The following is a 109,880-nucleotide window of genomic DNA, read 5'->3' as shown; positions in this document are numbered from 1 at the left end:
CCGGGCGCGGCTCCATCGTGATGCGCGGCCGCGTGCATGTCGAGGAAATCCGCAACGAGCGCGAGGCAATCGTCGTCACCGAGATTCCGTATCAGGTGAACAAGGCCTCGATGATCGAGAAGATGGCCGAACTGGTGCGCGACAAGCGCATCGAGGGCATCTCCGACATTCGCGACGAGAGCGACCGGCAGGGCTATCGCGTCGTCGTGGAGCTGAAGCGCGACGCCAATGCCGACGTGATCCTGAACCAGCTTTATCGCTATACGCCGCTGCAGACCTCGTTCGGCGCCAACATGGTGGCGCTGAACGGCGGCAAGCCGGAAGTGATGACGCTGCTCGACATGCTGCGCGCGTTCGTGTCCTTCCGCGAGGAGGTCATCAGCCGGCGTACCAAGTACCTTCTGAAGAAGGCGCGCGAGCGGGCGCATGTGCTCGTTGGCCTGGCAATCGCGGTCGCCAATATCGACGAGGTGATCCGCCTGATACGGCATGCGCCCGATCCGCAGACGGCGCGCGAGCAGTTGATGGAGCGGCGCTGGCCGGCGGCCGACGTCGAGGCGCTGATCCTGCTGATCGACGATCCGCGCCATCGCATCAACGAGGACGGCACCTACAACCTTTCCGAAGAGCAGGCGCGCGCGATCCTCGAGCTGCGCCTGCAGCGCCTGACAGCTCTAGGCCGCGACGAAATCGCCGACGAGCTGAACACCATCGGCGCCGAGATTTCCGACTATCTGGAGATCCTGTCGTCGCGCGCGCGTATCCAGCAAATCGTCAAGGACGAGCTCATCTCGGTGCGAGACGAGTTCGGCACGCCGCGCCGCACGGAGCTGACCGATGGCGGCGCCGACATGGACGACGAGGACCTGATCCAGCGCGAGGACATGGTCGTCACCGTCACCCATGAAGGCTACATCAAGCGGGTGCCGCTCTCGATCTACCGGGCGCAGGCGCGGGGCGGCAAGGGCCGCTCGGGCATGTCGACCAAGGACGAGGATTTCGTGACAAGGCTGTTCGTGGCCAACACGCACACGCCGATCCTGTTCTTCTCCTCGCGCGGCATCGTCTACAAGGAAAAGGTCTGGCGCCTGCCGATCGGCACGCCGCAGTCGCGCGGCAAGTTCCTGCGCAACATGCTGCCGCTGGAAGAAGGCGACCGCATCACTGCGATCCTGCCGCTTCCGGACGAGGAGGAGTGGGGCAAGCTCGACGTGATGTTCGCCACCACGCGCGGCACGGTGCGCCGCAACAAGCTGTCCGACTTCGCCGACGTGAAGCGCAACGGCAAGATCGCCATGAAGTTCGACGAGGAGGGCGATGCGATCCTCGCCGTCGAGACCTGCACGGACAATGACGACGTACTGCTCACCGCCTCGAGTGGCCAATGCATACGGTTCCCCGTGTCGGCCGTTCGCGTCTTCGCGGGACGCTCCTCGCAAGGCGTCAGGGGTATTTCGATGGGGGCGGGCGACCGCGCCATCTCCATGACCATTCTCGAGCATGTCGATGCCTCGGCAGGCGAACGTTCCGCCTATCTCAAGCGCTCCGTGGCGGAACGCCGCGCGGCGCTGGTTGGCGAAAACGGCGAAGGAGAGGATGAGGTCGCGCTGACCAATGAAGAGATCGTCGAAGACGCAGACCTGAGCGAAGAGCGCTACGCGTTCCTCAAGGAACACGAGCAGTTCGTGCTGACCGTCACCGAATACGGCTACGGCAAACGCTCATCGTCCTACGATTTCAGGGTTATCGGGCGTGGCGGCAAGGGTATTCGCGCGACGGATGTGTCCAAGGCGGCGGAAATCGGCAGCCTGATCGCCGCATTCCCCGTGGAGGACGGCGACCAGATCATGCTGGTGTCGGATGGAGGTCAGGTGATCCGCGTGCCGGTGCACAACATCCGCTTCGCCAGCCGCACCGCTAAGGGCGTCACAATCTTCAATACCGCGGAAGGCGAGAAGGTTGTGTCGGTCGAGAGAATCTCGGAACCGGAAGCCGAGGCTGAAGACGCGCTGGCTGAAGCGGTGGAGGCGGAAGCGGACGGCGCACAGGGAACGCCGCCCGCCCCACTGGAGGAATAGGGATCAGAAACGGTTACGAACGGTGCGACGGCGAGATTCGAGGCGCACAGTCTGCGCTTCGTTATGCAGTCCGAAGGCCGTTGCGATCAGCATGGCCAGGGTCATGGCGGCTGCGAGCATGAAGATCATCATCATCGTATCTCCTTCTTGCCTCAACAACGAGTGAAGCTCGAATTGGTTTCATTTCGGTGCCTTTCTTGAAGGATGACGTTTGAACCGAGCCTGATCCGACCGTTCATCTACCGTTCATGAAAGCAACATGCGCCGCTCAATTGCCTTTGTCCGTTTCGACCGCTAGAAGCGCTGCCATGACGACGCGCATCGCCTTTTACGCGGGCTCCTTCGATCCGCTGACCAACGGCCACCTGGACGTGCTGAAAGGCGCGCTCACCATCGCTGACGAGATCATCGTCGGCATTGGCGTGCAGGCCTCCAAGCAGCCTCTGTTCTCATTCGAAGAGCGCGTGACGCTTATCGAGGCATGGGCAAAGGAGGAGCTGGGCGAGGGCGCCTCGCGGCTGCGCATCGTCTCGTTTTCGGGCCTGCTGGTCGATGCGGCGCGCAACGAGGGCGCGTCGATCCTGATCCGCGGCCTGCGCGACGGCACCGATCTCGACTACGAGATGCAGATGGCCGGCATGAACGAGACGATGGCCCCGGAACTGCAGACGATCTTTCTGCCTGCAAGCCCCTCCGTGCGCACCATTACCGCCACACTTGTCCGCCAGATAGCGTCGATGGGCGGCGACATCAGGCCGTTCGTTCCGGCCGTGGTCGCGACCGCGCTGGATGCCAAGTTCAAATCCTGAAACAGGAGTCGTTCATGCAATTTCTGAGGGTCGCCTCGTCGCTGATTCTTGCCGCCGGCGTGCTTGCCGGCTCCGCAGCCCTGGCTGCCGAGCCCGAGAACACGATGATCATCGAGCTCAAGGACGGCGAGGTGGTGATTGCGCTGCGCCCCGACCTTGCGCCCAAGCATGTCGAGCAGATCAAGGCGCTGGTGCGTGCCGGTGAATACAACAATGTCGCGTTCCACCGCGTCATCGAGGGCTTCATGGCGCAGACCGGCGATGTCCAGTACGGCGACATGGAAGATGGCTACAACAGCCAGCTCGCCGGCACCGGAGGCTCGTCCATGGGCAATATCCCGGCCGAGTTCTCCAACGAGGATTATACGCGCGGAACCGTCGGCATGGCGCGTGCGCAGAGCCCCGACTCCGCCAATTCGCAGTTCTTCATCATGTTCGCCCCGGCACCATCGCTCAACGGCGGCTACACGATCGTCGGCAATGTCGAGAGCGGCATGGAATTCGTCGACAACATCAAGCGCGGCAACGCGGCCCAGAATGGTGTCGTAACCGACCCGGACCGTATGGTTTCGGTTCGCATCGCGGCCGACTAGTTTGGATTCGGGTGAGGGCGGCCTGCAAATGGCGGCTTTCTGCGCTTCCGGTGCTCACGTACCTTAAGTACGCTGCGCTCCGGTTCTCGAAATCCACCATTTTCGACTCGCCCTGACCCGAACCAGGTGGGCGCAAAGCTAGAGAAGATCAGGAAGGAAGCCAGATGGCCGAGATCAAGGACCCCGAAAACACGATCGTCATGGAAACCACGAAGGGTAAGGTGGTGATCGAGCTGCTGCCCGATCTGGCGCCGAACCATGTTGCGCGCATCAAGGAACTGGCGCGCGAGAACTTCTATGACGGCATCGTGTTCCACCGCGTCATCGACGGCTTCATGGCGCAGACCGGCGACCCGACGGGCACCGGCATGGGCGGGTCGGACAAGCCGGACCTTAAGGCGGAATTTTCCAACATGAGCCACGTGCGCGGCACGTGCTCGATGGCGCGTTCGCAGAACCCGAATTCGGCCAACTCCCAGTTCTTCATCTGCTTCGATGATGCTCCGTGGCTGAACAAGCAGTATTCGGTGTGGGGTCAGGTGATCGAAGGCATGGATGCGATCGACCAGATCAAGAAGGGCGAGCCCGTTCGCGACCCCGACTCGATCGTCACCATGCGCGTCGCCGCCGACGTCTGATTCCTCGACGCGACACGACGGAGAGCGCCGTGCGCGTCGACCTTTTCGATTTCGAGCTGCCGGACGAGCGGATCGCGCTGCGTCCGGCCGAGCCGCGCGATGCGGCAAGGCTGCTGCTCGTGCGCCCGGGCCAACCGCCGGAAGATCGCATCGTAAGCGAGCTGCCCGGATTGCTGCGGCCGGGCGACGCCCTGGTCTTCAACGACACCAAGGTCATACCCGCACAGCTCACGGGGTTGCGTCGGCGCGACGACGCGGTCGCGCAGATCGACGCCACCTTGCACATGCGGGTCGACGAAAACCGCTGGAAGGCGTTCGCGCGCCCTGCCAAGCGCCTCGTCGTTGGCGACCGCATCCGCTTCGGCCATCAGAACAATCTCTGCCTGCTCGGCTCGCTTGACGCGACCGTGGCCGAGAAGGGCGAGGCCGGCGAAGTCACGCTCGAATTCGACCTGACCGGTCCTGCGCTGGACGATGCCTTGCGCGAGGTCGGCCACATACCGCTGCCGCCCTATATTGCCGGCAAGCGCGCCGAGGACGAGCGCGACCACACCGACTACCAGACGATCTACGCGCGCGAGGAAGGCGCGGTCGCAGCACCCACGGCGGGACTGCATTTCACGCCCGGCCTTTTCGAAGCGCTGGAGCAGGCCGGCATAGAGCGCCATTTCGTGACGCTGCATGTTGGGGCGGGGACGTTCCTGCCGGTGAAGGCCGACGATACCGACGACCATCGCATGCATGCCGAGATCGGCGAGATGAGCGCGGAGACGGCAGCGGCGCTCAATGCCGTGCGAGCCCGGGGAGGCCGGATCGTCGCGGTTGGAACCACATCCCTGCGCCTGCTGGAAAGTGCTGCGACCGATGACCAACCGTTTCGGCAATGGCGCGGCGCTACCGAGATATTCATCACGCCCGGCTATCGCTTCCGCACAGCCGACATCCTGATGACCAATTTTCACCTGCCGCGCTCGACGCTGTTCATGCTGGTTTCTGCCTTCAGCGGGCTGGAGACGATGCACGCGGCCTATACCCACGCCATCGCGCAGAACTACCGGTTCTACTCCTACGGCGATACGAGCCTGCTTTTCAGGGACGAACAGGAATGATTGCGCAGACTGGCGCCCTACGTTGCCCCCCTCTGTCCTGCCGGACATCCGGAAAGTGGAACTCGCGGGCGGCGTTACCCCCACCCCTTACCCCTCCCCACAAGGGGGAGGGGGACGCTGAAGACCCTATGCCTCGCGGGATGTTGCGCTTTGCTGCGCGTACGTTGATGTCTCCCTCCCCCTTGTGGGGAGGGGTGAGGGGTGGGGGTAATTCCAGGCTAATCCTTCCGTTGGTGTTCATCCGATGACCGAAAGCTTTTCCTTCCGCCTTCTCGCCACTGACGGCGCGGCGCGGCGCGGTGAGGTGACCATGCCGCGTGGCGTGATCCGCACGCCGGCCTTCATGCCGGTGGGCACCGGCGGCACGGTCAAGGCCATGTATATGGACCAGGTGAGGGGCGTGGGGGCCGACATCATTCTCGGCAACACCTACCATCTGATGTTGCGGCCCGGCGCCGAACGCGTGGCGCGGCTGGGCGGTCTGCACGAGTTCGCGCGCTGGCCCTGGCCGATCCTGACCGATTCCGGCGGGTTTCAGGTCATGTCTCTGTCGAAGCTGCGCAAGCTGAACGAGACCGGTGTCACGTTCCGCTCGCATATCGATGGAGCGCCTTACGAGCTGACGCCGGAACGCTCGATCGAGATACAGGGGCTGCTCGATTCCGACATCCAGATGCAGCTCGACGAATGCGTGGCGCTTCCGGCTTCCGAACAGGAGATCGAGCGCGGCATGGAGCTGTCGTTGCGCTGGGCCGAACGCTGCAAGACCGCCTTCGGCGACCAGCCGGCGCGGGCGATGTTCGGCATCGTGCAGGGCGGCGACGTGCCGGCTTTGCGCGAACGCTCCGCGCTCGCACTGAAGGGGATGGACCTGAAGGGGTATGCGGTCGGCGGGCTCGCGGTGGGTGAGCCGCAGGACGTGATGCTCGACATGCTTGGCGTGACGTGCCCGTTGCTGCCGGCCAACAAGCCGCGCTACCTGATGGGCGTCGGCACACCCGACGACATTCTCAAGTCGGTTGCGCGGGGCATCGACATGTTCGACTGCGTGATGCCGACGCGCGCCGGACGCCACGGCCTCGCCTATACGAGGCGCGGCAAGGTGAACCTGCGCAATGCGCGCCACGCTGACGATCCGCGACCGCTCGACGAGGAAAGCGATTGCCCGGCAGCGACCGACTACTCGCGCGCCTACCTGCACCATCTGGTGAAATCGGGCGAGGCGCTCGGCGCAATGCTTCTGACGTGGAACAACCTCGCCTATTACCAGCGCCTGATGGCCGACATTCGCGCCGCGATCGAGGCCGGCGCCTTCGCGGACCGCGCTGCGGACATCTCCGAAGGCTGGGCCAAGGGCGACCTGCCGGCTCTCTAGAAACGGTTCAGGTGCTGGGCAGGTTTGCCGCGCGCAGGCTGACCGACACGATGCGGTAGACGCCGTCGTCCTGCAGGTCCAGCACGTAGAGCGCCTCGTAATCCTTGCCGTCGGGACCAAGCACGAACACGCTCTGCGCGACGCGCCCGGGCGCCAGCGCCTCGAACTTGCCGAAGGCGTAGTTGCGCGGGCGATGCACCGGGGCATAGCCGTTGCGCACCATCGCCATGAAGCTGTCCGGCGTCGGGAACATCTGCCTGATGTTGGGGCCGGCATAGGCGTAAGCCGACTGGTCGTCGCCACCCAGGAACGCCTTCAACTGCCCTTCAATCGTCTGCCGCGCAGCACTTGCGGCGGTGTCGTCAGCCAACGCGATCGGGGCGGACCCGATCACCATGAGCACGACGAGACAGAGACGATGTATCGTTTTCATGACCTCCTCCATTGCCATCGACGGCCGGAATCCGGCGGTCAATGGAAGATACGCACGTAAAGCGTCGGCGGTTTCATCCTGCGCGCAATAGCGGCTGCACGGCAAGCCGGCATTGGCCGGCGCCGACTGCCGGTTTGTTGGGCATCGGCCCAAATCGGTGCCGACGTGACGATCAAATGACGGTTTCCCCTTGATTTTACGATCGCGGCTCTTTGTTATGGAGGGCAGAGGAGTATGCGCTTGGTTGCATTTGATGAAATGCGCCCGCACGGAGACGGGCTGAGACAACCCTATGCTGGCTATGACGGCTGGCTGCAAACGCAAGACCCCGCCCGCCTAACCGAAAAGATGCAGGATGCCGAGCGTGTCTTCAGGCGCACCGGCATCACCTTCGCCGTGTACGGCCAGGAGGAGGCGGCCGAACGCCTCATTCCCTTCGACATCGTGCCGCGCATCATTTCGGGCGCGGAGTGGCGCCGGCTCACGCAGGGTATCGAGCAGCGCGTTCAGGCGCTGAACGCATTTCTGGACGACATCTACCATCGCCAGGAGATCCTGCGCGCCGGGCGCATCCCGCGCGAGCTGATTTCGGCGAACGAGGCGTTTCTGCCCGAGATGATAGGGGTGCGGCCGCCAGCAGGCGTCTATACCCACATCATCGGCGTCGACATCGTGCGCACCGGTGAAAACGAGTTCTTCGTGCTGGAAGACAATGCGCGCACGCCCTCCGGCGTCTCCTACATGATCGAGAACCGGGAGACGATGATGCAGCTCTTTCCGGAGCTGTTCCAGACGGTGAAGGTGCGGCCGGTCGAAAACTACCCGCAGCTTCTGCGACAGTCGCTTTCGGCGGTTGCGCCGCGCAGCGCGGAAGGTTCGCCCACGGTCGCGGTGCTGACCCCCGGCAGCTACAACTCGGCCTATTTCGAGCATGCGTTCCTGGCCGACCAGATGGGTGTCGAGCTTGTCGAGGGACACGATCTGAGGGTCGTCGACGGTCATGTCGCGATGCGCACGACGCAGGGCTACAAGCGCATCGACGTGCTCTACCGCCGCGTCGACGACGACTATCTCGACCCGCTGACGTTCCGGCCGGATTCGGCGCTGGGCGTGCCGGGCATCATGGACGTTTTCCGCGCCGGCAACATCACCATCGCCAACGCGCCGGGCACTGGCATCGCCGACGACAAGGCGATCTATTCCTACATGCCGGAGATCGTGGAGTTCTATACGGGCCGCAAGGCGATCCTCGGCAACATCCCGACCTGGCGCTGCTCCGAGGCCGACAGCCTGAAATACGTGCTCGAACATCTGGACGAGCTGGTCGTGAAGGAGGTTCACGGCTCCGGCGGCTACGGCATGCTGGTCGGCCCGGCCGCGTCGAAGGCGGAGCGCGAAACCTTCGCGGCCAAGCTCAAGGCCAAGCCTTCCAACTACATCGCGCAACCGACGCTGGCGCTCTCGACCTGCCCGATCCTGACCGAGAAGGGGCTGGCACCCCGCCATGTCGACCTGCGGCCCTTCGTCCTGGTCTCCGACCGCATCCGCATCGTGCCCGGCGGGCTCACGCGGGTGGCGTTGAAGGAAGGGTCGCTGGTGGTGAATTCGTCGCAGGGTGGCGGGACGAAGGATACGTGGGTTCTCGATGACTAGGAACGGGGAGGGAGCCTGACAGTGCTGCTCGGTCGCACCGCAAACGGCCTCTACTGGATGACGCGCTATATCGAGCGGGTCGAGAACATGGCGCGCATCGTCGACGCCGGGCTGCGGCTGGCGCTGACACGCACCGACTCTTCGGCCGACGAGTGGGCGTCGGTCGTGATGAGCGCTGGCGCCGACCAGGCGTTTCGGGAGCGTCACGGCGAATATACCGCAGATACCGTCTCCGACTTCCTGCTGCGGGACGTGACCAACCCGTCGAGCGTGCTCTCGTCCATCGAGACGGCGCGCACCAATGCGCGCATGGTGCGTACCGCACTGACGCGGGAAACCTGGGAAAGCATCAACGAAGCGTGGATGACATGCCGGCGCATGCTGGCTGCACCGATCGACCAGCGCGAACTGCCCAAGATCCTCGACGCCATCAAGCGTGAGACGGCGCTGATCCGCGGCGCCTTCCACGGCACGATGCTGCGCAACGAGATCTTCGACTTCGCCCAGCTCGGCATCTATGTCGAGCGGGCCGACAACACTGCCCGCATCCTCGACGTCAAATATTACGTGCTGCTGCCGTCGATTTCGTGGGTCGGCTCGTCGCTGGACAACTATCAGTGGGAATCGATCCTGCGTTCGGTCTCGGCGCACCGGTCCTATCGCTGGGTCTATGAAGCCGACTACAAGGCGACAAACATCGCCGACTTCCTCATCCTCAACCGACGCATGCCACGCTCGCTCGCCTATTGCTACCATATGATCGCGGAGAGCCTTGATTTCCTTGCCGAAGACTATGGCCAACAGCATGACTGCCATGGCACGCTCGCAGGCATCAGGGCGAAGCTCAAGCCCGGCAGCATCGCATCGATCTTCGACGGCGGGCTGCATGAATTCCTGAGTGACTTCATTATTAGCAACAACAGGCTGGGCAACGAGGTTGCCGAGAATTACCGGTTCTTCTGATGCCGCTGAAGATTTCCCATCGCACGGTTTATTCCTACGACGCGCCCGTGCCCTATGCGTTGCAGCGCGTGCGGCTGCAGCCCCTCAGCGGCTCCACGCAGACGGTCGTGTCATGGACGGTAGAGGTCGAAGGCGCGAACGAGGAGGTGCGCTTCCACGACCAGTTCGGCAACGACACGCGCCTGCTCAGCGTTTCCGGCGAAGCGCAGGCGATCGAGATCACGGCGAGCGGGGAGGTGGAGGTGCGCGACACGGCCGGTGTCACCGGCCCCCATACCGGCTTCGCGCCCTTGTGGCTATTCGAGCGCCCGACCTCGCTGACGACGGCCGGTCCGCTAATCGGGGAGATCGCTCGCAGCATCGAGGGCGGAGACGATCTCAGCCGGATGCACGCGCTGTCCGGCGCGATCCGCGAGAGGGTCGCCTATACGGTCGGCGCAACCGATGCGGCGACCAGCGCCGAGGATGCGGTCATGCAGGGCGAGGGCGTCTGCCAGGATCACTCGCATATATTCCTGGCAGCGGCGCGCAGCCTCGGCTTTCCGGCCCGATATGTGAGCGGATACCTGCGGCTCGACGATACCGTGGAGCAGGTTGCGACCCACGCCTGGGCGGAAGCGCATCTGCCGGGGCTCGGCTGGGTCGGCTTCGACATTTCCAACGGCATCGCGCCCGATGGGCGATATGTGCGACTTGCGACCGGACGCGACTACCGCGACGCGATGCCGGTTTCGGGCATAAGGCTGGGCCAGGCGCAGGAACGGCTTGAAGTTCACATCACTGTCGAGCAGTAATCAGGTTTGCTGAAACTCCGAAGTGCCTGATTCATGACCTATTGCGTAGGCCTCAAGATCGACCGCGGTCTCGTCTTCATGTCGGACACGCGCACCAATGCCGGGGTCGACTCGATCTCGACCTTCCGCAAGATGTACACGTGGGAGACACCGGGCGAACGGGTGCTGGTACTGCTCGCGGCCGGAAACCTGGCCACCACGCAGGCGGTTGTGAGCCTGCTCGACGAGCGCTCCAAGGCGCCGGAGGACCGGGAACCGTCGATCCTCAAGACGCCGTCGATGTACCAGACCGCGCGGCTGATCGGCGATACGGTGAAGGAGGTGATCTCCAGTTCCGCCCCGGTCGGCCAGAGTGCCGACGCGTTCGGCGCATCCTTCATTCTGGGCGGGCAGATCAAGGGGACCGAGCCGCGGCTTTTCATGGTCTATCCGGAAGGCAACTTCATAGAGGTGAGCGACGACACGCCGTTCTTCCAGATCGGCGAGACGAAATACGGCAAGCCGATCCTCGTGCGCGCCTATGATCCGTCTATGACGTTTGCAGAAACCGTCAAACTGCTGATGGTATCCTTCGATTCAACCGTGAAGTCGAACCTGTCGGTGGGCCTGCCGCTCGATCTTCTATTCTACGAGCGTGACACTTTCGAAGTGACCTACAGAAAGCGCATCGGCTCCGACGACGCTTATTATCGGGAGATTTCCGATGGTTGGTCGGATGCTCTGAAATCGGCCTTCAAGAGCTTGCCCGATTTCAAGCCGTAAGCCGACCTGATCGGAATAAAAAGGGCCCGCTTGGCGGGCCCTTTTGTTTATGCCGCTGGATCAGCCGTAAGGCGAGCGGCACTGGCGGCGCGGTCCGTTATAAGGCTGGAACGTATTGTCATAGGCCCGGTAGGACCGATAGCGCGAATAACACCACTCGACATGGGCATTGCCGCCGCGTGGGCGATAACGAATTGGCGGCTCCTGTGCAGCGATCGCGCCACCGATGATGGCGCCCGCGATAAACGCTGCCGGCGGGAACCAATAGCCGTTGTGATAGCGATAACCCGGCCTGCGAGCGCGGTAGCCGCGATGGCCTCTATAATAGCCGCGCCGGTCGCCGCGATAATGGTGACGATACCCATCCCGGTAGCGCTCACGGTACTGAACTTCAGTCGGGCCCAGTCTTTCCCATGCGGGTGCCGGCGAGGGCATCGCCGCGGTCGCAGGCGCGACGAACGGCACCGAAAGCGCCATCGCCGCAGCGCAGATACTGGAAACGATCTTTAACATGCCGAGTCTCCTTGCGTCCAAGAATCGTGCGTTCCAATCCCTTCAAGGATTTTAACGATTATCAGACCGGAACGTTCCGGTAGGTTAAGCGCCTTTACAAGCATCTACAAGCTACGCAGTTGTATTAGTCGCACACCAAGTGAAGTAGCATCAAACGTCATCTTCCGCGATGATGCCGCCTTCGGTCTCCAGCGTTGCAATGCGCGCCACTTCGGACCTGGTGAACTTGAGCCGCACGCCGGCTCCGCCGCCGTTTTCCGGGATGAGGCGGACGCCGCCATGCTCGAGCGCTGATGCCATGGCCTCGACCAGCGCCGGCTCGACTGTCATACGGTCTGTCTCGAAGTCGACGATCGCAGCGGCCGGCACCTCCGAGACTCGAGCCAAATCCTCGACCGTCCATTCGATCAGCGCGCGGCCGGCGCGGCATTGGGCTGGCAGTAATTTCATCACCTTTCCGAGAGTTCGGGACACGAGATCGTATCAACGGGCAAGACGGGCTGCAACGCGACGATCTGGCCAATTGAGGCAGCAGACAAGTCCGGGCTTCACCCGTCGTTGGACGCTTGTTTTTGCGGTTGACCGCGTCAGGCGCGCTCCCTATGTTCGCGCGCAATTTCCAGGCCGCTTCGGGCGCGCCACGGGAGCGCGTAGCTCAGTTGGTAGAGCAACTGACTTTTAATCAGTAGGTCCAGGGTTCGAGCCCCTGCGCGCTCACCAGACAATCGCCTAGAGATTTCCAAGATTCCGTTCGGCTTCCACTGCAGCAGGTCCGCCATCAGGATCGTTGAGCTTGAGGCAAAGCGTGCTCGCGGAACCGTATGACAAACCGATCAGGGCGAGAGCGCCGAGTTCAGCCGGACGGTCATGAGCATTGTCCCAGATCATCCAGGTGCCAAATGGTTCCTCGACGCATTCGAAGCGATGGTTGTCCTGAGAAAGCATCCCGTCTCCCGCATTTGCGACGGGGCCTATCGCAGCGTCAGGGTTTCTGAAGCGTTAACGACTGCGCATATTTGTCCTGTTTTGGGACAAAAAGGCGCGCAAAACGTGCAGGATGTCGCCGTCGATCACGGTCTGTGGCCGGGTGGCGCAAGCCGCCAGCGACCGTTTGACACGTTTTGATGATTGGAGCCCGCGCGCCCCAGCGTCTATATCGATGCCGAAATCGAACAGGCACGGATTTGAATCACATGGCAGTGGACGTCGGCTACCTCAGCGCTGTCGGAGCAGGCGCGATCTCGTTCCTGTCGCCATGCGTCTTACCTCTGGTGCCGCCCTATCTCTGCTACATGGCTGGGGTTTCGATGGACGACTTCCGGGCCAGCGATACGACATCCGGCAGCGCTGCGACCGTTGCGGCAAGTCCGGCGCGCCTAGCGCTGATGAACGCCTCTTTCGCTTTCGTGCTGGGGTTCACCACCGTCTTCGTGGCGCTCGGCGCGGGGGCGTCGACGATCGGCGGACTGCTGCGCGTGTGGCAGCAGGAACTGGCGATGGTGGCGGGCGTGCTCATCATCGTCATGGGGCTCAATTTCCTCGGGCTGATCCGCATTCCCTTGCTGTCGCGGGAAGCGCGTTTCCAGCCCGGCGGCAAGCCCGCAAGCATGGCTGCGGCCTATGTGATGGGCCTTGCCTTCGCATTTGGCTGGACGCCTTGCATTGGCCCCGTTCTGGGCCCGATCCTGACGCTTGCCGGCGGCCGCGATACGGTCGGCGAGGGCGCCCTGCTTCTCGCGGCCTATTCGCTGGGCCTCGGCATCCCGTTTCTGCTGGCAGCGCTGTTTTCCGGTGCGTTCATGCGGTTTCTGGGGCGCTTCCGCATGCATCTCGGCCGTGTCGAGAAGGTGATGGGCGCGCTGCTCGTCATCGCCGGCGTGCTGTTCCTGACCGGCGGCATCCAGGCTGCATCCTACTGGCTGCTGGAAACCTTCCCGACGCTCGGCACGCTGGGCTAATCGCGCCGCAGCCTTTCGCGCAGCCATGCCACCGGAAAGGTGGCAAGCACGATGCCGGCCATGACCAATGCGATGCCGGCGATGTGGAACGCCTCCAGCCTTTCGCCCAGCAAACCCACGGCCATGAGCACGCCGTAGGGCGGCATCAGGTACATGAAGACGCCGGTGAGCGAAGGCCCGAGCTGGCGCAGGCCGAACTGGAAGCTGGAGAACGCGAGCAGGGAGGCGAAGACGACGATGCCGGCGATGCCGCCCCAGGCCGAGCCGGTGGAAGGGATTGCTGCGCCGTTGAACCACTCGAGTGCCGCAGCCGGCAGGAGAAGCGTGGCCCCAATTGCCGCAAGCAGGCCCAGAAGCGCGGCATTGGAAAGGCGCTGAAGGTAGGGCGCGCGATAAATGATCGAATAGGTCGCCCAGGCGATTGCCGCGGCCACGAACAGCAGGTCGCCGAGATTGAAGTCGAGCGAGAACAGCGCCAGCGGGTCGCCGCGCAGCACGATGGTTGCGATGCCGACAAAGGCGATGAGGGAACCGATGCCTTCGCGCAGGCCGATTCGCCGGCCCCTGAACATGGCCTCCAGAAGCAGGATGATGACAGGCGAGGTCGTGTAGATCAGCGTGCCGTTGGTGGCCGAGGTCCACCGAAGCGCGAGATAGACCCCGGCGCCGCATACGCACATGCCCAGGAAGGCGAGCAGCGCCAGCGTTTTCCAATGTGTGCGCACCATGCTGCCGATAACCGTCCGTTCCCGCAGCATGAAGGGGGAGAGTGCCAAGGCTACCGCCAGCCAACGCAGGAAGGCCAGCATGAAAGGCGAGACTTCGCCGATCGTGCCTCGGCCGAAGACCAGATTGCTCGAGAAGAACAGCGGCGCGAGCAACATGATCGGCAATGCAAGCCGGGTCATGCGGGAGGTGTTGTCGGTCAAGGCATGATTCCGGTAGCTGGAGTTCATTCGCCGCCGTTGCATCGTCTGGCAACGAACCGGGAGGATTGGAGCGGGCCGATCGTGGTGTTACAGAGGATCGGATTCCCGTTCAATCGATAAGCCGGAACGCCTCAATGAGCCAAAGAACGTGCCTGTCCGTCATTCTCGCCGCCGGTGAAGGAACCCGTATGAAGAGCGCACTGCCCAAGGTGCTGCATCCGATCGCCGGGCTGCCGATGGTGGCGCATGTCGTCAAGGCGGCGAGGCGCGACGAGGCGACCGAGGTGGCGGTCGTGGTCGGACGCGAGGCGGACACGGTGCGCGAGGCGGTGCTGCCTTTTGCGCCGGAGGCAGAGGTTTTCCTGCAGTCCGAGCGGCTGGGCACGGCGCATGCGGTGTTGGCGGCCCGCGAAAAGATCGCGCGCGGTTATGACGACGTCCTCGTCGTCTTCGGCGACACGCCGCTGGTTCAGGCCGAGGCACTTGCGGACCTGCGCGCGGAACTGGCCAAGGGCGCGGCGGTCGTCGTCATGGGTTTCCGTGCGCCGGACCCGACCGGCTACGGAAGGCTGATCGAGGAGAACGGCGCGCTGGTCGCGATTCGCGAGGAACGCGACGCGAGCGCTGCCGAGCGCACCATCGATTTCTGCAATGGCGGCCTGATGGCGATTGCCGGCGTGCATGCGCTGCCGCTTCTCGACGCGGTGAAGAACGACAACGCCAAGGGCGAGTATTACCTGACCGACATCGTCGAGATCGCCGCGGGGCAGGGGCTGAAGGTGGCGGCGACGGAAGCGCCCTACGAAAACGTGCTCGGCATCAACAACCGGCTCGAACTCTCCGAGGCCGAGGCGATCTGGCAGCGCCGGCGGCGGCGGGAGATGATGCTGGACGGCGTGTCGATGCTCGACCCCGACAGCGTGCATCTTTCCCACGACACCGAGATCGCGCCGGACGCGGTGCTGGAGCCGAACGTGTTCTTCGGTCCGGGGGTCAAGGTTTCCGCCGGCGCGCGCGTCCGCGCCTTTTCGCATCTTGAGAAGGCGATCGTCGGCGAGAATGCCGAAATCGGCCCGTTTGCGCGGCTGCGCCCCGGCGCACAGATCGGCACCAAGGCCAAGGTCGGCAATTTCTGCGAGGTGAAGAACGCGGTCGTCGACGCGGGCGCCAAGGTTAACCACCTCTCCTATGTCGGCGACGCCCATGTCGGCGCCAAGGCCAATCTCGGCGCCGGCACGATCACCTGCAACTATGACGGCTATGCCAAGCACCATACGGAGATCGGGGCCGGCGCATTCGTGGGAACGAATACCTCCTTGGTCGCACCGGTGACCATTGGCGAGGGGGCCTACATCGCTTCCGGCAGCGTGATTACGGCGAACGTGCCCGACGATGCCCTTGCCTTCGGCCGCGCGCGGCAGGAGAACAAGGAAGGGTTAGGCCGCCGGCTGCGCGAGAAGCTGGCGGCCCAGGCGGGCAAGTAACCGTATCGTCAGGCCTTTGTTGTAGGCGGCGTCTGCTGCATTTATGGGATATGAACTGAAACCATATGTGATTTCTGCGTAAGTCTCCGGAACACTATCAATCCGGCGGATCGGGGCGGAACGGGAAGGGTTTGGAAAGATGTGCGGAATCGTTGGGATCGTCGGGCGCGCGCCCGTTGCGCCGCTGATTGTCGACGCGCTCAAGCGGCTGGAATATCGCGGGTACGATTCCGCGGGCGTGGCGACAATTGACCACGGACGGCTGGGTCGCCGCCGGGCCGAGGGCAAGCTCGTCAACCTGGAGAAGCGACTGGGCGATGAGCCGCTCGACGGCACGATCGGCATCGGCCACACGCGCTGGGCCACCCACGGCGTGCCGAACGAGACCAACGCACATCCGCATTTCTCCAACGATGTCGCCATCGTCCACAACGGCATCATCGAGAACTTCGCAGAGCTGCGGTCTTCGCTGATCGCCGACGGCTATGAATTCGCCTCGCAGACCGACACCGAGGTCGTGGCGCATCTGGTCTCGAGGGAGCTGGCGAAGGGGCTCGGCCCCGTCGAGGCCGCGCACAACGCGCTGAAGCAGCTCGAAGGCGCCTTCGCGCTCGCCATCATGTTCCGGGGCGACGAAGACATGATCATCGGCGCGCGCAACGGCCCGCCGCTGGCCGTCGGCCACGGCGAGGGTGAGATGTATCTGGGCTCAGACGCCATCGCGCTCGCTCCCTTCACCAACGCCATCACCTATCTGGAAGACGGCGACTGGGCGGTCGTGCGCCGCGGCGGAATGGAAATCTTCGACATCGAAGGCAACCCGGTCGACCGCAAGCGCCAGCAATCCATTGGCAGCAGCTATCTCGTCGACAAGGGCAACTATCGCCACTTCATGGAGAAGGAGATCTACGAGCAGCCGGAGGTGGTTTCCCACACGCTGGCGCATTATCTCGACTTCGCCAACGGTGTTGCCAAGGATTTCGAGACGCCGTTCGATTTCGGCAAGATCGATCGCCTCGCCATCTCCGCCTGCGGCACCGCCTATCTGGCGGGGCTGATCGGCAAATACTGGTTCGAGCGCCATGCGCGCCTGCCGGTCGACATCGATATCGCCTCGGAGTTCCGCTACCGCGAAATGCCGCTGTCGAAGCAGAGCGGGGCACTCTTCATCTCGCAGTCGGGCGAGACCGCCGACACTCTGGCCTCGCTACGCTATTGCCGGCAGGAGGGCCTGCCGATCGGCGCGATCGTCAATGTGCGCGAATCCACCATCGCGCGCGAGTCCGACGGCATCTTCCCGACGCTGGCAGGCCCCGAGATCGGCGTCGCTTCGACCAAGGCGTTCACCTGTCAGCTTTCAGTGCTGGCCTCACTGGCCGTCAAGGCGGCGGCCGCGCGCGGCGAGGTTGACGCCGAGGGCGAGAAGCTGCTGGTGCGCCAGCTTTCGGAGGCGCCGAAGCTTGCCAACCAGACGCTGAAGCTCGCCGGGCAGATCGAAAAGCTGGCGCGCGACCTCTCGCACTACAAGCACGTGCTCTACCTTGGCCGCGACACCAACTATCCGCTGGCGATGGAAGGCGCGCTCAAGCTCAAGGAAATCTCCTACATCCACGCCGAGGGCTATGCGGCCGGCGAGCTCAAGCACGGGCCGATCGCGCTGATCGACGAGCAGATGCCGGTGATCGTGATCGCGCCGCATGACCGCATTTTTGAAAAGACCGTGTCGAACATGCAGGAGGTGGCGGCACGCGGCGGCAAGATCATCCTGATTACCGATGCCAAGGGCGCGAAGCACTCGACGATCGACACGCTCGACACCATCATCGTGCCCGACGTGCCCGAGATCATCTCGCCGATCGTCTATTCGCTGCCGATCCAGATGCTGGCCTATTACACGGCCGTGTTCATGGGCACCGACGTCGACCAGCCGCGCAACCTCGCCAAGTCGGTGACGGTGGAGTAGGGAAAGGGTGCGTCCTTCGAGGCTCGCCCTCAAAAGGTTGTAGCGAACCTGCAAGCGGTGTTGCGGGCTCGCACCTCAGGATGAGGGAGGTTGGCGCTCGATCACGCGACGCAGTGGGCTCGATGCACGACATCGCCCCTCCTAATGTGAGGGTGGAGCTCGCCGGTCATGGGCTCGACTGCACCAGCGCCCTCATCCTGAGGTGCGAGCGAAGCGAGCCTCGAAGGACGCACGAGATCTTTCAGGGCACGGAAATCGACGGAACTACCCAGCCCGCAGCAGGCGCACGGCGTCGTCGCGGCCGTAGAGGTAGAGCAGGACACGTAGCGCTTCGCCGCGAGGTGAGCGCAGGTCGGGATCGCGCTCCAGCATGAGGCGCGCGTCGTCGCGCGCGATCTCCAGCAGGTCGGAATGGTGGTCGAGCCGCGCCACGCGGAAACCCGGCGTTCCCGACTGGCGGGTTCCGAGCAACTCGCCTTCGCCGCGCAGCTTCAGGTCTTCCTCCGCGATGCGGAACCCATCTTCCGTTTCGCGCATCACCGACAGGCGCTGCTTGGCGACGAGGCCGAGCGGCTCCTTGTAGAGAAGCACGCAGGTCGACGGCTTGTCGCCGCGCCCGACCCGGCCCCGCAACTGGTGCAGTTGCGCGAGGCCGAAGCGCTCGGCGTGCTCGATGACGATGATGGTGGCGTCCGGAACGTCCACGCCCACCTCGACCACCGTCGTGCCGACCAGAAGCCTTGTTTCGCCTTCCTTGAAGGCGCGCATGGCCTCGTCCTTGTCGCGGCCGTTCATGCGGCCATGGATCAGGCCGACTTTTTTCCCGAAGACCGGCTGCAAGCTGGCAAAGCGGTCTTCCGCCGACATCAGCTTCACGTCCTCGGATTCTTCCACCAGCGGGCAGATCCAGTAGACCTTCTGGCCCTCGGCAACGGCCTTTCGCATGCGCTCCACCAGTTCGCCGAGCCGCTCAAGCGGCAGCGTCACCGTCTGGATCGGCCGGCGGCCGGCCGGCTTTTCGGTGAGCCGCGACACGTCCATATCGCCGAAGGCGGTGAGCACCAGCGTGCGCGGGATGGGCGTCGCGGTCATCACCAGCATGTCGACGGCCTCGCCCTTGGCTGAGATCGCCAGACGCTGGTGGACGCCGAACCGATGCTGTTCGTCGATGATCGCCAGCGCGAGATCGTGGAAGACGACGCTTTCCTGGAACAGGGCGTGGGTGCCCAGCACGAAATGGATTGCACCCGATGCGATGCCTGCGAGGATTTCGGCCCTCTCGCGACCCTTTTCGCGACCAGTCAGCACGACGGCGCGCAAGCCGGCGCGCGCGGCAAGCGGCGCGATGGTGACGAGATGCTGGCGCGCAAGGATTTCCGTCGGGGCCATGAGCGCCGCCTGTCCGCCTGCTTCGGCCGCCCGCGCCATGGCGAGCAGGGCGACGACCGTCTTGCCGGAGCCGACGTCGCCCTGCAGCAGGCGCAGCATCCGGTCGGGCGAGGCGAGATCAGTGTGGATTTCCTCAAGCGCTGCTTCCTGCGAGCCGGTGAGCGAATAGGGCAGTGCGGCGCGGATCGCCGCCTCGAGCCTGCCATCGCCGACGAGTGGCCGGCCCGTCGTCCGCCTGATGCGGGCCCGAACGAGCGCCAGCGCGAGTTGCCCGGCCAACAGTTCGTCATAGGCGAGACGCCGCCAGGCAGCGCCTTCCGGTGAAATGTCGAGCGGGTCGGCGGGTTCGTGCAGCCGGTGCAGCGCCATGCGAATGGCCGGAAAACTGTGCCGCCGCATCAGCTCGCCATCCAGCCATTCCGGCAGGTCGGGCAGGCGGGCGACCGAACCGAGGATCGCACGACGCAGCACCTTGCCGGAAAGCCCGGCGGTCAGCGGATAGACGGGTTCCACCAGCGGCAGCTCGTCCACGCGCGCCACGGGCACCATGTGGTCCGGATGGACCATGGAGGGGCGGCCGTTGAACCACTCCATCCGGCCGGAAACCAGCATGCGCTCGCCTTCCGGCAGGGCTTTTGCCAGCCACTCCTGCCGGGCGTGGAAGAAGGTCAGCGCGATCTCGTCGCTCTCGTCATAGGCATAGACGCGATAAGGCACCGAGCGGTTGCCGCGCGGGGGCGGTTGGTGCCGGCCGATCGTCACCTCCAAAGTGACCACGACGCTCTCCGGCGCATCGGCGATCAGATAGCGCGTGCGCCGGTCGATCATCGAATGCGGCAGCACGAACAGCAGGTCGCCGACGCGCGCCTCGCGCCCGCCCGTATCCATCGGCACCACATTGGCGATCAGGCCGGCCACTTTCGGGCCGACGCCGTCGAGCGTGGTGACGGGAGCAAACAGCGGATCGAGCAGGGAAGGGCGCATCGGCCGACCATATGTCGGCAGACCGTGTCCGCAAAGGCTGACATTGGCGTCGCCAGCCGCTATATGCGCCATTCATCCATGGCTTTCCACAGACCCTTGGGGTTTTCCCGATCATGACCGGAACCACGCGGTCCAGCGCCGATCTCGACATCCGCCGCCGCAAGGCGCTTTTCCGCTCCTGGCACCGGGGCATGCGCGAGGTCGACCTGATCCTCGGCAGCTTCGCAGACGGCGAGATCGGCCGGCTTAGCGACGGCGAGCTGACGGCCTATGAGGCGCTGATGGCGGAGCCCGATGCCGATATTCTGAAATGGGTGACGGGCGAGGCCGCCGTGCCAACCCGCCACGACAACGAGGTGTTCGCGAAAATCCTGACATACCGCGAAGCGCCGCTTGCCTGAGTGACGACCGAACCATGAGCCTTATCGACCCCATCCGCCTTGCGCAGGACGGCCCCACCGTCGTCGACGGCGTTGCCGACGGATACGAAGCCTTCGCGCTGGCGGCGGTTGCCGCCGGGCTGGGCGAGCAACCGCTGGTCTTCGTCGTTCGCGACGGGCAACGGCTGCCAGCCATTGCCGAAACGCTCGCTTTCGTCGCGCCAGACTTGCCTGTTCTCGAACTGCCTGCGTGGGACTGCCTGCCCTATGACCGCGTTTCGCCGGGTTCAGACGCCGCCGCGCGGCGGCTCGACGCCATGGCCGCGATGGCGGCACTGGCCGAGAAGCCTCATCGTGCGGTGATCCTGGTGAGCGCCAACGCGCTTTTGCAGCGCATGCCGCCCGCGGATGCGATCGCTGCGCAGAGTTTCGTGGCGAAGCCGGGCAACCAGGTGGACATGAACGAGCTTGCCGCCCGGCTGGAAACCAGCGGTTTCGAGCGCGTTCCGACCGTGCGCGATGTCGGCGAGTTCGCCGTGCGCGGCGGCATTCTCGATCTCTACGCGCCGGGCGACGATCCGCTGCGGCTGGATTTCTTCGGCGACACGCTGGAATCGATCCGCGCCTTCGACGTGGCGAGCCAGCGCACGACCGGCCAGCGCCCGTCGCTGACGCTCAAGCCGATGAGCGAGGTGACGCTGACGCCCGACACGATCAGCCGCTTCCGCCGCGCCTATATCGAGGCCTTCGGCGCGCCCTCGCGCGACGACGCGCTCTATGCGGCGGTCAGCGAGGGCCGGCGCTTTGCCGGCATGGAGCACTGGCTGCCGCTGTTCTACGAACGGCTCGACACGGTGTTCGACTATCTACCTGACGTGCCGGTCGTCTTCGACCATCTGACGCGCGAGGCGATCGGCGAGCGCCATGCGCTGATCGAGGACCATTACGAGGCGCGCGTGCGCCAGCCGGCCGCCGGCATGGGCGAGGCCGTGCCCTACAAGCCGGTGAGGCCGGAACTGCTCTACCTGACGCCGGACGAGGTTTCGGGCCGCACCGCCAGCCGCCGATCCGCGGAGTTCACCCCGTTCGAGGTGCCGGAGACGAGTGGCCGCACGCTGCGCCACGCCGGCGCGCATGGCGGCCGGAACTTTGCCGAGGAGCGCGCCGACCCCAAGGCGAACGTGTTCGACCACGCCGTTCGCCATATTGCGTCCTTGCGCGCCGCGGGACGCCGCGTGCTGGTGGCGGGCTGGAGCGAGGGCTCGCTCGACCGGCTGACCCAGATCCTTGCCGAACACCAGCTTGAAAACCTGAAGCGCGTCGGATCGCTTGCGGAAGCCGCGAAGCTCAAGCCGGGCGAGGCCGGCCTTGTCGTGTTGCCGCTCGAAGCGGGTTTCGAAACGGAGCCGCTCGTCGTCGTCGCGGAACAGGACATTCTCGGCGACAGGCTGATTCGGCGCAGCAAGAAGCGGCGCAAGGCGTCTGATTTCATTGCGGAAGTTGCCGCACTGTCTGCCGGCGACATCGTCGTGCATGCGGACCATGGCATCGGCCGGTTCGTGGGCCTGCGCACCATCGAGGCTGCCGGCGCGCCGCACGATTGCCTCGAAATCCGCTATGCGGGCGACGACCGGCTTTTCCTGCCGGTCGAGAATATCGAACTTCTGTCGCGGTACGGATCGGATGCCGCCGAGACTGTGCTCGACAAGCTGGGCGGCGTTGCCTGGCAGTCGCGCAAGGCCAAGCTGAAGCGCCGCCTGCTGGAAATGGCCGGGCAGCTCATCAATCTCGCCGCCGAGCGCCAGATGCGGCCGGCGCCGGTGATCACGCCGCCCGACGGGCTCTATGGCGAGTTCGCCGCGCGCTTCCCCTATGATGAGACGGACGACCAGCAGGCGGCGATCGATGCCGTCAGCGACGATCTGGCGGCCGGCCGGCCGATGGACCGGCTGATTTGCGGCGACGTGGGCTTCGGCAAGACCGAGGTTGCGCTGCGCGCCGCCTTCCTCGCCGCTATGGAAGGGTTCCAGGTGGCGGTGGTGGTGCCGACGACGCTTCTGGCCCGCCAGCACTTCCGCACCTTCAGCCAGCGCTTTTCCGGCCTGCCAGTCAAAGTGCGGCAGGCTTCGCGGCTGGTCGGCTCCAAGGAACTGGCCGAGACGAAGAAGGGCATCACCGACGGCACGGTCGACATCGTGGTCGGCACCCACGCGCTGCTGGGGTCATCGATCACGTTCAAGAATCTTGGCCTGCTGATCGTCGACGAGGAGCAACATTTCGGCGTCAAGCACAAGGAGCGGCTGAAGGAGCTGAAGAGCGACGTACATGTGCTCACCCTTTCGGCGACGCCGATCCCGCGCACGCTGCAGCTTGCGCTGACGGGCGTGCGGGAACTGTCGCTGATTACCACGCCGCCGGTGGACCGCATGGCGGTGCGCACCTTCATCTCGCCTTTCGATCCGCTGGTGATCCGCGAGACGCTGCTGCGCGAGCGCTATCGCGGTGGCCAGAGCTTCTATGTGGTGCCGCGCATCTCCGATCTCACCGAGGTGCGGCAGTTTCTGGAGGAGCAGGTGCCGGAGCTGAAGGTCGCGACCGCGCACGGCCAGATGCCGGCGGGCGAGCTCGACGACATCATGAACGCCTTCTACGACGGGCAGTACGACGTGCTCCTGTCGACCACCATCGTCGAATCCGGCCTCGACATCCCGACGGCCAACACGTTGATCGTGCACCGCGCCGACATGTTCGGACTGGCGCAGCTCTACCAGTTGCGCGGTCGTGTCGGCCGCTCGAAGCTGCGCGCCTATGCGCTGTTCACGCTGCCGGCCAACCGGACGCTGACGCAGCTTGCCGAACGCCGGCTCAAGGTGCTGCAGTCGCTGGACACACTTGGCGCCGGCTTCCAGCTTGCCAGCCACGACCTCGACATTCGCGGCGCCGGCAACCTGCTGGGGGAGGAGCAGTCGGGCCACATCAAGGAAGTCGGCTTCGAGCTCTACCAGCAGATGCTGGAGGAGGCCGTCGCGGAGCTGCGCGGCACGGGCGAGGTCGCCGACGGAAGCTGGTCGCCGCAGATCGCCATCGGTACCTCGGTGATGATCCCCGAAGGCTACGTACCGGACCTTCAGCTTCGCCTCGCGCTCTATCGCCGGCTCGCCGATCTGGAGACGCCGGAGGAGATCGACGGGTTCGGGGCGGAACTCATCGACCGCTTCGGCCCGCTTCCCGAAGAGGTCGACCATCTGCTCAAGATCGTCTTCATCAAGGCGCTGTGCCGCAAGGCCAATGTCGAGAAGCTCGACGCCGGGCCCAAGGGCGTGGTGATCCACTTCCGCAACAAGGCGTTCCCCGACCCGGCCGGGCTGGTGCGCTTCATCGGCGAGCAGGGGTCGCTGGCCAAGATCAGGCCCGACCATTCGATCGTGCTGATGCGCGAATGGCCGACCGCACAGAAGCGGCTGGCCGGATCGGCCGTGGTGATGACGCAGCTCGCGCGACTGGCGGAGAAGGTGGCGGCCTAGTAGGTTGTGGGCGGGGAGGTCGTCTTATGCTGGAGTTTGGTTTGTTTATATTTGCTGGCTTGCTGGTTAATGCGGCGGCGATTATCGAGCGTCGGACGTATCAAATCACCGGAAGTTCGATATTCGATCAGCAAAATGTTAAATGGTTTCGCTTCGCTGCGGTCGTGGCCATGTCAGTTGACATATTGTATTTTGGAGAAATTGAAACATTCTTCTCTTTTTTTGTCATTTATTGTGTAATTTCATTTCTTATCGCTGTTATTTGGCGATTTAAGCTTAATCGTCGTTTCGACTACTGGTGACCGTTTGGCTGAGCAAGCGGATAATGATCCTCCGGTAGACCCTCACATGCAGCCGGGGTAGCGCGGGCGTGGCCGGGAGTGCTTAAGCCTCGTTCGAAAGCTCGCCCTTAGCCTTCGCAACAGCGACCTGGCGGATGGCGTCGGCGAGCGTTTCGGCGTCCTGGGCGCCCATCACGGCGTATTTGCCTTCGAGCAGGAAGCAGGGCACGCCGCGCACGCCCATCTGCGCGGCAGTCGCGATCTCGCTCTGCACGGATTCGGCGTCAGCGTTGGACGATAGCAGCGCCTCGACCAGCGGGCCGTCCATGCCAGCTTCGACGGCGGTTTCCACGAGTACGGCGCGGTCGCCGATGTCGCGGGCTTCCTCGAAGAACTGTTCGAACAGCCGCCGTACCACCGGCCCCTGCGTGCCGGCGGGGGCCTTGGGCGATGCCGCCCAGCGGATCAGCCGGTGCGCGTCGAGCGTGTTGGGCGAGGTCTCGATGGCCTCGAAATTGAAGCGGATGCCTTCGACTTCGCCAAGCTGCGAGACCTGCGCGTGGATTTCCTTGAGGCGCTCCGCGCTGCCGAACTTGTTCAGCATGTATTCCTTGCGCGGCATGCCGCCGGCCGGGATGGTGGGGTCGAGCTGGTAGGGACGCCAGCGCACGTTGACCGGAACGTCGCCGGCGAGCGTCATCGCTGTTTCCAGCCGCTTCATGCCGATGAAGCACCACGGGCAGACGACGTCGGAAATGACGTCGACGGTGATGCCGTTTTCTTCGCTCATGTCGATCTCCTTCGGGTGCTGGCCGCCCTATTCGGCCGCGTGCCACCAGGTGGGGAATTGCGGCCCGTAGACGGGTGTCGCTTCCGGGCGCTCGATCTGCTTCCAGCGCGCCACCCACTTGTCGGGTTGATGATAGAGCGGAACGACGTAAGCGCCACTCATCAGAACCCGGTCGAAGGCGCGCACGGCCGTCTCGAACGTTTCGCGCGTGCGGGCGGCAAGCAGGGCCTCGATCATCGCGTCGACGGCGGGATCGGCCACGCCGGCGAAATTGTAGGTGCCGTCGAGGTCGCGCGTCACCGAGCCCCAGCGGCCGATCTGCTCGGCGCCGGGCGACAGCGACGAGGTGTAGCGCATCAGCATGATGTCGAAATCGTAGGTGCGCTGGCGCTGGAGATATTGGGCGCTGTCGACGATGCGGACGGTGGCGCGGATGCCGAGGCGCTCGAGCGTCCGGGCCCAGGCCATGGCCAGCGCCTGGCCGGACGGGCCGTTGAGCATGATCTCGAAGGTGACCGCGCGGCCGTTCGCGTCGACGAGCTGCCGCCCGTCGAGGCTATAGCCGGCGGCCTTCAGCGCATCCATGCCGGTGCGCAGGAACTCCCGGTCGCGGCCGGTGCCGTCGGAGGAGGGAAGCTTGTACGTGCCGTCCATGATCTCCGGCAAGACGGCGTCGGGGTAGGGGGCGAGCAGCGCGCGCTCGGCGGCACTTGCCGGCACGCCATGCGAGGAGAGGGACGATCCGTCATAATAGCTGCGCGTGCGCGTGTAGGCGCCGTTGAACAGGTTGCGGTTCGCCCATTCGAAATCGAAGAGCCCGGCCAGAGCCTGGCGGAAGGCGCGGTCCTGGAAAACCGGCCGGCGGGTGTTCATGACGAAGCCGTACATGCCGGACGGCTGCTCGATCGGGAACGCGTCCTTTATCACCCGCCCGGCATTGGCGGCGGGGAAGTCGTAGCCGGTCGACCAGCGGCCGGTGTCGGTTTCCTCGAACAGCGTGACGACGCCCTTCTTGAAGGCCTCGAACATCGTGTTGTCGTCGCGGATGTAGTTGATCCGGACCTCGTCGTAATTGTCGAAGCCGCGCTTGGAGGGAATGTCCTTCGCCCAATAGTCCGGGTTGCGCTTCATCACGACCAGTTCGCCGGGACGCACGCTCTGGACCACATAAGGGCCGGAGCCGATCATCGGTTCGAGCGACGACTTGTCGAAGCGGTCGCGGTCGATCGCGTGTTCGGGCAGGATGGGCAGCATGGCGAGCAGCAGCGGCGCCTCGCGGCCCGCATCCGGCTTGAAGGTGAAGCGCACACCGTTCTCGCCGACCTTCTCGATCTTCTCCGCCGCCTTGATCCAGTTCTGGTATATCGGCCGGGCCTTTTCCAGCAGGAGTTCCATCGAGAAGATGACATCGTCGGCCGTCACCGGCTCGCCGTCGGAGAATTTCGCGCGCGAATCGAGCGTGAACTCTATGAAGCTGCGTTCCTCGTCCGTTTCGACGGTTTTCGCGAGCAGCGGGTAGAGCGTGAAGGCCTCGTCGCGCGAGCGCGCCATGAGCGTCTCGAAGACGTTGTTGCCGAGGAACTGGTCGAACAGGCCCCGTGCGCCGTCGCCCTGGACGATGAACGGATTGAGGCTGTCGAAGGTGCCCTGCAGCGCATAGTCGATTCGCCCGCCTTTCGGCGCGGCCGGGTTCGCGTAGGGAAAATGCGGGAAGTCGGCCGGAAGGTCCGGCTCGCCATGCATGGCGATCGCATGGGTCGGTCCGTCGGCTGCACCCGCCAGCGGGATGGGCAGCAGGAGGGCAAGCGCCAGGACGGCGGAAAGAGGCGACAGGCGCATGACCATGCTCCGGCACTGACCCATGTTGAAACGGCTGATTCGCCGGCACCGTAACATGGGAGGCGCGCGGGCAGGAATCCCCGCCTTGCACGCCGCCAAATTTCGCCGCAGGTCTGGATTCCGGCAAGCTGGCGGTGTAACAGGCGCGAGGAGTCATGCTGTCGCCGCAATTGATCCGCAGTAGCGGGCCGACCGTCGGCGCGCGCCACAGCTCACTTTCTGAGAGGAAAACGACCCAATGAACCGCCGCAAAACCAATGCGACCCGACTTTCCATCCTGGCCGCCGGTGCTCTTGGCGTCGCCGTGACCGCCACCCTGCCGGCCGCTGCCCAGCAACAGCAACAGCAATTGCCGGAAGGCTGGTTCAAGGCCTGCAGCAAGCAGGAAGACGTCGACATCTGCAACGTGCAGAACATCAAGGTTGCCGATACCGGCCAGCTTCTCACCGGCATCAGCCTGATCGAGGTGAAGGGCAAGACGAACCGCCGCGTGTTCCAGGTAACGGTTCCGACCGGCCGCATGGTGCCTCCCGGCATTGGCTTGCAGATCGATGGCGGCCAGGCCCAGAAGCTCGACTACATGCTTTGCCTGCCGGACCGCTGCATCGCGGAAGGCCAGCTCAACGACCAGCTCGTCGCTTCCTTCAAGCGCGGCTCGGAACTGACGCTGACCTCGGTCAATTTCCAGAACCAGGCGAACCCGATCAAGGTTTCGCTGGCAGGCTTCACGGCAGCCTTCGACGGTGAGCCGCTGCAGCAGTCGGACCTTGAGGACCGCCAGCGCCAGATCCAAGATTTCGTCAGCAAGAACACCGACGACTTCGCCAAGAAGCTGCGCGAAGAGCAGGAAAAGGCGAAGCAGGGCAACTAAGGCCCCGCATCGTACCGGAAACGAAAAAGCGGGCCATCTGGCCCGCTTTTTTTATGCCGCATGGGCGCAGAAGCCAGTCAGTGCTGGGCGCGGCCCTTGGGCGCGTAGTGGCCGTCGCTGGTCTTGTCGAAGAATTCCGCCAGTTGCGGATGGCGCACCGGTTCGCCTGAACTGTCGTCGAGCAGGTTCTGCTCCGACACGTAGGCCACATATTCGCTTTCGTCGTTTTCCGCGAGCAGGTGATAGAACGGCTGATCCTTGCGCGGGCGCACCTCGGCGGGGATCGCTTCGTACCATTCTTCGGTATTCGCGAACTCGGGATCGACGTCGAAAATCACGCCGCGAAACGGAAACAGGCGGTGCCGCACGACCTGTCCGATCCGGAACTTTGCTACTTTTGCTTCACGCATTTCTTTGCACCATCGGGTCTATTTGGCGCATTGCAGCGCACAATTCAATCCTTGCCGCGCTTGACGGGCCGCGGCGGGCAGGGTAGCCGCGCAGCATCAGCCCCTACGATAGACCGGTATTTCCCAAGGTTGCCATGGCAGACATCGTCGGACTTGTTCTGCCTTTCTTCGGCATGATCCTGCTTGGCGCGATCGCCGCGCGCATAACCCGCCAGCCGCTCGAAGCGCTCGGCTGGATGAACACGTTCATCGTCTACATCGCCTTGCCGGCGCTGTTCTTCCAGCTCATCGCGCGGACCCCCATCGAGCAGTTGACCGAGTGGCGCTACATCTTCGGGGTTGTGCTTTCCACCTATCTGGTCTTCAGCCTGATGTTTGTCGGCTCGGTGATCGTCTCGCGTGGCGAGATCGCCGAAAGCACGATCAAGGGACTGGCGGCCGCCTACGGCAATATCGGCTATATGGGGCCGGGCCTCGCATTGCTTGCGCTGGGGCCGGAAGCCGCTGTGCCGGTCGCGCTGATCTTCTGTTTCGAGAACGTGCTGCATTTCGCGATCGCGCCAACGATGATGGCGCTGGCGGGCGACGAAAAGGCGTCGCCGGGCGAAGTGGCACTCGGCGTCGTCAAGCGTATCGCGCTGCACCCGTTCATCATCGCCACCGCAGTCGGGGTGCTGGCGGCATGGCTGAAATACGAGCCGCCGGTGCCGGTGGCGCGGCTGCTCGAATATCTGGCGCAGGCGGCCGCCCCCTGCGCTCTGTTCGTCATGGGCGTCACGCTTGCCCTGCAACCGCTGCGCCGCGTGCCGCGCGAACTCGGCGCGATCGTGACGCTGAAGCTCGTGGTGCACCCGATCCTTTGCTATGTGGTGCTCAGCCTGATCGGCAATTTTTCGGAAGTGTGGGTGTTTTCGGCGGTCCTGCTGGCGGGGCTGCCGACCGCGACGAACGTTTTCGTGATCGCCCAGCAATACGGCGTCTGGGTGCAGCGCGCCTCGGCGAGCCTGCTGCTGACCACCGTTCTGTCAGTCGTGTCGGTAACCGGGCTGCTCTATCTCATCCGCAACGGCATATTGCCGCCGGACCTGTTTCCCTGATCGTCAGACCCGGAAGACGCTGCCGAAACCGCTGCCGGTGCGCAGCCCCTCGCGCATGAACAGCGCGCGCAGAGGCGGCGCGGCGCCCAGCAGGCTCAGCCCGGCAGTGCGTATGAGCTGCACCGGCAGCATGTCCGAAAGCAGCGAGCGGTTGAGCATGTTGACGGCGGAGGACCGCGCCAGAATGTCGGGCCGGCGACTGCGGTCGTAGGCTGAAAGTGCCGCCGCGGAGCCCGGATCGGCGGAATGGCGCATCGCCGTGTCCAGCAGGCTTTCGACGTCGCGAATGCCGAGATTGAGCCCCTGGGCGCCGATCGGCGGGAAGATGTGGGCCGCCTCGCCGACGAGCGCGACGCGGTTCGCGGCAAAGCGGCGGGGAAGGGCGGAGCTGATCGGAAACACCTGCCGGCCGGGCTCGACGGCGACGCGCCCGAGCATGGACTGCATCCGCTCTTCGACGATGAGCGACAGCTCGTCGTCCGAAAGCCGGACCAGTTCCTCCGCGCGATGCGGGCGCGTGACCCAGACGAGGCTGGAGCGCTGTCCGGACAGCGGCACAAGCGTGAACGGCCCGTCTTCGGTGTGGAACTCCGTCGACGTGTCGTCGTGGGGCCGCGCGTGCGCGAAATCCAGCACGAGCGCCGACTGGCCGGTACTCCCGGCGCTGACGGCGATACCGGCAGCCTCGCGCGCCGGCGACATACGCCCATCGGCCGCGACCGCGATCCGGGCCGATACGGTCCGGCCGTCGGCAAGCTCGGCCTCGATGGTGTCGGCATCGATGTTCCAGCGGGAGACGGTGGTTTCGGCGCGTTCGACGCTCTTGCTCGCCGAAACGGCCTCGTCGAGCGCGGCCAGCAGGCGGCGGTTGGGGATATTGAGGCCGAAATAATCCTCGCCGATCTCGCTGGCGCGGAAGGTGACGACGGGGCTGCGCAGCAAACGCTGTGTCGCGTCGGCAATGCGCATGACCTTCAAGGTCGCGGCATCGGTGCGCAGCGCATCGAGCAGCCCGAGTTCATCCAGGAAATCCAGAGACGGCTTCATCAGCGCCGTCGTGCGCCGGTCGGCGAGATTGGCGGGTGGCCCGGCCAGCGCGACACGGAACCCGGCGCGTCCGAGGGAGAGTGCGGAAACGAGGCCCACCGGGCCGGTTCCGGCGACGACGATGTCAGCTTCAATCTTCATGGATCTGCTCCGCATGGTGCCCGTTTGGCATATAGGGCGGCGGGGCGATCTTGATCAACGTGTCGAATTGGCCCATTGCGGCGACATGAGCGAGTTGCGCGACGACTTTTCGAGGCTTGATGCGCCCGGCCGGATGGCCGCCGGGCTGGCAGGCCGCGCGAAGGCGCTCGTCTATGCAAGCGTTGGGCTGGCCGTCGTCCTGTCATGGCTGGTGCTTGCCGCCATGGCGCACCGGGTGTCACAGGGCGCGCTGCCCGCGACGCAGGGGCCTGGAGCCGACCTGCTGGCGGCGCTGCCTGACCTGCCGTTGCCGGCGTTTCTGGAGCGCTTCTTCGCGCTCTGCCTGTCGCCGTTGCCTGCCGGCGATCCCGTGGCCGAGTTCCTGGCGCTGCTGGCGATGTGGTTCCTGATGGCGGTGGCGATGATGTTGCCGACGGCCGCGCCGATGGTGCGCACCTATTGCGAGATTGCCGATACCGCCGCCCGCAAGGGGGAGGCGGTGGCGCATCCGCTGGTGTTGGTCGCAGGCTATCTCGGCGTGTGGCTTCTCGCCTCAGCGCTGTTTGCTGCGCTGACCGTGGCGCTGCGGCAGGCGGGCGCGGTGGCTGGTGGTCTCGGGCCGGTGGAGGGGTCGGTTGCCGCGCTGGCGCTGTTGCTGGCGGGGCTCTACCAGTTCAGCAGCCTGAAGGCGGCGTGCCTCGAAAAGTGCCGCAACCCGTTCACGGTGCTGTTCTCGCGCTGGAGCGCGCGACCCGCGCGCATCCTGCGCCTCGGGGCGGAACAGGGGCTGTGGTGCCTGGGCTGCTGCTGGGCGCTGATGCTGGTGATGTTCGCCGTTGGGCTCATGAACATCTTCTGGATGGCGCTGTTGGCGGTGTTCAGTCTTGTGGAAAAGGAAACGGCGGGTTCGCTTCCAACGCGGCTCGCCGGCGCGATATTGCTTGTCTGGGCAGCCGTGCTGCTTGTAGTTTCGTGGTAGCCGAGGAGGTGGCGATGGCCGAAACAAGTTGGGCGATGAAGGGGGAGCTGGTGCTGTCGTGCAACTGCACCGTCTTCTGCCCCTGCGTCCTGTCGCTCGGCCAGCATCCGCCGACGGAGGGATATTGCCAGACCTGGGCGGGGTTCCGCATCGATTCCGGTCATTTTGGCGATGTCGACCTGTCCGGGCTCAATCTCGGGCTGATCATGGAAATCCCCGGCTATATGAGCCGCGGCAACTGGACGGCCGGGCTGTTCGTGGACGAGCGCGCCTCGATCTACGCACAGAAGGCGATCGGCAAGATATTCTCCGGCAAGGCCGGCGGCACCACGGGGCTTCTTTCAATCCTCGTCGGCAAGTTCCTCGGCATCGAGCGCGCGCCGATCAGCTACGAGGTGCGCGACAAGACCCGCATCTTCCAGATTCCGAAGATCATCGACGGTGCGGTGACGCCAATCCCCGGCAAGAACCGCGACGACGATACGGTCATCACCAATTCCGAATACTGGATCGCGCCGGAGATCATCGTCGCCAAGTCCGACAAGAGCCGGCTGCGCGCCTTCGGCCGCAACTGGAACTTCGCCGGGCGTTCCGCCGAAATCTGCAAGCTGGACTGGCGTGGGCCGTGACAGACGAACTATCGCCGAAAAAGAAGCTCTCGCAGCGCATTCCGAGACCGAAGAAGAAGGTGACGTGGCCGCAGGCGCGCGCCTTTTCGGTGCACCTGCTGACGGCTTCGGGCTCGTTCCTGGCTTTCCTGTCGCTGGTCTCTGCCGCCGAGAAGCAGTGGACCGCCATGTTCCTGTGGCTGGGCCTCGCGCTGTTCGTCGACGGCATCGACGGCCCGATCGCGCGCAAGCTCGAGGTCAAGGAAGTGCTGCCGACGTGGTCGGGCGAGATGCTCGACAACATCATCGACTACGTGACCTATGTGCTTATTCCGGCCTTCGCGCTCTACCAGAGCGGCTTCATGGGCGAGGGGCTGTCGTTCCTGTCGGCGGCGATCATCGTCGTGTCCAGCGCGATCTACTATGCCGACACCGGCATGAAGACGAAGGAGAACTTCTTCAAGGGGTTCCCCGTAGTCTGGAACATGGTGGTGTTCACCCTGTTCGTGATCCATCCCGGTGAGTGGGTCTCCTTCGGCATCGTCGTGATCGCGGCGATCCTGTCCTTCGCGCCGGTCAACTTCCTGCATCCGGTGCGCGTCAAGCGGCTGCGGCCGTTGAACCTCGGCATTTTCCTCGTCTGGTGCGTTCTCGGCGTTGTGGCGCTGCTCCAGCAGATGGATTCGTCGCAGATCGTGCGCATCGGTGTCGGCATCACGGGCGTCTACCTGTTCGTGATCGGCGGCATCATGCAGCTTTTACCAAAACTAGGACTGAAAAAGGACTGACATGGCCAAGGCGATACGCGTTCACGAGCACGGAGGGCCCGAGGTCCTCCGCTACGAGGATCATGACGCAGGCAAGCCCGGCAAGGGCGAGGCGCTGATCCGGCATACGGCCATCGGACTGAACTTTCTCGATACCTACTTCCGCTCCGGGCTCTATCCGGCACCGGCGGGGCTGCCGCTCATTCCCGGCAACGAGGCCGCCGGCGAGGTGCTCGAGGTGGGCGAGGGCGTCGACTGGGTCAAACCCGGCGACCGCGTCGCCTATGTAGGGGGGCTCGGGGCCTATGCGCAGGAGCGCGTCATCGCCGCCGACCGCCTGGTGAAGGTGCCGGACGGCATCTCCGATGAAGACGCGGCCGGCATGATGCTCAAGGGCATGACTGCCGAATACCTGTTGTTGCGCACCTATCCCGTGAAGCCGGGCGACACGGTGCTCTACCACGCGGCTGCCGGCGGCGTCGGTCTCATCTTCGGCCAGTGGGCGCGCAAGCTCGGCGTGACGCTGATCGGCACCGTCGGGTCGGCCGAAAAGGCCGAACTGGCGAAGGCGCATGGCTACGAGCACGTCATCAACTACAGCGAAGAGGATTTCGTCGCCCGGGTGAAGGAGATCACCGGGGGCAAGATGTGCGACGTGGTCTACGATTCCGTCGGTAAGGACACGTTCCCGGCCTCGCTCGACTGTCTGCGTGTGCGCGGCATGTTCGTCAGCTTCGGCCAGTCGTCGGGACCGATCCAGCCGTTCAACATGGCGATCCTGTCGCAGAAGGGGTCGCTCTACGCGACGCGGCCGACGCTGTTCCAGTACATCGCCACGCGTGACGAGCTGCAGGCTTCGGCCAATGCGCTGTTCGATGTGGTGAAGTCCGGCGACGTGAAGATCAGGGTCAACCAGCGCTACGCACTTGCCGACGCCGCCAAGGCGCATGCCGACCTCGAAGGCCGCAAGACTACCGGCACGACGGTTTTGATCCCCTAGGGCACGGCAGGCTCTTTTCAGGTTTCGCCGGGGTCGCGACACCTCCTGACAGCCAGTTGTCAGGAGGTGTTTGGTATACCCAATTCATCGAAACGCTGAATGCGAGGAAACAGCCGTGCTGAAATTCTATCATGCCCCGTGGTCGCGCTCCTCCGGTATCCTGTGGCTGCTGGAGGAACTGGGCGTGGACTACGAGCTTGTCGAGATCGACATCCGGCAGGACGGGGGCGTCCCGGAGGAATACCGGAAAATCCAGCCGAACAAGAAGGTGCCGGCCATCGAGCATGACGGCATCGTGGTTACCGAGCGGGCCGCGATCACCACCTACCTTGCCGACGCGTTTCCAGATGCTGGCCTCGCACCGCAGATCGGCGATCCGATGCGGGGACCGTATCTGTCGATGCTGGTCTATTGCGATGCGGTGTTCGACCCGGCACTGGCCGCCCACGCGCAGGGCTGGAAGTATGGCGGCAACAACTTCTCGTTCGGGACATTCGACGACATGGTGAACTATGTCGATCGTATCCTGACCGAGCGGCCTTATGCGGCGGGCGACCGGTTCACGGCTGCCGACGTGCAGCTCGGTTCCGGCATCGGCTATACGATGGAGAACCTGAAGGCGCTGCCTGAACGGCCGTCATTCCTGGCCTATATGGAGCGCCTGCGCGACCGCCCCGCCAACCTGCGGGCGGGTGAGAAGGACCAGGAAATGGCGATGAAGACGCCGTTCTTCCAGAAGCAGTTCGCCTCCCAGGGCTAATTACGCGGCCTGCCCGTAGAGATCATAGGCATCGGCGCGGTCGATCTTGACCGTGACGATGTCGCCGACACGCAAAGGACGACGTGACTCCAGATGGACGTTGCCGTCGATCTCGGGCGCGTCGTAGCGGGTGCGGCCCTTGGCAGCCGTGCCGTTCGCCTCGTCGATGATGACGGGCAGGCGCTTGCCGACCTTCTTCTTCAGAAGATTGGCCGATACTTTCTGCTGGCGCTCCATGAAACGGCGCCAGCGGGCTTCCTTGATCTCCTGCGGTACCTCGGGCAGGCCAAGCGTCTCGGAACGGGCACCGCCGACCGCCTCGTATTTGAAGCAACCGGCGCGGTCGATCTTCGCCTCGTCCAGCCAGTCGAGCAGGAACTCGAAATCTTCCTCTGTCTCGCCCGGAAAGCCGACGATAAAGGTCGAGCGGACCGCGAGATCGGGGCAAACGTCGCGCCAGGCCTTGATGCGCGCCGCCGTCTTTTCCTGGTGCGCCGGGCGTCGCATGTTCTTGAGAATCTGCGGCGAGGCATGCTGGAAGGGAATGTCGAGATAGGGCAGGATCTTGCCTTCAGCCATCAGCGGGATGACCTCGTCGACATGCGGGTAGGGGTAGACGTAGTGCATGCGCACCCACACGCCCATCTCGCCGAGCTCGCGCGACAGATCGATGAACTTGGTGCGGACCTCGCGATCCTGCCAGACACTTGGCTGGTACTTCACGTCGACGCCGTAGGCCGACGTGTCCTGCGAGATGACGAGGATTTCCTTGACGCCAGCCGTCACCAGCCGTTCGGCCTCGCGTAGCACGTCGCCTGCCGGGCGCGAGACCAAATCGCCGCGCAGTGCGGGAATGATGCAGAACGAGCAGCGGTTGTTGCAGCCTTCCGAAATCTTCAGATAGGCGTAGTGGCGTGGCGTCAGCTTCACGCCCTGCGGCGGGATCAGATCGACGAACGGCTCGTGTGCAGGCGGGGCGGCCTCATGTACGGCGCTCATCACGCTCTCATAGGCCTGCGGGCCGGTGATCGCGAGTACGTTGGGGTGCTTCTCGCGGATCAGCTCGGGTGTCGCGCCCATGCAGCCGGTGACGATCACCTTGCCGTTTTCCTTCATCGCGTCGCCGATTGCCGCAAGCGACTCGTCACGCGCGGAATCGAGAAAGCCGCACGTGTTGACGACAACGAGATCGGCACCGTCATGCTTGCGCGCGATCTCGTAGCCCTCGGCCCGCAGCCGCGTGATGATGCGTTCGGAATCGACCAGCGCCTTCGGGCATCCGAGACTGACAAAGCTGACGCGTGGCGCGGACATGGGCGAAAACTCTCGACAATTGAGGGAATTGGCGCGCGCCATAGCACGAAAATTCAGGACGTGTAATCTCCCGGCGGCACAAACGGCGGCGAAGCGCCTGCCTTTGAGTCCTCGGATATGATCAATTAGATGACGTGCGACGAGCAGGAGGCATGCCGCAATGAGCGAATTGATCGTCTGGACATATGACTGGGTGCCCGAAGGCCCACGCGGTTTCGTACGCGACATCCGGTTGAGATGGGCGTGCGAGGAAGCCGGTCTCGATTATTCAGTTCGAACGGTGCCTTTCGACGAGCGAGGCCCCGATCATCTGGCGCATCAACCGTTCGCGCAGATACCGTTTCTAAGCGATGGTGAGGTCGAGCTGTTCGAGAGCGGGGCAGGGCTTCTGCATCTGGCCCGCAAGAGCGAAACGCTGATGCCGCGTGATCCGGCGAGCGAAGCGCAGACGCTGCAATGGACGATCGCCGCGCTCAACTCGATCGAGATGGTGTCGGTGCCCTGATGGTTTCTGGAGGTGACCGGCGCGAAGGAAAACAATCTCGTCGGCTGGCTGGAAAGCCGTCTGGATCATATGGAACGCGTCCTGAAGGAGCGGCAATGGCTGGTTGCCGACCGTTTCACGGTCGCGGATCTGCTGATGGCCGATGTGTTGCGCGTCGCAAAGCTGCGCTCCTTCGGAGATCGGCCGGCGGCGGAAGCCTATGTGGCCAGGGTCACGGATCGCCCCGCCTTCAGGAAGGCCCATGCCGATCAGATGGCGCACTTTGCTGCGGGGGACGAGCAAAGAGCGGCAAAAGCCTAGGCCGTTCTGCGTCCGGCCAAGCGATGGGCGGATGCCGGATCTGACTTGTCCACGGGGTTTCGAAGAGGCTGAACGCGCAACCGCCAGCGGGGTTCGCGCGTTCGTGCTTGCCGGTATCGTGTTGGACAGCGACGCGTTTGGCTTTGTGTTCGCCGCGCAGGCGAGCTAGACGGGGTAATCGAACGCAACCAGGCGGGAGGCGCTGTTGGAAAATCCGCAAGACCGGCCGCCCGAGGATCAGGTCCACGCAACCGGGGCCGACATCTACGACGAGGACGGCGTCATTCGGTCCTCGTTCCTCTCCCATATCGGCGCTGCCATAGCCGACCGCGATACGCTGACGCTCAAGCAGGATGTCGGCGCGCTCCACCAATCGGAAGTGGGCGACCTGCTCGAGGCATTGATGCCGGAGCAGCGGCGCGCGCTTGTCGAACTGATGGGCGCGGATTTCGATTTTACAGCGCTGACCGAGGTGGACGACGCGATCCGCCTCGACATCGTCGAGAACATGCCGAACGAGCAGATCGCCCAGGCGATGCAGGAGCTCGATTCCGACGATGCTGTCTACATCCTCGAAGATCTCGACCAGGAAGACCAGGACGAGATTCTTGCTCAGCTTCCCTTTACCGAGCGTATCAGGCTGCGGCGCGCACTGGACTATCCGGAAGAGACGGCCGGCCGGCGCATGCAGACCGAGTTCGTGGCCGTGCCGCCCTTCTGGACGGTCGGCCAGACCATCGACTACATGCGCGAAGACAAGAACCTGCCGGAGTCGTTCAGCCAGATCTTCGTGATCGATCCAACCTTCCGCCTGCTCGGTGCGGTCGATCTCGACCGCATCCTGCGCACGCAGCGCACGGTGAAGATCGAGGAGATCATGCACGAAACGCGCCATGCCATCCCCGCGACGATGGATCAGGAGGAGGCAGCGCAGGTCTTCGAGCAGTACGATCTTCTGTCGGCAGCCGTGGTCGACGAGAACGAGCGCCTCGTCGGCGTGCTGACGATCGATGATGTGGTCGACGTCATTCAGGAAGAAGCCGAGGAAGATCTGATGCGCCTCGGCGGTGTGGGCGACGAAGAGCTGTCGGATAGCATTCTGGCGACCTCTCGCTCGCGCGTTCCATGGCTGCTGATCAACCTCGTCACCGCGTTTCTGGCGGCGTCCGTCATCGGCCTGTTCGACGCGACGATCCAGCAGATCGTGGCGCTCGCGATCCTGATGCCGATCGTTGCCGGCATGGGCGGCAATGCTGGTTCGCAGACGATGACGGTGACGGTGCGCGCGCTCGCGACGAGAGACCTCGACATCTACAATGCCGGCCGCATCATCCGCCGCGAGATGGGCGTCGGCTTCATCAACGGCATCATCTTCGCCGTGCTGGTCGGCGGAGTCGCGGGCTTCTGGTTCGACGACGTGAATATCGGCGGCATCATCGCGGCGGCGATGATCATCAACCTTTTCGTGGCGGCACTGGCCGGCATTCTCATCCCGCTGCTGCTCGACAGGGTAGGGGCCGACCCCGCCGTGTCCTCCGCTGTGTTCGTCACGGCGGTTACGGATGTCGTCGGCTTCCTCGCGTTTCTCGGCCTCGCGACATGGTGGTTCGGGCTGCTGTAACGGCGGGGTTGTCGCACGCCTGGCTCCAGCGAGGCGGCCTGCTTCATCTGGTTGCGGAATAAAAGCAGATGCGTTAGCTTCATCTGATTGCAAAGGGCAATCGGAAGGAGTTTGTAATGACGGACAACGCATCCATCGCGCGCGACAGTTATCTGGCCTACGTCTCGGGCGACCGGGCCGCGATCGAAGCGCTGATCGCGCCCGACTTGCATTTCACGAGCCCGCTCGACAACCGCATAGACCGCAAGGCCTATTTCGAGCGTTGCTGGCCGAACAGCGCCAACATCAGGGACTTCCGCTTCGAACGCATCGTGCCCGCCGGGGACGATGTCGTCGTAACCTATGTGGGCGAGGCGATGTCGGGCCGCAAATTCCGCAATACCGAAGTGCTGACGGTGAGAGGCGGCAGGATCGTCGAGGCCGAGGTCTATTTCGGCTGGAACGTACCGCACGATGCGCCCGAAGGTGGCTCGCTAGCAAGTGATTCCGCCGCAGGCGCGTCGATGAAACTGACAACGGTCTATGCCAACCTAAACTGCTCGAATCTGGAAACAAGCACTGACTGGTTTGCGAGGCTGTTCGGGCGCGTAGCCGACGCGACGCCGATGCAGGGTCTCGCGGAGTGGCACCATGGTAAAACCGCCGGGCTGCAGCTCTTCGAAAACGCGCAGAATGCCGGCAACGGCACGCTGACACTGTTCGTCGAAAACCTTGAGGACGAACGCGAACGTCTTGAAAAGGCGAGCTTTCAGCCAGGAGCCATAGAGCCGGCAACCTATGTTCGGCTGCTGCGTATGCGGGATCCCGACGGCAACCTCGTGGTTCTTGCCCAGCCGAAAAGCTGAGGCAGAAGCTCTTCAGGCAGACCGTGGTCGGTGTCCGCAATTGACTTTTACGTAAATGCCGTGCCACATCCTGTTACGGTTTCATGACAGGACGGCCGCCCGAATGCGGGAATATTACACGATCACCGAACTGACCCGCGAGTTCGACATCTCGACCCGAACGCTTCGGTTCTACGAGGACGAGGGGTTGATCGCGCCGGTGCGCCGGGGTCGCACGCGGCTTTTCCGCCCATCCGACCGTCACCTCATCAGGCAGATCATGCGCGGCAAGCGGCTGGGCTTCTCGATCAACGAGATTCGCGAGATCATCCAGATCTACCGGGAGCCGCCGGGCGAGGTTGGTCAGCTCAAGCTGATGATCAAACGCATCGAGGAAAAGCGCGAGGAACTGCGCCAGAAGCGTCGCGACCTGGAAGAGACGCTGTCCGAACTCGACAATGCCGAGGAAGCCTGCGTGGAGCGGCTGGTGGAGCTGGGCGTCAGCACCTGAGGTTGCAGCGACAGGTTAGATCCAGCGCCGGACCTTCTTGGCGTAATCGCGGTATTTCTTGCCGAAACGCATCTCCAAGTGCCGTTCCTCGCGTTCGATCGCGAGCTTCTGCGTGACGAAGGCGGCGACCGGCGCCAGCAGGATGAACCAGACGATGCCGGCGATCAGGCCGATGCCGATCATCAGCATGGTGTTGCCGAGATAGATCGGGTTGCGGGTAAACGAGAACGGCCCGCTGGTCACGAGATGATCGGAGCCGCGGTGTGGCATGATCGTGGTTTTGGCGCGCGCCATCGTGCGCATGGCCGTAATGTCGATCGCCAGCGCGCCGCCGACGACCAGCCAGCCGACTGCGAAGAGCAGTTCGCCAAGCGGGCCCGGAATCCAGGGGAGCGGAACCAGCCAGTTCAGGACAATGGCTGCCGCAACCGCGGCGACGTAAACGATCGGCGGCCATGGCAGCGTGTTGGGACGGGTCTCGACGGCAGTCACGGTTGCTCCTCCACGGGCACGGCGAATTCCGTCTGGAAACTGCACTCCTGCACGATTTCCTGCAAGCGCTGCGTGGTTTCCGGGCTTGCCGTCTGGTTGTGGATTTCCTCCAGCCGGTTCTCCTCTTCGAGACCCTCCAGCACACAGACGCAATAAAGCGCGCAGAACTCCTGGCCTCTGGCCTCCTCGCACTGGGACGTGCAGGCGCGTGTGAAGGCGACGTCGGCCGCCATCGGCGCAGGCGGTGCGATGAGCGAGAACAGCCAGACGCAGGCGATCAGCACCGGCTGGTGGATGAGGTAGAAGGCAAGGCTGTGGCGTCCGCAAAACTGCAGCGGGCGCGTCCATTCGTACAGGGAAATCTGTCCCAGGCGCTGGAAGAGGCCCGCTGCAGCGGCGAGCTTGGCCGCTGCGATACCGAAAAGCACGGCGGCGAACCACGGGAACAGCGGCACATAGTCGTTCGAATGCGGATTGACGCTGGACAGCCCCACCCACCACAGCGCCGGGTGGTCGAAGAATGTTGAGCGCAGGAAATGCGGTGCGGCGAACACCGCGACGCCGACCACGATCGCGACCCATGCGGGGGCGCGCATGAAGGCGAGGCCGAGCACGCTCGCAAGCGCGATCTGGTGCAGGATGCCAAAGAATATGAAGCCTCCGGGGACCGCCAGCCAGGTGACGAGCGAGATCGCGGCGGCCGCGCCGGCCACCATCGCGAGCCTTGTCAGGAAGGGGCCGCGCCGAAAGCCGCGCGCATGCGCCAGAAAGAGGCTGACGCCGACCAAGAACAGGAACGACGATGCGATCGAGCGGGCAAACAGCCGCCAGCCGCCCTCGGCAGTCATGCCGGGGGTGGCATAGCCGAAGAATTCGAGATCCCATGCCAGGTGGTAGATCGCCATGGCAACCAGTGCCACGCCACGCGCGAGATCGATTGCCTCGAGGCGTGATTTGTCCTTTGCCGATCGCTGCACTAGTTTTGCCTTATCTCGACTCCATCCGCCGCCGCTTCAACCGATAGCACGAAAGACGCGCGGCTCGCCAAGCACGAAAGGGAGATGGCCATGCACAGCGTGGACGCGAACGGCGCTGCCATTCCGGCTCTGGGACTGGGAACATGGACGCTCGAAGGACGCGCCTGTACCGAGCTCGTCGAGCGGGCTCTGGACGTCGGCTACCGCCATATCGACACTGCAGCATCCTACGGCAATGAGGAGGCAGTGGGCGCGGGGTTGCGCGCGTCGGGCGTCACCCGCGGTTCGGTGTTTGTCACCACCAAGGTCTGGTGGACCGACCTTGCGCCCGACGACCTGAGCCGCTCCGCCGAGGCGAGCCTGAAGCGGCTGGGACTGGACGCTGTCGACCTGCTGCTGATCCACTGGCCGAACCCGGAAATTTCGCTGGCCGACACGGTCGCGGCGCTGAACCGTTGCCGCGCCGACGGGCTGGCGCGGCATATCGGCGTCTCGAATTTCCCGACGGCACTTCTGGCGCAGGCGCTGGAGCTGTCGGAAGCGCCGCTGGTCGCCAACCAGGTTGAGAGCCACCCCTATCTGGACCAGCGCAAGGTCTATGCGGCTTGCCGCCAAGCCGGCATGGCCATGGTCGCCTACTGCCCGCTGGCAAGGGGTGGGGCGCTGTTTGCCGAACCTGCCGTCACCGCAGCCGCCGACCGGCATGACAAGACGCCGGGCCAGATCGTGCTGCGCTGGCATGTCCAGCAGGACGGCATGGTCGCGATCCCGTGCACCAGCAGGCCTGAACGGCTGGCCGAGAACGCCGCGATTTTCGACTTCGGGCTCTCGGATGAGGAGATGGCGGCGATCACCGCCCTGCGCGGAAAGGGGCTGCGCATCTGCGACTACGGCTTCTCGCCCGAGTGGGACGCGGCCTGAGCCGCACCCACAATCACCTGCCGCGGATGCGGGGGTCGAGCGCGTCGCGCAGGCCGTCGCCGATATAGTTGATCGACAGCACCGTCAGCGAGATCGCCAGTCCCGGCCAGATGACGCGAGACGGGTTGATCGCCATGAAGTTCACGCCGTCATAAAGCAGCCGGCCCCAGGTCGGGTAGTCGGACGGAAAGCCGAGGCCGAGGAAGGAGAGCGCCGATTCGGTGATGATGGCCGTTGCGATGCCGAGCGTGGCCGACACCATGATCGGCGACAGCACGTTAGGCAGGATGTGACGGGTGACGATGCGCCGCTCGCGGGTGCCGATCGACTTGGCTGCCACGACGAATTCCTGCTCCTTCACCGACAGCACAGCGCCGCGAACGATACGGGCCGTCTGCATCCAGCTCGTGATGCCGATGACAAAGACGATCAGCAGGAAGATGCCGGTCTCGGGGCCGAAAGCGGCGCGCAGCGTGTCGCGGAACAGCATGATGATGACGAGCAGCAGCGGCAGGAGCGGTAGCGCCAGGAACAGGTCGGTCAGACGCATCAGAAGCCCATCCGCTCGTCGGAAATAGCCCGCAACCACGCCGATGGTGGTGCCCACGAACAGCGACAGCAGCATCGCCGTTATGCCGACCGACAGCGAGGTGCGACCGCCGGCCAGCACCTGGGCGAACATGTCGCGACCAAGATTGTCGGTGCCCATCGGGTGGGTAAGCGAGATGCCCTGGTTCTTGTCCCGGACATTGAGTGCCTGCGGATCGATGCCGTGGATGTACGGGCCGAAGATCACGAGCAGCACGATCGTCAGGAAGATGATCGCTCCGACCACACCGCCGCGATGCTGACGGAACTGCCGCCACACATCGGCGGCCAGCGTGCGCTGCTTGGTAACAAGCGGTGCACCGGGCGCGCCCGGTGCACTCGGCGGCGGGGTCTTGATGACGGCGTCACTCATAGCGGATCCTCGGGTCGAGAATGCCGTAGAGCAAGTCTGCGATCAGGTTGAAGAACACGATCAGCACGGCAAAGATGAAGGTGAGCGTCTGCACCAGCGGGATGTCCGCGCCCTGGATGGCGATGATGAGCAACTGCCCGAGGCCGTTCACGCGGAAAATCTGTTCCGTGATGATGGCGCCCGAGAAGATCGTCGGGATGCCGAGAGCGATCACCGTGACGACGGGGATCAGGCTGTTGCGCAGCACGTGTATGAGAAGCACCACGCGCTCCTTCATGCCCTTGGCGCGCGCCGTGCGCACGTAGTCCTGATTGAGGTTATCCAGCATGGAGGCTCGCACGAAGCGGCTGAGCTGCGCGGCGTTGTAGAGCGCCAGCACCGTGACTGGCAGCACCATCTGCCGCACCTGCGCCCAGAAACTCGACCAGTTCGTGACCTCCAGCGTCGTGTCGTATATCGACGGGAACCATTGCAGGTTCACGCTGAAGATGACGATCAGCACGACGCCGGTGAAGAAAGTCGGGACCGAAAAGCCCACCATCGACACGAACGTGCCGATCTGGTCGAACCAGGAGTATTGCCGGTAGGCCGAGACGATGCCGACGGGAATGGCGATCAGGATGCCGACGACGTAGGACATGCCGACGACCCACAGCGTCTGCGGCAGGCGCTCGACGATGAGGTCGACGACGGGGCTGCGGGTTGCCCAGGACCGAATGCGGAGCCGCTCGGCGGAATTGCCGATCTCGATGTTGAAGATGCGCTCGATGACATTGAGCGGCTCGTTGATGAAGAACTGGTGCAGCCAGTAGAGATAGCGAATGTGGAACGGTTCGCCGAGACCGAGCGAAATGCGGATCTGCTGGCGCACCTCTGGTGGGATCGTCAGCGGCAGATTGCCGGTCGGGTCGTTCGGCGCGAGGTCGAGCAATGCGAAGATGATGAAGCTGATGACGAGCAGGGTCGGCACAGCGAACATCAGGCGCCGAAGCGTGTAGTTCAGCATCGGTGTGGCTCCGGGCGCGCCGCGTCGATATGGTCGCGCGGCGTCTGGGCTGCCTTCATCCGTTCTTCCGCGGCGCGGGGCCGCGAAAGACCGGTTCGTCAGAGGTTGCCTACTTGGCGCGTGTCCAGTCGGCCACGTTCCAGAGTTCGGAGTCCCACGAGTTCATCCGCACGCCTTCGAGCGTAACCGAATGCGCGGACACGTCGCCGCGGTGGATAAGCGGGATGAGCGCGCCCTCGTTGGAGAGGATGTCGTTCATCTTCTTGGCCATTTCGCCGCGTGCCTCGAGCTCGGCCGTTTCGGCCATCTGGCCGACGAGTGCGTCATATTCGTCGGAGCAGAAACGGGGGATGTTGTTGCCCAGCCAGCCGTTCTTCGGGCTGGGAATGTCGCTGCAGAGCCAGCTCGACATGTAGCGCTCGGGATCGGTGCCCGGGAAGTTGTTGGTGTACATCTCCACGTCGGCGTAGAACTTCTGGAAGGTGTCCGGGCTGGCAGGGTCACCACCGAAGAACACCGCTGCGTCCACGTTGCGCAGTTCGGTTTCGACACCGATCTGCTGCCACATATCCTTGACCAGCGCCTGGGTGGCCTGACGGACGGAGTTGGTCGACGTCTGGTAGAGGAGCGACAGGCGCACGCCGTCCTTGGCGCGGATACCGTCGCCGCCACGCTCCCAGCCGGCTTCGTCAAGCAGCCTGTTGGCCTCCTCGACGTCCTGCTTGAGGCACCAGTTCGCGCCTGTGGAGGCATAGAGCTCCGGTGCTGGCAGAATGTTGCAAGTCGGCTGACCGCTGGCGCCGTAACCGGCTTCAACGAGAATGTCGCGGTCGATCGCGATCGACAGTGCTTTCCGGACGGCCGGATCGCTCAGGAACGGATGGACGCCGGCCTCCTTGGTGGATCGGACGTCGCCCTTGTCCGGCGATGGGTCCGTCCAGTTGACCTCGATACGCTCGACCGAAGTGCCATAGGATGAAACCACGACACCGCGGCCGGCAGCCGCCATCTGGTCGAGGATCTCGGGTTCGACCTGCAGGTTCCACGCATAGTCGAATTCGCCGGTCTCCAGCACCGAGCGCGCGGCCGATGCGGCGTCGCCGCCGCCCTTGAGCGTCGCCGTGGCGAAGGCGGGCTTGGCGGCGTCGCGATAGTGCGGGTTGGCCTCGAAGGACACGACGTCGTTGGCGCGGAATTCGGTCACGCGAAAGGCGCCTGTGCCGTGCGGGCCGAAATTCTGCTCGGTGCACTCGGGCGCACGCGGCCCAAGGCAGTTCTCGAACTGCGCCTTCTGGATGATCGGCGATTCAGCGCCGACGAAGGGGCCGTAGGGGAACGGCTTCGGCACCGAGAAGGTGACCTTAACCGTCAGATCGTCGATCGCCTCGACCTTCTCGACATCGGTGAGTTTCTCGAGCTGCTGGCAGCCGCCATCGGGATGCATGCAATATTCGGCTGTGAAGACGACGTCATGCGCCGTGAAAGGCGTTCCGTCGGACCACAGAAGGCCCGGTGTGATCTTCCACGTGATCGACTTCAGATCTTCCGAAACGCCGCCGTTCTCGACGGTCGGAATCTCGTCGACCAGCGCGGGCACCATGTTGCCGGCCTCGTCGTATTTGGCCAGCGGTTCGATCACCATGGACGATCCCTCGACGTCCTTGGTGCCGCCGGAAAGGAACGGATTGAGGATCGAGACGGCCTGCCAGTAGAGAATATTGAGGTGGCCGTCGGAGCCCCGTTCGGCCTGAGCGCTCGCGGCGCCGAGCGCCAGCGCGACGGCCGTGCCGGCCGCCAATGCGGTGAACCTTTTCATGTCTGCTTCCCCTTACGCATCTTGTTGGTTTTCTTGGTTTTGCTTTCGGCCCGGCGTGCAACTCCCATAGCAACAGCCGGATCGGTGGATGCATTCATTTCCGCACGAAAGTGCGGCATTGGCAATTGGTCTGTCGTCCTCCTTCCCTATGCACGGTGGCAGGCGACGTGGCGGCCGGGATCGACCTCCCGCCACGCCGGCTCCTCCGAAAAACACCTGTCGATCGCCTCCGGGCAGCGCGTGCAGAACTTGCAGCCGGCAGGCGGATTGGCTGGATCGGGTATGTCGCCCGTCAGCAGGATACGCTGGCGGCTGGCCTCGACCGTGGGGTCGGGCACCGGAACGGCAGACAACAAGGCCTTGGTGTAGGGGTGCTTGGGCGACGAAAACAGCGTCTTGACATCGGCAAGCTCGACGATCTTGCCGAGATACATCACCGCCACGCGGTCGGCGATGTGCTTCACCATCGAGAGATCGTGGCTGATGAACAGGTAGGTGAGGCCAAGCTTCTTCTGCAGATCCTTGAGCAGGTTGACCACCTGCGCCTGGATCGAGACGTCGAGCGCGGCGATCGGTTCGTCGCAGACGATGAAATCCGGGTCGAGCGCCAGCGCGCGGGCGATGCCGATGCGCTGGCGCTGGCCACCGGAGAACTCGTGGGGATAGCGGTTGACGTAGTCGGGGTTGAGGCCGACGGCGTCCAGAAGCTCGCGGACCTTTGCCCTGCGGGCTTCGGCTTTGTGGACGCCATGCTCGATGAGCGGCTCCGCGATGATCGAGCCGACCGTCATACGCGGGTTGAGCGATGCCTGCGGGTCCTGGAAGATCATCTGCATGCGCGGCCGCATGCGCCGCAGCCGCTCGCCTTCCAGTTCGGCAATGTCCTGCCCTTCGAAGAGGATGCGCCCGCCGCTGGCGCGGTAGAGACGCAGGAGCGTTCTCCCGGTTGTCGACTTGCCGCAGCCACTTTCCCCGACGAGCCCGAGGGTCTCGCCCCGGCGTATGTCGAAGGTCAGCCCGTCCACTGCCCGCACGGCGCCGACCTGCCGGCGCAGCAGGCCCTTGTAGACGGGGAAATGCAGCAGCAGGTCCTCGACCCGGACGAGCGGTTGTGTTTCAGGGCTGGATGCGCCCGGCCGCTCGGCGAGATCAACGGCCATCGCGCTGCCCTCCGGTTTCGGGGTCCCACCAGCAGGCGACATCGTGACCTGTCGCGATCTCTAGGAGACGCGGGTTCTCCTGCCAGCAGCGGTCGAAGGCGTGGCTGCAGCGCGGCGCGAAAGGGCACGAGGCGGGCTCGGCCAATAGCAGCGGCGGCTGGCCGCCGATCGAGCGCAGGCGTTCGTCGGTGTCGTGCCGGCCCGGCAGCGAGTCGAGCAGGGCACGCGTATAAGGATGCTGGGGCGTGGCGAAGAGGTCTTCCACCGGCGCGTGCTCGACCACCAGCCCGCCATACATGACGATGACCCGGTCGGCGATGCCGGCCGCGACGCCGAGATCGTGGGTGATCCAGATGATCGCCATGCCAAGCTTCTGGCGCAGGTCGCGCACCAGTTCGAGGATCTGCGCCTGCACCGTGACGTCGAGCGCCGTCGTCGGCTCGTCGGCGATCAGCACCTTGGGGTCGCAGGCGAGCGCGATGGCGATCACCACGCGCTGGCGCATGCCGCCCGAGAACTGGTGCGGATAATCGTCGATGCGCTTCGCCGCTGCGGGGATGCCGACGAGGTCGAGCAGTTCGATCGCGCGCTGCCGGGCCTGTTTTTTGCTGAGCCCCATATGCTCGCGCAGCGGCTCCATGATCTGGTAGCCGACCGTGAAGACCGGGTTGAGGGACGTCATCGGGTCCTGGAACACGAAGCCGATCCGCGCGCCGCGCACCTGCCGGATCTCGGAGGCGCCGAGCTGCACGAGGTCCTGATCCTGGAACATCACGCTGCCGTCGGCGATGCGGGCAGGCGGCATCGGCAGGAGCTGCATCAGCGACATCATCGCCACGCTCTTGCCCGAACCGCTCTCGCCGACGACGGCAAGCAACTCGCCTTCGTCGAGACTGAAGCTGATTCCGTTGACCGCGTGGATCACACCATCATGCGTGCGAAAGACGGTCTTAAGGTCGGAGACTTCCAATACGTGCGCGATTGGAACACCCTGCCAAATTGCTGCGCCGACGTTGCGGCGCGTTCCCCTTTATCGTTGGGGACGCATCTGACCACTTGGATTCCGACTTTTCAAGACAGTAAATGTGCAGCGGCTGCAAATGCACAAAAGCTGCACAAATGGCCCCTTCGGTTCACACAAGGACCGGCTGGCGGACGCGAGCTTCCTCACCGAAAACCTTGAGATAGCGCGCTATTTCGTCCTTGTCGCCCGTCGCCTTTTCCGGGTTGTCGGAGAGCTTCACGGCCGGGCGGCCATTGGCGCTGGTGACCTTGCAGACGAGCGAGATGGCGCGAAGCGCATCATTATGGGCCGGCGCGCAATCCTCGAAATCGTTGGTGAGGTTGGTTCCCCAGCCAAACGCCATGCGCACCTTGCCGCGGAAATGCTGAAACGCCTTCTCGATGGTGTCGACGTCGAGCCCGTCGGAAAAGATCAGCAGCTTCTCGGCCGGATCGCGGCCGCGCTCGCGCCACCACTGGACGATGCGTTCGCCGCCCTCGATCGCCGGCGCGCTGTCTGGCCGGAAGCCCGTCCAGTCGGCCACCCAGTCGGGTGCATCGCGCAGGAACGAGGCCGTGCCGAACGCGTCGGGCAGCACGATCAGCAGGTTGCCGCCGTAATAGGTCTGCCATGCCTGCAGTACCTTGTAGGGCGAGGCGCGCAGTTCGGCGTCGCTGTTGGTCAGCGCCGCCAGCACCATCGGGAGTTCGTGGGCGTTTGTTCCGAGCGCCTCGAGGTCGGTATCCATGGCGAGCAGCACGTTCGAGGTGCCGGTAAAGGATTCGCCGATGCCCTCCTTGAGCGCTTCCACACACCAGCGCTGCCAAAGGAAGGAGTGACGCCGCCGCGTGCCGAAGTCCGAGATGCGGATCTCGGGGTGCTTCTTGAGCCGCTCTACCTTCTCCCACACCCGGGCCTTCGCGCGAGCATAGGTGACGTCGAGCGCAAACGGCCCCATCGAACGCAGGGCAACGCGCGAGCGCAACTCGTTGATGATGGCGAGCGCTGGAATCTCCCACATGGTGGTGTCGTGCCAGCGGCCATGGAAATGCAGCTCATACTGGCCGTCGCGCTTCGACAGCTCGTATTCCGGCAGCCTGAAGCCTTCCAGCCAGGTCAGGAAATCCGGCTCGAAGATCTGCTTGCGGCCGTAGAAGGTGTTGCCGGCCAGCCAGATCATTTCCTTCTTGGTGAAGCGCAGCGTGCGCGCATGGTCGAGCTGCGCGCGCAGCTCCTGCTCGTCGATCTCGTCGGCAAGCCGCACGGATTTGGTCCGGTTTATGAGCGAGAACGTGGCGTCGACGTCCCGGTACAGCCCCCAGATCATCTGCAGCATCAAGAGCTTGTAGAAATCCGTGTCGAGCAGGCTGCGCACGATCGGGTCGAGCTTCCAGGTGTGGTTGTAGACCCTGCGGGCAATGTCTGTCTTGGGCATGTGCAGTCTCGATTGCGATGGCGCTTGCTGGTGCGAGCGGACCCCAAGGAGACTGCCTTGTCAATGCGGGCGCGTTGAGGATCGTTTGCGCCAGAGATGCGCGGAACCGCGACATATGCTTGCCCGTTTCGTTCGGGGGCGTTTCGAGGCACGCTCATGCAGGAACTTCACCGCATATTCTTCGGGGAGGCGGACACCGCCACGCTCTTCTTTTTCATCGAGATCGTCTTCAGGACGGTCGTCATGTACGTCTACACGATCTTCCTGGCCCGCCTTGTCGGCAAGGGCGGCATCGGACAGATCGGACCGTTCGAGTTCGTGCTGGTCATCGCGGTGGGTTCGGCCGCCGGCGACCCGATGATCTACCCGGACGTAGCACTGCTGCACGGAATTGCCGCGATCACCGTCGTGATCCTGCTGCATCGCCTCACCACGACGCTGCTCAATCGACACAGAAGGCTGGAACACCGGCTTGAGGGCCAACCGCTGCTGGTGGTCGACAACGGCGAGGTTTGCGAAGACCGGCTGGGCGCGGGCGCGCTGACGAAACGCGAGCTGTTTTCGCTGCTGAGGCAGGCCGGTATCCGCCACACCGGCGAAGTCGAATCCGCCTGGTTCGAGCCGTCGGGCCATTTGAGCGTGTTCCGCCGCCGTGCGACCGAGGCACATGGTGTTTCGACCTTCCCCGGCGCCGACTGAGGCCGCGCTGCTATTGTGCCTCGGCGGATTCGGGCTAGAATACCGCCGAAAGGGCGCATCCGCGTCCGGTTCCCCCTGACGACAGAATGCGGAGCATTTGACCATGGAAAAGCGCAGGCTTGGCCGTACGGATATTTTTGTGTCGAGAATCTGCCTCGGCACCATGACCTTCGGCGAGCAGAACACGGAAGCCGAGGGCCACGCCCAGCTCGACCTGGCGCTCGATCGCGGCGTGAATTTCATCGATACAGCGGAACTCTACCCGATCCCGCCCAAGGCGGAGACGCAAGGGCGCACCGAGCGCTACATCGGCAACTGGATGAAGGCGCGCGGCAATCGCGACAAGGTCGTGCTGGCGACGAAGGTTGTCGGCCGCACGGCCAACGAGTGGTTCAGGGGAGGGCGCCCTTCGAAACTGGTGCGCGCCGACATCATGGATGCCATCGACAAGTCGCTGCAGAAGCTGCAGACCGATCATGTCGATCTCTACCAGATCCATTTTCCCGACAGGCTGGTGCCGTGGGGATCGAGCCCGACGCGGGTGGGCAAGTGGCCTGCCGAGCGCGCCGTCGACGAGACGCCGGTCGCCGAGACGCTGGCCGTATTCGATGAACTGGTGAAGGCGGGCAAGATCGGACATCTCGGGCTTTCCAACGAAAGCGCTTGGGGCGTGATGAAGTTCGTTGCCGAAGCGGAGAAGGGGGCAGGTCCGCGCGTCGTCTCGCTCCAGAACGCTTATAATCTGGTCAACCGCACCTTCGAGGTGAACCTGGCCGAGGTGTGCGATCGCGAGGATGTGGGCCTGCTTGCCTATTCGCCGCTGGCGCAGGGCTACCTGACGGCCAAATACGACGACGGCGCGTTGCCTGAAGGTTCGCGCAAGCAGCTCTTCGACCGGCTGCAGCGTTACGAGACGCCGGGTGCAGCCGAGGCACACAAGGCATACAACGCGCTGGCGCGCGAGTTCGGCATGGAGCCTGCGCTGTTTGCCAACGCCTTCGTGACGCACCGTCCGTTCGTCGCCTCGAACATCATCGGCGCGACCTCGATCGCACAGCTCGAGGTGGCGCTCGATTCGGCCGACGTGACCTGGACGGACGAGATGCAGAAGGCCGTCGATGCGATCCACCAGCAGCGCGGCAACCCTTGCCCCTGACGGCAAGCGCGTTAAGTCTTTGTTAACTGCCCGGGCGCAGCATTTTCGGGAGGAGGAGCAACCTCAGGAGAACAGCCATGTTCTACTCGGGACTTCCCCTTCCGCGCACCGCAGCGGCACTCGGTCTTCTGCTTCCGGTGACCAGCCTCCCTGCAGCCGCTCATGATGCCAAGAGCGGCTGGACCTATCCGCGTTCCTGCTGTTCCGACTACGACTGCCGCGAGGTGGCGGACGCAGAGGTGCTGGAGCGGCCGGAGGGCTACGTCATCAAGGTCACCGGCGAGGTGATTCCGATGACGTCGCGCAGGGTGAAGCCGTCACCAGACGGCGTGTTTCACTGGTGCTCGGTTGCCGGGCGCGACGACGGAGCCACGATCTGCCTGTTCGTGCCGCCGCGCGGTTTCTAAGAACGCGCGGCAGCGAAGCTGATCGAGGGCCGGTTCTTGGCCCGGTTCTTGGCATTGCCGCGCACAAGGCCTATTCAATGCAAGGTTACCAAGGACCATGCCGGGCCGGAGGATCTATGCTCAGAATCGAGAAGGTTGCCATCTCGGAAATCTACGTGCCGACGGCGAGGCGCAAGACGCTGCATCCCGACACCGTCCGGTCGCTGGCCGAGGACATCCTCGAGAATGGCATGAAGACGCCTATCCAGGTGCGCAAGGATACGAACCGCTACGTTCTGGTGGAGGGTCTGCACCGGCTGGAAGCGGCGAAGTGGCTCGGCGAAACGACGATCGACAGCTATCTGGTTCAGGCGCGGCGGCACTGAAACTCTTAGCCTTACACGTGGCGGCTGAAGCGCGAGACATGCAATGATCTATGTATGCCCGATGACGAAGGTGGACGAGACGGTGACGTCCGCAGGCGCGCGGCGACTGGTGACGCTGCTCAACGGCGGCACGCCATTCGAACGGCCGGTTTCCATCGTGCCCACGAATCACCTGTTCCTGTCGATGAACGACATTGTGGAAGACCATCCGGAGATGGTGGCGCCCGCACTTGACCATGTCGAGACGCTGCTTGGCTTCGTGCGAGGCTGGGACAGGGCGACCCCGCTGGTGATCAACTGCTTTGCCGGCATCAGCCGTTCGACCGCGTCGGCCTACATCACCGCGGCGGCACTCAATCCAGAGCGCGACGAAGGCGAACTCGCCTGGACCCTGCGTCAGCTCTCACCTTCGGCTACGCCCAATGCGCGGCTGGTGCGCCATGCGGATGCGATACTCGGTCGCAACGGTCGGATGATTTCGGCCATCGAGGCGATAGGGCGTGGTGCCGATGCCTTCGAGGGAACCCCATTCGCACTGCCTGTCGACCGCTGAAGCCTGTGTGGCGCGCCTGACGGCGCGGCCTGGCGGATTGTCGGCTTTCCTTAGCGTAACCGTCTGTATGAACGCTGTGTTCAGCATTCGAGACGCATGCAAATCGGGCCAATGTTTGACTTGCTTCGCGGGAACGCCTGCGCTAACCCTCGCCGCGTTGCAACAAGCCTTTGCCGCACCGGGCTTCGCCGGAGAATTTGTCGCGGTACTGTCCCGGTTCGGTGCTATAGACTTGGCCGGGCGACGGCCAACGGAAAACGACCATGAGCGAACTTCTCAGTTCATATTTGCCCATCGTGATTTTCATCGGCGTCGCGCTCGTCGTGGGGCTGGCGCTGATCGTCGCGCCGTTCCTCGTGGCGTATCGCAATCCGGATCCTGAAAAGCTTTCGGCCTACGAATGCGGCTTCAACGCCTTCGACGACGCGCGCATGAAGTTCGACATCCGCTTCTATCTGGTCGCGATTCTCTTCATCATCTTCGACCTCGAAGTGGCTTTCCTGTTTCCCTGGGCCGTCTCGTTCGGCGAGATCGGCTGGCTTGGCTTCTGGTCCATGCTCGTCTTCCTGGGCGTGCTGACCATCGGCTTCATCTATGAATGGAAGAAGGGAGCGCTGGAATGGGATTGAACGACGGCTCCTCCACCCTCGTGGCGCCGAAGCCCAAGGGCATCATCGATCCGAACACCGGCAAGCCCGTCGGCGCGGATGACGTTTTCTTCGGCGAGATCAACGCGGAGCTTTCCGACAAGGGGTTTCTCGTAACCTCGTCGGAGGCGCTGATCACCTGGGCGCGTACCGGCTCGCTGATGTACATGACCTTCGGCCTGGCCTGCTGCGCCGTGGAGATGATCCACTCGGCGATGCCGCGCTACGACAGCGAGCGCTTCGGAATCGCGCCGCGCGCCTCACCGCGCCAGTCGGACGTGATGATCGTCGCCGGCACACTGACCAACAAGATGGCGCCGGCGCTGCGCAAGGTTTACGACCAGATGCCGGAGCCGCGCTACGTCATCTCGATGGGCTCGTGCGCCAATGGCGGCGGCTACTATCACTATTCCTATTCGGTGGTGCGCGGCTGCGACCGCGTGGTGCCGGTGGACATCTATGTGCCCGGCTGCCCGCCATCGGCCGAAGCGCTGCTCTACGGCATTCTTCTCCTGCAGAAGAAGATCCGCCGCACCGGCACGATCGAGCGCTGAGAGGCTAAAGATGAGCGAAGCTCTCAATGACCTTGCAGGCCATGTCACCGAGCGTCTCGGCGCCAAGATCAAGGGCGCTACGGTTGCCTATGGCGAGCTGACCGTCGACGTCGATGGCGCCGACATCGTCTCCGTGCTGACCTTCCTGCGCGACGACGTGCAGTGCCGCTTCGTGTCGTTCATCGACATCAGCGGCGCGGACTATCCGATGCGCGAGAAGCGCTTCGACGTCGTCTATCACCTGCTTTCGCCGCACCAGAACCTGCGCATCCGCGTGAAGGTGGCGACAGACGAGGACACGGCGGTGCCGTCGGCGACCGCCGTCTATCCCGGCGCGGACTGGTTCGAACGCGAGGCCTACGACCTATACGGTATCCTGTTTTCCGGTCACCCGGAGCTGCGCCGCATCTTGACCGATTACGGTTTCGAGGGGCACCCGCTGCGCAAGGATTTCCCGCTGACGGGCTTCGTCGAGGTGCGTTACGACGACGAGGTAAAGCGCGTGGTCTACGAGCCTGTCGAACTGAAGCAGGAATTCCGCAATTTCGATTTTCTTTCGCCCTGGGAAGGCACCGACTACGTGCTGCCCGGTGACGAAAAAGCGAAGCCGAACTGAGGCCGGGAAGCTATGAACTTCACGATCTCAGAAGCAATCGGAACGGTAGTGGCTGTGGCGCTGATAGCCACGGGTGGCTGGATGGCCGGTTACATGCGTGGGATGTACGCTGGGCTGGGTTGGGCCGTGTTCGTGTTGCTGCTGCTTCCGGTATTTTTTGTGGCCTGCACTTTCAATCAGGGGCGGCAGAACCCGGTTTCTTTTGACGGAGTGACCGTCGTTCTGGTGCTGCTGTTCTTCGTGCCCCTGCTGGTCGGCACGTTCCTCAGGGAGCGTCGCGGCAATAACTTGGATAGGCTTGGTGATCGCTGATGGCTGAAACCGCCGTTCGCAATTTCAATATCAATTTCGGCCCGCAGCATCCGGCCGCGCACGGCGTGCTGCGCCTCGTGCTGGAGCTGGACGGCGAGGTGGTGGACCGCGCCGATCCGCATATCGGCCTGCTGCATCGCGGCACCGAGAAGCTGATCGAGCACAAGACCTATCTGCAGGCGGTGCCGTATCTCGACCGGCTCGACTACTGCGCGCCGATGAACCAGGAGCACGCCTTCGCGCTGGCGACCGAGCGGCTGCTGGGCATCGAAGTGCCGAAGCGCGGGCAGATCATCCGCGTGCTCTATAGCGAGATCGGCCGCATCATGTCGCACATCCTCAATGTGACGACGCAGGCCATGGACGTTGGTGCGCTGACCCCGCCGCTGTGGGGCTTCGAAGAGCGCGAGAAGCTTATGGTCTTCTACGAGCGCGCCTCGGGCTCGCGCATGCATGCCGCCTATTTCCGCCCCGGCGGCGTTCACCAGGATCTGCCCGAAAAGCTCGTCCAGGACATCGGCGACTGGATCGATCCGTTCCTGAAGACCGTAGACAATCTCGACGATCTCCTGACCGGCAACCGTATCTTCAAACAGCGTAACGTCGATATCGCCGTCGTGTCGCTGGAAGACGCCTGGGCGCTTGGCTTTTCCGGTGTGATGGTGCGCGGCTCGGGCGCTGCCTGGGACCTGCGCAAGTCGCAGCCCTACGAATGCTACGCCGAGATGGATTTCGACGTGCCGATCGGCAAGAACGGCGACTGTTTCGACCGCTATCTCATCCGCATGGAAGAGATGCGCCAGTCGGCAAGGATCATTCGCCAGTGCGTCGACCTGCTGCTGGGCAAGGAAAAGGTTGGGCCGGTCTCAACCACCGACGGCAAGGTCGTGCCGCCGAAGCGGGCGGCAATGAAGCGCTCGATGGAAGCGCTGATCCACCACTTCAAGCTCTACACCGAGGGTTATCGCGTACCAGCCGGCGAGGTTTATGCCGCAGTCGAGGCCCCCAAGGGCGAGTTCGGCGTCTATCTGGTCTCCGACGGCACCAACAAGCCGTATCGCTGCAAGCTGCGGGCACCCGGCTTCGCGCATCTCCAGGCGATGGATTTCCTGTGCAAGGGCCACATGCTGGCCGACGTCTCCGCTATCCTCGGATCCATCGACATCGTGTTTGGTGAGGTCGATCGTTAATGTCAGTCCGCCGTCTCGCAGAAGCCAGCGTCCAGCCAGCCAGCTTCGCCTTCAACAAGGCGAACACGGCGTGGGCCAAGCAAACCATCAAGAAATATCCGGTTGGTCGGCAGCAGTCGGCCGTCATACCCTTGCTCATGCGCGCGCAGGAGCAGGACGGCTGGGTGACGCGCTCGGCCATCGAGCATGTCGCCGACATGCTGGACATGCCCTATATCCGCGTGCTTGAGGTCGCGACGTTCTATACGCAGTTCCAGTTGAAGCCGGTGGGCACCCGCGCCCATGTGCAGGTCTGCGGCACGACGCCCTGCATGCTGCGCGGCTCCGAAGCGCTGATGGATGTCTGCCGCTCGAAGATCCATGCCGAGCAGTTCCACACCAACGAAGACGGCACGCTGTCCTGGGAAGAAGTGGAATGCCTCGGCGCCTGCGTGAACGCGCCGATGGTGATGATCTTCAAGGACGCCTATGAGGACCTGACGCCCGAGCGGCTGGCCGAGATCATCGACGAGTTTGAAGCAGGCAAGGGCGCTTCCGTGCCGACCGGCCCGCAGAACGGCCGCACCTTCTCGGCACCGCAATCCGGCCTGACCTCGCTGGCCGACGAGCAGGCTGTGCTGAAGTCGACCCGCGACAAGGCCGCGAAGACCGCCGCCAAGTCGCAGAAGGCGGAAGCAAACCAGGTGCCGCCGACGCAGGCGGCCAAGCCGAAGACGGACGCTCCCGAGACGAACCCGGCGATCAAGTCGCCGTCGAAGGTCAAGGCGAGCGCAAACGGCGAGAAGGCTGCCAGCGTCAAGGCGCCGAAGGAGAATAAGGCAGCCGCCAATAAGGCCGAACCTGCGGTCGAAAAGACCGACAAGGGGCGCACGCATCCGGACAAGCACGCCGATGCGGCGTCCGCCTTCAAGGCCCCGGAGACCAAGAAGGGCAAACCGGCCGCCAAGACCGAAGCGGCCGCGGCGCCGTCGCTGGAAGACAGGAACCGGCCGGCTGCGGTTGAGCGTCCGGCCCAGCCCGATGACCTCAAGCTGATCTCGGGCGTCGGCCCGAAGCTCGAAGGTGTTCTCAACGGGCTCGGCATCTACACCTACGCGCAGGTTGCGTCGTGGAAGAAGGCCGAACGCGACTGGGTCGACGGCTATCTTAGGTTCAAGGGCCGGATCGACCGCGACGACTGGGTGAAACAGGCCAAGGCGCTCGCCAAGGGCGGTGAGGCCGAATACATCCGCGTCTTCGGCAAGAAGCCGCGCTAAGGGGGTTAGAGATGCTTCAGGACAAGGACCGCATCTTCACCAACATCTACGGCCAGTTCGATAATTCGCTGGCCGGCGCGATGCGTCGCGGGCATTGGGACGACACCAAGGCGCTGATCGACAAGGGCCGCGACTGGATCATCAACGAGATGAAGGCGTCCGGCCTGCGCGGTCGCGGCGGCGCAGGCTTCCCGACCGGCCTGAAATGGTCGTTCATGCCCAAGGAAACCGACGGGCGTCCGCATTATCTCGTCGTCAATGCCGACGAATCCGAGCCCGGCACCTGCAAGGACCGCGAGATCCTGCGCCACGACCCGCACACGCTGGTCGAAGGCTGCCTGATCGCGGGCTTCGCCATGGGCGCGCACGCGGCCTACATCTATGTTCGCGGCGAGTTCATCCGCGAGCGCGAGGCGCTGCAGCGCGCTATCGATGAGGCTTATGACGCCGGCCTGCTGGGCAAGAACAACAAGAACGGCTGGGATTTCGAAGTCTACGTTCATCACGGCGCCGGCGCCTATATCTGCGGCGAGGAAACCGCGCTGCTTGAGAGCCTCGAAGGCAAGAAGGGCCAGCCGCGCCTGAAGCCGCCATTCCCGGCCAATGTCGGCCTCTATGGCTGCCCGACGACCGTCAACAACGTCGAGTCGATCGCGGTTGCGCCCACCATCCTGCGGCGCGGCGCTTCGTGGTTCTCGTCGTTCGGCCGACCGAACAATGTCGGCACCAAGCTGTTCTGCGTATCGGGCCACGTCAACACGCCGACCACGGTCGAGGAGGCGATGTCGATCCCGTTTCGCGAGCTGATCGACAAGCATTGCGGCGGCATTCGCGGCGGCTGGGACAATCTGCTGGCGGTCATCCCGGGCGGCTCGTCGGTGCCACTGGTGCCTGCTGCCGAGATCATCGACACGCCGATGGATTTCGACGCGCTGCGCGACCTGAAGTCGGGCCTCGGCACGGCGGCCGTGATCGTCATGGACAAGTCGACCGACATCGTGAAGGCGATCGCGCGGCTCAGCTACTTCTACAAGCATGAGAGCTGCGGCCAGTGCACGCCGTGCCGCGAGGGCACCGGCTGGATGTGGCGCGTGATGGAGCGCCTGGTGCGTGGCGAGGCGCAGAAGCGGGAGATCGACATGCTGCTCGATGTGACCAAGCAGGTCGAGGGCCATACGATCTGCGCGCTCGGCGATGCCGCGGCCTGGCCGATCCAGGGCCTGATCCGGCATTTCCGCCCGGAGATCGAGCGGCGGATAGACGAGTTCACACGCAACGCCCACCGCGCCGAGCCGGCGCTGGTCGCGGCGGAGTAACAAGGGAAACGGCCTGACGCAGGGTGCGACCGGCAAGACGGGGACGCCCAACGGAACGATGCCTGAGATGAGCAAGAGCCAGGAAACCACAACGGCCTACGATGCCGCCATGCCGCAGGAGATCGCGGGTGCTGTCAACCTGATGGCGCATCCGTTCGCGGGTGCTGCCGCCATGGGCGCGCTCGGATTCGGCCTCGCGGGCCAGGCGATGGGCATGTGGCTGGCGGCGATGGCCGGCGCAGCGGAAGCCTCGCAGCGGCTGATGCAGGGGCTCTCCGCCGAAGCGCTGCCCGCGCCGCGTCCTGCTGCGAAGCCGGCTCCGCTCAAGCTCGTCGTGTCGCGGCCGGCGCAGGACAGGAAGCCTGCGACTATCGCCAAGGCGAAGGCCCCGGCGCGCAAGGTTGCTCAAGCGGCCAAGGCTCCGGCAGGAAAGCCGGCACCGATGGAGAAGCCGGCGCAGCCGGACGACCTCAAGGCGATCGGCGGGATTGGGCCGAAGCTGGAAAAGGTGCTGAACGAACTCGGCATCTGGACATACGGCCAGGTGGCCGCGTTGCAGCCGGCGGAGCTTGCCTGGCTGGACGATCATCTGGGATTTGCCGGCCGCATCGGCCGCGACGACTGGGTCGGGCAGGCGAAGGCGCTTTCGGCAGGCGCGTGACGAAAGATTGCGGTGCCGGACGCGGTGCCCAAAGCAAGGATTGCGGATATTCCGCGGGGTTGAGGCGATATGGCTAGACTGAAGGTAGACGGCAAAGAGATCGAGGTTCCCGATCACTACACGCTGTTGCAGGCAGCGGAAGAGGCGGGCGCAGAAGTGCCGCGCTTCTGCTTCCACGAGCGGCTGTCGATCGCCGGCAACTGCCGCATGTGCCTCGTCGAGGTGAAGGGCGGGCCGCCGAAGCCGGCAGCCTCCTGCGCCATGGGCGTGCGCGACCTGCGCCCCGGCCCGAACGGCGAGCCGCCGGAAGTCTTCACCAACACGCCGATGGTCAAGAAGGCCCGCGAAGGCGTGATGGAGTTCCTGCTCATCAACCATCCGCTCGACTGCCCGATCTGCGACCAGGGCGGCGAATGCGACCTGCAGGACCAGGCGATGGCGTTCGGCGTCGATGCCTCGCGCTACCACGAGAACAAGCGCGCGGTGGAAGACAAGTATATCGGCCCGCTGGTCAAGACGATCATGACGCGCTGCATCCACTGCACGCGTTGCGTGAGGTTTACGACGGAAGTCGCTGGAATCTCCGAGCTTGGCCTGATCGGCCGTGGCGAGGATGCCGAGATCACAACCTATCTCGAGGAGGCCATGACCTCCGAGCTGCAGGGCAACGTGATCGACTTGTGCCCGGTCGGCGCGCTGACCTCCAAGCCCTATGCGTTCCAGGCGCGGCCGTGGGAGCTGACCAAGACCGAATCCATCGACGTGATGGACGCCGTCGGCTCGGCGATCCGCGTCGACACGCGCGGTCGCGAGGTGATGCGCATCATGCCGCGCGTCAACGAGCAGGTGAACGAGGAGTGGATCTCCGACAAGACCCGCTTCATCTGGGACGGGCTGCGCTCGCAGCGCCTCGACCGGCCCTATATCCGCAGGGATGGCCGCCTGCAGCCGGCAAGCTGGCCGGAAGCCTTCGCGGCGATCCGGGACGCGGTGTCGAAGTCCTCCGGCGACAGGATCGGCGCGATCGCCGGCGATCTGGCGACCGTCGAGGAAATGTACGCGCTGAAGCTGCTGATGGGCTCGCTGGGCTCGGCCAATATCGACTGCCGCCAGGACGGTGCCGCGCTTGACCCGGCAGCCGGCCGCTCGAGCTACATCTTCAACCCGACGATCGACGGCATCGAGGCCGCCGACGCCGTGCTCATCATCGGCGCCAATCCTCGCTTCGAGGCCTCGGTGCTCAACACGCGGATCCGCAAGCGCTGGCGCGCCGGCGATCTGCCGGTTGGCGTGATCGGCGATGTCGGCGACCTGCGCTACGACTACGAGATGCTGGGCGCAGGTTCCGAAACGCTTGCCCAACTCGCCGACGGCTCGATCAAGTTCCTCTCGGTGCTGAAGAAGGCGAAGCGCCCGCTCATCATCGTCGGCCAGGGTGCGTTGGCGCGTTCCGACGGCGCTTCGGTGCTGTCGCTGGCAGCGAAGATCGCAACCGACGTTCAGGCAGTGTCCGATGATTGGAACGGCTTTGCTGTGCTCCACACGGCCGCCGCGCGCGTTGGTGGGCTAGACCTCGGCTTCGTGCCGGGTGAGGGCGGCAAGGACGCCTCCGCCATGATGGGCGCGCTCGACGTGCTGTTCCTGCTCGGCGCCGACGAGCTCGACATGAACGCGATCGGCAATGCCTTCACCGTCTATGTGGGCAGCCACGGCGATGCCGGCGCGCACCGCGCCGACGTGATCCTGCCGGGCGCGACATATACCGAGAAGTCGGGCACCTATGTGAACGTCGAGGGCCGCGTGCAGATGACGAACCGCGCCGGCTTCGCGCCGGGAGACGCCAAGGAAGACTGGGCGATCCTGCGCGCGCTTTCCGACGTTCTGGGCCACAAGCTGCCCTTCGATTCGCTGCCGCAGCTTCGCGCGAAGCTCTACGAGGACTTCCCGCATTTCGCGGGCATCGACGAGATCGCGGCCGGCGCGCCGGGCGAGATCGCGGCACTCGTGAAGAAGCCCGGAAGGCTTTCCAAGACGCCGTTTGCGTCGCCGGTAAAAGACTTCTATCTGACGAACCCGATCGCCCGGGCCTCGGCCGTCATGGCCGAATGCTCGGCTTTGGCGAAGGGCGGCTTCAAGCAGGCGGCCGAGTAGGGGCGGGGACTGATGGAATCCTTTTTCGCATATTACGTGCTGCCGGCACTCATCATCCTGGGCAAGTCGGTCCTGCTGATCGTCGTCCTGTTGATCCTTGTCGCCTATCTGCTTTACGCCGACCGCAAGATCTGGGCTGCCGTGCAGCTTCGCCGCGGCCCCAACGTGGTCGGCCCGTGGGGCCTGCTGCAGGCCTTCGCCGACCTGTTGAAGTTCGTCTTCAAGGAGCCGGTGATCCCGTCGGGCGCCAACAAGGGCGTTTTCCTGCTCGCGCCGCTGGTCTCGGCAGTGCTGGCGATTTCGGCCTGGGCGGTGATCCCCGTCTCCGAGGGCTGGGCGATCGCGACGGTCAATATCGGCATCCTCTACGTCTTCGCCATCTCGTCGCTAGAGGTCTATGGCGTCATCATGGGCGGCTGGGCGTCGAACTCGAAATATCCGTTCCTCGGCGCGCTGCGTTCGGCCGCGCAGATGGTGTCTTATGAAGTCTCGATCGGCTTCGTCATCGTCACCGTTCTTTTGTGCGTGGGTTCGCTGAACCTGACCGACATCGTGCTTGCGCAGCGCGACGGCCTCGGTACCACCATCGGGCTGCCCAACTCGTTCCTCGACTGGCACTGGCTGGCGCTGTTCCCGATGTTCGTCATCTTCTTCATCTCGGCGCTGGCCGAGACGAACCGCCCGCCCTTCGACCTTGTGGAGGCCGAGTCGGAACTCGTCGCCGGCCACATGATCGAATATTCGTCGACGCCGTTCCTGCTGTTCTTCCTCGGCGAATACGTCGCCATCGTGCTGATGTGTGCGCTGGCCACGATCCTGTTCCTGGGAGGCTGGCTGCCGCCGTTCGATTTCGCGCCGTTCACCTGGGTGCCGGGCGTCATCTGGTTCGTGCTCAAGGTCTGCATGATGTTCTTCATGTTCGCGATGGTGAAGGCATTCGTGCCACGCTACCGCTACGACCAGCTCATGCGCCTTGGCTGGAAGGTGTTCCTGCCTATCTCCCTGTTCATGGTCGTCGCGACCGCCACCTTCCTCAAGGTCTGGGAGCTGATGGTCGCATGAGCGCGAGCCTGACAGGCGCCTTCATCGGACTGCTGCTTGGCGTGGCGAGCATGATCTTCATGCGCGTGCTCGCCGGCAGGGTCGAGCTTCCAGAGACGAAGCGCGCGCTCACCGTTTCCGGCATCGTCCAGATCGTGCTGATGCCGATCGTGGGCTGGTTCGCCGGCTCTCTTTTTGCTGGAGAATAGGAAATGTCCGCTCTCGCACAAGCCGCCAAATCGCTGCTCCTGGCCGAATTCGTCGGGGCCTTCTTCCTCTCGATGCGGCAGTTCTTCGCGCCCAAGGCGACGCTGAACTATCCCAACGAGAAGGGGCCTGTCTCGGCGCGTTTCCGTGGCGAGCACGCGCTGCGCCGCTATCCCAACGGCGAGGAACGCTGCATCGCCTGCAAGCTCTGCGAGGCGATCTGCCCGGCGCAGGCGATCACCATCGAGGCCGGGCCGCGCCGCAACGACGGCACGCGCCGCACGGTGCGCTACGACATCGACATGGTGAAATGCATCTATTGCGGCTTCTGCCAGGAAGCCTGCCCGGTCGACGCCATCGTCGAGGGGCCGAACTTCGAGTTCGCGACGGAGACGCGCGAGGAACTTTACTACGACAAGGACAAGCTGCTCGCCAATGGCGACCGGTGGGAGCGCGAGATCGCGCGCAATCTGGAAGTGGATGCGCCCTATCGATAGGGCGTCACGAGTGGACGCGCCGGGGCGGCTCGTCTAAGAGACACGCGGATTCGCGGCCCGGAGGCGGGCGCGACCGGAGAGGGGCAGGGCGCCACGCCCGCTCTTGAAAGGAACCGGGGGAACCCATGCTGACAGGACTCGAGGCGATATTCTTTTATCTTTTCGCCTTCATCGCGGTCGCGGCGGCCTTCATGGTCATCTCGGCCCGCAACCCCGTGCACTCCGTGCTCTACCTGATCCTGACGTTCTTCAACGCGGCAGCGCTCTTCCTGCTGACGGGCGCGGAGTTCCTCGCCGTCATCCTGCTGGTCGTCTATGTCGGCGCGGTGGCCGTGCTGTTCCTGTTCGTGGTGATGATGCTCGACGTCGATTTCGTCGAGCTGAAGCAGGGCGCCCTGCAATATGCGCCGGTGGGCGCCATGGTCGGCCTCATCCTCGCGGCTGAGCTGATCATCGTGCTGGGCGGCTACACCTTTACGCCGGAGCTGGCGAGCGAGATCGCGCGGCCGAAACCGGCGCTTGCCGAGCGGCACAACACCGCCGCGCTCGGCGACATCCTCTACACGGATTACATCTACTTCTTCCAGATCGCGGGTCTCGTGCTGCTGGTCGCCATGATCGGCGCCATCGTGCTGACCCTGCGCCACAAGCCGGGCGTCAAGCGCCAGGACATCGGCGCGCAGGTGCGGCGCACGCCGCAGACCTCGATCGAGGTCAAGAAGGTCGAGACGGGCAAGGGACTCTGAGTGTCATGGAAGTCGGCATCGCACACTTTCTCACCGTATCGGCAATCCTGTTCACGCTCGGCGTGTTCGGCATCTTCCTGAACAGGAAGAACGTCATCGTCATCCTGATGTCGATCGAGCTGATCCTGCTCGCGGTGAACATCAATTTCGTCGCCTTCTCGGCAGCGCTCGGCGACCTCGTCGGACAGGTCTTCGCGCTGTTCGTGCTGACGGTGGCCGCGGCCGAGGCCGCGATCGGACTTGCAATTCTCGTCGTCTTCTTCCGCAACCGCGGTTCGATCGCCGTCGAAGACGTCAACATGATGAAGGGCTGAGCGGATCATGTATCACGCGATCGTCTTCCTTCCGCTTCTCGGCTTCCTGATCGCCGGCCTGTTCGGCCGGTCGATCGGCGCGAAGGCATCGGAATATATCACCTCAGGCTTCCTCATCATCGCGGCCGCGCTGTCGTGGCTGGCTTTCTTCACGGTCGGTTTCGGCGACGGCGAGGCGTTCACCGTGCCGGTGCTGCGCTTCATCCAGTCGGGCGGTCTCGACGTTGCCTGGGCGCTGCGCATCGACACGCTGACGGTGGTCATGCTGGTCGTGGTCAACACGGTCTCGGCGCTCGTGCACGTCTATTCGATCGGCTACATGCACCACGACCCGCACCGGCCGCGCTTCTTCGCCTATCTGTCGCTGTTCACCTTCGCCATGCTGATGCTGGTGACGGCCGACAACCTGGTGCAGATGTTCTTCGGCTGGGAGGGCGTGGGTCTCGCCTCCTACCTGTTGATCGGTTTCTGGTTCAAGAAGCCGTCGGCCAATGCCGCGGCCATCAAGGCCTTCGTGGTCAACCGCGTCGGCGACTTCGGTTTCCTGCTCGGCCTGTTCGGCGTGTTCGTGCTGTTCGGTTCGGTGAATTTCGACACGATCTTCGCAAGCGCGGCATCGGTCGCCGAGAATCCGGACGCTTCGGGTGAGGCGATCTTTACGTTCCTCGGCTGGTCGCTGACGCAGGGCGGCGCGCTGACGGCGATCTGTCTGCTGCTGTTCATGGGCGCCATGGGCAAGTCGGCGCAGGTGCCGCTGCACACCTGGCTGCCGGACGCGATGGAAGGTCCGACCCCGGTCTCCGCGCTCATCCATGCCGCCACTATGGTGACGGCCGGCGTGTTCATGCTGGCGCGGCTGTCGCCGATCTTCGAACTGTCGCACGCGGCGCTGCTGTTCGTGACGTTCATCGGCGCCTTCACCGCCTTCTTTGCGGCGACGGTTGGCCTCGTCCAGAACGACATCAAGCGCGTCATCGCCTATTCGACCTGCTCGCAGCTCGGCTACATGTTCGTCGCGCTCGGCATGGGCTTCTACTCGGCGGCGATCTTCCACCTGTTCACGCACGCCTTCTTCAAGGCGCTGCTGTTCCTGGGGTCCGGTTCGGTCATCCACGCCGTTTCCGACGAGCAGGACATGCGCAAGATGGGCGGGCTGCGCAAGCTGATCCCGACCACCTACTGGATGATGGTCATCGGCACGCTGGCGCTCACCGGCGTCGGCATTCCGCTGACGGTCATCGGCACCGCCGGCTTCTTCTCCAAGGACGCGATCATCGAGGGCGCGTTCGCCGGACACAATGGGCTGGCCGGCTTCGCCTTCACGCTGCTGGTCGTGGCGGCCGTCTTCACCAGCTTCTATTCCTGGCGGCTGATCTTCATGACCTTCCACGGCAAGCCGCGGGCCTCGTCCGAGGTGATGCACCACGTGCATGAATCGCCGCCCGTCATGCTGGTGCCGCTCTTCATTCTGGCTGTCGGGGCGCTGTTCGCCGGTATCGTGTTCCATGACTGGTTCATCGGCTATCACCATGATGCCTTCTGGAAGGGCGCGCTGTTCATCCTGCCGGACAACCACATCCTGCACGAGTTCCACGAGGTGCCGCTGTGGGTGAAGCTCGCGCCGCTGGTCGCCATGATCCTCGGCTTCGTGACCGCCTACCGGTTCTACATCCAGTCGCCGGACGCGCCGCGCCAGCTCGCCGAGCGCCATCAGGGGCTGTACCAGTTCCTGCTCAACAAGTGGTATTTCGACGAGCTCTACGACTTCCTGTTCGTCAGGCCGGCGAAGCGCCTCGGCCGCTTCCTGTGGAAGAAAGGCGACGGGACCGTCATCGACGGCATGGGGCCTGACGGCATCGCAGCGCGCGTCGTCGACATCACCGACCGCGTCGTCAAGTTGCAGACCGGCTATCTCTATCACTACGCATTCGCAATGCTCATCGGCGTCGCTGCCCTCGTGACGTGGATGATGCTCGGGGGTTCCTACTGATGACCGACTGGCCAATTCTTTCCACGGTCACCTTCCTGCCGCTCGTAGGCGTGTTCTTTCTCCTCCTGATCAGGGACGAGGGCGCCGCCGCACGCCGCAACATCCGCAACGTGTCGTTGCTGACGACGGTGTTCACCTTCGTGGTGTCGCTGTTCATCTGGGCGGGCTTCGACAGCGGCTATGCCGGCTTCCAGATGGTGGAGAAAGTGGAGTGGCTGGGCTCCGGCATCTCCTACCACATGGGCGTCGACGGCATTTCCATGCTGTTCGTCATCCTGATCACGTTCATCATGCCGCTGTGCATTCTGGCCTCGTGGGAGTCCGTCGAAAGCCGCGTCAAGGAATACATGATCGCCTTCCTGATCCTGGAAACGATCATGATCGGCGTGTTCTGCGCGCTCGACATCGTGCTTTTCTACGTTTTCTTCGAAGCCAGCCTCGTCCCGATGTTCATCATCATCGGCGTGTGGGGCGGCAAGCGGCGCGTCTACGCGTCGTTCAAGTTCTTCCTCTACACGCTGCTGGGCTCGGTGCTGATGCTGCTCGCCATCATGGCGATGTTCTGGCAGTCCGGAACGACCGATATTCCCACGCTGCTGACGCATGATTTCCCGGCCAGCATGCAGACATGGCTGTGGCTTGCCTTCTTCGCGTCGTTTGCGGTGAAGATGCCGATGTGGCCGGTGCACACTTGGTTGCCGGACGCACACGTGGAGGCACCGACGGCTGGCTCGGTCATTCTGGCGGCGATCCTGTTGAAGATGGGCGGCTACGGCTTCCTGCGCTTCTCGCTGCCGATGTTCCCGGATGCTTCGCTCTATTTCCAGCCGTTCGTGTTTACGCTCTCGATCGTCGCCATCATCTACACCTCGCTGGTGGCGCTGATGCAGGAAGACATCAAGAAGCTGATCGCCTACTCGTCGGTCGCCCACATGGGCTATGTGACCATGGGCATCTTCGCGATGAACGTCGAAGGCATCCAGGGCGGCATCTTCCAGATGCTGTCGCACGGGCTGGTTTCCGGGGCGCTGTTCCTGTGCGTGGGCGTCGTCTATGACCGCATGCACACCCGCGAGATCGACGCTTATGGCGGCCTCGTCAACAACATGCCGAAATACGCGGTCGTGTTCCTGATCTTCACCATGGCCAATGTCGGCCTGCCGGGTACCTCCGGCTTCGTCGGCGAGTTCCTGACACTGCTTGGCGTGTTCCGCGTCAACACCTGGGTTGCCCTGTTTGCGGCAACAGGCGTGATTCTGTCTGCCGCCTACGCGCTGTGGCTCTACCGCCGCGTGGTCTTCGGCGCGCTGACGAAGGAAAGCCTGAAGGGGCTGCTCGACCTCTCGACGCGCGAGAAGGTGATCATCTATCCGCTGGTGTTCTTCGTCATCCTCTTCGGTGTCTACCCAGCACCCGTCCTCGACGTGACGGCCGCTTCGGTCGACGCGCTTGTCAACAATGTAACGCTGTCGATCGAGGCCACCCAGGCCGCGACGCTGCGCTAGGAAGCCGGAACGGACATCATGACGGCAGAACTCTCCACAAGCCTCACTCTCGCGACGCCGGAACTCATCCTGGCCGTGGGTGCGATGGTGCTGCTGATGATCGGCGTCTTCTCCGGCGAACGCGCCAATACGACCGTGACCGGCCTCGCCATCGCACTGCTGATCGGTGCGGGAGGCTGGATGCTGGTGTTCACCGGCGACGGAGAAGCCTTTGGCGGCGCCTTTGTCAGCGACCCGTTCGCGCGTTTCATGAAGGTGCTGACGCTGATCGGCTCCGTGGTAACGCTGATCATGTCGGTCGGCTTCGCCCGCGAGGAGAAGTTCGACAAGTTCGAGTATCCGGTGCTGATCGTGCTGGCCACCCTCGGCATGCTGCTGATGGTGTCGGCCAACGACATGATCGCGCTCTATCTCGGCCTCGAGCTGCAGTCGCTTGCGCTCTACGTGATCGCCGCCATCAACCGCGACAATCTCCGCTCCACCGAGGCGGGCCTGAAATATTTCGTCCTCGGTGCGCTGTCATCGGGCATGCTGCTCTACGGCATCAGCCTCGTCTACGGCTACACCGGCAACACCGGTTTCGAAGCGATCGCGTCTGCGCTGAGCGGCGGCGAGCGCCAGCTCGGCCTGGTGTTCGGTCTGGTCTTCGTGCTTGCCGGCCTTGCCTTCAAGATCTCGGCGGTGCCGTTCCACATGTGGACGCCGGACGTCTATGAAGGCGCGCCGACGCCCGTGACGGCGTTCTTCGCCGCTGCGCCCAAGATGGCGGCAATGGCTCTGCTGGTGCGCGTGACCGTCGGCGCCTTTGAGCCGGTCGCGGCCGACTGGCAGCAGATCGTTGTATTCGTCGCTATCGCATCGATGGTTCTCGGCGCATTCGCGGCGATCGGCCAGACGAATATCAAGCGCCTGATGGCCTATTCGTCGATCGCGCATATGGGCTTCGCGCTGGTGGGCCTTGCGGCCAACACCCAGGCCGGCGTGCGCGGCGTCGCGCTCTACATGCTGATCTACCTGATCATGACGCTCGGAACGTTTGCCTTCATCCTCGCCATGCGGCGCGAAGAGGGCAATGTCGAGCGCATCGACGACCTGTCCGGCCTCGCATCGACCAACACGCTGATGGCGGTCATCCTGACCATCCTGATGTTCTCGCTGGCAGGCATTCCGCCGCTAGCCGGTTTCTGGGGCAAGTGGTACGTGTTCCTGGCGGCCATGGATGCCGAACTCTATCCGCTGGCAATCATCGGCGTGCTCGCGTCGGTCGTGGGCGCTTACTACTACCTGCGCATCATCAAGATCATGTGGTTCGACCAGCCTGCCGGCGGCTTTCTGCCGATGGCGGGTGAGCTGCGGCTCGTGCTCGGTCTCTCCGGTCTGCTCGTGCTGTTCTACGCCGTTGTCGGCGGTCCGTTCGAACGCATGGCCGAGGCTGCCGCGGCAACCTTCTTCTGAGTGGCATGGGATTTTCGCTCGCGCCGACCGCGGCAACGCTGGGGTACCGCCTCGAAGCCTTCGACACCGTAAGCTCGACCAACGCCGTGGCGATCGAGCGCGCGCGCGGCGGGGACGATGGCAAGCTTTGGCTCGTCTCGAAGCGGCAGGAAGCAGGCAGGGGGCGGCGCGGCCGCGCCTGGGAGACGCCGGACGGCAACCTCGCGGCGACGCTTCTTCTGGTGCCGGGTTTCGACATCAAGGCGGCCGCAACGCTCGGCTTCGTGGCCGGGCTCGCGCTGGCGGATGCGCTGGCGGCGGTGATTCCGGGTCGCGGGGTGAGCGTCGGCGTCGATGGCGGCACGCCCATCGGCGGCGGGCGCTTCGAGCTGAAATGGCCCAACGACGTGCTGGCGGATGGCGCAAAGCTCTCCGGCATCCTGCTCGAATCGGCCATGCTGGACGAATCCCGCTTCGCACTTGCCATCGGCATCGGCGTGAATGTCGTCGCGCACCCGCAGGATGTTCCCTATCCCGCGACGTCTCTTGCCGCGCTTGGTGCAACCTGTGACGCGGAAACGCTGTTCATTGCGTTGTCCGATGCGTGGGTCGACAATGCGCGAATCTGGGACGAGGGCAGGGGGCTCGCCGCGATCCGCGAGCGATGGCTGAAACGTGCTGCCGGGCTGGGCTCGCCCGTGGCGGTGAGAATGGAAGGGCGCGTGGTGCGCGGCATCTTCGAAACGATCGACGAGCAGTGTCGCTTCGTCATTCGCGACGAGGAGGGCAACGTCACCACCATCGCCGCCGGCGACGTGCATTTCGGCGCGGTCGCCTCGGCCTGAAACGGAAAGGAAGCGGCGATGGCAAGGAACAACGAACCCGAACTGGTGTTCTGCCCGCTGGGCGGCGTCGGCGAGATCGGCATGAACTTCGCGCTCTACGGGCTGGGGCCAGTGGGCGCGCGCGAGTGGATCGTGGTCGATGTGGGCGTGACCTTTCCGGACGCGACGCTGCCGGGTGTGGACCTCGTCCTGCCCGACACGCGCTTCATCGAGAGCGAGGTCGCCAACCTGCGCGGCATCGTCATCACCCATGCGCATGAGGATCACTACGGCGCGCTGCTGGACATCTGGCCGCGTCTGAAGAAGCCTGTGTGGATGACGCCGTTCAGCGCCGGGCTTCTGGGCGCCAAGCGGCGCATGGATGGCGGCCCGGAAATCCCGGTGCAGATCTTCAACGCCGGCGACCGCTTTCAGGTCGGTCCCTTCGACATTGAGGCGGTCGGCGTCACGCACTCCATCCCCGAGCCGGTATCGCTGGCGATCCGCACGCCGCTGGGCATGGTGGTTCACACCGGCGACTGGAAGATCGATCCGGCGCCGACGATCGGCCGCAAGACCGACGAGCAGCGGTTCCGCGCGCTCGGCGACGAAGGTGTCAGGGCCTTGATCTGCGATTCCACCAACGCAATGCGCGAGGGGGAATCGCCGTCGGAAGAGGCTGTCGGCGAAGGGCTGAAGGGGGTCATCGAGGCCGCTGCCGGCCGTGTCGCCGTGACCACCTTCTCCTCCAATGTCGGCCGCATCCGCTCGATCGCTGAAGCCGCGCGCGATGCAGGGCGGCAGGTGCTGGTCCTGGGATCGTCGCTCAAGCGCGTCATCAACGTGGCGACAGAGCTCGGCTATCTCGACGGCCTGCCGGAATTCGTCGAGGAGGACGATTACGGCTATATCCCCCGCGAAAACCTCGTCATCCTGTGCACCGGCAGCCAGGGCGAGCCGCGCGCGGCACTGGCCAAGCTGGCCCGCGACGAGATGCGCAACGTGGCGCTCTCGCCCGGCGACACGGTCGTCTATTCCTCTCGCGTCATTCCCGGCAACGAAAAGGCGATCCTGGAGACCAAGAACCTGCTGATCGAGCAGGGCATCAAGATCATAGAGGACAGCGACGCGCTGGTACACGTGTCGGGCCACCCACGGCGCAACGAACTCAGGCGCATGTATGAATGGACGCGCCCGCAGGTGCTGGTGCCCGTTCACGGAGAGGCGGCGCATCTGGTCGCGCATGGGGCGCTCGGTGCGTCTGCCGGCATTCCCGAGGTAGCCCAGGTGCGCAACGGCGACATGATCCGCCTTGCGCCCGGGCCGGCCGAGATCATCGACCAGGTGCCGTCGGGCCGCATGTTCAAGGACGGCAAGCTGATCGGCTCAGACGAGACGATGGGCATTCGCGACCGCCGCAAGCTTTCTTATGTCGGCCATGTCGCGGTGAATGTGGTGCTGGACGATCGTTACGAGATCGCCGGCGATCCGGATCTGGTCGCGGTCGGCGTGGCGAAGGCTGATGCCGCTGGCGAAGAACTCGAGGAGCTGATGCTGGATGCGGCGATCGGCGCAATTGAAAGCATCCCGCGCGTCCGGCGAAAAGACCTCGACCTCGTGGCCGAAGCAGTCCGGCGCGCCGTGCGCTCCGCCGCCAACGACGCCTGGGGCAAGAAGCCGATCGTCACGGTGTTCGTGACGCGGTAGAAGAACAGGTGCGTCCTTCGAGGCTCGCTCCGCTCACACCTCAGGATGAGGGGAGTGGCTTGATCGAACTCACCCACCGTAGGCACGATGCACCACAGTCATCATCCTGATGTGCGAGCGGAGCGAGCCTCGAAGGACGCACGAATGAACTGGAGCCAGACAAACAAATGCTCGGACGTTTGAACCATGTCGCGCTCGCGGTGCCGGACATTGCAACCGCCAGCGCGCATTATCGCGATACGCTGGGGGCCAGCGTTTCCGAGCCGCAGCCATTGCCCGAGCATGGCGTGACGGTCGTCTTCATCGATGTCGGCAACACCAAGATCGAGCTGCTGGAGCCACTAGGCGAGAACTCCACGATCCGGCCGTTCCTGGAAAAGAACCCTTCGGGCGGTATGCACCATGTGTGCTACGAGGTGGATGACATCATCGCCGCGCGGGACCGATTGACCGCGTCCGGAGCCCGCGTGCTGGGCGACGGAAACCCGAAGATCGGTGCGCATGGCAAGCCGGTGCTGTTCCTGCACCCCAAGGACTTCTTCGGCACGCTGGTCGAACTGGAACAGGTATAGCGCATCGCGTCGAACCATGAGCGCCAGGCAGGCTTTGCCGGCCGCGCGCTGAAAAGGACAAGATCATGAGCTGGATTTCGATCTTCGCGATCTACTTCATCCTGTGGTGGGTGGTTCTTTTCGCCATGCTGCCATTCGGGCTGAAAACGCAAGACGAGGACGGCGAGGTCACGCTGGGCACCGTCTCAAGCGCGCCGCATGGCAGACACATGCTGGGCGCGGTGATCCGCACGACGATCGTAGCCGGCGTAATCTTCGGCGCCTTCTACATAGCGGTCGTTTATTTCGGATTTTCGTTCAACGACATCCCCCACATCGGGCCGTCGATCGGCTAGTAACCGCGGCAGCCAGCGTCGGGTATTCTTGCTCGAACGGTTTGTATCGGTCACTTTTGCTGCGAGTGGAACGCTTGAATCTGGCTGAAAAAGCGGTTCAAGCCAGTGCCGGTCGAAGTCCGGTGATTTATTTCGTTGCACAAAAAAAATGCAAGGCCGAAGCCTTGCAATTTGAACGCGTCCGATCTGTTTCCGTATTAAGGCGGCTGCGGAAAATCGCGCCTAGATCGCATCCTCCCAAGACTTTGACCGCGTAGGAGAGCGGATTATTGTCCCGCCCTCTCGGTTATGCGGGGCACATTAGACCAACACGTCGCGCGATGTCACGAGAAATATTGCATTTACATGACCCTTGATGTGCTGCACTGCACAAATTCGCGTCACTTACTGCACAGCAAAAGCACAGGCCGGCAGCGGATAATGGGACGCGCTGGCGTCGGGTTTCCATCCTGCCATGAAATCGCTATGAAGCCGAAGCAAATGGACCCTGGCGCGGATGATTCCGCAGCCATCTCTCACGGAATTTCCCATGCGTCTGTCGCGTTACTTTCTGCCCATCCTCAAGGAGAATCCGCGCGAGGCCGAGATCGTCTCGCATCGGCTGATGCTGCGTGCCGGCATGATCCGCCAGCAGGGGCAGGGCTCGTTCTCCTGGCTGCCGATGGGCAAGCGCGTGCTGGACAAGGTGTGCAAGATCATTCGCGAGGAACAGGACCGCGCCGGTGCGCAGGAAATCCTCATGCCGACGATCCAGTCCGCCGATCTGTGGATCGAGAGCGGGCGCTATAACGACTATGGCAAGGAGATGCTGCGCATCCGCGACCGGCAGGATCGCGCCATGCTCTACGGGCCGACGAACGAGGAAATGGTGACCGACATCTTCCGGTCCTATGTGAAGTCCTACAAGGATCTTCCGCTCAACCTCTACCATATCCAGTGGAAGTATCGCGACGAGGTGCGGCCGCGCTTCGGCGTCATGCGCTCGCGCGAATTCCTGATGAAGGATGCCTATTCGTTCGACATCGATTATGAGGGCGCGCGCGCGGCCTACAACCGCATGTTCGTCTCATATCTGCGCACCTTCGCGCGTGTCGGCATGCAGGCGATTCCCATGCGGGCCGATACCGGCCCGATTGGCGGCGACCTGAGCCACGAATTCATCATCCTGGCCGATACGGGCGAGAGCGCGGTCTTCTGCCATCGCGATTTTCTCAATCTGCCGGTGCCGGGCGCGGGCACCGATTTCGCCGACGATGCGGGCATCGACGGCATCGTCAAGGCCTGGACGACGCCCTATGCGGCCACCGACGAGATGCATGACGAGGATGCCTGGGAGGAAGTGCCGGAAGGCGACCGGATGGCGGCGCGCGGCATCGAGGTGGGCCACATCTTCCATTTCGGCGAAAAATACTCGAAGCCGATGAACGCCAAGGTGACCGGCCCCGACGGCAAGGAGCACTTCGTCTCCATGGGCTCGTACGGCATCGGCCCCTCACGCCTTGTGGCGGCGATCATCGAGGCCAGCCACGACGAGAACGGCATCATCTGGCCTGAATCGGTCGCGCCCTTCGACGTTGCGCTGATCAACATGAAGGCCGGCGATGCCGACTGCGACCGCGCCTGCGATGAGCTTTACGGCGCCTTGGGCGCTGCCGGCGTCGACGTGCTCTATGACGATACAGATCAGCGGCCTGGCGGCAAGTTCGCCACCGCCGATTTGATCGGCCTGCCCTGGCAGGTGATCGTGGGGCCACGCGGGGTGGCCGCGGGCGAAGCCGAGGTGAAGAACCGCAAGACGGGCGAACGCGAAACCATGCCGCTGTCCGCTGTGGCGGCGCGCTTCGGAAAAACCGCATGAGCGAAACAGCCGGCAGGAAATTGGCGGGCGCCGGGCCGTTCTCCGTCTTCGAGCGGATGGTCGCCTGGCGCTATCTGCGCTCGCGCCGCAAGGATACGGTCATCTCGGTGATCTCGCTGATCTCCTTCGTCGGCATCATGCTGGGCGTTGCGACGCTCATCATCGTCATGGCCGTCATGAACGGCTTCCGCGCCGAACTGCTCAACCGCATCCTCGGGGTCAATGGCCACCTGGTCGTCGAGCCCATCGACCGTGTCTTCGATGACTATGCCGGCGTTGCTGGACGGATCGAGGGCGTGGAAGGCGTGCGTTATGCGATCCCGCTGGTTCAGGGGCAGGTTCTGGCCACCGGCCGGGTGGGAGCGGGAACCGGCGCGTTGGTGCGCGGCGTGCGTGAGCAGGACATCGAGAAGATGACGCTCGTCGCCGAAAACATCCGGCAAGGCACGCTCGAAGGTTTCGACCAGTCGGAAGGCGTGGCGATCGGCAAGCGCATGGCCGACAGCCTCGGACTTGCCGTGGGCGACGGCATACAGCTTGTAGCACCCGAAGGCGATGTGACGCCGTTCGGCGTCACGCCGCGACAGAAGATCTATCCGGTGGTGGCGATCTTCGAGGTCGGCATGTCCGAATATGACGGCTCGATCATCTATATGCCGCTCAGCGAGGCGCAGCTCTATTTCAATTCGGAAGGCGTGGTGCAGTCGATCGAGGTGTTCGTCGACGACCCCGATGCGGTGGACGCTTTGCGCGGGCCGGTCGAGGTCGCTTCGCAACGCCAGATATTCGTCACCGACTGGCGGCAGCGCAACCAAACCTTCTTTTCCGCGCTTCAGGTCGAGCGCAACGTGATGTTCATGATCCTGACGCTGATCGTGCTGGTGGCGGCGCTCAACATCATTTCCGGCCTCATTATGCTTGTGAAGGATAAGGGCCGCGACATCGCGATCCTGCGCACAATGGGCGCGACCAGCGGATCGGTGATGCGCATATTCATGATGACGGGGGCGGCTATCGGCGTCACCGGCACCATCGCGGGCGTGCTGCTCGGCGTGGTCGTCTGCCTCAACGTCGAATCGATCCGGCAGTTCTTCTCGTGGCTGTCGGGCACAACGCTGTTCAATCCGGAGCTCTATTTCCTCAGCCAGTTGCCGGCGAAGATGGATGCGAGCGAAACGATCTCGGTCGTGCTGATGGCCATGGTGCTGTCTTTCCTGGCAACGCTGTTTCCGGCATGGCGTGCGGCCCGGCTCGATCCCGTCGAAGCGCTGCGGTACGAATAATGGCATCCGACCTTCTGCTCGAACTCAAGGCCATCGACCGCCGCTACGATGAAGGGATGCGCAAGCTGACCATCCTCGACGGGGCGGATTTCACGCTGCGGCGTGGCGAGACGGTTGCGCTGGTGGCGCCTTCTGGTGCCGGCAAGTCGACCCTGCTGCATACGGCGGGGCTTCTCGAATGGCCGGACGGCGGCGACGTGATCCTCGACGGGCGCGCCTGCGGCCGCCTCTCGGACGACGAGCGTACCGCGATCCGCCGCAACGACATCGGTTTCGTCTACCAGTTCCACCATCTGCTGCCGGAGTTCTCGGCGCTGGAAAACATCATGATGCCGCAGCTCGTCTGCGGGCTGCCGCAGACGCAGGCGCGCGAACGCGCGCTGCAGCTTCTGGATTACATGAAGATCGGCGAGCGGGCGGAACATCGTCCGGCGGAACTGTCGGGCGGCGAGCAGCAGCGTGTCGCGATCGCACGCGCCGTGGCCAATGCGCCCCTGCTGCTGTTGGCGGACGAGCCGACCGGCAATCTCGATCCCGATACCGCATCTTATGTGTTCGAGGCGCTGGAAGCACTGGTGCGCCAGTCAGGCCTCTCCGCGCTGATCGCCACGCACAACCACGACCTGGCCGCCCGCATGGACCGCCGCGTCACGCTGGACCACGGCAAGATCGTGGAATTCTAGCAGCCTGCTTAAGGTACCCCACAAAAAGCGGAGCCGACCCTTTGGGGAAGGGCCGGCTCCTGAACCCGGTCGTTGGGGACGGGGAGGGTGGGGACTCGACCGGGTTGTCCCTGATTTCCCGTTTCTCTAAGGCGCGTCGCGTTCGAGCAGGCTCAGGCGACGCGCCTTAAGTGTTGTTTTCCGCATGCCGTTGTCCCCCAACCGATTTCCGCTTTTGGGCGACATGCTCTGGCTACCTGTTGGAGCTGACGCTGCCGACCAGCACGTTGCGGCCGTCGTCGATCGAGACCCACATGCCGGAATGCTTCGCGGACTGTCGCTTGAGGTAGCTGTATTCCGTCTCGTTCCAGGCGAGGACCCGCGGCTCGAGATTGTCGAGCACGAAGTCGCCCATATTGGTGTGAACCGTCAGCACCGCATGGCCGTCGCCATTGGGCTGGCGCACCACGGTGATGAGAAGGTTTGAGGCCGGCACCCCTGCCTTGATGAGGCGGCGGCGCTTTTCGAGCACGTAGTCCTCGCAGTCTCCATAGCCGTTGACCGGATAGGTCCACCGCTCCTCGACGCCCCAGAGCTCCATGTCGGTGCGCGGCGTCACCGTCGTGTTGACGATGTTGTTGACCTCAACGATCTTCGCCCAGAGCGGCCGTGTCAGATCGACCGGACCGGCATGTGCCGTGCTGGTGCACTCGCGCGGCTCGCGCTGGCAGAATTCGTAATGGCCGACCGGCTGCGTCGAGAGCCCACCCGTTGGCATGAAAGATTGCGCCGATGCGGCCTGCGCACCGCTAACCAGCATGACGGCGGCTGTCGCCGCATGCAGCATCCCTGTTCTGGTCCCCATAGTGTCGTCTCCCCTTTGACGAGATCACTATGGCAGACGGGAATTTATTCCGCGCAAAAGAGCGAAGTATAACTTGCCTCAAAACAAGAGAGTTATTTGTGTAACTGCGAATATAATAAGAATAAAAATAGAATAGATTCTGATTAAAATTGTAGGCAATTCGGGGTTGCAGTCCCGATGCCGCAAATGCAAGAGGCCGGCGCAATGGCCGGCCTTGAAAGCATGGATTGTGAGATAGGGGCTAGTGGCCGCTGAAGTGCGCGGCGAGCGTTTCTTCCCGCTGCACCATCGCAAACTCGATGGCGATGCCGTCGTCGAAGTGTCGGACGACGCGGCCGCGCATGTTGCCGAGCGTCACTTCGACGCCCAAGGCTGGCTTGACGTCGAGCTCGATCGCGGCGCCCGAAAGGGAAAGATCGATGATACGGCACTTGTATTGGCGGCCGTCGCCCATGTGGAGCACGGTCATCGGATTGCGCGGCGATACGCGTTCGTGACGGCGATCTTCCGGCAGGTCGAGTTCGTGCCTGTTGGCAAGCCACGTAAGCTGCGCGGCAAGCTTGTCGCGCTTGCGCTCCGAAGCCAGGATCGTCATCGCGAAGCCGGTTTCGAGGCGTCGCGTCACCACGCCCTCCACGCGACCGATATGGTCGAGATAGGCAATGACCTTCTCGCCGAGCTGGCCGGGATGGTTTGACAAGAACGAGACGTCGCCCGGCGACATGTCGATCACCTGACATGGGTGTTCGGACCGGTCTTCAAGCATGTAACGGCCGTACACTTTCACCGGCACGCGCTGAAAGTTGCGTCTTTCCGTTCGTGACGGCGCTGTGTGGTTCGCCGCTAAAATCATGCTCGAATCCGCCTCGCTCATTTCCATGCTTCGCGCATGGCGAAACGTTATTCTCGGATCGGTTAATATCCGGTAAGCCGAAGGTGTCGGCTGTGCGACAAGTTAACCGTCTTTGCCGCCATCGAAGACGACGAGGTGGCGGATGCGACGGCCGTGTTCCGGGCTTTGCGGCTCGCTGCCGATGATGTGCGCAGCGCCGGGCGCGATGGGCGGCACAGGCATCGTCGGACGTGCGGTTGAAAACACCGATTCGTGGTCTGGATCTACGACACGCAGCGTGTCGACCCGGCCTTCGACGATCGGATCCGCGCCCAGCCAGTAGGGCTTGGCGAGCGGGGTGATGGCGCCGAGCGAGCGGGGGCTTCCCAGGCCGCCTTCGAGCGGCAGCAGCACCATCTCGAATAGATTGACCTTTCCACCCTGGCTGAGACCTTCATAGGTGACCGTGACGACGGATTTCTCTTGGAAAGCGCTGTGCGCCACGCGTGCAATCATGCGCTGGTCGCGACGCGCCCAGATGGACGGAAAGGAGTAGCCCTTGAGTTCGCGCCCGTAGGTTGCGCACAGGCGGGTTCCTGCGAGCCGGAAGACCGGTTCGCCACGCGTGTCCTTCTCCAGGATGAATGTATCGGCCAGCAGGGTCTTGATGTCCGCCGGTTCGATCTCGGTGCGCCGCGGTGCAGGCCGCCCCTTGCGCAACCTGTTCCAGTATTGGAACAACGCGATCGATCCTTCCTGTTTCATGCTTTCTGCCGCCCCTTGTCCCTGTGCGGTTGTTTCATCGGTGAACAGAAACGAATCCCTCCGATGTGCTACATGGACGGACAGGCAGAACCCGTGCCAGTCCCGTTAACCGTTGTTCACGGCGTTCCGGTTCGTTAAGGTTAACAAAGGGTTTACGTTGCCGGGCAAACGCGGGCGTGACACCTTCCATTCACTCCAAGGGGACGACGCTTCGGCGGGAACTCCAGTCAGAAGAAATCTTGGGGGTGAGCAGGGGGCTCGACCAAAGCCGTTCGGGGAAACCCGGACGGCTTTTCATTTGCGCGACAGGGTGCTAGCGCACAGGACCCGTTGCAGATTGTCAGCCATGTCTTCCGATTCCGATCCGCAAAGCCGTCCCGTCGAGGACGAGATCGCCGAAAACGGCGAATCGGCACCGCAGCGCGAGCCGGTGTTCAACCTGCCGAAGGTCGTGATCGCGCTGCTTGCCATCTGTGTCGGCATTCACCTGGTGCGCGCCTATCTCCTGACCGACCGGCAGGACTTCGAAGTGATACTGCGCTTCGCATTCATCCCGATTCGCTACACCGGCGGTTACGCCCTCGACCTTTACGCGTTCGCGGGGCCATGGACGTACGCCTTCCTCCATGGCGGCATCGCGCACCTGGTCGTGAACATGGTCTGGCTGGCTGCCTTCGGCTCGCCGCTGGCCAACCGCATCGGCGTGGCGCGATTCCTTGCGTTCTGGCTGGTTACCTCGCTTGCGGCGGTGGGACTGCATTTCGTGCTGCACCCGGTCGATCCCGCGCCGCTGGTCGGCGCATCAGGCGCTATCTCAGGTATGATGGGTGCTGCCGCGCGCTTCGGATTCCAGATCGACCGCCGCCAGGGGCGGGGTGCATTCGCGGGACCGGTGCTCTCGATCCCTGCCGTCTTCCGCTCGCGCGCCGTCGTCACGTTCCTGGCAGTCTGGATGGTGGTCAATCTCGTTATGGGGCTTGGCGTTGGCGCACCGGGGTCCGAAAACCCGATCGCATGGGAGGCCCATATCGGTGGCTTCCTGGCCGGTTTCTTTCTCGTCAGGCTGTTTGTCCGCCGCGCCCGGCCCGACTAACACGTTGCAGTACTCTTGAAAACGGTTCGAGCCGAGCGCACCATGTGCCATCGCGGACCAACAAGCCGAGAGGAGCGTGCGATGACGGTCAGGTTGATACTGGAGGAAAAAGGTCGCGACGTTGTTACACTGGAGCCCGGCGCGACGTTGGCGCAGGCCGCCCAGCTTCTGGGCGCACGGCGCATTGGCGCGGTGGTGGTAACGGCGGGCGACCGCAAGATCCGCGGTATCCTCTCGGAGCGCGACATCGTGAGGGCCGTGGGCGAACTTGGCACGGAGGCGCTGTCGTTGACCGTCGACAAGGCCATGACGGCAAAGGTCAGCACCTGCCGGGAAGCCAATACCGTCAACGAAGTGATGGAAATCATGACGCGGGGCCGTTTCCGCCACCTGCCGGTTGAAAAGGACGGGCAACTGGACGGCATCATCTCCATCGGTGACGTGGTGAAGTTGCGCATCGAGGAAGTCGAGCGCGAGGCCGAGCAGATCAGGGAATATATCGCGACCGCATAGGGTTGACGCCCGCCGGGGCCGGTTGGCCCCGACGGGTTTGCGGACGGATCAGCGGTTGTCCTGCCGGGCGCGCACCAGTTCGAGGCCGCGCCGCGTGATGCGGTAGGGCCCGCCGCCTTTCGAGGCTACGGCGTTGCGCCGCTTCAGCCTGCGGAAAAGGTCGACATCGAAACCGGCAAAACGCCAGTTGTCGCGCGTGTGGCAATGAGCTGCCGCGATACGGCCCTGCTCGTCTTTCTCGAGTTCGATCCATCCGCCCTGCGCCAACAGGTGGAGGATGCGCTGTTCAGCGCGTGTGATGTTCATTGGAAAAAGTCCCGAAAACCCGGCCAAAGGCCGAACGACAATCACGCCGCCGCGTCTGCGGGGCGTCGTTTCTCGGTTTTCATGCCCTGACGATTGGACGTCAGGGCTTTAGCGGGACTCAAAGCTGGTGGACATAAAACACCCTAGAATGCACCCGCTACATAGGCGAGATCGTCCGCGGCGTCCAGATGTGGGCAGCCACGGCCGCCCGCCGCAGCCTGACAAGGGCGAATCGCTTGCATGGACGCGCGCTTTGATCTAGCGAAAGCCGCATGCAGAAAGGCGCGAAAGCGCGACAACGCCACAGCGAACCGGACCTCCATGACGATCATCGATACCCGCACACCCGACCCCAAGCGCCTGATCGCGGGTGCGACCGGCGACTGGGAAATCATCATCGGCCTGGAGGTTCATGCTCAGGTGACCTCCGAGGCAAAGCTGTTCTCTGGCGCCTCGACCGCCTTCGGCGCGGAGCCGAATGCCAATGTCAGCCTCGTCGACGCGGCGATGCCGGGCATGCTGCCGGTCATCAACGAGGAATGCGTGCGCCAGGCGATCCGCACCGGGCTGGGTCTGAAGGCGCAGATCAACCTGAAGTCGGTGTTCGACCGCAAGAACTACTTCTATCCCGACCTGCCGCAGGGCTACCAGATTTCGCAGTTCAAGCAGCCGATCGTCGGCGAGGGCACGGTGACGATCTCGGTCGGGCCCGACAAGAAGGGCAATTTCGAGGACATCGAGGTCGGCATCGAGCGGCTGCATCTGGAGCAGGATGCGGGCAAGTCGATGCACGACCAGCACCCGACGATGTCGTTCGTCGACCTCAACCGCTCTGGCGTCGCGCTGATGGAGATCGTTTCCAAGCCCGACATGCGCTCGTCGGACGAGGCGAAGGCGTATCTGACCAAGCTGCGCACCATCGTGCGCTATCTCGGCACCTGCGACGGCAACATGGACGAGGGTTCGATGCGCGCCGACGTGAACGTGTCGGTGCGCCGACCGGGCGGAGACTTCGGCACGCGCTGCGAGATCAAGAACGTCAACTCCATCCGCTTCGTCGGACAGGCGATAGAGTACGAGGCCCGTCGCCAGATCGGCATTCTGGAGGACGGCGGCTCGATCGATCAGGAAACGCGGCTGTTCGACCCGAACAAGGGGGAGACCCGGTCGATGCGTTCCAAGGAAGAAGCGCACGACTACCGGTATTTCCCGGATCCCGACCTGCTGCCGCTCGAATTCGACCAGGCCTATGTCGACGCGCTGGCTGAACATCTGCCGGAACTGCCGGATGACAAGAAGGCGCGGCTCGTCGAGAGCCTGGGCCTGTCGGCCTACGACGCATCGATTCTGGTCTCTGAGAAGGCGATCGCCGATTATTACGAGAAGGTCGCGGCCGGCCGCGACGGCAAAGCGGCAGCCAACTGGGTCATCAACGACCTGCTGGGCCAGTTGAACAAATCCGGCAAGGATATTGAAGAGACCCCGGTTTCGCCCGATCAGCTCGGCGCAGTCATCGACCTGATCAAGGAAGGCACGATCTCCGGCAAGATCGCCAAGGACCTGTTCGAGATCGTCTGGAACGAGGGCGGCGACCCGCGTGCGTTGGTCGAAAGCCGCGGCATGAAGCAGGTGACCGACACCGGCGCCATCGAGAAAGCCGTCGACGAGGTGATCGCCGCCAACCCGGAAAAGGTCGAGCAGGCCAAGGCCAAGCCGACGCTTGCCGGCTGGTTCGTCGGCCAGGTGATGAAGGCCACCGGCGGCAAGGCGAATCCGCAGGCGGTGAACGACCTGGTCAAGGCTCGCCTCGGGATCGAATAGCCATGTTCGTGCGCACGGCCTCATCGCGGGACATCGAAGCCGTGCGCGCCCTGCTGGTCGACACCTGGCACGACACCTACGATGCGATCTACGGCCCGGAACGGGTGACCGCGATCACCGACGACTGGCATTCGATCCCGTCGCTCGAGGCGCGGCTGATCAGGCCTAACTCCGAGTTTCTGGTTGCCGACGACGGCGAGCGCATCGGCGGCATGGCCTTCGCCTCGGCCGCCGATGACGGCAAGACCGTGATGCTGCATCAGCTTTACGTTCAGCCGGACTTTCAGGGCAGGGGCATCGGCGGCCTCTTGCTGGACGAGATCGAAAGCTGCTTTCCCGACGCCGACAAGGTGCGACTGGAGGTCGAGGAGGCCAATGCAAGGGCCGTCGCCTTCTATCTGGCGCAGGGTTTCGCCAAGGTCGGCATGACAGCCAACTGCGGCAGCAGCAATTCCGACATTACCGCCGCCATCTACGAGCGTCCGATCGTCTGGGCCGACTGAAAGCCCGGCTGTTGCATTGTGCGCCGCGCCGCGAGCGGCTATTGCGGGCCGACTTCAATTGAACCGGACCTGCCATGACCACCGGACTGCCCTTCGACGATTACCGCCAGCTTCTGAAAACCTTGCCCGGGCCGAGTGTGGCCGCGCGCGACCGTGCGGCGGCACGCAACGAGATGCTGTCGAGACAGGGACCTTCGCTCGGGCGCCTCTGCGAGATAGCCGAATGGCTGTCAGCCTGGACCGGGCGTGACCCGCAGGTGCTTCGCCCGCTGGTAGCCCTGTTTGCCGGCACACACGGCATGACCCGGCATGGCGTTTCGCGCCGCGTGGCCGACGAAACGCAAGCCATGATCGAGCACGCGGCGGCCGGTGGCGCGGCCGTCAACCAGCTCTGCGCCGCCAACGATCTCGGACTGAAGATATTCGACCTCGCGCTGCACATGCCGGTGGGCGACATCACCGCCGAGCCGGCGCTGGACGAGCGCGGCTGCGCGGCCACCATGGCCTTCGGCATGGAAGCGGTGGCGGGCGGCATAGACCTGCTTTGCGTTGGCGGCGTGGGTGCCGGCGGCACGACTTCGGCGGCTGCCCTGATGGCGGCCCTGTTCGGTGGTGACGCGGCCGACTGGGTCGGGCCGGGCGCTCGTGCCGACGATGAGATGATTACGCGCAAGGTGGAGGTGGTGGAAAAGGCAATCGCCCACCACGGAACGAACCTGAAAGACCCGCTCGAAGCCCTGCGCAGGTTGGGCGGCCGCGAATTCGCAGCGATCGCTGGCACGATCCTTGCCGCCCGCGTCGAGAAGGTGCCGGTAATCCTGGATGGCTACGCGGCGCTGGCCGCCGCGGCCGTGTTGAAGGCGGCAGGACCGGGCGCGATCGACCATTGCCTGCTCGCGCATTGCTCGACCGAGCCGGGAATGGCCCGCGCGGCACGGCTGATGGGGCTCCGGCCACTTCTTGATCTGTCGCTCGGCGACGGGGAGGGGATCGGCGCCGCACTTGCGGCGGGGATCGTGAAGAACGCTGCCCTGGTGCATTCCGGCATGGTTGTCCGGACTTAGCGCCGCCTGCCGCCGGCCGCGGCAACCTTTTCGGTCGGCAGCGCCGGCAGTTCTTCCATGATGCGATATGGCGGCAGGATCGCGATGGCTTCCGTGCCTTCGCGCAGCTTGGAATGAAGCTGGAACTCGCCGCCATGCAGCGCGATCAGCCCCTGGACGATCGGCAGCCCGAGCCCGGTGCCTTGTTCCGCGCTCTTGATGGCGATCGAACCTTGGCCGAACGCCGACAGCACGACCGGAATCTCGTCGTCGGGTATGCCGGGACCATTGTCTTTCACCGAGATGTACTGGCCGCCGCCAGCCGTCCAGCCGACGCGCACGCGCACTTCGCTGCCGCTGGGCGCGAACTTGACCGCGTTCGACAGCAGGTTCAGCGTCACCTGCCGCAAGGATCGTTCATCGGCGAAGATGCGCGGCAGGTTCGGTTCGAACTGCTGCACGAGGCGAATATCCTTGTTGCGCGCCTTCAGCTCCATCAGGTGGCAGCATTCCTCGACGACGGCTTCAAGCGACATCGGCTCTTCGCTAAGCTGGTAGCGGCCGGCTTCGATGCGCGATAGATCGAGGATTTCGTTGATGAGGTGCAGGAGGTGGCGGCCGGAGCCGTTAATGTCCTTCGCATAGTCGCGATAGGTATCGTTCTGCATCGGACCGAGCACCTCGTTCGCCATGACCTCGGAAAAGCCGAGAATGGCGTTGAGGGGCGTGCGCAGTTCGTGGCTCATGGTCGCCAGGAAGCGCGATTTGGCGAGGTTTGCTTCTTCGGCACGTCTGCGTGCCTCGTCAGACATCGCTTTGGCCGTCTCCAGCTCGGCGATCAGGCCATCCTTTTCGGCGCGGAACGACAGTAGCATCACGCTGGCTGAATGCAGGTGGCCGGCAACATAGCTGAAGAACGGCAGCGATATGACGAGCAGGCCTGCCATGATTGCTTCTACAGGCTGCCAGCCGCTCGACATGGCGACCGAAGTGGCAAAGATGCCGACCGGGAGCGCGAATGTGGTGGCCAGCGCACCGCTGAGCGCCGACGAGATGATCGCGGTTGCCGCCATGACCAGAAGCAGGACCACGGCCTTGAGCACGGGAAACTGATCGACCTGACATTCATTGCAGGCGATCCATGCGAAATAGCTCCAGCCGATGCCGCTGACGAAATGGCCGAAAAGAAAGGCGCGCCGAACCTTCTTGGCGTTGATTTCGGCGGTTTCGGTGCGGTCCACCCCTCGGGCGATCAACGCGAGCCCGCCGTAGCAGGCGATGGTGACCAGCGCCCATGCAACAATGGTGAAACCGACGCCGACAAACAGCCCCGCCGCCGTGACGGCCATGACGGTGAGGGGGATGGCGAGCGCCGTGTTGATCGTCGCGCGGGCGTGCAGTTTCAGCAGTTCGCGATCGTAGACCGGATTGCCAGCCTGCTGGGCAAGCCTGTCGCGCGTGCGCCGCACCGCGCGCGCAACGTCACTGTTGCGGTGCGCCTTGGTGCGGTCCACAATGTTCTTGTCGGTTGCGTTTGAGCGTTGTAACGCCATGGAAGATTACGATTTTCGCGCGATACTTTCGTTGCGGCACGCTAACGCGGAATGATTAAGAGACCCTTCCGTAGATGGCCTTGAAGAGCCGCAACCGCTACGCGCGCCGGCGCAAACCAAGGTCGTTCGTCCGGCTGTTTCTGGACCTGGCGCTGGCTGTCGCGATACTTGCCGCGCTGGCCTTCGTTGCCGGACACGAGCGTTTCGGAACGGCCGAGACCAGATCCGGCATGCCGCAGGTGGTGGACGGCGATTCCCTGACGCTCGGCGGCGCGCGGCTGCGACTGATCGGCATCGATGCGCCGGAACTCGGCCAGACCTGCGTTGGTCCGCGCGGCGACTATGCCTGCGGGCGCGAAGCGCGCAACGCGCTGGCAGAACTGATCGGCGGACGGCCGGTCACGTGCGAGGCAAGGCGGCGCGACCGCTATGACCGGCTGCTCGCAAGTTGCAAGGCCGGAGGCGTCGACTTGAACCGCTCGATGGTGGAGCGCGGCTGGGCCGTCGCCTATGGCGACCATGGGGATGCCGAACGGTCGGCGCGAGACGCCGGCCGTGGCCTCTGGGCCGGTTCTTTCGAGCGCCCGCAGGACTGGCGCCGCATTCACGGCGGCATGGCGGAGGTCTCGCATGACGGGCTTTCGGCGATCGGGGATTGGTTGCGATCCCTTTTTAAGGGCAACATGAGTGGACAGGAAACGGACGGAGGAGAGACCAGATGAAGCTTTACGATGGTGGGCGTGCGCCCAATCCGCGCCGGGTGCGCATCTTTCTGGCGGAGAAGGGCATCGAAGTGCCGCTGGTGCCGGTCGACATGGGCGCGATGGGCCATCGCTCGCCCGAAGTCGCCAGCCGCAATCCGCTGCGGCGGCTGCCCGTGCTGGAACTCGATGACGGCACGGTCATCACCGAATCGGTCGCGATCTGCCGCTATTTCGAAGAAACGCACCCCGAGCCGCCGCTGTTCGGCAAGGGGGCGGTCGGCAAGGCGAAGGTCGAGATGTGGCAGCGCCGGATGGAGCTGAATTTCCTCAGTGCCGTTGCCAGCGCCTTCCGTCACCTGCATCCCGCCATGAAGGAATGGGAGATACCGCAGATTGCCGAATGGGGTGAAGCAAACAAACCCAAAGTACTGGATTTCCTCGCTTTCCTTGACGGCGAGCTTGCCGATCGCGAGTTCATCGCCGGCGACACTTTCTCCATCGCCGACATCACGGGAATGATCGGCATCGACTTCATGAAGCCCGCCCGCATCGCTGTGCCGGACGAGTGCGCCAATGTGCGGCGCTGGTATGCGACGGTCGCCTCGCGGCCGAGTGCTGCGGCCTGATGGACGAAGAACTGGCAGAGCTCGTCGAACGCATACGCGCCTGCCGCTTGTGCCGGGATGCGCCGGCCAACCCGGCGCGTCCTTTGCCGCACGAGCCGCGCCCAGTGGTCACAGCGTCGTCCACGGCTCGTATCCTGATTGCCGGGCAGGCGCCCGGCACGAGGGTTCATGCCACCGGCCAGCCGTTCAACGACCGCTCCGGCGATCGCCTGCGCGACTGGCTGGGTGTCACGCGTGAAGAGTTCTATAACCCGGAGAACTTTGCCATCGCGCCGATGGGGTTCTGCTTTCCAGGGCAGGACGCCAAGGGAAGCGATCTGCCGCCGCGCCGCGAATGCGCGCCGGCTTGGCGGGCCGATTTGATTGCCGCGATGCCGCAGGTGGAACTGGTGTTGGCCATCGGGCTCTACGCGCAGGGCTGGCATATCGGCGATGCGCGGCGGGCTTCGCTCACCGAGACGGTGGCCGACTGGCGCACGATCTTCATGCGCAACGAAATCCCGCGCGTGCTGCCGCTGCCGCACCCTTCCTGGCGCAACACGGCATGGCTGAAAAAGAATCCCTGGTTCGATAGCGATTTGCTGCCGGTGCTCCGCCGCGAAATCGCAATGCGCCTCGACCGCCACGCTTAGGCGTTTCACGCGCCAAAGCGCCTTTCTATGAGAAGAAGTTTCTTGTCGAGGCAAAGTTTTGCTCTCATCATGGCATGAAATTCCACCGGAGTTTCGAAATGGACCGCCTCGACAAAAAAATCCTCCGCCTCTTGCAGGAGGACTCGACCTTGGCCGTCGCCGACGTGGCGAAGAAGGTGGGCCTTTCGACCACGCCGTGCTGGCGGCGTATCCAGAAGCTCGAGGAGGAGGGCGTAATCCAGCGGCGCGTGGCGGTCCTCGACCCGGTGAAGGTGAACACCCGCGTCAACGTGTTCGTCTCGATCCGCACCAACGCGCACAGCATGGAATGGCTGAAGCGTTTCGCCGAGGTGATCCAGGAGTTCCCCGAGGTCGTTGAGTTCTACCGCATGAGCGGCGAGGTCGACTATCTGCTGCGGGTGGTGGTGCCCGACATCGCTGCTTATGACGCCTTCTACAAGCGGCTGATCGCCAAGATCGAGATTCGCGACGTATCGTCCGCGTTTGCCATGGAGCAGATCAAGAACACGACGCAGCTTCCGCTCGACTATCTGGTGCTCGACAAGGAAGCCGGCGAACGCGCCGCATAAGTCGGCCCGATAAGCGCAATTCGGCCCCGACGTGAACGAACGGTCGTGGGAAAGGGCGCGCCATGCGGCGCTGGCCCGACGGATTTGCGCAGTGTGGGCTGCCCGAACCACGTTGCATGTTCGGCTGATTTGTCGACTATCGTCTGGCGAGAGTCTTTCGAAGAAACCACGCGCCAGGCAGGTACGAGCACATGAAACGCAAGCCGATGATCGCCGTGATCATGGACGAAAACACTAGTGCTGGCGGCACCGCCTACGAGACGTCGAAAGCCTATTTCTCCGCTGTGGGCCGCGCTGGCGGCGCGCCTTTCGGCATTCCCTACCTGCCTGAGATCGTCGACCAGACGGTCGAGCAGTTCGACGGGTTTCTCAGCGTCGGCGGGCGCATCGAATTTCCCGAACCCTGGTACGTCGACGGCGACCGGTCGCAATACCCGGCCTCAGATCGGCTGTCCGTCGAGATGGCGCTGATGGAAGGCTTTCTGGCGCGCGACAAACCGGTGCTGGGCATCTGTAACGGCATGCAGATGCTGGCATGCCTGAACGGCTGCCGAATGGTTTCGGACGTGCATGCCTCATGGCCGGATGCGCTGAACCATGACCAGAAGGACCTGCGTCACGAGGTGCTCATTCAGCCCGGCACAAGGATGGCAGAGGTTTTCGCGAAGGAGACGTTCAGCGCGAACACCTTCCACCGCGAGGCGATCGTCGAGGCGTCCGCGGATGTGGTCGTCACCGCCCGCGGACCGGACGGCGTGATCGAAGGCATCGAGGTGCCCTCACAGACCTTCGCAATGGGCGTACAATGGCATCCCGAAAAGCTGGCCGGCGAAGATCATCCGGGCCTGCGTATATTCGATGCGTTTGTGGACGCAGCGCGGGATCGATCGTAGCGGTGTTGTCCGAGTATTGAGACGGTCAGCGCGGCAGGAAATTCTCGGCCATGAAATCGATAAAGCACCGGAGCTTGGGTGACAGATAACGACTTGACGGCCAGATGATCCGCATCAGGCCGACATGTGCGACGTAGTCATCGAGGATCGTCACCAGCTTGCCGGCGCGCACCTGTTCGCTGACAAGGATGTCCGGCAGACAGGCAATGCCATGGCCTCCTTCAGCCATGAGGAGCAGTGGCTCGATCGTGTTCGCGATGGCGGTCGGGGCCAAGTCGATGTCGAGTTCCGCGCCATTGCGGTGAAGCGGCCAGCGCTCGAATTTACGGCTGGTCGCAAACCGATGAAGCAGGCAGTCGTGACTGGCTAGATCCTCCGGCACTTGGGGAAGACCAGAACGAGACAGATAAACCGGCGCGGCGACAAGTTTGAGCCGGAATTCTCCCAAGGTACGGCTCATCAGTCGCGAATCCGAAATTTCGCCGGCCCGGATAACGGCGTCAAACCCCTCATCGACAATGTCGACAATCCGGTCGCTGAAATCGAGGTCAAGGTGGACATCCGGATATGCGCGCATGAAGGCGGTGAGCGTCGGCACCGTAAGCGCATTCACAATCGGCAGGCTTATGCGAAGGCTTCCGCGCGGTGTCTTTTGGGTCTGCGCCAGTTCCAGTTCCGCAACCTCGATTTCACAAAGGATGCGCCGGCAGCGTTCGAGGAACATCGCACCTTCTTCGGTGAGGGTGATGCTCCGCGTGGAACGATGGAAGAGGCGGACCCCAAGCTGCTCTTCAAGGCGGGTGATGGCCTTGCCGACAGCGGAGGCGGACAGACCAAGCTGACGGCCTGCGACAGTGAAGCTCCTGGCATCGGCAGCATCTACAAACGCACTGATCGCGCCCAAGTGATCCATCTTGCAATCCAATAGCAGAAATATATTCCGAAATGATCGGAACTATAGCCAGATTGTCTGAAATGAGACAAGCCGCCACCTTCGGCCTGCGTCCCTGTATGGCGCGATACGCCTGCCAACTAGGGATGAAAGACAAGGATCTCGCTATGGATAACTCACTCTACAATTACTCCCCGATCGTCGATCGACCCCATGTATCTTGGCCAAATGGTGCGCGGGTGGCCTTCTATATCGGGCTCAATGTCGAGCATTTCGAGTTGGGCAAGCCGTCAACGAGCATCTGGGAAGGCACGGCCCAGCTGCAGCCGGACCCACTCAATCATGGCTGGCGCGACTATGGCCCCCGCGTCGGCATCTGGCGAATGATCGAGAGCTTTGACAGACATGGCGTCCGCCCCTCGGTCCTGCTTAACTCCGATGCAGCAGTCCATTATCCGCAGATCGTCGAGGCCGGCAGGCAGCGCAACTGGGCCTGGCTCGCACACGGAAAGACGAACTCAGTGCTTCACACCGACATGGCGCCGGACGAAGAACTTCGTTTCCTCGAAAACGTGCTGGCGACGATCGAAAAGTCGACAGGCCAACGTCCGCATGGCTGGATGGGGCCGGGGCTGACGGAGACCTTCGAAACCCCAAAGATTCTGAGCAGGCTTGGTCTTTCCTACGTCCTCGACTGGACGGCCGACGACCAGCCCTTCGAGCTGAATGTTCCAGGGATGATATCGGTGCCGTATTCCGTTGAACTGAACGACCTGATGTTGTTCGGGTCCAGCGGGCTTACGGGCGATGAATTTTTTCGGACAGTCGTCGATCAGTTCGATCAGCTTTACGCCGATGGCGCTGCCTCGGGGCGCGTAATGGCGCTGGCATTGCACCCATTCGTGACGGGCCAGGCGTTTCGGGCTAAGTACCTCGACAAGGCGCTTGAATATATCGCATCGCACGAAGGCGTATGGCTGACGACCAGCGACGAAATCGCCGAACACTATCGTACCATGCAAGGCCTTTCGACGACGCAGAACTGACTGGATCAGTGTGGCGGTTCCAAGCGCTCCTGACGGCGGCCCAGCGCCGTCGTCAGCCCCTTGCCGTGGCCGCGTCCGTCTCGAGCTCCGAGAGCACGACGTGGAGCAGGGCGCGTACCTCGTCCTCGGCGGCTGCCTGTCGCACGCCGTTCGCGATGAGCCGCTGCAGAAGGCTCTTCGCAGTCTCACGCCAGAACAGCGTGGCCTCGTCTCCCTGCTTGGAGCCAAGCACGCGAGCGATGCCGCTCACCAGTTTCCGTTGACGATGTAGCGGGAAAGCCCGCACCTCAGCATTGCCCACGCCCGTATCCCCTCCTGAGTTTCGCCGTCAGGCTAGCGGGCAAATGGTTAACAGGAGACTTTTGGCTGGGGTGGCAGCGCGATTTCTGGCCGCTCAGGCTTTGCGCGGCTTGGGCGAGACCTTGTTGGCGATGCGTTCGAGACGCTGCCTGGTCTTTTCCGAGGTGAGGTCGCGCACGGCATCCTTGCCGATCCAGCGACGGGTCTTGTCTTCAGACGCCGCGAATTCGCGCGCGAGATCCAGGGCGGCGGCATTGAGCTGCGCGGATCGCTTGCCGATCGAGCGCAAGGCCCAGCTCACGGCTTTCCTGACGAAATTGCGCTCGTCGTCTGCGTGCCGGCGGATGGTCGCGAGAAAGCGCAGGAAGGTTTCCGCCGGCTCCTTCTTCCGATGAACCACCGACCAAGCCATCATCGCGAAGGCGGTGCGGCGGACGAACTCGCGCTCGTCCTCGGCGAAGTCGTCGATGAGGGTCAGCCAGTGGTCGGTGTCGACGAAGAGGTCGGAGACCCCGTCGACGATGTCCCATGAATCGAATTCCGCCGCCCATTGCCGCGCGTCATTCGCTGTGAAGCGCTTGGGGTCGGCAGTCAACGAGGCGATGAACTGCGCTTCCGTGATACCGGAATCCCAGAGCGCGAAGGCGCGTTCGTGGTCGCGACCGATCGCCTTGGCGATGCGCCGTTGCTCACCGTGCGAAATGCCCAGCGCGCGCTCGATGCGGATGCCGTAGCGCAGCATGCCCTGCCGGTTTTCTTCCGAGCCGAGCGATTTCAGATGGACAAGGACGTCATCGGCCGTGGAACCGCGCGACAGGGCATTCATGGCCGGAGCCTACTTCTCCAGCCGCGCCAGCAGCGAGGACGTGTCCCAGCGCTTGCCGCCCATCTGCTGGACGTCCTTGTAGAACTGGTCGACCAGTGCGGTGACGGGCAGCTTCGCGCCGTTGCGGTCGGCTTCGGCGAGGCAGATGCCGAGATCCTTGCGCATCCAGTCGACCGCGAAGCCGAAATCGTACTTGCCGGCATTCATCGTCTTGTGGCGGTTTTCCATCTGCCAGGATCCTGCCGCGCCCTTGGAGATGACGTCGATGACCTTCTCGATGTCGAGCCCGGCCCTTTTGCCAAAGTGGATGCCCTCAGACAGCCCCTGTACGAGGCCGGCAATGCAGATCTGGTTTATCATCTTGGTGAGCTGGCCGGCGCCGGCCGGGCCCATCAGCCCGACCATGCGTGCATAGGCATTGATCACAGGCTTCGCCTCGTCGAAAGTCGCTTCGTCGCCGCCGCACATCACCGTCAGCACGCCGTTTTCCGCGCCCGCCTGGCCGCCGGAAACGGGTGCATCTATGAAGCCGAGACCGCGCTCCTTGGCGGCCTCGTCGAGCTCGCGGGCAACTTCCGCCGAAGCCGTCGTGTTGTCGATGAAGATCGCGCCTTTTTTCATCGCGCCGAAAGCGCCGTCGGAACCCAGTGTGACAGAACGCAAGTCGTCGTCATTGCCGACGCAGGCGAAGACGAAATCCTTGTCGGCTGCGGCGGTTGCCGGCGTCAGCGCCATTTCGCCGCCGTGCTCGTCCACCCACTTCTCGGCCTTGGCCTTGGTCCGGTTGTAGACGGTGACGTCATGACCGCCCTTGTTCTTCAGATGCGCGGCCATCGGATAACCCATCACGCCCAATCCCAGAAATGCTACCTTGGCCATGCCGGCTCCCTTTCGTGCAGTGTGGTGCTGAAAAGCCGCGTCAGCGCTTGAGATGTCTGGTGATGCGGCGCTCGATCCAGTCGATAATGTTACGCAGCGTCTCCACGATCGCAAGGTAGATGACGGCTGCCCAGATATAGGTCTGGAAATCGAAGGTACGCGAATAGGCGCGTCGCGTCTCGCCCATCAGGTCGTAGACGGTGATGATCGCGACGATGGCCGAGCCCTTGATCATCAGGATGATCTCGTTGCCGTAGGGCCTGAGCGCCACGATAAGCGCCTGCGGCAGGATGATCTTCTGCAGCGTCTGGAACCTGTGCAGGCCAAGCGACGCCGCGCCTTCCCATTGCCCGCGCGGCACGCTCTGCACCGCTCCGCGCAGGATTTCGGCCTGATAGGCGGCGGTGTTGAGCGTGAAGGCGAGAACGGCGCAATACCAGGCCTCGCGGAAGAAGGTCCACAAACCGAGCGCCTCGAGCTGCGGCCGGAACGAGCCGAGCCCGTAATAGATGAGGAAGGTCTGCGCCAGCAGCGGCGTGCCGCGGAAGAAATAGACATAGGCGTAGGCAGGCCATGCCAGGAACTTGTTGCGCGAGGTGCGCGCATAGGCGATCGGCGCCGAAAGCAGCGCGCCGAGCAGGATCGAGATCAGCACGAGCTGCGTGGTGACAATCAGGCCGGAAACGTAGTTGGGTGCGTAGCGGGCGAAGAGTTCGCTATCCCACGCGCCTGCAAGGAAGGTCGCGAGTCCGAGCGCGGCGAGCACCCAGAAGCCCATGAAAACGTGTCCGGCGATGCGCTGCCCGGTCCATTGCCGCGCGGGTGCCGGCGGGCGCTCCATCGTTTCGATGATCCGGCTTGCGGTGTTGCTCATCGCGCCGGCTCCGTGCGGCCCGCCCAGCGCTCGATTATGCCAAAGGCGATGGAGGAGATGATTGCAAGGACCAGATACAGAAGGCAGGCGACGCCAAAGAACAGGAACGCCTCCTTGGTGACGCGCGCGGCGATGCCGGACTGGCGGATGATGTCCGACAGGCCGATCACGGATACGAGCGCTGTATCCTTGAGCAGGATCAGCCACAGGTTCGACAGGCCGGGCAGGGCGATGCGCACGAGCTGCGGCAGCACGACCAGCCGCATCGTCTGCCAGGTGGAGAGCCCGATCGCGTAGCCGCCTTCATACTGGCCGCGCGGAATGGCGCGGAAGGCGGACAGGAAAACTTCGCTGGCATAGGAGGAAAAGACGACGCCGAGCGCCACCATGCCGGCGACGAACGCGTTGATCTCGATGGTGGCACCGGGGTTGAACAGCGCGACGAGACGCTGCACGCCAAGCTGGACGCCGTAGAAGACGAGGAACAGCGTCAGCAGCTCCGGCAGCCCTCGGAAGATCGTGGTGTAGATGTTGGCGGCAAGACGCAGCGATCGCTCCTGCGACTGCTTCGCCAGCGCAATCAGGAAGCCGACCGCAAGTCCGAGCGGCAGCGTTGCCAGCGCCAGCGACACGGTGACGAGTACCCCGGAGGCGATCTCGTCGCCCCAGCCTTCCGCTCCGAAACCGAGCAGTTTGAGCGTTGTCTCCATGCGGCCGCGTTCTTCGAGCTTGCGTTTGGCGCTTTGCGCGAAGGCGGCGGACTGTCGCCCGCCGCCTTCGGCCTATCAGGTCAGCAAGCTTGGCGCTTAGCTGCCATATGCGTCGAAGGAGAAGTACTTGTCGTTGATTTCCTTGTACTTTCCGTTGGCGCGGATGGCGTCAATCGCCGCGTTGAAGCGCTCGCGCAGCTCGTCCTCGCCCTGACGGATGGCAATGCCCGCGCCGGGGCCGTGGATTTCTTCAACCGGCGTGATCGTGCCGACGATCTTGCAGCAGGCGCCTTCCTCGGTCGCCAGCCATTCCTCAAGCACGGTGACGTCGTCATTGGCTGCGTCGATGCGCCCGTTGATGAGGTCGAGCTTGTATTCGTCGGCGGTCGGATAGAGCTTCACGTCGCTGTCGGTATAGGTCGCTTCCGAATAGTTGGAGTGCGTGGTCGAACCCTGGACGCCGATCGTCTTGCCGGCGAGATCCTCGGCCGAGACGCCGGCGATGTCGGTGTCCTTGGGCGCCACGATGGCCGGCGGCGTGTTGTAGTATTTGTTGGTGAAGTCGACCTGCTTCTTCCGCTCGTCGGTGATCGACATGGAAGCGATGATGGCGTCGAAACGGTTGGCCTGCAGCGCGGGAATGATGCCGTCCCAGTCCTGGGTGACGAATTCGCACTCGACCTTCATCTCTTCGCAAAGGGCGTTGGCGATATCGATGTCGAAGCCGACGAGCTGGCCGTCCGCGGTGAGGTTGTTGAAGGGCGGATAGGCGCCTTCGGTGCCGATCCGGAGCTTCTCCTGCGCCTGCGCTGCGCCGATGGTGAGGGCAAGGGCCGCGGCCGACAGGGCCAGCGAAACTCGTGAAGAAATACGCATAATGTTCCTCTCTGCTTATGGATACGCCGCGTTCTTTCGATCACGGCGCTCGTCTCAAGTGCGGCTTGTCGCGCACTTTGAAGGCGATATTCCCATTGTTTTCAGCAGGATTGCAATCGTGAAATGCTTCCGCAGCGGTAGCTTCGTGATCACCTAAGGCCGGTGACCGCCTCGACGAAATCGGCGATGGGCGTAACCGCGTCGAGATCGAAGACGGGAACGGCGGCATCGGCGATGGCGTAATCGACCGCGATGGCAATCACGTTGCTGGATGCGGGCAAGGGTGTCTTGTCTCTGGCTTCGGTGCGCCGCGTCTCGATCTTCGGGTGCGGACTGCCTTTGTAGCCTTCGACGATCACGAGGTCGCAGGGGGAAAGCCTTGCAAGGACGGCTTCGAGGTCAGGTTCGGGCTCCTCGCGCAGTTCATGCATCAGCGCCCAGCGCAACGGCGTCACCAGCATCACCTCGGAAGCGCCGGCGCTGCGGTGGCGGAAACTGTCGGTTCCCTCGCGGTCGATGTCAGCCTCGTGATGCGCCCGCTTGACGGTCGAGACGGACCAGCCGCGCGCCGAAAGCTCGGCTACGAGGCGCTCGGTCAGCGTCGTCTTGCCCGAATTCTTCCAGCCGGCAATGCCGATCACCCGTTGCGCCAAGCTGCCACCCTCCGCGTCAGATTTCGCCCGCCTTGCGCGCGACATGCATGACATAGAGCGCGGCGAGCACCGCCGCCACGGATGAGCCGAGCATGACGAAGAGCAGTGGCCATGGGCCGGTTTGCGGCCCAAGCAGTGCGCCCGCCACCATCGCCAGCACCGCGCCCCCTCCAATCTGCATCGAGCCGCCGAGACCCGAAGCGCTGCCAGCCAGATGCGGCCGCACGCTGACGATGCCGGCATTGGCGTTGGGAAGCGTCATACCGTTGCCCAGCCCGACGAGCACGGTGGGACCGAACAGCGACAGCGCGTGATAATAGCCGGCCCCAAACAAGCTCAGCGCACCGATCAACCCGATCACGGCCGCAGTGCAGCCCATGAGCATCATCGTGTTGATACCGATGCGGCGGGAAAACCTGCCGGATAGAAAGTTGCCGGCCATGTAGCCGACCGAAATGAGGGCGAAGTAGTACCCGTATTGGGATGGCCTCAGTCCGAGCATCTCGGTCGAGACATAAGGGCCGCCGCCGAGGAAGGCGAAGAAGGTGCCCGAAGTGAAGGCGGCCGTGAGCGTGTATCCCCAGAAACGGCGTGCACGCATCAATTCCGGATAGCCCTTCACCTGGGCCATCATGCTGGTCGATCTGCTGTGGTTCGTCTCGCCCAGGTCGAAGAAGACGACCGCGAAGGCCAGCACGCCAAAGCCGAGCGTCAGCAGGAAAGACGCCTGCCAGCCGTACATCTCATCGAGAATTCCACCTATCGCCGGGCCGACCATGGGCACCACCGACATGCCCATGGTGATGTAGCCGATCTTGCTGGCTGCCTCGTCGGTGCTGACGGTGTCTCGCACGATCGCCCGCGACAGCACCATGCCGGCGGCGGAGAACGCCTGAAGCAGCCGCGCAGCAAGCAGCAGCTCGATGGTGGGCGCGCAGATCGTGGCGACTGAACCGACAAGGAATATCGCGAAACAGCTGAGCATCACCGGACGCCGCCCGAACCGGTCGGAGGCAGGGCCGATGAAGAGCTGGAGCACGGCTGTGGCAGCAAGATAGAGCGACACTGCAAGCTGTACGAGCGCGTAGTCCGCATTGAAATGGCGCGCTATGCCGGGCAGCGACGGCAGGAACACGTTCATCGCAAGCGCCCCGGTCGCGGTGGCGATGACCAGCGTCAGGATATGCGGCGGCGTGTTTCTGTTCAAAAGCGGGCCTGTCATGCTTGTAACCTTAAAGCCCGTCGGGGGCCATGTTGGGCCCGGTGCTTTCCGCGGCGGGCTTCTCTCGGCCCACCCTGCGCTCGCGATAGAGCGTGTAGAGGCCGGAGCCGACGACGATCGACGCGCCGAGGATCATGATGCCGTCGGGTATGTCGCCGAAGATCAGATAGCCGAGCAGGATCGCCCAGATCAGCGCCGTATAGCGGAACGGCGCAACGAAGGAGATATCGCCAAGGCGCATCGCCATGATGATGAACTGGTAGCCGACCAGAACCAGAACGGCCGCCGCCGCCAGCAGGCCAACCTCGCCGGTGGTCATCGGCGTCCATCCCCCGAAGATCGGGATCAGAAAGGCGCCGACGATGGTGATCGCCGCGGAGGTAAGCGTCGAAACCAGCAGGGACGGAAATTCATCAGGTATCTGCTTGGTTGCAAGGTCTCGGACCGCGCAGAACAGGACGCAGACGAGGGCCACCAGAGAATAGGCGTTGAAGCCTTCCAGCCCGGGTCGGACGATGATCATCACGCCCGTGAAGCCGGCGGCGATCGCCAGCCAGCGCCGCCAGCCAACCGTCTCGCCAAAGAAAAGCGCCGCGCCCATGGTAACCGCCAGCGGCAGCGCCTGCAGCACGGCGGAAATGTTGGCGAGCGGCATTCTGGTCAGCGCAATCAGGAAGAGGACGGTCGCGACGAGTTCTCCGGTCACGCGCAACGCTACCATAGGATGGGCCGCCTGGCGCGGGTTGCGCAAAGCGCCCTGGCTCCAGGCGAGCGCGCCGATCATCAGCGTCGCGAACAGGCCGCGCACCAGCATCACCTGGCCCTGGTTCATGCTGCCGACCAGCGTCTTGGTGATCGCGTCGTTGATGGTGAAGCCCGCCATCGAAATAACGATAAAAAGCGAGGCGCGCAGGTTTGGGGAGAGTGACAAGGGCGGGTCCGGCGATTCTGTATTGGCACAGACCTATGGCCCGGGGCGGGCCAAGGCAACGGACAGCATCGTCGAATGATGAGGCCATAAGGGCCGGAGTTGAGCCGCTAACCGCCCGTGACGCTCATGTGGCGGGCAACGGCGGGCCTGCTGGTGCGCCGGTCGATGACGAAGTCGTGGCCTTTCGGCTTTCGCCCGATCGCCTCGTCGATGGCGTTGGAAAGCAGCTCGTTACCTTCGGATGCACGCAGCGGCGCACGCAGGTCGGCATCGTCGTTCTGGCCGAGGCACATATAGAGCATGCCGGTGCAGGTGAGCCGGACACGGTTGCAGCTTTCGCAGAAATTATGCGTGAGCGGCGTGATGAAGCCCATCCGTCCGCCCGTCTCCGCGATCTCGACGTAACGGGCCGGACCGCCTGTCTTGTAGGGAATGTCGGTCAGCGTGAACCGGCGCTCCAGATCGGCACGCAACTGCGAGAGCGGCAGGTACTGGTCGGTACGGTCGGCGTCGATCTCGCCCATCGGCATCGTCTCGATGACGGTCAGATCCATGCCGCGGCCATGCGCCCAGCGCAACATCTCGGGCAGTTCCGTATCGTTGAAGCCTTTCAGCGCAACGGCGTTGATCTTGATCTTTAGGCCGGCCTCTTCGGCCGCCTCAATGCCCGCCATGACCTTGGAGAGATCGCCCCAGCGGGTAATGGTGCGGAACTTGTCGGGGTCGAGCGTATCGAGGGACACGTTGATGCGCTTCACGCCGCAATCGGCGAGTTCCTGCGCGAAGCGCGCCAACTGCGAGCCGTTGGTGGTCAGCGTCAGCTCTTCCAGCGCGCCGCTCTCAAGGTGCCGCGAGAGCTGGCGCACGAGGTGCATGATGTTCTTGCGCACCAGCGGCTCGCCGCCGGTCAACCGCAGCTTCTTCACGCCCTTCTCGATAAAGACGGTGCAGAGCCGGTCGAGTTCCTCGAGGCTGAGCAGGTCTTTCTTCGGCAGGAAGGCCATGTCCTCCGCCATGCAATAGGTGCAGCGGAAGTCGCAACGATCCGTGACCGAGACGCGCAGATAGGAAATCGAGCGTCCGAACGGATCGATCATGCTGCTGCCGGCAAAGCTCATGGGCCTGCGTTTCCTCTGGCGCGAATTTCGCGCCTGTCGCGTTGGTTGCGCTTGCGTTTCTACCTGTGAATGTCGGGCAATCGTCAAGGAAATTCAAGGGCCAGGGCCGCAATGCATATGGCCAGCAACGATCGGCGGAGCTAGTGTCGCCGCCGAAACCAACCCGGAACGATGCGAATGACCGCCCCCACAGAATTGCGCGTATCCAAGGACAGGCGCCTCCTGACAGTGACCTTTCCAGGCCATGCGCCTTTCGCCTTTCCGGCCGAGCTGCTGCGAGTGCTGTCGCCCTCGGCGGAGGTTCAGGGTCATTCGCCCGATCAGCGGGTGACCGTGCCCGGCAAGAAGGACGTTGCGATCCTCAAGGTCGAACCGGTCGGCAATTATGCCGTGCGCATCACCTTCGACGACATGCACGACACCGGCATCTTCACCTGGGACTATTTCCACACGCTCGGTCATGAAAAGGAATCACGCTGGCAGTCCTATCTGGACGAACTGGCCGCCAAGGGGCTTTCGAGGGAGCGCTGACATGACCGAAATCACCAGCGTCGAGCAACTCGAGGCGATCTACGGCAAGCCGGGCGAGACGTCGCTGGTCAAGGAACTGGACCGGTTGATCCCGGAATATGTCGCCTTCGTCGAGGCGTCGCCTTTCGTGGCGCTGGCGACGAGCGGGCAGGAGGGGCTGGATTGTTCGCCGCGCGGCGACCTGCGCGGTTTCGTGCGGGTGGCAGACGAGCGCACGCTGCTCATGCCCGACAGGCGCGGCAACAACCGGGTCGATTCGCTGAAGAACATCGTTCGCAACGGCCGGGTCGGCCTGCTGTTTCTCGTGCCGGGTTCGGGTACGACCCTTCGGGTGAACGGCACTGCGACGCTATCCATCGACCCGGACCTCTGCACGTCTTTCGCCGTCGACGGGCAGGCGCCGCGTTCGGTGATCGTCGTGGCCATCCAGGCGGTCTATTTTCAGTGCGCGCGGGCGATCGTGCGTTCGGAATTGTGGAATCCGGACCGGCATGTCGATCCGCAAAGCCTTCCGACGCCGGGCAAAATCCTCGCGGCTACCAGCCAGGCCCGCATCGACGGCGAGGCCTACGACGCAGAGTGGCCGGAGCGCGCCCGGAAAACGATGTGGTGACGTGGGTCTCTAGTCGTCGCCGCTGAGCATTTCCTCGATGCGTCGCATCTGCTCGCCCATCGCGTCGCACTGGGCCGGCGTCGATTGCGCCATGACGCGGTCGATGAGCGCGGTGTACACCTTCAGCGCTTCCATAAGCCGCGCCTCGCCGTCCTCCGTCAGGAACAGGCGCATGACGCGCTTGTCCTTCTTGTCACCTTCGCGCCGGATCAGCCCCTGCTTTTCGAGCTGCGGCAGAAGCATGGTGATGTTCGACCGGCCGATGAGCAGCTTTCGCGCCACGTCGTGCTGGGACATGCCCGGATGGCGGTAGATGTTCATCAACACATCGAGCTGGCCAAGCTTGAGGTCGAAGGGGGCCAGCGCGTGCGTAAGCTCACGCACGACTGCCTTTTCGGCGCGCACCATCGCGATCCAGTTGCGGAATCGCGGGTTGTCCCAAGGGAGGGCTTGTTTATTGTTCATGATTGAACTATTCTGTTCATGCTTGAACTATCTAGCGAGTCACATCCATGGCAACCGTCGGTTTCCTGCTTTTCCGTAGCGCATTCGCGCTCGCTGAACAAATCGCGCCGCGCCTGACCGGACGCGCCGCCTTCGAGCTTTTCTGCCGTACGCCGCATCCACAGAATGTTTCGCCGCGCGAGGCCGCCGTTCTGGGCGATGCCGCGCCCTTCATGGCAGAGGCCCGGCACCACTGGCTCGCAACGCCGGAAGGCTGTGTCGTCGCCCACGATTTCCGCAGCGACGTGGGGCATGGCGCGCCGGTGGTGCTCGTCATCCATGGCTGGCGCTCGCGGACCGAGCACATGCGCACCATCATCACGACCCTGCGTGGCGAGGGGTTCCGGGTGATCGCGATCGACCTGCCGGGGCACGGCGCATCGCCGGGACGGCGGCTCAATCTGGCGATAGCCGTTGCAGCCGTGCGCGCCGCCGCCGACTGGTTCGGCCCGTTTGCCGCGATCGTCGGGCATTCGTTCGGCGGAGCAGTTGCGGTCAACGCGGTGGCCGGATCGATCCGCGGGATCGCGCCGGTGAGCACGAAGCGGCTGGTCCTCGTCTCCGCGCCGAGTTCGATGCCGGCCATCTTCGAGGATTTCCGGCGCTTTCTCGGGCTCGGCACGCGCACCCAGGTCGCGCTGTCGCGCGAAGTGGAGCGCGTCGCCGGCCGGCCGCTGGAGGATTTCGTCGGCGCGGACCAGCTTCGCGTGATGGATACGCCGACGCTGGCAATCCATGCACCGGACGACAAGGAAGTGCCGTTCGAGGAAGCGCGTCGTTTCGAGGCCGCGGGCGCGCGGCTGATGCGCGCGCCGGGCAGGGGGCATCGGCGTATCCTCGCCGACGACGAGGTGTCGGCGGCGATTGCCGGTTTCGCGCTTTTCGGCGAGGAACCGGCCGCCTGAAGTCCTTGGCCGGCCGGCTTTGCCGGTCAGCCCAGATTGAGTTCCTTGAAGAAGTCGTTGCCCTTGCCGTCGATGACGATGAAGGCCGGAAAATCCTCGACCTCGATGCGCCAGATCGCCTCCATGCCGAGTTCGGGATATTCGACGACCTCGACCTTCTTGATGCAGTCCTGGGCAAGCCGTGCGGCGGGCCCGCCGATCGAGCCGAGATAGAAGCCGCCATGGCGACCGCACGCCTCGCGCACCTGCCGCGAGCGGTTGCCCTTGGCGAGCATCACCATCGAACCGCCGAACGACTGGAACTGGTCGACGTAGGAATCCATGCGGCCGGCCGTCGTCGGCCCGAACGAGCCCGACGCGTAGCCTGCCGGCGTCTTGGCCGGTCCGGCGTAATAGATCGGGTGATTCTTGAAATAGTCGGGCATCGGCTCGCCGTTTTCGAGCCGCTCGCGGATCTTGGCGTGCGCGATGTCGCGCGCGACGATGATCGGGCCAGAGAGCGAAAGCCGCGTCTTTACGGGGTGTTGGGACAGCTCCTTGAGAATCGCTTCCATCGGCTGGTTCAAGTCGATGCGCACGACATGCGAGGTCAGCTTGTCTTCGTCGATGTCGGGCATGTAGCGGGCGGGGTTTGTCTCCAGCTCCTCGATGAAGATGCCGTCTTTCGTGATCTTGCCCTTGGCCTGACGGTCGGCCGAACACGAGACGCCGAGGCCGATGGGCAGCGACGCGCCGTGGCGCGGCAGGCGAATCACCCGCACGTCATGGCAGAAATACTTGCCGCCGAACTGCGCGCCGACACCCATCTGCTGCGTGAGCTTGTGTACTTCCGCTTCCATATCGAGATCGCGGAAGGCGTGGCCGTCTTCGCCGCCACTGGTCGGCAGGCTGTCGAGATAGCGGGTCGAGGCGAGCTTGACCGTCTTGAGGTTCATCTCGGCAGAGGTGCCGCCAATGACGATGGCAAGGTGATAGGGCGGGCAGGCGGCGGTGCCCAGCGTCAGGATCTTTTCCTTCAGGAACTCGACCAGCCGGTCGTGCGTCAGCAGCGACGGCGTGCCCTGGTAGAGGAAGGTCTTGTTGGCCGAGCCGCCGCCTTTGGCGACGAACAGGAACTTGTAGGCGTCTTCGCCTTCCTCGTAGATGTCGATCTGCGCCGGCAAATTGTTGCGGGTGTTCTTTTCCTCGAACATCGACAGCGGCGCGAGCTGCGAATAGCGTAGGTTCTTGCGTTCGTAGGCATCGAGCACGCCCTGTCCCAGTGCTGCGTCGTCACCGCCCTCTGTCCAGACGCGGCGGCCCTTCTTGCCCATGATGATCGCGGTGCCGGTGTCCTGGCACATCGGCAGCACGCCGCCGGCTGCGATATTCGCATTCTTCAACAGGTCGTAGGCCACGAAGCGGTCGTTGTCGGTCGCTTCCGGGTCTTCGAGGATCGAGGCAAGCTGCTTGAGATGGCCCGGCCGCAGAAGGTGATTGATGTCGGAGAACGCGGTTTCGGAGAGGAGCCGCAGACCTTCCGGCTCGACGGTCAGGATTTCCTGCCCCTTGAACGTGTCGGTCGAAACGAAGTCCGAGGTGAGCTTGCGGTAGGGTGTCTCGTCGGCACCGAGGGGAAAGAGACTGGCTGTTGCCTGGTCGGCCATGGCTGTACGTTCCGTTGCTGGCGTAGATGCTGGCGGTTCTTGCGCCGTCTCTTTAGCGGCGTGTTGCCGGGATGCCAATCGCGGGGCTGTGGCACGCAAGCCGCAACCGCCGGTGCTCGCGCATCCGTGATGCCCGTTTTTGCTTAACGCGATGCCGCCGCGCCCGTATAGTCGCGCGACATTTCAATGACGACGCCGGATCAGGCACAAAGGGGGATCGACATGAGATTGACGCGCAGCCGCGCCCTGGCGGTTTCGACGACGGCCATCGCGGCGATGCTGGTCGCCGGTGCTCCGTCCGCATCCGCGCAGAACCTCTTCGAGCGGCTGTTCGGCAATCGAGAGCGCCGCGTCGAGCGCGAGGCGCCACCGCCAGTGGTTCAACAGGCGCCGGCACGTCCTGCGCCGCCGCGCGTCACCGGGCCACAATATTACACCTACAAGACCGACGCTCTCGTGCGTGTCGATTTCGCGGCGATCAAGCCTGTCCGGGCAGACGAGGAGGCCGCGCTCGAACCCACTGGTATCGACAACGAATCGGTCGGCTCCACGGTCGTTGCGATGGAAGCCGCGCCCTCGGACGGTTCAGAGGCGATTGGGGCAGAGGTCGACAACACCCTCGATGCTGTGGAAAGCGTATTGGAAGCCGATCCCGCGGCTGACGAGCGCTCTGTGATCGCGACGGAAACGACGAATGGCGCGGAAAGCCTGCCGGCTGCATTGCCACGCGTCGAGGATGCCCAACTGATCGGGGAGGCTGCAAAGCAGGCCGTTTCCGTGCCCAGGGTCGAGGACGCGCAGTTGATCGGCGAGGGCACTGCCACCGCAGAGATGCCGAAGGTCGAAGATGCGCCGGCGATGGAGCAGGTATCCGCGCCGCCGGCGCCCCAGCCGCTGACCAATGCCGAGATCGCATCGCTGCAGCAGGTCGAGCTTCTGGCGGAAAAGGAAGCTGCCGACGCAATCGTCGCCCATTACACGGCCGTGCCTGAATTCATCTGGGTGAGCGACGGGCGGCCGAACGAGCGTGCCCGCAGCGCCTTGCGCACGCTTGGCGACGCGGCCAGCCATGGGCTGGAGCCGCAGGACTACGCCGTCGCCGCGCCAGGGGCGGACGCTGACGACGCATCACTGGCCGCCTTCGAGATGGAGCTGTCGGCACGGATGCTGCGCTATATCCGCGACGCGCGCTCGGGGCGTATCGATCCCAACCGCATCTCCGGCTATCACGACTTCGCGCCCAAGAAACTCGACGCGGTCGCGGCCCTTCAGCTTGCGCGTACCGCCGACGATGTCGCGGCATATCTTGAGGCCCAGCATCCGCAGAACGCGCGCTACAAGGCGCTGCGGGTCGAACTGGAGATGCTGCGCGCGGCGGACGAAAACGAGATCGTGATCGCACCGAACACTGTTATCCGGCCGGGCGAGACCAATCCGGAGTTCCCGAAAATCCTGAGCCTTATCGGCCAGCGTGCCGACGAGGCATTCCGTACGGAGCACGGCGACGTGCTGACACGGCACCTCGGCAGCGAAGCCTATGCACAGGAGCTGGCTCCGGTCATCAAGGCCGCCCAGAAACTGGCCGGTGTGGGCGCCGACGGCGTGATCGGCCCGCGCACCATCCGCGCGCTGGCGGGCGAGACCCGGGCCGGCCGCATCGAAAAGGCCGAGGTGGCGCTGGAACAGGCACGCTGGCTGCCTTCGCAACTGCCCGACCGGCACGTCTTCATCAATACGCCAGCCTTCAAGGCGACCTATGTCGAGGACGGCAAGGAAAAGCTGTCGATGCGCACGGTCGTGGGCTCGACGCGCACGCAGACCTATTTCTTCCAGGACAAGATCCAGTATGTCGAGTTCCACCCCTATTGGGGCGTGCCGCGCTCGATCCTGGTCAACAAATACCTGCCCAAGCTCTATTCCGACCCGTCTTACCTCGACCGCAACGGCTTCGAGGTGGTCGACCGGCGCGGGCGGACGGTGCCGTCCTCCTCGGTGAGCTGGTCGCAATACGGCGCCAACGTGCCATTCGACGTGCGCCAGCGTCCCGGGCGCGGCAACGCGCTGGGCGAACTGAAGATCATGTTCCCCAACAAACACGCGATCTACATGCACGACACGCCGGAAAAGCAGCTCTTCGACCGCGACAACCGCGCTGTCTCGAACGGCTGCATCCGTCTTGCCGATCCGCGCGGCATGGCCGCAGCCGTGCTCGGCTGGGAGCGTAGCCGCGTCGACGCGCGCCTCGAACAGTCGCATTCGCGCCAGAACCTCGATGTCGAGGTGCCTGTCTATGTCGGCTACTTCACGGCGTGGCCGGACGAGGCCGGCAAGGTCCATTATTACGACGACGTCTACGGTCGCGACGAAAAGACGAAAGCGGCGATCGACAAGGTGGAGGCCCTGCGCGCGCCTGGCGCATGAGGGTAATCTTCAGTATCCGGGGATTGAGATGAGTATCACCATCCGACTTGGCGGATGGTGGGCGCGACAGGGATTGAACCTGTGACCCCACCCGTGTGAAGGGTGTGCTCTCCCGCTGAGCTACGCGCCCCACCAGAGCGTGATCGCCCCGAAGGAGCCGCGATATAAGGGGCGGGGCAGGGGGAAGTCAAGAACCGATCAGTTGGCTACCGCGCGCAGCAAATCGTCGGCCATGGCGACCGTCAATTCGTCGAAATGCGAGATGATGCGCGAGGGTTCGAACTCGCGGACATGGCGGTCCGTATAGCCGAAATCGACGGCGACGACCGGGATGCCAGCGGCCTTGGCCGTGTCGATGTCCGTGCGGGAATCGCCGATCATGATGGCGCGCTCCGGATCGCATCCCGCGAGCGCGATGGTTTCGAGCAGATGGCGCGGGTCGGGCTTGCGGAACGCGAATGTGTCCTGCCCGCAGATCGCCGAAAAATGCGACGACAGGCCCAGCGCCTCGATCAAGCTCTTCGAAAGGCCCTCGAACTTGTTGGTGCAGACGGCAGCCGCATATCCGGCTTCCGCGAAGCGCTCGACCGCTGCGACCGCGCCGGGATAGGGCTGGGACAGCCCCGGGATGTTGCCGCCATAATGGTCCAGGAACGCGGCCTGAAGCTCGTCAAGCTTTGTTGGCGACAGCGATTTCTGCTGAGCAGCGAAGGCGCGCTCGATCATCACACGCCCACCCATGCCGACGAAGCTGCGCAATTGCGCCGGCTCGGCATGGGCGAGACCGGCGATACCGAGGCAGTGGTTGAGGCTGGCGAGCAGGTCGGGCGCGGTGTCGACCAACGTTCCGTCGAGGTCGAAGACGACAATCGGTCGTTTCATGGGCGGGAAATCCTCAATATCCACGGGTGAGACCGCGATAGCGTGCCTTGCCGGGCCGGGCAAGTCTTGCGCCGTCCGGCAAAACTGCTAGGGCACGTTCCAAAAAAGACCGAAGGAGCTACGGGCATGGACGCTAGGCAACTTAAGATCGAAGCGGCGCGCGAGGCGCTGACCCACGTTGCCGACGGCATGAAGCTGGGCATAGGCACCGGCTCCACGGCGGAGGAGTTCGTCCGCCTGCTCGCCGTAAAAGTGGGTGAGGGGATGACTGTTATCGGTGTTCCGACCTCAGAACGTACGGCACGGCTTTGCAGTGAACTGGGCGTGCCGCTGTCGACGCTGGACGAGACGCCGCGCCTCGACCTGACCATAGACGGCGCCGACGAGGTCGATCCCGCGCTGTCGCTGGTCAAGGGCGGCGGCGGCGCGCTGCTGCGCGAGAAGATCGTTGCGGCCGCCTCGGCGCGCATGATCGTGATCGCCGACGCTTCGAAACTGGTCGACACATTGGGCCGCTTTCCGTTGCCGATCGAGGTCAACCCTTTCGGCCTGCGCGCGACCGAGATCGCGATCGGCGAGGCGGCCGCCCGTCTCGGGCTCGACGGCCCCCTGACATTGAGGATGACGAACGGCGAGCCTTTTGTTACAGACGGCGGGCATTTCATCATCGACGCATCTTTTGGCCGCATTCCCGATACAAGAGCGCTTAGCGATGCACTTCATGCCATACCCGGCGTGGTCGAGCATGGTCTCTTTCTGGAACTGGCCGATGCGGCGATCGTCGCGGACGCGGACGGCGTGAGAACGGTGCGGGCCGCTGCTTAAACAGGAGTTTGCAACATCATGATTCTGGCCAATAAAACCCGTCGCATTGCAGCCGTCGTTGGAGCGTTCGCGATGCTTGCGGTGGCGCAGCCGGCTATCGCGCAGGACATTTCCGAATCGCACGTTGCAGCCGCGCGCGCCGCCATCAGCGCGATGCGCACGACGAACGAGTTCGACGCGATCCTGCCGCAGACGGCGCTTGGCGTGAAGAACGAGCTGATCCAGCAGAACCCCAACCTCGAAGCCGAGATCAACAACGTTGTCGACGAGACCGCGATCTCGCTCGCGGCACGCCGTGGCGACCTGGAGCGCGAGGTCGCGCTTATCTACGCCCGCATCTTCTCGGAGGCGGAACTGAAGGAAATTTCTGCGTTCTATGCCACGCCGACCGGCCAGAAGGTGATGGACAACGCCCCCATCGTGCTGCGCGAAATTCGCCAGGCGGCCGACATCTGGGGTCGTGGAATTGCGCGCGACATGGCGCAGCAGGTGGGACAGGAACTTCAGGAGCGCGTAGGCATCGACCGCGTCACCGACGGAACTGCGACCGAAGAAGGCTCTGGCGAAGGTACGGCCAACCAGTAGTTTCAGTCACGGTATTCTGAACGAGCCCGGCCTTTGCGCCGGGCTTTTCTTTTGGCGCCTCAGCGCTTACGTGAAGCCCATCGTAAAAGCAGCGGGAGCGCGCCAATGACCGAATTCGATTACGACCTTTTTGTCATTGGTGGCGGATCCGGTGGTGTTCGTGCGGGCCGTCTCGCTGCGGGCATGGGCAAGCGCGTTGCGATTGCAGAGGAATATCGCTTTGGCGGCACCTGCGTCATCCGTGGCTGCGTGCCCAAGAAGCTGTTCGTCTACGCCTCGCAGTTTCCAGAGCACTTCGAGGATGCGGCGGGTTATGGCTGGAGCGTCGGCGAGGCCAAATTCGACTGGCCGACACTGATCGCCAACAAGGATCGCGAGATCGCAAGGCTGGAGGGCCTTTACAGGCTGGGGCTCGAAAAGGCCGGCGCCGAAATTATCGAAAGCCGGGCGGTCCTGGTGGACAGGCATACCGTGCGCATCGTGAAGGAAGACCGCACCGTCACCGCGCGCACCATTCTGATTGCCACCGGCGGAAGGCCTACCCCGCACCCGGCGCTGCCAGGGCACGAACATGCCATCAGTTCCAATGAGGCATTCCACCTTGAAAAGCTGCCGGGTTCGATCGCGATAGCCGGCGGCGGTTACATCGCCGTCGAGTTCGCCAACATATTCCATGGGCTGGGTGTCGAGACGACGCTCGTCTATCGCGGCAAGGAAATTCTCGGCCGTTTCGACATGGACATGCGCCGCGGCGTTCACAAGGCGATGGAGGACAAGGGCATCCGCATCATCTGCCACGCAGTCGCCCACAACATCGGCAAGCGCGCGGATGGAAAGCTGGAGATCGAGCTGAGCAACGACGAAACGCTCACCGTTGATCAACTCATGCTGGCACTGGGCCGCACGCCCAATACCGAGGGGCTGGGGCTCGAGCAGGCGGGCGTGGAAACCGGCACCGTCGGCGAGATCGTCGTCGACGACTATTCTCGTACGAATGTCGATAACATCTACGCCATCGGCGACGTCACCGATCGCGTTCAGCTGACGCCCGTGGCGATCCACGAGGCGATGTGCTTCATCGATACGGTCTTCCGCGACAAGCCGACGACGCCGGATTTCGATGCCATCGCCACGGCGGTGTTCTCGCAGCCCGAGATCGGCACCGTCGGCCTGTCAGAGGAAGATGCCGCGAAGCGCTTCGACGAGCTGGAAATCTACCGTGCCGAGTTCCGGCCGATGCGGCACACGCTTTCCGGCCGTCAGGAAAAGATGATCAT

113 protein-coding genes, 2 tRNA genes and 1 pseudogene (2 of these 116 running past the window's edge) are annotated in these 109,880 nt (G+C 63.8%); 76 read left to right on the top strand and 40 right to left on the bottom strand.

What is annotated here, in order from left to right; all coding sequences use genetic code 11:
- Positions 1-2,078, top strand: partial view of a DNA gyrase subunit A gene (gene gyrA / locus ACVJNE_RS12190; protein WP_499565881.1) — the 3' portion only. Its footprint begins 730 nt before the window's first position; the window shows 2,078 of its 2,808 coding nt (coding positions 731-2,808); its start codon lies beyond the left edge, outside the window; its stop codon occupies positions 2,076-2,078.
- Between the two features lie 3 nt (positions 2,079-2,081).
- On the opposite strand, the gene ACVJNE_RS12185 is transcribed toward gyrA, so the two are convergent.
- Complete coding sequence (locus tag ACVJNE_RS12185; RefSeq protein ID WP_280515710.1) at positions 2,082-2,213, bottom strand: hypothetical protein; 132 nt, start codon at positions 2,211-2,213, stop codon at positions 2,082-2,084.
- 173 nt (positions 2,214-2,386) lie between these two features.
- On the opposite strand from ACVJNE_RS12185, the gene coaD reads away from it, so the two are divergent.
- The 5 genes from coaD to tgt all read left to right on the top strand — a co-directional run bounded on the left by coaD (position 2,387) and on the right by tgt (position 6,602).
- Entirely contained in the window at positions 2,387-2,887 is a 501-nt protein-coding gene (coaD, locus tag ACVJNE_RS12180; RefSeq protein ID WP_173191071.1) for a pantetheine-phosphate adenylyltransferase, read from the top strand.
- 14 nt (positions 2,888-2,901) lie between these two features.
- Positions 2,902-3,480 (top strand): peptidylprolyl isomerase, encoded by a 579-nt coding sequence (locus ACVJNE_RS12175; RefSeq protein WP_368802891.1) that lies wholly within the window; start codon positions 2,902-2,904, stop codon positions 3,478-3,480.
- A 164-nt stretch (positions 3,481-3,644) separates the two neighbouring features.
- Positions 3,645-4,118 (top strand): peptidylprolyl isomerase, encoded by a 474-nt coding sequence (locus tag ACVJNE_RS12170; protein ID WP_499565879.1) that lies wholly within the window; start codon positions 3,645-3,647, stop codon positions 4,116-4,118.
- A 29-nt stretch (positions 4,119-4,147) separates the two neighbouring features.
- Positions 4,148-5,227, top strand: a complete 1,080-nt coding sequence (queA, locus tag ACVJNE_RS12165; protein WP_499565877.1) for a tRNA preQ1(34) S-adenosylmethionine ribosyltransferase-isomerase QueA — start codon at positions 4,148-4,150, stop codon at positions 5,225-5,227.
- 244 nt (positions 5,228-5,471) lie between these two features.
- Positions 5,472-6,602: a tRNA guanosine(34) transglycosylase Tgt gene (tgt, locus tag ACVJNE_RS12160; RefSeq protein WP_499565875.1), complete on the top strand. Its 1,131-nt coding sequence runs from the start codon at positions 5,472-5,474 to the stop codon at positions 6,600-6,602.
- Between the two features lie 7 nt (positions 6,603-6,609).
- On the opposite strand, the gene ACVJNE_RS12155 is transcribed toward tgt, so the two are convergent.
- On the bottom strand, positions 6,610-7,035 hold the full coding sequence (locus tag ACVJNE_RS12155; protein ID WP_499565873.1) for a DUF4864 domain-containing protein: 426 nt from the start codon (positions 7,033-7,035) through the stop codon (positions 6,610-6,612).
- Between the two features lie 240 nt (positions 7,036-7,275).
- Here ACVJNE_RS12155 and ACVJNE_RS12150 point away from each other — a divergent pair, with 240 nt between their 5' ends.
- Genes ACVJNE_RS12150 through ACVJNE_RS12135 form a run of 4 tightly spaced genes read left to right on the top strand, consistent with a single transcriptional unit; the run spans position 7,276 to position 11,207 of the window.
- The gene (locus ACVJNE_RS12150; RefSeq protein WP_499565871.1) at positions 7,276-8,688 is read left to right on the top strand and encodes a circularly permuted type 2 ATP-grasp protein; all 1,413 of its coding nucleotides are present in this window, start codon (positions 7,276-7,278) and stop codon (positions 8,686-8,688) included.
- A gap of 21 nt (positions 8,689-8,709) precedes the next feature.
- Positions 8,710-9,651 carry an alpha-E domain-containing protein gene (locus tag ACVJNE_RS12145; RefSeq protein WP_173191083.1) on the top strand — a complete coding sequence of 314 codons (942 nt, stop codon included), beginning with the start codon at positions 8,710-8,712 and terminating at the stop codon, positions 9,649-9,651.
- Positions 9,651-10,445 (top strand): transglutaminase family protein, encoded by a 795-nt coding sequence (locus ACVJNE_RS12140; RefSeq protein WP_499565869.1) that lies wholly within the window; start codon positions 9,651-9,653, stop codon positions 10,443-10,445. Before ACVJNE_RS12145 ends, ACVJNE_RS12140 begins: the two co-directional genes overlap by 1 nt.
- Positions 10,446-10,478: 33 nt before the next feature.
- Complete coding sequence (locus ACVJNE_RS12135; protein WP_499565867.1) at positions 10,479-11,207, top strand: proteasome-type protease; 729 nt, start codon at positions 10,479-10,481, stop codon at positions 11,205-11,207.
- 60 nt (positions 11,208-11,267) lie between these two features.
- Here ACVJNE_RS12135 and ACVJNE_RS12130 read toward each other — a convergent pair whose 3' ends face one another.
- Positions 11,268-11,720 (bottom strand): BA14K family protein, encoded by a 453-nt coding sequence (locus ACVJNE_RS12130; protein WP_499565865.1) that lies wholly within the window; start codon positions 11,718-11,720, stop codon positions 11,268-11,270.
- A gap of 150 nt (positions 11,721-11,870) precedes the next feature.
- The gene (locus ACVJNE_RS12125) at positions 11,871-12,170 is read right to left on the bottom strand and encodes an XRE family transcriptional regulator (protein WP_499565863.1); all 300 of its coding nucleotides are present in this window, start codon (positions 12,168-12,170) and stop codon (positions 11,871-11,873) included.
- A 194-nt stretch (positions 12,171-12,364) separates the two neighbouring features.
- Between ACVJNE_RS12125 and ACVJNE_RS12120 the strand changes: the two genes are divergently transcribed.
- A tRNA-Lys gene (locus ACVJNE_RS12120) sits at positions 12,365-12,440 on the top strand.
- 9 nt (positions 12,441-12,449) lie between these two features.
- Here ACVJNE_RS12120 and ACVJNE_RS12115 read toward each other — a convergent pair.
- Positions 12,450-12,665, bottom strand: a complete 216-nt coding sequence (locus tag ACVJNE_RS12115; RefSeq protein WP_499565861.1) for a hypothetical protein — start codon at positions 12,663-12,665, stop codon at positions 12,450-12,452.
- A 248-nt stretch (positions 12,666-12,913) separates the two neighbouring features.
- On the opposite strand from ACVJNE_RS12115, the gene ACVJNE_RS12110 reads away from it, so the two are divergent.
- Complete coding sequence (locus ACVJNE_RS12110) at positions 12,914-13,678, top strand: cytochrome c biogenesis CcdA family protein (protein ID WP_499565859.1); 765 nt, start codon at positions 12,914-12,916, stop codon at positions 13,676-13,678.
- Here ACVJNE_RS12110 and ACVJNE_RS12105 read toward each other — a convergent pair.
- Entirely contained in the window at positions 13,675-14,607 is a 933-nt protein-coding gene (locus tag ACVJNE_RS12105) for a DMT family transporter (protein WP_499565857.1), read from the bottom strand. The two genes, ACVJNE_RS12110 and ACVJNE_RS12105, sit on opposite strands and share 4 nt — an antisense overlap.
- 134 nt (positions 14,608-14,741) lie before the next feature.
- Between ACVJNE_RS12105 and glmU the strand changes: the two genes are divergently transcribed.
- Together glmU and glmS are read left to right on the top strand one after the other, a co-directional pair.
- Positions 14,742-16,091, top strand: a complete 1,350-nt coding sequence (glmU, locus tag ACVJNE_RS12100) for a bifunctional UDP-N-acetylglucosamine diphosphorylase/glucosamine-1-phosphate N-acetyltransferase GlmU (RefSeq protein ID WP_499565855.1) — start codon at positions 14,742-14,744, stop codon at positions 16,089-16,091.
- A gap of 139 nt (positions 16,092-16,230) precedes the next feature.
- A complete protein-coding gene (gene glmS / locus ACVJNE_RS12095; RefSeq protein ID WP_499565853.1) occupies positions 16,231-18,054 on the top strand; it encodes a glutamine--fructose-6-phosphate transaminase (isomerizing) in 1,824 nt (607 codons plus the stop codon).
- Between the two features lie 264 nt (positions 18,055-18,318).
- Here the strand turns inward: glmS and recG are convergent, their stop codons facing one another.
- Entirely contained in the window at positions 18,319-20,427 is a 2,109-nt protein-coding gene (gene recG / locus ACVJNE_RS12090; protein ID WP_499565964.1) for an ATP-dependent DNA helicase RecG, read from the bottom strand.
- A 113-nt stretch (positions 20,428-20,540) separates the two neighbouring features.
- On the opposite strand from recG, the gene ACVJNE_RS12085 reads away from it, so the two are divergent.
- Genes ACVJNE_RS12085 through ACVJNE_RS12075 form a run of 3 tightly spaced genes read left to right on the top strand, consistent with a single transcriptional unit; the run spans position 20,541 to position 24,633 of the window.
- A complete protein-coding gene (locus tag ACVJNE_RS12085) occupies positions 20,541-20,828 on the top strand; it encodes an FAD assembly factor SdhE (protein WP_499565851.1) in 288 nt (95 codons plus the stop codon).
- A 14-nt stretch (positions 20,829-20,842) separates the two neighbouring features.
- Positions 20,843-24,331 (top strand): transcription-repair coupling factor, encoded by a 3,489-nt coding sequence (gene mfd / locus ACVJNE_RS12080; protein WP_499565849.1) that lies wholly within the window; start codon positions 20,843-20,845, stop codon positions 24,329-24,331.
- Positions 24,332-24,357: 26 nt separating this feature from the next.
- Positions 24,358-24,633, top strand: coding sequence for a hypothetical protein (locus ACVJNE_RS12075; RefSeq protein WP_499565847.1), 276 nt, complete (start codon positions 24,358-24,360; stop codon positions 24,631-24,633).
- A gap of 82 nt (positions 24,634-24,715) precedes the next feature.
- Here ACVJNE_RS12075 and ACVJNE_RS12070 read toward each other — a convergent pair whose 3' ends face one another.
- Both ACVJNE_RS12070 and ACVJNE_RS12065 read right to left on the bottom strand, forming a co-directional pair.
- Positions 24,716-25,402 (bottom strand): DsbA family oxidoreductase, encoded by a 687-nt coding sequence (locus ACVJNE_RS12070; protein WP_499565845.1) that lies wholly within the window; start codon positions 25,400-25,402, stop codon positions 24,716-24,718.
- 27 nt (positions 25,403-25,429) lie between these two features.
- A complete protein-coding gene (locus ACVJNE_RS12065; protein ID WP_499565843.1) occupies positions 25,430-27,241 on the bottom strand; it encodes an extracellular solute-binding protein in 1,812 nt (603 codons plus the stop codon).
- Positions 27,242-27,479: 238 nt separating this feature from the next.
- On the opposite strand from ACVJNE_RS12065, the gene ACVJNE_RS12060 reads away from it, so the two are divergent.
- Positions 27,480-28,112 carry an invasion associated locus B family protein gene (locus tag ACVJNE_RS12060; protein ID WP_499565841.1) on the top strand — a complete coding sequence of 211 codons (633 nt, stop codon included), beginning with the start codon at positions 27,480-27,482 and terminating at the stop codon, positions 28,110-28,112.
- Between the two features lie 77 nt (positions 28,113-28,189).
- Here ACVJNE_RS12060 and hspQ read toward each other — a convergent pair whose 3' ends face one another.
- The gene (gene hspQ, locus ACVJNE_RS12055; protein ID WP_499565839.1) at positions 28,190-28,522 is read right to left on the bottom strand and encodes a heat shock protein HspQ; all 333 of its coding nucleotides are present in this window, start codon (positions 28,520-28,522) and stop codon (positions 28,190-28,192) included.
- 134 nt (positions 28,523-28,656) lie between these two features.
- Here hspQ and ACVJNE_RS12050 point away from each other — a divergent pair, with 134 nt between their 5' ends.
- Positions 28,657-29,619 (top strand): AEC family transporter, encoded by a 963-nt coding sequence (locus ACVJNE_RS12050; protein ID WP_499565838.1) that lies wholly within the window; start codon positions 28,657-28,659, stop codon positions 29,617-29,619.
- A 3-nt stretch (positions 29,620-29,622) separates the two neighbouring features.
- On the opposite strand, the gene ACVJNE_RS12045 is transcribed toward ACVJNE_RS12050, so the two are convergent.
- Positions 29,623-30,807 carry a UbiH/UbiF family hydroxylase gene (locus ACVJNE_RS12045; RefSeq protein ID WP_499565836.1) on the bottom strand — a complete coding sequence of 395 codons (1,185 nt, stop codon included), beginning with the start codon at positions 30,805-30,807 and terminating at the stop codon, positions 29,623-29,625.
- Here ACVJNE_RS12045 and ACVJNE_RS12040 point away from each other — a divergent pair.
- The 5 genes from ACVJNE_RS12040 to ACVJNE_RS12020 all read left to right on the top strand — a co-directional run bounded on the left by ACVJNE_RS12040 (position 30,788) and on the right by ACVJNE_RS12020 (position 34,921).
- On the top strand, positions 30,788-31,786 hold the full coding sequence (locus ACVJNE_RS12040; RefSeq protein WP_499565834.1) for a DUF2182 domain-containing protein: 999 nt from the start codon (positions 30,788-30,790) through the stop codon (positions 31,784-31,786). The genes ACVJNE_RS12045 and ACVJNE_RS12040 overlap by 20 nt on opposite strands.
- A gap of 14 nt (positions 31,787-31,800) precedes the next feature.
- The gene (locus ACVJNE_RS12035) at positions 31,801-32,415 is read left to right on the top strand and encodes a DUF1326 domain-containing protein (RefSeq protein ID WP_368802912.1); all 615 of its coding nucleotides are present in this window, start codon (positions 31,801-31,803) and stop codon (positions 32,413-32,415) included.
- Positions 32,412-33,182 carry a phosphatidylcholine synthase gene (gene pcsA / locus ACVJNE_RS12030; protein ID WP_499565832.1) on the top strand — a complete coding sequence of 257 codons (771 nt, stop codon included), beginning with the start codon at positions 32,412-32,414 and terminating at the stop codon, positions 33,180-33,182. The genes ACVJNE_RS12035 and pcsA overlap by 4 nt, the downstream gene beginning before the upstream one ends.
- A gap of 1 nt (position 33,183) precedes the next feature.
- Positions 33,184-34,161, top strand: a complete 978-nt coding sequence (locus ACVJNE_RS12025; protein WP_499565830.1) for a quinone oxidoreductase family protein — start codon at positions 33,184-33,186, stop codon at positions 34,159-34,161.
- 115 nt (positions 34,162-34,276) lie between these two features.
- A complete protein-coding gene (locus ACVJNE_RS12020) occupies positions 34,277-34,921 on the top strand; it encodes a glutathione S-transferase family protein (protein ID WP_499565828.1) in 645 nt (214 codons plus the stop codon).
- Here the strand turns inward: ACVJNE_RS12020 and rimO are convergent, their stop codons facing one another.
- Positions 34,922-36,235 carry a 30S ribosomal protein S12 methylthiotransferase RimO gene (rimO, locus tag ACVJNE_RS12015; RefSeq protein ID WP_499565826.1) on the bottom strand — a complete coding sequence of 438 codons (1,314 nt, stop codon included), beginning with the start codon at positions 36,233-36,235 and terminating at the stop codon, positions 34,922-34,924. It abuts the gene before it with no gap.
- Between the two features lie 160 nt (positions 36,236-36,395).
- On the opposite strand from rimO, the pseudogene ACVJNE_RS12010 reads away from it, so the two are divergent.
- From ACVJNE_RS12010 to ACVJNE_RS11995, 4 genes and pseudogenes are all read left to right on the top strand, one after another.
- Positions 36,396-37,040 (top strand): annotated as a pseudogene (locus ACVJNE_RS12010) (glutathione S-transferase family protein).
- 205 nt (positions 37,041-37,245) lie between these two features.
- On the top strand, positions 37,246-38,661 hold the full coding sequence (mgtE, locus tag ACVJNE_RS12005) for a magnesium transporter (protein ID WP_499565824.1): 1,416 nt from the start codon (positions 37,246-37,248) through the stop codon (positions 38,659-38,661).
- Between the two features lie 116 nt (positions 38,662-38,777).
- Entirely contained in the window at positions 38,778-39,506 is a 729-nt protein-coding gene (locus tag ACVJNE_RS12000) for a nuclear transport factor 2 family protein (protein ID WP_499565822.1), read from the top strand.
- 103 nt (positions 39,507-39,609) lie between these two features.
- Entirely contained in the window at positions 39,610-39,996 is a 387-nt protein-coding gene (locus ACVJNE_RS11995) for a MerR family transcriptional regulator (protein WP_173191126.1), read from the top strand.
- 15 nt (positions 39,997-40,011) lie between these two features.
- On the opposite strand, the gene ACVJNE_RS11990 is transcribed toward ACVJNE_RS11995, so the two are convergent.
- On the bottom strand, positions 40,012-40,488 hold the full coding sequence (locus ACVJNE_RS11990) for a methyltransferase family protein (RefSeq protein WP_368802920.1): 477 nt from the start codon (positions 40,486-40,488) through the stop codon (positions 40,012-40,014).
- Positions 40,485-41,465, bottom strand: coding sequence for a heparan-alpha-glucosaminide N-acetyltransferase (locus ACVJNE_RS11985; RefSeq protein WP_499565819.1), 981 nt, complete (start codon positions 41,463-41,465; stop codon positions 40,485-40,487). The genes ACVJNE_RS11990 and ACVJNE_RS11985 overlap by 4 nt, the downstream gene beginning before the upstream one ends.
- Positions 41,466-41,555: 90 nt before the next feature.
- On the opposite strand from ACVJNE_RS11985, the gene ACVJNE_RS11980 reads away from it, so the two are divergent.
- On the top strand, positions 41,556-42,386 hold the full coding sequence (locus ACVJNE_RS11980; protein WP_499565817.1) for an aldo/keto reductase: 831 nt from the start codon (positions 41,556-41,558) through the stop codon (positions 42,384-42,386).
- 13 nt (positions 42,387-42,399) lie between these two features.
- On the opposite strand, the gene ACVJNE_RS11975 is transcribed toward ACVJNE_RS11980, so the two are convergent.
- From ACVJNE_RS11975 to pncB, 6 genes are all read right to left on the bottom strand, one after another.
- Positions 42,400-43,347 carry an ABC transporter permease gene (locus ACVJNE_RS11975; protein WP_499565815.1) on the bottom strand — a complete coding sequence of 316 codons (948 nt, stop codon included), beginning with the start codon at positions 43,345-43,347 and terminating at the stop codon, positions 42,400-42,402.
- Positions 43,340-44,353, bottom strand: coding sequence for an ABC transporter permease (locus tag ACVJNE_RS11970; protein ID WP_499565813.1), 1,014 nt, complete (start codon positions 44,351-44,353; stop codon positions 43,340-43,342). The genes ACVJNE_RS11975 and ACVJNE_RS11970 overlap by 8 nt, the downstream gene beginning before the upstream one ends.
- Before the next feature lie 109 nt (positions 44,354-44,462).
- On the bottom strand, positions 44,463-46,169 hold the full coding sequence (locus tag ACVJNE_RS11965; RefSeq protein WP_499565811.1) for a peptide ABC transporter substrate-binding protein: 1,707 nt from the start codon (positions 46,167-46,169) through the stop codon (positions 44,463-44,465).
- Between the two features lie 146 nt (positions 46,170-46,315).
- On the bottom strand, positions 46,316-47,329 hold the full coding sequence (locus tag ACVJNE_RS11960; RefSeq protein WP_499565809.1) for an ABC transporter ATP-binding protein: 1,014 nt from the start codon (positions 47,327-47,329) through the stop codon (positions 46,316-46,318).
- The gene (locus ACVJNE_RS11955) at positions 47,319-48,311 is read right to left on the bottom strand and encodes an ABC transporter ATP-binding protein (RefSeq protein ID WP_499565963.1); all 993 of its coding nucleotides are present in this window, start codon (positions 48,309-48,311) and stop codon (positions 47,319-47,321) included. The genes ACVJNE_RS11960 and ACVJNE_RS11955 overlap by 11 nt, the downstream gene beginning before the upstream one ends.
- A gap of 151 nt (positions 48,312-48,462) precedes the next feature.
- Entirely contained in the window at positions 48,463-49,767 is a 1,305-nt protein-coding gene (gene pncB / locus ACVJNE_RS11950; protein WP_368802928.1) for a nicotinate phosphoribosyltransferase, read from the bottom strand.
- A gap of 156 nt (positions 49,768-49,923) precedes the next feature.
- On the opposite strand from pncB, the gene ACVJNE_RS11945 reads away from it, so the two are divergent.
- From ACVJNE_RS11945 to ACVJNE_RS11805, 29 genes are all read left to right on the top strand, one after another.
- Positions 49,924-50,466: a DUF421 domain-containing protein gene (locus ACVJNE_RS11945; protein ID WP_499565807.1), complete on the top strand. Its 543-nt coding sequence runs from the start codon at positions 49,924-49,926 to the stop codon at positions 50,464-50,466.
- 103 nt (positions 50,467-50,569) lie between these two features.
- The gene (locus ACVJNE_RS11940; protein ID WP_499565805.1) at positions 50,570-51,622 is read left to right on the top strand and encodes an aldo/keto reductase; all 1,053 of its coding nucleotides are present in this window, start codon (positions 50,570-50,572) and stop codon (positions 51,620-51,622) included.
- Between the two features lie 77 nt (positions 51,623-51,699).
- A complete protein-coding gene (locus ACVJNE_RS11935; RefSeq protein WP_499565803.1) occupies positions 51,700-52,029 on the top strand; it encodes a hypothetical protein in 330 nt (109 codons plus the stop codon).
- 116 nt (positions 52,030-52,145) lie between these two features.
- The gene (locus ACVJNE_RS11930; RefSeq protein WP_499565801.1) at positions 52,146-52,394 is read left to right on the top strand and encodes a ParB N-terminal domain-containing protein; all 249 of its coding nucleotides are present in this window, start codon (positions 52,146-52,148) and stop codon (positions 52,392-52,394) included.
- A 43-nt stretch (positions 52,395-52,437) separates the two neighbouring features.
- A complete protein-coding gene (locus ACVJNE_RS11925) occupies positions 52,438-52,947 on the top strand; it encodes a tyrosine phosphatase family protein (RefSeq protein WP_499565799.1) in 510 nt (169 codons plus the stop codon).
- A gap of 263 nt (positions 52,948-53,210) precedes the next feature.
- Positions 53,211-53,576 (top strand): NADH-quinone oxidoreductase subunit A, encoded by a 366-nt coding sequence (locus tag ACVJNE_RS11920; RefSeq protein WP_173191153.1) that lies wholly within the window; start codon positions 53,211-53,213, stop codon positions 53,574-53,576.
- A complete protein-coding gene (locus tag ACVJNE_RS11915; protein ID WP_173191155.1) occupies positions 53,567-54,148 on the top strand; it encodes a NuoB/complex I 20 kDa subunit family protein in 582 nt (193 codons plus the stop codon). The genes ACVJNE_RS11920 and ACVJNE_RS11915 overlap by 10 nt, the downstream gene beginning before the upstream one ends.
- 10 nt (positions 54,149-54,158) lie before the next feature.
- Positions 54,159-54,764, top strand: a complete 606-nt coding sequence (locus tag ACVJNE_RS11910) for an NADH-quinone oxidoreductase subunit C (RefSeq protein ID WP_444692032.1) — start codon at positions 54,159-54,161, stop codon at positions 54,762-54,764.
- 12 nt (positions 54,765-54,776) lie between these two features.
- Positions 54,777-55,076 carry a hypothetical protein gene (locus ACVJNE_RS11905; protein ID WP_499565796.1) on the top strand — a complete coding sequence of 100 codons (300 nt, stop codon included), beginning with the start codon at positions 54,777-54,779 and terminating at the stop codon, positions 55,074-55,076.
- Positions 55,076-56,266 (top strand): NADH-quinone oxidoreductase subunit D, encoded by a 1,191-nt coding sequence (locus ACVJNE_RS11900; protein ID WP_499565794.1) that lies wholly within the window; start codon positions 55,076-55,078, stop codon positions 56,264-56,266. The genes ACVJNE_RS11905 and ACVJNE_RS11900 overlap by 1 nt, the downstream gene beginning before the upstream one ends.
- On the top strand, positions 56,266-57,522 hold the full coding sequence (locus ACVJNE_RS11895) for an NADH-quinone oxidoreductase subunit E (RefSeq protein WP_499565792.1): 1,257 nt from the start codon (positions 56,266-56,268) through the stop codon (positions 57,520-57,522). The genes ACVJNE_RS11900 and ACVJNE_RS11895 overlap by 1 nt, the downstream gene beginning before the upstream one ends.
- 11 nt (positions 57,523-57,533) lie before the next feature.
- Positions 57,534-58,838, top strand: a complete 1,305-nt coding sequence (gene nuoF / locus ACVJNE_RS11890; RefSeq protein ID WP_499565790.1) for an NADH-quinone oxidoreductase subunit NuoF — start codon at positions 57,534-57,536, stop codon at positions 58,836-58,838.
- 67 nt (positions 58,839-58,905) lie between these two features.
- Positions 58,906-59,499, top strand: a complete 594-nt coding sequence (locus ACVJNE_RS11885) for a helix-hairpin-helix domain-containing protein (protein ID WP_499565788.1) — start codon at positions 58,906-58,908, stop codon at positions 59,497-59,499.
- A gap of 69 nt (positions 59,500-59,568) precedes the next feature.
- On the top strand, positions 59,569-61,650 hold the full coding sequence (gene nuoG / locus ACVJNE_RS11880) for an NADH-quinone oxidoreductase subunit NuoG (RefSeq protein WP_499565786.1): 2,082 nt from the start codon (positions 59,569-59,571) through the stop codon (positions 61,648-61,650).
- 12 nt (positions 61,651-61,662) lie between these two features.
- Complete coding sequence (nuoH, locus tag ACVJNE_RS11875) at positions 61,663-62,712, top strand: NADH-quinone oxidoreductase subunit NuoH (protein WP_173191167.1); 1,050 nt, start codon at positions 61,663-61,665, stop codon at positions 62,710-62,712.
- A complete protein-coding gene (locus ACVJNE_RS11870) occupies positions 62,709-62,900 on the top strand; it encodes a hypothetical protein (protein WP_499565784.1) in 192 nt (63 codons plus the stop codon). The genes nuoH and ACVJNE_RS11870 overlap by 4 nt, the downstream gene beginning before the upstream one ends.
- A 3-nt stretch (positions 62,901-62,903) precedes the next feature.
- Entirely contained in the window at positions 62,904-63,395 is a 492-nt protein-coding gene (nuoI, locus tag ACVJNE_RS11865; protein ID WP_173191169.1) for an NADH-quinone oxidoreductase subunit NuoI, read from the top strand.
- A gap of 125 nt (positions 63,396-63,520) precedes the next feature.
- Positions 63,521-64,141 carry an NADH-quinone oxidoreductase subunit J gene (locus ACVJNE_RS11860; protein WP_499565782.1) on the top strand — a complete coding sequence of 207 codons (621 nt, stop codon included), beginning with the start codon at positions 63,521-63,523 and terminating at the stop codon, positions 64,139-64,141.
- A gap of 5 nt (positions 64,142-64,146) precedes the next feature.
- A complete protein-coding gene (gene nuoK, locus ACVJNE_RS11855; protein WP_173191172.1) occupies positions 64,147-64,455 on the top strand; it encodes an NADH-quinone oxidoreductase subunit NuoK in 309 nt (102 codons plus the stop codon).
- A gap of 7 nt (positions 64,456-64,462) precedes the next feature.
- Positions 64,463-66,445 (top strand): NADH-quinone oxidoreductase subunit L, encoded by a 1,983-nt coding sequence (nuoL, locus tag ACVJNE_RS11850; RefSeq protein WP_444725868.1) that lies wholly within the window; start codon positions 64,463-64,465, stop codon positions 66,443-66,445.
- Positions 66,445-67,950, top strand: a complete 1,506-nt coding sequence (locus ACVJNE_RS11845; protein ID WP_499565779.1) for an NADH-quinone oxidoreductase subunit M — start codon at positions 66,445-66,447, stop codon at positions 67,948-67,950. The genes nuoL and ACVJNE_RS11845 overlap by 1 nt, the downstream gene beginning before the upstream one ends.
- 18 nt (positions 67,951-67,968) lie before the next feature.
- Complete coding sequence (nuoN, locus tag ACVJNE_RS11840) at positions 67,969-69,405, top strand: NADH-quinone oxidoreductase subunit NuoN (protein ID WP_173191178.1); 1,437 nt, start codon at positions 67,969-67,971, stop codon at positions 69,403-69,405.
- Between the two features lie 5 nt (positions 69,406-69,410).
- Positions 69,411-70,229: a biotin--[acetyl-CoA-carboxylase] ligase gene (locus ACVJNE_RS11835; protein WP_499565777.1), complete on the top strand. Its 819-nt coding sequence runs from the start codon at positions 69,411-69,413 to the stop codon at positions 70,227-70,229.
- An 18-nt stretch (positions 70,230-70,247) separates the two neighbouring features.
- A complete protein-coding gene (locus ACVJNE_RS11830) occupies positions 70,248-71,915 on the top strand; it encodes a ribonuclease J (protein ID WP_421925040.1) in 1,668 nt (555 codons plus the stop codon).
- A gap of 167 nt (positions 71,916-72,082) precedes the next feature.
- A complete protein-coding gene (gene mce, locus ACVJNE_RS11825; RefSeq protein ID WP_368802942.1) occupies positions 72,083-72,487 on the top strand; it encodes a methylmalonyl-CoA epimerase in 405 nt (134 codons plus the stop codon).
- Between the two features lie 65 nt (positions 72,488-72,552).
- Positions 72,553-72,822 carry a DUF1467 family protein gene (locus ACVJNE_RS11820; protein ID WP_173191186.1) on the top strand — a complete coding sequence of 90 codons (270 nt, stop codon included), beginning with the start codon at positions 72,553-72,555 and terminating at the stop codon, positions 72,820-72,822.
- Between the two features lie 529 nt (positions 72,823-73,351).
- On the top strand, positions 73,352-74,680 hold the full coding sequence (gene proS, locus ACVJNE_RS11815; protein ID WP_499565774.1) for a proline--tRNA ligase: 1,329 nt from the start codon (positions 73,352-73,354) through the stop codon (positions 74,678-74,680).
- A complete protein-coding gene (locus ACVJNE_RS11810; RefSeq protein WP_499565772.1) occupies positions 74,677-75,963 on the top strand; it encodes a lipoprotein-releasing ABC transporter permease subunit in 1,287 nt (428 codons plus the stop codon). Before proS ends, ACVJNE_RS11810 begins: the two co-directional genes overlap by 4 nt.
- On the top strand, positions 75,963-76,646 hold the full coding sequence (locus ACVJNE_RS11805) for an ABC transporter ATP-binding protein (protein ID WP_173193515.1): 684 nt from the start codon (positions 75,963-75,965) through the stop codon (positions 76,644-76,646). Before ACVJNE_RS11810 ends, ACVJNE_RS11805 begins: the two co-directional genes overlap by 1 nt.
- 232 nt (positions 76,647-76,878) lie before the next feature.
- Here ACVJNE_RS11805 and ACVJNE_RS11800 read toward each other — a convergent pair whose 3' ends face one another.
- The 3 genes from ACVJNE_RS11800 to ACVJNE_RS11790 all read right to left on the bottom strand — a co-directional run bounded on the left by ACVJNE_RS11800 (position 76,879) and on the right by ACVJNE_RS11790 (position 79,087).
- Positions 76,879-77,445, bottom strand: coding sequence for a transglutaminase-like cysteine peptidase (locus ACVJNE_RS11800; RefSeq protein WP_499565961.1), 567 nt, complete (start codon positions 77,443-77,445; stop codon positions 76,879-76,881).
- 286 nt (positions 77,446-77,731) lie between these two features.
- Complete coding sequence (locus ACVJNE_RS11795; RefSeq protein ID WP_499565959.1) at positions 77,732-78,343, bottom strand: PilZ domain-containing protein; 612 nt, start codon at positions 78,341-78,343, stop codon at positions 77,732-77,734.
- A 102-nt stretch (positions 78,344-78,445) separates the two neighbouring features.
- A complete protein-coding gene (locus tag ACVJNE_RS11790) occupies positions 78,446-79,087 on the bottom strand; it encodes a PAS domain-containing protein (RefSeq protein ID WP_499565770.1) in 642 nt (213 codons plus the stop codon).
- Positions 79,088-79,433: 346 nt separating this feature from the next.
- Here ACVJNE_RS11790 and ACVJNE_RS11785 point away from each other — a divergent pair, with 346 nt between their 5' ends.
- Together ACVJNE_RS11785 and ACVJNE_RS11780 are read left to right on the top strand one after the other, a co-directional pair.
- Entirely contained in the window at positions 79,434-80,180 is a 747-nt protein-coding gene (locus ACVJNE_RS11785; RefSeq protein ID WP_499565768.1) for a rhomboid family intramembrane serine protease, read from the top strand.
- 81 nt (positions 80,181-80,261) lie between these two features.
- Complete coding sequence (locus ACVJNE_RS11780; RefSeq protein ID WP_173191200.1) at positions 80,262-80,693, top strand: CBS domain-containing protein; 432 nt, start codon at positions 80,262-80,264, stop codon at positions 80,691-80,693.
- Between the two features lie 48 nt (positions 80,694-80,741).
- On the opposite strand, the gene ACVJNE_RS11775 is transcribed toward ACVJNE_RS11780, so the two are convergent.
- Positions 80,742-80,999, bottom strand: a complete 258-nt coding sequence (locus tag ACVJNE_RS11775) for a YjhX family toxin (RefSeq protein ID WP_173191202.1) — start codon at positions 80,997-80,999, stop codon at positions 80,742-80,744.
- Between the two features lie 321 nt (positions 81,000-81,320).
- On the opposite strand from ACVJNE_RS11775, the gene gatB reads away from it, so the two are divergent.
- The 3 genes from gatB (at position 81,321) to ACVJNE_RS11760 (ending at position 84,387) form a co-directional block, all read left to right on the top strand.
- Positions 81,321-82,820, top strand: a complete 1,500-nt coding sequence (gene gatB / locus ACVJNE_RS11770) for an Asp-tRNA(Asn)/Glu-tRNA(Gln) amidotransferase subunit GatB (protein ID WP_499565765.1) — start codon at positions 81,321-81,323, stop codon at positions 82,818-82,820.
- Between the two features lie 2 nt (positions 82,821-82,822).
- Complete coding sequence (locus ACVJNE_RS11765; RefSeq protein ID WP_499565763.1) at positions 82,823-83,323, top strand: GNAT family N-acetyltransferase; 501 nt, start codon at positions 82,823-82,825, stop codon at positions 83,321-83,323.
- Between the two features lie 74 nt (positions 83,324-83,397).
- The gene (locus ACVJNE_RS11760) at positions 83,398-84,387 is read left to right on the top strand and encodes a nicotinate-nucleotide--dimethylbenzimidazole phosphoribosyltransferase (RefSeq protein WP_499565761.1); all 990 of its coding nucleotides are present in this window, start codon (positions 83,398-83,400) and stop codon (positions 84,385-84,387) included.
- On the opposite strand, the gene ACVJNE_RS11755 is transcribed toward ACVJNE_RS11760, so the two are convergent.
- The gene (locus tag ACVJNE_RS11755) at positions 84,384-85,919 is read right to left on the bottom strand and encodes a sensor histidine kinase (protein WP_499565759.1); all 1,536 of its coding nucleotides are present in this window, start codon (positions 85,917-85,919) and stop codon (positions 84,384-84,386) included. The genes ACVJNE_RS11760 and ACVJNE_RS11755 overlap by 4 nt on opposite strands.
- 74 nt (positions 85,920-85,993) lie before the next feature.
- Here ACVJNE_RS11755 and ACVJNE_RS11750 point away from each other — a divergent pair, with 74 nt between their 5' ends.
- The 5 genes from ACVJNE_RS11750 to ACVJNE_RS11730 all read left to right on the top strand — a co-directional run bounded on the left by ACVJNE_RS11750 (position 85,994) and on the right by ACVJNE_RS11730 (position 89,364).
- On the top strand, positions 85,994-86,641 hold the full coding sequence (locus ACVJNE_RS11750; RefSeq protein ID WP_499565757.1) for a thermonuclease family protein: 648 nt from the start codon (positions 85,994-85,996) through the stop codon (positions 86,639-86,641).
- Positions 86,638-87,249 (top strand): glutathione S-transferase family protein, encoded by a 612-nt coding sequence (locus ACVJNE_RS11745; protein ID WP_499565755.1) that lies wholly within the window; start codon positions 86,638-86,640, stop codon positions 87,247-87,249. The genes ACVJNE_RS11750 and ACVJNE_RS11745 overlap by 4 nt, the downstream gene beginning before the upstream one ends.
- On the top strand, positions 87,249-87,881 hold the full coding sequence (locus tag ACVJNE_RS11740) for a uracil-DNA glycosylase family protein (protein ID WP_499565753.1): 633 nt from the start codon (positions 87,249-87,251) through the stop codon (positions 87,879-87,881). The genes ACVJNE_RS11745 and ACVJNE_RS11740 overlap by 1 nt, the downstream gene beginning before the upstream one ends.
- A 98-nt stretch (positions 87,882-87,979) precedes the next feature.
- Positions 87,980-88,471, top strand: coding sequence for an Lrp/AsnC family transcriptional regulator (locus ACVJNE_RS11735; protein WP_368802953.1), 492 nt, complete (start codon positions 87,980-87,982; stop codon positions 88,469-88,471).
- A gap of 191 nt (positions 88,472-88,662) precedes the next feature.
- Positions 88,663-89,364 (top strand): gamma-glutamyl-gamma-aminobutyrate hydrolase family protein, encoded by a 702-nt coding sequence (locus tag ACVJNE_RS11730; RefSeq protein WP_499565751.1) that lies wholly within the window; start codon positions 88,663-88,665, stop codon positions 89,362-89,364.
- Positions 89,365-89,389: 25 nt separating this feature from the next.
- On the opposite strand, the gene ACVJNE_RS11725 is transcribed toward ACVJNE_RS11730, so the two are convergent.
- A complete protein-coding gene (locus tag ACVJNE_RS11725; RefSeq protein ID WP_499565749.1) occupies positions 89,390-90,277 on the bottom strand; it encodes a LysR family transcriptional regulator in 888 nt (295 codons plus the stop codon).
- A gap of 62 nt (positions 90,278-90,339) precedes the next feature.
- Between ACVJNE_RS11725 and ACVJNE_RS11720 the strand changes: the two genes are divergently transcribed.
- A complete protein-coding gene (locus tag ACVJNE_RS11720) occupies positions 90,340-91,302 on the top strand; it encodes a polysaccharide deacetylase family protein (protein ID WP_499565747.1) in 963 nt (320 codons plus the stop codon).
- A gap of 52 nt (positions 91,303-91,354) precedes the next feature.
- Here ACVJNE_RS11720 and ACVJNE_RS11715 read toward each other — a convergent pair whose 3' ends face one another.
- From ACVJNE_RS11715 to moaA, 10 genes are all read right to left on the bottom strand, one after another.
- Positions 91,355-91,588, bottom strand: a complete 234-nt coding sequence (locus ACVJNE_RS11715; protein WP_499565957.1) for a DUF6074 family protein — start codon at positions 91,586-91,588, stop codon at positions 91,355-91,357.
- A 108-nt stretch (positions 91,589-91,696) separates the two neighbouring features.
- A complete protein-coding gene (locus ACVJNE_RS11710) occupies positions 91,697-92,428 on the bottom strand; it encodes a DNA alkylation repair protein (RefSeq protein ID WP_499565745.1) in 732 nt (243 codons plus the stop codon).
- 9 nt (positions 92,429-92,437) lie between these two features.
- A complete protein-coding gene (locus ACVJNE_RS11705) occupies positions 92,438-93,307 on the bottom strand; it encodes an NAD(P)-dependent oxidoreductase (protein ID WP_499565743.1) in 870 nt (289 codons plus the stop codon).
- 40 nt (positions 93,308-93,347) lie between these two features.
- On the bottom strand, positions 93,348-94,181 hold the full coding sequence (locus tag ACVJNE_RS11700; RefSeq protein WP_499565741.1) for an ABC transporter permease: 834 nt from the start codon (positions 94,179-94,181) through the stop codon (positions 93,348-93,350).
- On the bottom strand, positions 94,178-94,891 hold the full coding sequence (locus ACVJNE_RS11695; RefSeq protein WP_499565739.1) for an ABC transporter permease: 714 nt from the start codon (positions 94,889-94,891) through the stop codon (positions 94,178-94,180). Before ACVJNE_RS11695 ends, ACVJNE_RS11700 begins: the two co-directional genes overlap by 4 nt.
- Positions 94,892-94,987: 96 nt before the next feature.
- Positions 94,988-95,767, bottom strand: a complete 780-nt coding sequence (locus ACVJNE_RS11690) for an ABC transporter substrate-binding protein (protein ID WP_499565737.1) — start codon at positions 95,765-95,767, stop codon at positions 94,988-94,990.
- Between the two features lie 149 nt (positions 95,768-95,916).
- Positions 95,917-96,420, bottom strand: a complete 504-nt coding sequence (mobB, locus tag ACVJNE_RS11685) for a molybdopterin-guanine dinucleotide biosynthesis protein B (RefSeq protein ID WP_499565735.1) — start codon at positions 96,418-96,420, stop codon at positions 95,917-95,919.
- Between the two features lie 16 nt (positions 96,421-96,436).
- Positions 96,437-97,642 carry a multidrug effflux MFS transporter gene (locus ACVJNE_RS11680; protein WP_499565733.1) on the bottom strand — a complete coding sequence of 402 codons (1,206 nt, stop codon included), beginning with the start codon at positions 97,640-97,642 and terminating at the stop codon, positions 96,437-96,439.
- A gap of 10 nt (positions 97,643-97,652) precedes the next feature.
- On the bottom strand, positions 97,653-98,573 hold the full coding sequence (locus ACVJNE_RS11675) for a DMT family transporter (RefSeq protein WP_499565731.1): 921 nt from the start codon (positions 98,571-98,573) through the stop codon (positions 97,653-97,655).
- A gap of 107 nt (positions 98,574-98,680) precedes the next feature.
- Complete coding sequence (gene moaA / locus ACVJNE_RS11670; RefSeq protein ID WP_499565729.1) at positions 98,681-99,691, bottom strand: GTP 3',8-cyclase MoaA; 1,011 nt, start codon at positions 99,689-99,691, stop codon at positions 98,681-98,683.
- 177 nt (positions 99,692-99,868) lie between these two features.
- Here moaA and ACVJNE_RS11665 point away from each other — a divergent pair, with 177 nt between their 5' ends.
- Both ACVJNE_RS11665 and ACVJNE_RS11660 read left to right on the top strand, forming a co-directional pair.
- A complete protein-coding gene (locus tag ACVJNE_RS11665; RefSeq protein ID WP_499565727.1) occupies positions 99,869-100,222 on the top strand; it encodes a gamma-butyrobetaine hydroxylase family protein in 354 nt (117 codons plus the stop codon).
- A gap of 1 nt (position 100,223) precedes the next feature.
- Positions 100,224-100,835, top strand: a complete 612-nt coding sequence (locus tag ACVJNE_RS11660) for a pyridoxamine 5'-phosphate oxidase family protein (RefSeq protein ID WP_499565725.1) — start codon at positions 100,224-100,226, stop codon at positions 100,833-100,835.
- A 9-nt stretch (positions 100,836-100,844) separates the two neighbouring features.
- On the opposite strand, the gene ACVJNE_RS11655 is transcribed toward ACVJNE_RS11660, so the two are convergent.
- The gene (locus tag ACVJNE_RS11655; RefSeq protein ID WP_173191240.1) at positions 100,845-101,300 is read right to left on the bottom strand and encodes a MarR family winged helix-turn-helix transcriptional regulator; all 456 of its coding nucleotides are present in this window, start codon (positions 101,298-101,300) and stop codon (positions 100,845-100,847) included.
- A gap of 47 nt (positions 101,301-101,347) precedes the next feature.
- Here ACVJNE_RS11655 and ACVJNE_RS11650 point away from each other — a divergent pair, with 47 nt between their 5' ends.
- Positions 101,348-102,244: an alpha/beta fold hydrolase gene (locus tag ACVJNE_RS11650; RefSeq protein ID WP_499565723.1), complete on the top strand. Its 897-nt coding sequence runs from the start codon at positions 101,348-101,350 to the stop codon at positions 102,242-102,244.
- A 26-nt stretch (positions 102,245-102,270) separates the two neighbouring features.
- On the opposite strand, the gene ACVJNE_RS11645 is transcribed toward ACVJNE_RS11650, so the two are convergent.
- The gene (locus ACVJNE_RS11645; protein WP_499565721.1) at positions 102,271-103,890 is read right to left on the bottom strand and encodes a fumarate hydratase; all 1,620 of its coding nucleotides are present in this window, start codon (positions 103,888-103,890) and stop codon (positions 102,271-102,273) included.
- A gap of 222 nt (positions 103,891-104,112) precedes the next feature.
- On the opposite strand from ACVJNE_RS11645, the gene ACVJNE_RS11640 reads away from it, so the two are divergent.
- On the top strand, positions 104,113-106,311 hold the full coding sequence (locus ACVJNE_RS11640) for a L,D-transpeptidase family protein (protein ID WP_499565719.1): 2,199 nt from the start codon (positions 104,113-104,115) through the stop codon (positions 106,309-106,311).
- Positions 106,312-106,366: 55 nt separating this feature from the next.
- Here the strand turns inward: ACVJNE_RS11640 and ACVJNE_RS11635 are convergent.
- A tRNA-Val gene (locus ACVJNE_RS11635) sits at positions 106,367-106,441 on the bottom strand.
- 68 nt (positions 106,442-106,509) lie between these two features.
- Positions 106,510-107,193 carry a phosphoglycolate phosphatase gene (gph, locus tag ACVJNE_RS11630; protein WP_499565717.1) on the bottom strand — a complete coding sequence of 228 codons (684 nt, stop codon included), beginning with the start codon at positions 107,191-107,193 and terminating at the stop codon, positions 106,510-106,512.
- 126 nt (positions 107,194-107,319) lie between these two features.
- Between gph and rpiA the strand changes: the two genes are divergently transcribed.
- From rpiA to gor, 3 genes are all read left to right on the top strand, one after another.
- Positions 107,320-108,018 (top strand): ribose-5-phosphate isomerase RpiA, encoded by a 699-nt coding sequence (rpiA, locus tag ACVJNE_RS11625; protein ID WP_444725847.1) that lies wholly within the window; start codon positions 107,320-107,322, stop codon positions 108,016-108,018.
- 18 nt (positions 108,019-108,036) lie between these two features.
- Complete coding sequence (locus tag ACVJNE_RS11620; RefSeq protein ID WP_421925087.1) at positions 108,037-108,603, top strand: DUF2059 domain-containing protein; 567 nt, start codon at positions 108,037-108,039, stop codon at positions 108,601-108,603.
- Positions 108,604-108,708: 105 nt separating this feature from the next.
- Positions 108,709-109,880, top strand: the 5' portion of a protein-coding gene (gene gor, locus ACVJNE_RS11615) for a glutathione-disulfide reductase (protein ID WP_499565714.1). Its footprint extends 217 nt past the window's final position; 1,172 of the gene's 1,389 nt are visible here — the first part of the coding sequence; it begins with the start codon at positions 108,709-108,711; the stop codon falls past the right edge of the window.

The sequence above is a fragment of the Mesorhizobium sp. DxT genome, from assembly GCF_058448885.1.
This window is presented reverse-complemented; position numbering and strand designations above follow the sequence as displayed.

Excerpts from the sequence above, each read along its gene's own strand:
- ACVJNE_RS11775 (WP_173191202.1), bottom strand. The coding sequence starts at position 80,999 with ATGAACATCACACGCGCTGAACAGCGCATCCTCCACCTGTTGGCGCAG.
- ACVJNE_RS11930 (WP_499565801.1), top strand. The coding sequence starts at position 52,146 with ATGCTCAGAATCGAGAAGGTTGCCATCTCGGAAATCTACGTGCCGACG.
- ACVJNE_RS11915 (WP_173191155.1), top strand. The coding sequence starts at position 53,567 with ATGGGATTGAACGACGGCTCCTCCACCCTCGTGGCGCCGAAGCCCAAG.
- ACVJNE_RS12115 (WP_499565861.1), bottom strand. The coding sequence starts at position 12,665 with ATGCTTTCTCAGGACAACCATCGCTTCGAATGCGTCGAGGAACCATTT.
- ACVJNE_RS11700 (WP_499565741.1), bottom strand. The coding sequence starts at position 94,181 with ATGAGCAACACCGCAAGCCGGATCATCGAAACGATGGAGCGCCCGCCG.
- ACVJNE_RS11935 (WP_499565803.1), top strand. The coding sequence starts at position 51,700 with ATGTTCTACTCGGGACTTCCCCTTCCGCGCACCGCAGCGGCACTCGGT.
- ACVJNE_RS11870 (WP_499565784.1), top strand. The coding sequence starts at position 62,709 with ATGAGCGCGAGCCTGACAGGCGCCTTCATCGGACTGCTGCTTGGCGTG.
- ACVJNE_RS12050 (WP_499565838.1), top strand. The coding sequence starts at position 28,657 with ATGGCAGACATCGTCGGACTTGTTCTGCCTTTCTTCGGCATGATCCTG.
- ACVJNE_RS11755 (WP_499565759.1), bottom strand. The coding sequence starts at position 85,919 with ATGGCGTTACAACGCTCAAACGCAACCGACAAGAACATTGTGGACCGC.
- mfd (WP_499565849.1), top strand. The coding sequence starts at position 20,843 with ATGAGCCTTATCGACCCCATCCGCCTTGCGCAGGACGGCCCCACCGTC.
- ACVJNE_RS11960 (WP_499565809.1), bottom strand. The coding sequence starts at position 47,329 with ATGGCCGTTGATCTCGCCGAGCGGCCGGGCGCATCCAGCCCTGAAACA.
- nuoK (WP_173191172.1), top strand. The coding sequence starts at position 64,147 with ATGGAAGTCGGCATCGCACACTTTCTCACCGTATCGGCAATCCTGTTC.
- ACVJNE_RS12000 (WP_499565822.1), top strand. The coding sequence starts at position 38,778 with ATGACGGACAACGCATCCATCGCGCGCGACAGTTATCTGGCCTACGTC.
- ACVJNE_RS11695 (WP_499565739.1), bottom strand. The coding sequence starts at position 94,891 with ATGGAGACAACGCTCAAACTGCTCGGTTTCGGAGCGGAAGGCTGGGGC.
- ACVJNE_RS11650 (WP_499565723.1), top strand. The coding sequence starts at position 101,348 with ATGGCAACCGTCGGTTTCCTGCTTTTCCGTAGCGCATTCGCGCTCGCT.
- ACVJNE_RS11845 (WP_499565779.1), top strand. The coding sequence starts at position 66,445 with ATGACCGACTGGCCAATTCTTTCCACGGTCACCTTCCTGCCGCTCGTA.
- ACVJNE_RS12130 (WP_499565865.1), bottom strand. The coding sequence starts at position 11,720 with ATGTTAAAGATCGTTTCCAGTATCTGCGCTGCGGCGATGGCGCTTTCG.
- ACVJNE_RS11790 (WP_499565770.1), bottom strand. The coding sequence starts at position 79,087 with ATGAAACAGGAAGGATCGATCGCGTTGTTCCAATACTGGAACAGGTTG.
- ACVJNE_RS12135 (WP_499565867.1), top strand. The coding sequence starts at position 10,479 with ATGACCTATTGCGTAGGCCTCAAGATCGACCGCGGTCTCGTCTTCATG.
- ACVJNE_RS11995 (WP_173191126.1), top strand. The coding sequence starts at position 39,610 with ATGCGGGAATATTACACGATCACCGAACTGACCCGCGAGTTCGACATC.
- ACVJNE_RS12040 (WP_499565834.1), top strand. The coding sequence starts at position 30,788 with ATGTCAGCTTCAATCTTCATGGATCTGCTCCGCATGGTGCCCGTTTGG.
- ACVJNE_RS11780 (WP_173191200.1), top strand. The coding sequence starts at position 80,262 with ATGACGGTCAGGTTGATACTGGAGGAAAAAGGTCGCGACGTTGTTACA.
- ACVJNE_RS11895 (WP_499565792.1), top strand. The coding sequence starts at position 56,266 with ATGTCAGTCCGCCGTCTCGCAGAAGCCAGCGTCCAGCCAGCCAGCTTC.
- ACVJNE_RS11725 (WP_499565749.1), bottom strand. The coding sequence starts at position 90,277 with ATGGATCACTTGGGCGCGATCAGTGCGTTTGTAGATGCTGCCGATGCC.
- ACVJNE_RS11980 (WP_499565817.1), top strand. The coding sequence starts at position 41,556 with ATGCACAGCGTGGACGCGAACGGCGCTGCCATTCCGGCTCTGGGACTG.
- ACVJNE_RS11925 (WP_499565799.1), top strand. The coding sequence starts at position 52,438 with ATGATCTATGTATGCCCGATGACGAAGGTGGACGAGACGGTGACGTCC.
- ACVJNE_RS12065 (WP_499565843.1), bottom strand. The coding sequence starts at position 27,241 with ATGCGCCTGTCGCCTCTTTCCGCCGTCCTGGCGCTTGCCCTCCTGCTG.
- pncB (WP_368802928.1), bottom strand. The coding sequence starts at position 49,767 with ATGCCCAAGACAGACATTGCCCGCAGGGTCTACAACCACACCTGGAAG.
- ACVJNE_RS12060 (WP_499565841.1), top strand. The coding sequence starts at position 27,480 with ATGAACCGCCGCAAAACCAATGCGACCCGACTTTCCATCCTGGCCGCC.
- ACVJNE_RS11730 (WP_499565751.1), top strand. The coding sequence starts at position 88,663 with ATGAAACGCAAGCCGATGATCGCCGTGATCATGGACGAAAACACTAGT.
- ACVJNE_RS11735 (WP_368802953.1), top strand. The coding sequence starts at position 87,980 with ATGGACCGCCTCGACAAAAAAATCCTCCGCCTCTTGCAGGAGGACTCG.
- ACVJNE_RS11820 (WP_173191186.1), top strand. The coding sequence starts at position 72,553 with ATGAGCTGGATTTCGATCTTCGCGATCTACTTCATCCTGTGGTGGGTG.
- ACVJNE_RS12175 (WP_368802891.1), top strand. The coding sequence starts at position 2,902 with ATGCAATTTCTGAGGGTCGCCTCGTCGCTGATTCTTGCCGCCGGCGTG.
- ACVJNE_RS11720 (WP_499565747.1), top strand. The coding sequence starts at position 90,340 with ATGAGACAAGCCGCCACCTTCGGCCTGCGTCCCTGTATGGCGCGATAC.
- ACVJNE_RS12155 (WP_499565873.1), bottom strand. The coding sequence starts at position 7,035 with ATGAAAACGATACATCGTCTCTGTCTCGTCGTGCTCATGGTGATCGGG.
- ACVJNE_RS11665 (WP_499565727.1), top strand. The coding sequence starts at position 99,869 with ATGACCGCCCCCACAGAATTGCGCGTATCCAAGGACAGGCGCCTCCTG.
- ACVJNE_RS11680 (WP_499565733.1), bottom strand. The coding sequence starts at position 97,642 with ATGACAGGCCCGCTTTTGAACAGAAACACGCCGCCGCATATCCTGACG.
- ACVJNE_RS11970 (WP_499565813.1), bottom strand. The coding sequence starts at position 44,353 with ATGCTGAACTACACGCTTCGGCGCCTGATGTTCGCTGTGCCGACCCTG.
- ACVJNE_RS11910 (WP_444692032.1), top strand. The coding sequence starts at position 54,159 with ATGAGCGAAGCTCTCAATGACCTTGCAGGCCATGTCACCGAGCGTCTC.
- ACVJNE_RS11785 (WP_499565768.1), top strand. The coding sequence starts at position 79,434 with ATGTCTTCCGATTCCGATCCGCAAAGCCGTCCCGTCGAGGACGAGATC.
- recG (WP_499565964.1), bottom strand. The coding sequence starts at position 20,427 with ATGCGCCCTTCCCTGCTCGATCCGCTGTTTGCTCCCGTCACCACGCTC.
- ACVJNE_RS11920 (WP_173191153.1), top strand. The coding sequence starts at position 53,211 with ATGAGCGAACTTCTCAGTTCATATTTGCCCATCGTGATTTTCATCGGC.
- ACVJNE_RS11655 (WP_173191240.1), bottom strand. The coding sequence starts at position 101,300 with ATGAACAATAAACAAGCCCTCCCTTGGGACAACCCGCGATTCCGCAAC.
- ACVJNE_RS12070 (WP_499565845.1), bottom strand. The coding sequence starts at position 25,402 with ATGAGCGAAGAAAACGGCATCACCGTCGACGTCATTTCCGACGTCGTC.
- ACVJNE_RS11900 (WP_499565794.1), top strand. The coding sequence starts at position 55,076 with ATGGCTGAAACCGCCGTTCGCAATTTCAATATCAATTTCGGCCCGCAG.
- glmU (WP_499565855.1), top strand. The coding sequence starts at position 14,742 with ATGAGCCAAAGAACGTGCCTGTCCGTCATTCTCGCCGCCGGTGAAGGA.
- rpiA (WP_444725847.1), top strand. The coding sequence starts at position 107,320 with ATGGACGCTAGGCAACTTAAGATCGAAGCGGCGCGCGAGGCGCTGACC.
- tgt (WP_499565875.1), top strand. The coding sequence starts at position 5,472 with ATGACCGAAAGCTTTTCCTTCCGCCTTCTCGCCACTGACGGCGCGGCG.
- ACVJNE_RS12035 (WP_368802912.1), top strand. The coding sequence starts at position 31,801 with ATGGCCGAAACAAGTTGGGCGATGAAGGGGGAGCTGGTGCTGTCGTGC.
- ACVJNE_RS11645 (WP_499565721.1), bottom strand. The coding sequence starts at position 103,890 with ATGGCCGACCAGGCAACAGCCAGTCTCTTTCCCCTCGGTGCCGACGAG.
- nuoF (WP_499565790.1), top strand. The coding sequence starts at position 57,534 with ATGCTTCAGGACAAGGACCGCATCTTCACCAACATCTACGGCCAGTTC.
- ACVJNE_RS11690 (WP_499565737.1), bottom strand. The coding sequence starts at position 95,767 with ATGCGTATTTCTTCACGAGTTTCGCTGGCCCTGTCGGCCGCGGCCCTT.
- ACVJNE_RS11620 (WP_421925087.1), top strand. The coding sequence starts at position 108,037 with ATGATTCTGGCCAATAAAACCCGTCGCATTGCAGCCGTCGTTGGAGCG.
- hspQ (WP_499565839.1), bottom strand. The coding sequence starts at position 28,522 with ATGCGTGAAGCAAAAGTAGCAAAGTTCCGGATCGGACAGGTCGTGCGG.
- ACVJNE_RS11975 (WP_499565815.1), bottom strand. The coding sequence starts at position 43,347 with ATGAGTGACGCCGTCATCAAGACCCCGCCGCCGAGTGCACCGGGCGCG.
- ACVJNE_RS11705 (WP_499565743.1), bottom strand. The coding sequence starts at position 93,307 with ATGGCCAAGGTAGCATTTCTGGGATTGGGCGTGATGGGTTATCCGATG.
- ACVJNE_RS11800 (WP_499565961.1), bottom strand. The coding sequence starts at position 77,445 with ATGCTGGTTAGCGGTGCGCAGGCCGCATCGGCGCAATCTTTCATGCCA.
- ACVJNE_RS12185 (WP_280515710.1), bottom strand. The coding sequence starts at position 2,213 with ATGATGATGATCTTCATGCTCGCAGCCGCCATGACCCTGGCCATGCTG.
- ACVJNE_RS11810 (WP_499565772.1), top strand. The coding sequence starts at position 74,677 with ATGAGCGAAACAGCCGGCAGGAAATTGGCGGGCGCCGGGCCGTTCTCC.
- nuoL (WP_444725868.1), top strand. The coding sequence starts at position 64,463 with ATGTATCACGCGATCGTCTTCCTTCCGCTTCTCGGCTTCCTGATCGCC.
- ACVJNE_RS12110 (WP_499565859.1), top strand. The coding sequence starts at position 12,914 with ATGGCAGTGGACGTCGGCTACCTCAGCGCTGTCGGAGCAGGCGCGATC.
- mce (WP_368802942.1), top strand. The coding sequence starts at position 72,083 with ATGCTCGGACGTTTGAACCATGTCGCGCTCGCGGTGCCGGACATTGCA.
- ACVJNE_RS11710 (WP_499565745.1), bottom strand. The coding sequence starts at position 92,428 with ATGAATGCCCTGTCGCGCGGTTCCACGGCCGATGACGTCCTTGTCCAT.
- ACVJNE_RS11640 (WP_499565719.1), top strand. The coding sequence starts at position 104,113 with ATGAGATTGACGCGCAGCCGCGCCCTGGCGGTTTCGACGACGGCCATC.
- ACVJNE_RS11795 (WP_499565959.1), bottom strand. The coding sequence starts at position 78,343 with ATGATTTTAGCGGCGAACCACACAGCGCCGTCACGAACGGAAAGACGC.
- glmS (WP_499565853.1), top strand. The coding sequence starts at position 16,231 with ATGTGCGGAATCGTTGGGATCGTCGGGCGCGCGCCCGTTGCGCCGCTG.
- ACVJNE_RS11885 (WP_499565788.1), top strand. The coding sequence starts at position 58,906 with ATGAGCAAGAGCCAGGAAACCACAACGGCCTACGATGCCGCCATGCCG.
- proS (WP_499565774.1), top strand. The coding sequence starts at position 73,352 with ATGCGTCTGTCGCGTTACTTTCTGCCCATCCTCAAGGAGAATCCGCGC.
- ACVJNE_RS12140 (WP_499565869.1), top strand. The coding sequence starts at position 9,651 with ATGCCGCTGAAGATTTCCCATCGCACGGTTTATTCCTACGACGCGCCC.
- gph (WP_499565717.1), bottom strand. The coding sequence starts at position 107,193 with ATGAAACGACCGATTGTCGTCTTCGACCTCGACGGAACGTTGGTCGAC.
- ACVJNE_RS11660 (WP_499565725.1), top strand. The coding sequence starts at position 100,224 with ATGACCGAAATCACCAGCGTCGAGCAACTCGAGGCGATCTACGGCAAG.
- ACVJNE_RS11740 (WP_499565753.1), top strand. The coding sequence starts at position 87,249 with ATGGACGAAGAACTGGCAGAGCTCGTCGAACGCATACGCGCCTGCCGC.
- ACVJNE_RS11830 (WP_421925040.1), top strand. The coding sequence starts at position 70,248 with ATGGCAAGGAACAACGAACCCGAACTGGTGTTCTGCCCGCTGGGCGGC.
- ACVJNE_RS12170 (WP_499565879.1), top strand. The coding sequence starts at position 3,645 with ATGGCCGAGATCAAGGACCCCGAAAACACGATCGTCATGGAAACCACG.
- nuoI (WP_173191169.1), top strand. The coding sequence starts at position 62,904 with ATGTCCGCTCTCGCACAAGCCGCCAAATCGCTGCTCCTGGCCGAATTC.
- ACVJNE_RS11860 (WP_499565782.1), top strand. The coding sequence starts at position 63,521 with ATGCTGACAGGACTCGAGGCGATATTCTTTTATCTTTTCGCCTTCATC.
- ACVJNE_RS11765 (WP_499565763.1), top strand. The coding sequence starts at position 82,823 with ATGTTCGTGCGCACGGCCTCATCGCGGGACATCGAAGCCGTGCGCGCC.
- ACVJNE_RS12085 (WP_499565851.1), top strand. The coding sequence starts at position 20,541 with ATGACCGGAACCACGCGGTCCAGCGCCGATCTCGACATCCGCCGCCGC.
- ACVJNE_RS12075 (WP_499565847.1), top strand. The coding sequence starts at position 24,358 with ATGCTGGAGTTTGGTTTGTTTATATTTGCTGGCTTGCTGGTTAATGCG.
- nuoH (WP_173191167.1), top strand. The coding sequence starts at position 61,663 with ATGGAATCCTTTTTCGCATATTACGTGCTGCCGGCACTCATCATCCTG.
- nuoG (WP_499565786.1), top strand. The coding sequence starts at position 59,569 with ATGGCTAGACTGAAGGTAGACGGCAAAGAGATCGAGGTTCCCGATCAC.
- rimO (WP_499565826.1), bottom strand. The coding sequence starts at position 36,235 with ATGTCCGCGCCACGCGTCAGCTTTGTCAGTCTCGGATGCCCGAAGGCG.
- ACVJNE_RS11760 (WP_499565761.1), top strand. The coding sequence starts at position 83,398 with ATGACCACCGGACTGCCCTTCGACGATTACCGCCAGCTTCTGAAAACC.
- ACVJNE_RS11945 (WP_499565807.1), top strand. The coding sequence starts at position 49,924 with ATGCAGGAACTTCACCGCATATTCTTCGGGGAGGCGGACACCGCCACG.
- ACVJNE_RS12025 (WP_499565830.1), top strand. The coding sequence starts at position 33,184 with ATGGCCAAGGCGATACGCGTTCACGAGCACGGAGGGCCCGAGGTCCTC.
- gatB (WP_499565765.1), top strand. The coding sequence starts at position 81,321 with ATGACGATCATCGATACCCGCACACCCGACCCCAAGCGCCTGATCGCG.
- ACVJNE_RS11745 (WP_499565755.1), top strand. The coding sequence starts at position 86,638 with ATGAAGCTTTACGATGGTGGGCGTGCGCCCAATCCGCGCCGGGTGCGC.
- nuoN (WP_173191178.1), top strand. The coding sequence starts at position 67,969 with ATGACGGCAGAACTCTCCACAAGCCTCACTCTCGCGACGCCGGAACTC.
- ACVJNE_RS11750 (WP_499565757.1), top strand. The coding sequence starts at position 85,994 with ATGGCCTTGAAGAGCCGCAACCGCTACGCGCGCCGGCGCAAACCAAGG.
- ACVJNE_RS12045 (WP_499565836.1), bottom strand. The coding sequence starts at position 30,807 with ATGAAGATTGAAGCTGACATCGTCGTCGCCGGAACCGGCCCGGTGGGC.
- ACVJNE_RS11905 (WP_499565796.1), top strand. The coding sequence starts at position 54,777 with ATGAACTTCACGATCTCAGAAGCAATCGGAACGGTAGTGGCTGTGGCG.
- ACVJNE_RS12125 (WP_499565863.1), bottom strand. The coding sequence starts at position 12,170 with ATGAAATTACTGCCAGCCCAATGCCGCGCCGGCCGCGCGCTGATCGAA.
- ACVJNE_RS11965 (WP_499565811.1), bottom strand. The coding sequence starts at position 46,169 with ATGAAAAGGTTCACCGCATTGGCGGCCGGCACGGCCGTCGCGCTGGCG.
- coaD (WP_173191071.1), top strand. The coding sequence starts at position 2,387 with ATGACGACGCGCATCGCCTTTTACGCGGGCTCCTTCGATCCGCTGACC.
- ACVJNE_RS11805 (WP_173193515.1), top strand. The coding sequence starts at position 75,963 with ATGGCATCCGACCTTCTGCTCGAACTCAAGGCCATCGACCGCCGCTAC.
- ACVJNE_RS11940 (WP_499565805.1), top strand. The coding sequence starts at position 50,570 with ATGGAAAAGCGCAGGCTTGGCCGTACGGATATTTTTGTGTCGAGAATC.
- moaA (WP_499565729.1), bottom strand. The coding sequence starts at position 99,691 with ATGAGCTTTGCCGGCAGCAGCATGATCGATCCGTTCGGACGCTCGATT.
- ACVJNE_RS11835 (WP_499565777.1), top strand. The coding sequence starts at position 69,411 with ATGGGATTTTCGCTCGCGCCGACCGCGGCAACGCTGGGGTACCGCCTC.